Source organism: Paenibacillus sp. GCM10027629 (genome assembly GCF_042676425.1).
Classification (GTDB): Bacteria; Bacillota; Bacilli; order Paenibacillales; family Paenibacillaceae; genus Paenibacillus_K; species Paenibacillus_K terrigena.
On record NZ_JBHTGZ010000012.1, the window covers coordinates 66232 to 181574 of the forward strand.

Sequence of the window (115343 nt, forward strand, 5' to 3'; positions counted from 1 at the left end):
GGGTTGCGGTAATCATCACCAAGCAGCAGCACCGTGCCGGCGATCACCGATGCCGTAAACCGGCTTCTCCCCTCATGCCACGACGTCGGCTCCTGGTTGCAGCTTCGGTAAATGGCCGCATGGTCGGGATCATTGTAGCGGTACAACGACTGATTCATCCACCACCCGTGCGTGACCGAATTTAAGAGATACTCCGTATCTTGAATCGTCCCGAACACGTCGCAGGAGATTCGCCGGCTATGCGCGTAGGCGTAAGGGAACATCGGAGCAATCGATAGATTAACAAAGATGTCTTGGCCTGCGGCTTCCGGAGACAGCTTCTTCGCTAGATGCGAGAGCCCGTAATTATAGGCGGCAATCCCCGTCGTAATCTCCGGATGATAGTGCCTGCCTTCCAGCGCACCATGCGCCATGAAATCAAGCTTCACGTAGGAGAAGCCTTCGGCAATCATCTTCTGCGTGAACCAGTCGATTCGCGCGAGCGTTCCCGGATGCGTCGGGTCGATCGCGAGCCCGCCCGCAATATCCGCCACGACTTCTCCTGCATCATCCCTGAGCAAAATATCGGCATATGTATATTGCCCATTCGTCCCTTCGACGGTATCTTGGAATTGCGTGACGCTGCCCCAGAACGCGAAAGGCGTCCAGTATGTGCCTGCTAGATGACCATTGTTCCGCACTCTGCGCAGCGCATCCTCCATCTCTTCCTTCGTGAACCGATCCCAGAAGGCGTCGAAATTGATATAGAGCGTCTGGTTATTCTCGAACCCTAGCGGCTGTATCTCATTTTTCAGGAAGTCGCTCGTTGAAGTATACAAGTCATAATCCAGATTGCTCATGGCCGCAGCCCAGCTATTCCATCCGAACGGCACACCGCCAGCCCAAGGCAGCGGTGCCGTAACGCATGTATTCGCCCATCCATACTCCTCAAGGCCATCCCGGTAATCCTCATAAAAGCCGACCAGCACAAGTGGAGATTCAATGCGCGTGCCGATCACATAACCGTGAGGCAGCACATCTCGCGTCATTTCACCGGCCGTTCCGCCGTAGAGCTCCAGCTCATCGACCTGGTCGGCGCGTTCCCCTTTGATCCGAATTCCCGTCTTCCAGACATCATGCGTAATCGAACCGATAAGAAGCCCGTTCCGACTCTCTGGTTGGAACAAAGCCGTAACCTCGTAGCTTTCCGTTTCATGCGGGAAAGGTCTCGCCGTATAACGTACCCACTTGTCATTGTCGTAAGGCACACGGAGCACATGCAGCTCGTCTTGCGGCGAGGATGGCTGCGCTGCCGTCAACTTGTTCGTCTTAAAGACCGAAATGCGCCGAACCTGCATCTCCTCTACACTCGCGATAACAGCTTTCGTCAAGAAAAACGCATGATCCTCGTATACATAGAAATGCTGCTCCATCGTTGGAATCGTTGACGACTCATGCCGAATCGTCCAATGGATGCCTCGACCGAACGCATCTTCAATCGCCTGGGGCTCAGCTTGCAGCACATGGCTTTCGTATTGCCCCGTGTGGTATTCCCGGCCTTGCCACCGAAAGGCGCTGTATACCTCGCTAAGTTCAAAAAAACCTGGCCGCGTACAAGCATATACTCCATGCGCCAAGTCGACCTCGACACAGATGCGCCCGTTATCCGCAACATAGACATTGTTCACTTCATTGCTCCAACTTACGGTATTCTCCTTGCTGCACTTCATGCCACTGTCTGCCTCCTTATGTGTAGCTAGATTGAACCTATCTACGAACAGTATAAGAGAGGGATAGCGCACACTCCATGCAACAATGTCTCGATTGATAGCGCAAAGCGCCGAAGTTATAGGAGAACGCGAGATTTCCATTCGTCTTGTTGAATTGTACGAAAAACTCGCGAAACTGCAATGGCTGTTGCAGAGGAAAAACACTTAAAAACCCACGCCACTGTTGGCCATATGGCCGATACGTCACGCGGGCAAAAAAATGAGCAGGCTCCTGCAGCCTACTCAATTATAGATTTCTAAATAAATTTTAACTCAGATAGTAGATGAAGGGCCTCTTCGAATTCAGGGCTACTCTTTTTTGGAAGCATTCCGCAAGGTTTGCATCGCTTTCCGGTAATCGGCGTCGGACATCTTGCCAAAGTTAGTGGGCTGCCGGTTATCCGTTTTCTCCGTAGTTTGTTTTAATTGCCTGAGCGATTGCCGGAAGGATGCGTTATTTGCTGCAGACGGCGAGACAACCTCCCGTTCTACTGGCGTATCCTGACTTACGCTTGTGACAGGCTCATCGGTAAGCGGAGAATCCTCGTGCAACTCGGCTTCCGTTACCGTCTCAGTAACAGGTTCTGTCTTCGTTACGGAGTCAGTTGTTGTGGAAGAACCTTGCCTAGATGACCGATTCGCATGCCGTACGTTCACTATGATTAAGATGATAATGACAACAAGCGCCACAATGCCATATCCGATAATGAGCATTCGATCATCTCACCCCTCGGCCTGTCATTTTGCCCGCTAAGCGCGCGACGCGTTCGCCTAATGCTTTTCCTAGGGCCATTTCATCCTCGCTCGGTAAATTGGGTGAATCGTCTGGCGATTCTTCCAAGCGGCAAGTGATCCCTACGCCGTAGTACGATCCATATAACACATTTTCGGGAACCGTAGCCGGCAATCCAACGATTATCATGCCTTGGTGAAGCATCGGCGTAATCAAATTCAACATCGTAGCTTCAATTCCGCCATGTTCGGTCGCGATCGTACAGAAGACTGCTCCCAGCTTGTCCACCAGCTTACCGTGTGCCCATAAATAACCTAATTTGTCGATCCACGTCTTCAGACCGGCGCTGATACTGCCAAAATGCCCTGGACAACCCCATATGATCGCGTCCATGCGCTCAAGATCATGAACATCCGCTTGATCAACATGGTACAGATGCGCATTGGCTCCTTGAACGTCCCGTACGCCTTGCGCTATTGCCTTCGCCAAGGCCTCCGTATGGCCATCCTCGCTGTCGTACACGATATATATGTTCATGCATGCTTTCCCTCCAACTTCGCTTACTTGCTGCTATATACTTTTCCTCGAGCGTCATATTACTATCCATCTTTATGGATAATTGGTAACCGCTATCGAAACACTAAGTCCCAACACACTAACAATTGCTCTGCAAAAGGAAGGAATCAATCGAAATGAAAAGCGCTCGACTTGTAATCGTGAATATTTTGGTTATTCTCGTTCTGTTAGGGGGAGGTGCCGTTGCCGTCTACTACTATAATCAATCCATCAATTTTATTTCAACGGACAACGCGAAGGTGGATGGTCAGGCAATCACGATATCTTCAACGTCTCCAGGTTTGCTGCAGTCTTGGCGAGGCAAGGTTGGCGATACGTATACGGCGGGGCAAGATCTAGGCACCGTGCTCACGGACAAAGGCAACGTATCCATTAAGATGCCTCATTCGGCTACGATCGTCCAACAGAACGCCGCAGCCAACACCGTTATCGGAGCCGGAATGTCGCTCGCCAAAGCGTTTGATCTAGGAGACTTGTACGTAACCGCCAATGTGAAAGAGACTCTGATAAACGACGTGAAAGTGAATCAGACCGTAGATGTGTACGTGGACTCTTTTCCAGGTACGGCCCTTACAGGCAAGGTCGATCAGATTGGGCTTGCAACAGCCGGAACCTTTTCTCTACTACCTACTTCCAACACGACAGGAAATTATACGAAGGTGACGCAAGTCATTCCTATCAAAATCACTTTGGACGGGTATCGCGGTCTCGGATTGGTTCCCGGGATGAGCGTATCTATACGTATCCATAAATAAGGGGGGGCACATGAGCGAAAAAAGTATAGCACCCACGGTTACCGTTCTCATTCTGGGGATGTTCATCGCGATCTTGAACCAAACCATGGTGAATGTTGCCATCCCGCACATGATGACGGATTTGAATGTGTCCACGACGACGGTTCAATGGTTATCAACAGGGTTCATGCTGGCCAATGCGATTATGATTCCCATCAGTGCCTTTCTGATGGAGTCCATTTCGACCCGTATCCTGTTCGCCATGGCGATGGCGATGTTCACGATCGGATCCTTCATTTGCGGCTTGGGCCCGACCTTCTCCATTGTATTGGTCGGCCGCATCGTGCAAGCCATTGGAGCAGGCGTATTGATGCCGCTCGTCACCAATATCTTCCTGCGCATCTTCCCCCCCGAGCATATGGGGCGCGCCATGGGCATGATGGGGATTGCGATGATGTTCGCGCCTGCGCTCGGACCGACCTTTGCAGGCTACATGGTGGAGCATTTTTCATGGCGCATCTTGTTCTTTGTCATGGTTCCGTTAGGCGCGATCGAAGTCATCCTGACGTTCAAATATTTGTCTAATATACTGAAGCTCACTTACCCTAAGCTGGATTGGCAAGGGGCCGTCTTATCGACCGTAGGCTTTGGAGCGCTGCTGTATGGGCTTAGCGAGGCTGGAAGCAGAGGCTGGGGAGATCCTGTCGTGGATATTTCCATTATCGTCGGAGTCCTATTCCTCATCTTCTTCGTCATAAGGGAGCTGACCACAAGCAGCCCTCTTTTGAATTTGACGGTATTCAAAAATCTCACCTTCACCATGTCGACCGTCGTAAGCGTCATCGTGAATATGGCGATGTTCGGGGCGATGCTCCTACTCCCGATTTATGTTCAGAATATTCGGGGCTATACCGCTTTGGAGTCGGGGTTGCTGCTGCTGCCTGGAGCACTGCTGATGGGTGTGATGTCGCCGATCTCGGGTACGTTATTTGATAAATTCGGCGTAAGGCCGCTCGCGATCATCGGATTACTGATCACTTCGATTACAACCTATCAGTTCACGAAGTTAACCGATGAGTCGACGTATTACCACCTGATGACGCTCTATGCGTTAAGAAGCTTCGGTATCTCTTTCATTATGATGACGATCATGACCGAGGGGCTCAATGCGCTGCCGCTAAAATTAAAGAGTCATGGCACGGCGGTGTCCAATACGATGCGTCAGGTTGCCAGTTCATTTGGAACCGCAGTGCTTGTAACGGTCATGTCGACAAGAACAACTGAACATGTGGCATCCTATTCGAACAATTTGACGCTGAGCAATACGATTGCATCCGAGAACTTCGCAAACTTGGGTGCAGGCATCTCATCGCTTACAGGACTGCCTTCAGAAATGGGCGGCGCTTATACGTTATCGATCATTGGAGGATTGGTGACGAAAGCATCCACCATCAGCGGAATTAACGATGCCTTCGTCGTTGCGACGATCATTACTGTCATTGGTATTTTCTTCTCGCTGTTCTTGAAGCGGCCCAAGAAAATATCGGAAGGATAATCGGAGTAGTTGACACCTGAAAATTCTGCAGGAAAAACCATTGCCCCTTTCAGAGAAATAGAAAGAGCCCGTCAAAGCTTGTGCGCTTTGACGGGCTTAAATGTGTTATAAATGATCCCCTGCCTACAACGATCCAGATACGATATTGCCTTGATACATCACGGCTGGGCGTTTCGATCTTCTAGCGATCGTCTCTGCCGAGCAGCTTGCCTCGACAAATACGATGCTCGCTTCATCACCCATTTTAGGCCATACTTGGTAACCTTCTTCATCTAGCGGGGTCTTTCCTCCGGTAATAAAATGTAATGTTCGCGCCAAATCCCGCTCCGTTCTGCTTCCGAACCGTTCTGCCAATCGGCCGGCACGCTCAAGCACATCCCCGTTGCCAAAAGGAGACCACGAATCAAAAATATTATCGCAACCTACGGCTACCGGCACACGATGCTGGTGAAGAAAAGGAACCGGCGGCATCGTTCTGGCAAGCGGCACGCTTGTAACGATCGTCATGCCATTCTCGGCTAACAGATGGGCGATATCATCTGCTTCTTGTCCTTCCATGTCACCTAAAGCAAATGCGTGACTTATGGATACGCGTCCTTGCCATCCGGCTTGCTCTGTCAGCTGTGCCAGCCGTTTGATCGTATCGAGCCCGATCCGCCCTCCGTCATGCAAATGAAGATCAACATCGGCATTTCCTTCAACAGCCAGCTCCATCATCTGATGCAGTGATTTTTCCATGTCTCCGTCTACATGATGCGGATCTACGCCTCCGACCAGGCCACAGCCCTGACGTACCGCAGCTTTGATGAGATCATAACATTGCGTCCGCAGGAGTCCGTGCTGAGGAAAAGCAACGATTTCATATGACACTTTGCCATCGAATGCAGCGAACGCTTCTTGGATCGTCTCCAAGTGACGCAGTCCGACTTCGGGATAAATATCAACATGCGTGCGTACATGGGTTGAGCCCGCTTGGAGAAGAACGTGAAGCAGCGCCTCGGCACGTTCCTTCATCGTCGTTGCAAGCGTTGGAAGCGTATGCTTCTCCATTTCGAATCGCTCAACGATAGAAGCAGCCGGTTGAACGGGCCGCCAGCGGTCGCCAAGCAGCGTCTTGTCCAAATGACAATGCTTCTCTATGAAGGACGGCAATGCGAGCAATCCTTTTGCATCCTTCCGAAGCCCTGCATCATCTGGCAAAGGTTCTGTCGCAGGCAAGATGTTCGATATCTTTCCCGCATGAATTTGTAAATGGTAAAGATCCGTCTTCGTTCCTACAACGTTGCCATCTTGAACGATGTGTCCATTTTCCAATCTCACATTTGTAAGCCAATACATCTCTTGCATGATTGTTATCCCTCCATGGCTAGATTCGCTTTTTTTCACCTTGCGTATTCCCTGCTTACGTACCCTATTCGTGCGATGTGCGATAACTTTGACTACGAAGACGTGTTAACGACACAAAGCAGCTCAGTACCAAGACGAAAGCACCGAATAGGTAAGGCAAATTGATATGAACATCGAATAGAATTCCTGCAAGCATCGGTCCGAAGATGGTACCAAGGCTAGAATAGGCGTTGTTCATGCCCGCGACGAAACCTTGTTCATCCCCCGCTTCCTTGGACAGCATGCTGTTCATCATTGGACGCAGAATATTGTTGAACGTAAAGAATAACATCGTCACGATCATGACATACAAGAAATTGCCTGAGAAGATCAAACCGATTAATGTAACAGCAGATAACAGGAGCATGGCCGCAATGACCCGTTTCTCCCCGAATCGACGAGCGATTCGTTCTGTAAGCACAAGTTGATTGACGGTAGCGATTAACGAACATACGGTCAGCAGGATCGAAATGTCACGTGTCGTGAATCCGTAGCTCTGTACGACGAAGAGCGGGAAAATCGCTTCAAAATGGGTCAAGCCAAAGGAAATCGCAAAAACAATAAGTAATAAAATGAAATAGCGTGAGTGAATGGATCGGCCAATTTGCTGAAATACATTCTCCTTCTTCTCCTTCGTTTGCTGGCGCAACCGGCGAACGTCCGGAGTTAACGATTCTGGCAGCATCCGCAGACTGCAAATCATGGCGAGCAGTCCGACCAGCGCAGAAGCATAAAATGGCGCCTTGATGCCTAGCTCAGACAGTAATCCCCCCACCCCGGGTCCGATTATAAATCCCGATGTCATAGAAGCGCCTAACCACGACATTGCCTTACTGCGTTCTTGATCTGGTGTAATGTCCGCAACGTACGCGATAATGGCTGGGATAAGCGCTGCTGAACCGATTCCGCCAATCAATCTTGAGACGAACAACAAGGATAGATCGCCAGCTAAGGCGGCTAATAGATTCGAGAAAGCAAATAAAATCAACCCTATAATTATCATAGGTTTTCGCCCTCGTTGATCTGACAAATTGCCTGCAACCGGTGAGAACAGAAATTGGGTTAGTCCAAAACAGGAAACCAAGTATCCTGCCGCTTGTCCACCTGCCTGAAACGATGTAAGGAGCTCGGGGAGAATGGGAATAACGAGACCCATACTTAAATTTGCGAGAAACATGTTGAGTAGTAATAATGGGAAAGCTGACTTTGATACCATGATGAGCTCCTTCCTTCTAATGCCAAGTCCATGCTAACATACATCCGAACGGTATGGGAAATATGTAAAAGCTTTAAGAAAAGAATGTTTTTCATATACTAGATGCGTGAAATAACAAAAACTGCCGCAAATGCGACAGTTTTTGTTATTCTTCAGTCAGTATGAAAGACTTCCTCCATAGATGCCCACCATTCTCCATCTAGCCGTGCCTTCAATGGCTCTTGGCATGGATCGCATAACTCCCACCAATTTTGGGTAACAGGATCTGCTGCCATCTTAGCCATATCCTTCTTGAAATCTTCACCGATGTATTCAAAATAACTAAATAAGTAGCTGTCTTTATAATAAATGGAATAATTTCGAATATTGCACGCATGGATCATCTTGAGTACGTCTGGCCACACATCAGCATGCAGCATTTTATATTCTTCGAGTTTCTCTGGTTTAACCTTGATTACATTTCCATATCGCTTCACCATAGTACGCATCCTTTTTATTCAGCTTGAATGCCTTTAAACTTATCTCACGCGATACTCATTAAAAAACTTAGGCAAAATCGTTGTCGAAGCTCCAGGCATTTCAGGCAGCACATAATGCCCTTCTTTTACAGTCGCAGGCTCCTCGAAAATGTGACGTATCCAAGGGATATATTCCAACATGATTGCATTTTGCGTAGAGGCTACAAGATGCTGGTGGATTTGACCCATATCGCCAACGTGTGGACAAATCGGGATATCATACGAAGCAGCTAAACCAGCCACCTGCAGCCATTCCGTAATACCTGCTACACGAGTGACATCAACCTGGCAATATTCGACTGCGCCTTGGTGAATGTAATCCCTGAACGCATATTTGTTGTACACATGTTCTCCTAGAGCAATGGGAACGTTCAACTCGTCAGCCAACTTTTTATGTCCCATAATATCATCCGGATTTAATGGCTCCTCCAACCAGAACAACTCGAATTCCTCAAGCTTCTTGCCCCAAGTCATCGCTGTATTAATGTTCCACTGCTGATTGACGTCGATCATGAATATGACATCGTCTCCAATTGCTTTCCTTACAGCCTTACAACGATCGTAGTCTTCACGCGGATCTGGCTTGCCGACTTTGATCTTAACGCCAGTAAAGCCCTGCTCCACAATATCCGTTACATCCTTTAGCAGACGCTCCTGCGTCCAGTTGAGCCAGCCGCCGTTCGTATTGTAGGCTTTAATTGATTTCGACTTCGCTCCTCCGAGGTACTTCCACAGCGGCTTATTCGACGCTTTCGCCATAATGTCCCACAGCGCGATATCTACAGCTGCCAGCGCCATATGCGTGACGCCCGATCGGCCGATCCAATGCATTTTTCCAAATCGCATCTCGTCCCATAGCTCTTTGACCATAAATGGATCTTTGCCAATTAAAAGAGGAGCATAGTATTTATCAATCGTATCAACGATCATATCATCGCCATTTGCACATGTTCCTGTATATCCGTATCCAATAAAACCTTCATCCGTAAAAATGCGCACACCGGATAACCCCCAGTGTGTAGCAACATTAATAGCATCTGTGATCGGTGGTGTAATCGGTACATGCAATACAAAACTTTCCACTTTAGTGATTTTCATCTGATCCATCTCCTAAGTTTGGTATATGCGAAACATATTTAGTAACCAAGTGACGCTCCGCCGTCAACGGGAAGAGCTACACCTGTAACGAAACCGGATTGAGGGCTGGCTAAGAAGAGCGCGGCTTGAGCTACTTCTTCCGAAGTAGCTGGTCTACCCAGCGCATGCATATCATTCAACTTCTGAATGGTTGCTGTCGGATCATTCTGCTCTTGAATCCACTGTTGTAATAGTGACGTAGAGACTCCGGCAGGGCAGATGCAATTTACACGAATTCCATCCGTCGCATAGTCTAATGCCAGTGATTTCGTCATTGCGATAACTCCGCCTTTGGTCGCGGCATATACGGGATTCATCTTTTGTCCAACCAAACCGTTTAACGAAGCCATATTAACGACGGTTCCACGCGTTTTCCTTAGCTCGGCGAGTGAATGCTTGATCATAAGGAACACACTTTTCAAATTAATGTTGAGCAGCCGGTCCCATTCATCCAATTCAATATCCTCTAGATATTTAGGCAAAATAACGGCAGCGTTATTCACAATGACATCCAGGTGACCAAACTTATTTAATGTTTCTTGGATGAGCGCGCGAACATCCTCTTCATTCGAAACATCAGCCTTCACCGCTGTCGCGTATTGCCCGATTGACGTTAACTCATCTGCCAAACGGACGGCTTCCTTCTCATTCCAGTCCGCAATGACTACCTTTGCGCCCTGAACAGCAAATAAACGTGCAATCGCTTCACCAATTCCCGATCCGCCACCTGTCACGATGGCTGTTTTACCAGACAGCACCATTTAGGCTTGCCTCCATTCGTTTTATAAAAAGTCGCATTATAATATATCATTAATCATGTATGATAATAATTAAAAAAATTAGATAAAGAAGCTTCTAGTACGTGCGTGAGAATTAATCAAATGCTTCAGCAAAGCTTGCTCCGCTTCCTCAACATTCCTTGTTGCCAAACAACTTATAACCAGCATATGCTCATGCCATTCCTCTTCAATCAGTTGTTGATCCATTCTTTTTTGAATAACCGTTAAATATCTCTGTATTCTCTCTATATACATTGTAATCAAGTTTTTTAAGGTATGATTCAAGCAGTAATCGAGGATTACACCATGCAAACTTTGGTTCATCTCGGCGATCAAATTAATTTTCTCGGTATTTTCCTCTGGCTTTTTGTTAGACCATCTCTCCATATCCATTTTCAGATCATCTAATAAAGAATTAGGTATATTGGAAGCTGCTTTTCTAATAGCCAAGCATTCTAATTCCATTCTAATTTCAAAAATTTCGTCCAGTTCTTGCAGAGTCATATCCGTTGCATACATGCCTTTAAACGGCACCATATTCACCAAGCCCTCAGCAGTCAATCTGGATAGCGCTTCGCGAATAGGAATATTGCTGACCTCAAGTTCACGAGCTACTTGATCGATATTTATTTTTTCCCCGGGAACAATCTGGTGATTGATAATTTGATCTTTTAATAGAGCATAAATTTCATCTGTCAAAACATACCGGCTTAAACTTTTTTTCAAAACTTCCACTCCACTCGGACTAAAATCGTACATGATTCATGATACCAAAAAATGGACATATACACAAGCAAACGTAAACGGAAATAACCGCCATCGTCTTGCACGAGACGGTTATTCCGATTCGTAGAATCATTTTCATTCTAAGCTAGCAAAATCAGCCAAACTGTTCGAGCCAATTTATGCTGGAAACTATTCGCGATTCCCGCATTATCGATCCATCCGCAAGATTGCTTTCGCTACAACTGCTAGGTCTTCAATATCAATCTTACCGTCATGATTGACGTCCGCTTTCGCAATCCAGCCTGGCTGACCTTCTTGCGTACCATAAGCAGCTGCGACAATTGCCAGGTCTCCAACGGTGACACCGTCTTTTCCATTGATATCCGCGGAGATTCGGTTGCTCTCAAACGTTTGAATGGCCGCTTCCAATTCGGCTTTCGCACTGTCCACCTGCTTCTGAGCAGCATTCGGATCATTTGCAACTGCACGCGCTGCATCAATCGCCAACTGCAATTTCGCTTTGGAACCGATCACGTACAGACCATGCTCATTCCCTTCCACGGCAGCATCATGCTTAGTTTGAGCGGTAGCGATCGCAGTATTCAATAGTGTCTTATCTACGGATACGCTAATTTGTAGCTCGTGGGAGGATCCAGCAACCTGCAGCTCGTTCCCTTCACCGTTCGCAATAACAATATTTCCTACAGATACAGACGATTGGGTTGCCTGAATGTCGGATTTCACCGTAAATTTGAACTTTAACATATCCTCTTGGGCAGGCACGCCTTCGTTCGCCCCCACGTTGGCAGTTACAATCCTGATAAGTCCCGGCTCCGTCTCCTTCTGGTCGATGACCTGGAATCCGTCCTTCAGGGATGTTACTGCATCGAACCTCAGGTTCGCCTTATCATAATGGAGGGTAACGTCTTGCGCGTACATGCGCTGGTATACGCTTTGCGTTACACTGCGCAACCCCATCGTTAGATTAAACGTTTGGCCAGGGCTCACATTATCAGACCCGGTTATCACCGCCTGTGGCCCGGATGTAGTGTCAACTAATACATTGATTTCCGCCGCAGATGCCCATCCATTGACGCCAGCCGTTGCTTCGAGCTTCACATAGGCTGCATCAATCGATGCAAAAGTCGCGTATTTCACAGCATTATCGCCCACCCAATTACCGCTTGCCACCTTCGTAAAGGTTACTCCATCTGCACTGACATAGACATTATAGCCTGTAATGATGCCATTCGGGCCGGATTGTCTTGGCAAGTACGCGACTTGGCTGATAGGATAGCTTCTGCCAAGATTCAAGGTGATCGATTGCGGGAGAACATCGGACTTATCCCACTTGGTATGCCACATCGTCTGTGTGTTTCCATCAATCGCGTTGGAAGCCCGATCATTTCCGCTACTTGTTTCCTCGCTTGTTGCTGTTGCCTTCATTTGAGACTTCGGAATTGTATTGACCGTCACGCGAACATTTGTGGTCAATGGTACGTTATTCGGGTTTTTGACGCCATCAGGCAGGATGACGGTTCCTGTTACGGTGAAGGTCTGCCCGGTGACTGCCGCCGGATCGTAGCTAATGCCGTTCATATCCCATGACACATTGGCATCCACCATACCGCCATTAGTGAACATCTTTACATTGCTGGGCAGACCTAGAGCTTTCGCTGTCTTTGCCGTTCCGATCGCCACGCCCGTTATCGCCGCTGGGGCTAGGATGCTTTTAATCTTGTTATCCATAGGTCGAATGGAACGAATCGTATAGGTTGAACCAGCATGCGTATCGAACTTGATTTGATCATTGTTGACAACCGTATAGGTAACCGACGTACCGTTCTGATCAACAACTGTGGCCCCATTAATATTCGGGTAGTACACAACAGCTGTAACTCCAGCATTCGATTTAATTTGAATGTTCGTTGCCCGGGATTGCGTCCAAGATACACCTACTTCAAATCCGCCGCGCACCTTTAGACCGGAGAAGCTTCCAGTCGTCCATGACGACGGCAGTGCAGGCAAAATATCAATATTGTCGAGGTGGCTTTGAAGCAGCATTTCCGATATCCCGGATGTCGCACCGAAATTCCCATCAATTTGGAAGGGTCCTCCAATATTAAACAAGTTACTAAATACGTATTTGCTAAGCTGTCCTTCTAGAAAGGTATGAGCATGAGTGCCCTCTGACGCACGTGCCCATAGATTCATTTTGTTGGCAAGAGCCCAGCCGTAGCCGCCATCATCTCCACGATGTAACAAGGTCACTATAGCAGCTTCCAACCACTGCGGCGTATTTTTGTTGATCTGTTTGCCTGGAAAGAGACCGACCAACTGAGATATATGTCGATGTGTATTGTTCGGATCGTCGATGTCCTGCTTCCACTCTTGAATTTGACCGTATCGGCCGACTTTAACGGGAGACAGCATATCACGCTTGGCGATGAGATCACTGCGGAATGATTCATCGATGCCGAGAGTTTTACTCGCTTCTATCGTGTTCGTGAACAAATCCCATACCAGCTGCTGATCAAACGCGCAGCCTTTGCTGATATCCCCTTGTTCTGGCGAGTAGCAAGGCGAAGAAACCAGCGTCCCGTCCGAGTCTGCGACTAGATACTTTGTCCAGAACTGCGAAGCTTCTTTCAAAATCGGATAGATGCGATTTAATTTGGTTGTGTCACCAGAAAACTTATAGTAATCCCAAACATTGTTGGCAATAAAAGCATTGGCCGATGGCGCCCAGCCCCAATAGAAATCCCAGCCCGGTGCAGTAAACCCGAACGGATTGTTCATCGTATTTACCGTCCAGCCTCCACCCGTTACACCATAATGCTTCTCGGCAGACACACGGCCAGGGGACAATAGAGATTCTACATAATCGATTAGCGGAACCATGGTTTCATCCAGATTAGCTACTTCAGCCGGCCAATAGTTCATTTGAACATTAATATTGAAGTGATAGTCGCTGTCCCAAGGCGGCGTATTCGAATTGTTCCATATCCCTTGCAGGTTTGCAGGAAGGGAACCGGCACGCGAAGATGCAATCAGCAGGTAGCGGCCATACTGATAAAAGAGTACCTCCAACGCTTTATCCTTCGACGTGCTGTAACCAGATATAAGCTGATCCGTAGGGATCTGTGGTGTGGATTCTTCCAAATTCAAGGACACACGATTAAACAAATTCTGATAATCATTCAAATGATTGCTCTTTAGCAAATCGTATGATTTGCTTGAGGCTGCTTGGATCGTCGATGTCACTTGATCATGAGGGTCGACTCCCTTGTAAGTTGGGTAACTGTTGATATAATCCGTCCCTGCAGCAAGCACAATTGTAAGCGAATCCGCGCCAGCAACTGTGATTTTCCCGGTACCAGGCGTTATCGTTCCCCCTTCGTTCAGCACTTTCACTTGGGATTCGTACAACATTTGGTTATCGCGGACACTGCCTCGGATTGTAATTGTATCGCCGCTTGCAGTTACCGCACCTCCTTGGGCGCTAGTCGGCCGAACGTCTAACGATATTTTCCCCTTCTGGCTGGCTGAGAGCCTCATCACCATAACTTTATCCGGATAGCTGATAAAATACTCTCGAAGGTAGTCAACACCGTCGTAAGTATAGGAAACTCTAGCGGTTCCATCCTGTAAATCCAATTCTCTGCGGTAATTATTAATCGTCATGGAAGAAGGCAATTTAAAATCAAAATACATATCGCCAAAGTTTTGATAATCGCCGAACCCCGTTTGGACTCCGGTTAAATAGGTATTGGCCTCGGTGCCGGCGCCGGGGATGTCACCCGAATCCAGTTTTGAGCGAACACTTCCAAGATGAGAAGCAGCTCCATCCTTATTCCCGAAAGAATAAGATGCGGAAGATCTGGGACCACCTGTCCAAAGCGTTTTTTCATTAAATTGAATGCGCTCTTGATCCACACCGCCAAATACCATACCACCTATGTAACCGTTTCCGATAGGGAGTGCTTGTGACTGCCAATTGCTTGCCGGCTGCCGATACCACAGCGAAAGTTTGTGCTCCGGAGGAGCCGCCTCGCCTGTATAAGTGACTGTTGATGCTGCTTTTAAAACAGGTATAGACGTTACCGATTGTAACATCATTGCAATCATAACCACGCTCACTACCTTCAATCTAAAATATTTGCTTCTTGCAAAAAGCATCTCCCATTCACCCTCCTAAGTTTAATTATCCTAGGTACTCATTGAAGCAATGATATAATCAGGTTCGCCTGCACTTTTCTGGGGATGGCAGCATGCCATCCCCTCGTTGAAGGATTCGCGGAATAATGTAGAATTCCCGTTATTTCTGGTTTATTCGACTTCAAGAATCTTCCTTGCCAAAATGGCAAGATCCACAATGTCAATCACGCCGTCACCATTAAGATCGGCTGCCATGTAAAGATTCCAGTTCGGATCTTCCTTGGTTTTTCCATAGTAGCTTGCTATAATAGCCAGGTCCCCGATGCTGGTTCTGTCGTCCCCGTTCATGTCCCCCGGAATTCGCGAGATCACCGAAGCGAGGAACGCTTGCAGCGCTTCATTCAACGCAACAGACGCTTGATCGATTTGCTGCTGGGTAGCCGCTGCATTGTCGGCCACAGCTTTAGCTTGATCAATCGCCGCCTGCAGCGTCGCTTTCGATCCTGACGGATATTTGCCGGGCTTGGTGCCTTCCTCAGCCGCATCATGCTTCGATTGTGCGTCGGCAATGAGGGCACTCAATACCGCTTTATCAACAAAGACGATTTGTACGCTGTGGGAAGCGTCCGTTAATGAGGTTTCCGCGCCGTCGCCTTCGGAGACAACTGCATGCGCTAGCAGGATTTCGGTCGATGTCGATACGTTGATCGGCTTGGCTTTCCAATGCAGCCTGAGCAGATCGCCATCCGTGTTTACCCCGTTGCTTGTTCCGAGGCTAGCCGCCAGAATCCGAACTTCCCCTGGCGCTTCCTTACGGCTTACGATATCAAAGCCATCTTTTACGGATTCCGCAGAGACGAATTCCACTTTCGACTGATCGTATGTGAATGTCAGATCGTGGGCGTAAATGCTGTGAGCCACATGTTCCAATCCATAGGTCAGGTTAAACGCTTCGCCTGCACGGACATTGCCCGCCCCTTTCAGAATTGCTCCCAGCAGTGCGCTTCCCTTCTTGGCAAAGACGGCAGTGATGATGTGGTTATCATCCACTTTATTAAAGGTGTAGCTGGTTACAATGCCCACTGAATTGCCGTCGACCAACACGTCATTGATGACGTATCCGTCGTTGGCCATGATGGTGAACGTAGCATTGCCTCCCTTGTCGACCTTGACGTTTGCCGGGCTGATGACGCCGCCTTCGGCCTGGGTTGCCTTGATCTCATAGCCATTTGTGACAGTCAGGGGCACCTGCTTGGTGAGCGTCCTGCCTGCCAGCTGCACCGTGACAGTGATGTCGGTCTCACCAAAGGCTACGGCAGTAACCTTACCGGAAGCATTCACAGTTGCGACAGTGCTATCCTTGGATTCGAACTTCGCGATTTTCATCAAATCCACTTTGTCCACCGAATCCTGCACAACAAGCTGGGTGCTCTCCCCCACCTTCAGCGAGGACTCTTCTGCGGTAGCCTCGATCTCTGGCAGCGCCCCGTCTTCTACCATATATAGCGAGAACTCGGAGAACGTCGGACCTCTCTTTTGCTCGTCGGTTGCAATCAACTTCAGTTGGGTTGCCGTCACCGGTGTCTTCAGTGCGACAACCAGTTTTCCGTTTTGCAGCTTCTCTTTTGTCAGAATGTCGATCCACTGTCCATCTTTTTCGTATTGAATCGTGACATTGCCCGTTCTTGTGAAGCTTGCGTCTTCCGTCAGCACCATCGTATTGAAGGTTCTCTCCCCGGTGAGGGTGATCTTCGCAGTGCTGTCCGTATCGCCGCCACGTGAAGCCCAGCGCGTTCCGGAATTACCGTCGAACATTTTTTCGACCTCATAGCCGGCAGTCTCCGTATACGTTTGATCGGAAGTGCCCGTTGCGTTCAGCGCGAGGTTACGACCGTAAATCTTTTCCTCCAAATCCATAAGGTTCTTTTTCTGTGCATCTCCACTGGCGATGCCGAGCTTTCTGGCGGCGGCGTAGAGCGAATCAATGTCTGCCTGTTCGAGTTTGCCCTGGCGATTGGGGCCACTGTTGAGCACCAGGATGTTGCCTTCATTCTTGTATTTATTGTACTTGGCTGCAATCGTATTTGGAGACATGGACGGCCTTGTGCCATAACCCGTGTGCCAGAACCAAGAGCTGTTGAGTACTAGCGTCGCCTCGAAAGGGAGGTAATAGGTTTGACCGCGATAGGTAAAGAGCTTCGGATCGTTGTTGCTGGTCTCCATGCCGTCGCCCAATCTAAAATCAGAGGGGAAATAGTAGATGTTGTCGCCCTCCCTATGATCGGGGATGCCTTTCACCGTGCCATCGGTGCTTCCGATCGTCCAATTCAGGCCAACCTGGCTGCTGGGCTGGAGTTTTTTGACCGTGTCGTATAGTTTGCCAAATTCCCACCGTGGGGCAGCCTTCTCCCAATTCCCGTCGATCCACAGCTCTGATATAACGCCTCGGCCGTTTTCGTCCTTGAGGCCGTATTTGCCACTCATGATCTCCGATAATTGATTCCTGGCGTACTCGTTGTATTTGGCGTCATTCTGCTTACCGTATTTTCGATCCCAATTGTTGTCCCACGCAGAGTAATAGACGCCCATATTGATGCCGTACTTGTTGCAGGCGTCGGAGACCGCCTGCAATACATCGATGTGGCTTCCGGACAGCGGATTGCCGACATCGTAATCGGTGTAAGCGCTGTCCCACAGGGCAAAGCCATCGTGGTGCTTGGTCACCAGAAGTACGGTCTTCATTCCGGCTTCCTTGGCAGTTTTTACCCACTGGTCGGCATCAATGGAGGTCGGCGCATATGTAGCGGGAGAGAGATCACCGTAAGACCATTCGTTCTCGGTGAATGTATTGATACCAAAGTGGAGGAACATGGTGTATCCGCGATCTACCATTGTCTTCTGGTGCTCGCTCGGCACCACATTCGGTTCCAGCTCAATCAGGCCCGTGTCCAGCGGTATATCTGCTGCGGGGTATTCCTGGGCGGTGATCTCGTTGATTTTCATGGCCCCGTTCGTGTCCGTATTCACGGTCAGCCGAATCTTGCTGGTGGTGACAGACGCAAAGAAAATATTCTTTTTGTACGGTAGCTTTGCGCAGTCCACCGTTTTCAGTGTTCTCCACGCCGCACCGTCCCAGTATGCTACCTGAATGGTCTTGAGCTTGCCGGTCGTCTGCTTGGCCTCGTCTACCGTGATTGTATTGACGATCTTGGCAACGCCATACTCGATTTCGATCACGGACTGCTTCTCGCTGCCGTCGGAGAGCCAGGCGGTGGCAGGGTCCTCATCCACCAAATTGAGGGCGGGATTACTATTGTCGGAATTGGTCGCCGTCGCCTGAACCCAAATCGGCAATTCGTACAACAGTTGAATTTCGCTGAAATTCAAACCCTCCGGAGGATTCACCGTCGTCAAGGTAAGCCGGAATTCACTAGCCATCACTTCATCGAACACGACGGTGCGGGACTGACCAGCATACACAGGCTTTTTGACATGGGAAACCGCCGTCCAGTTGCTGCCGCTTTTATACTCGACTGTAACCGTTTTCAGATTATTGTAGATGCCGTATTCATGTAGACCCAACTGGTTGATCTTCGTAGCGCTTTTCAGCGATAACTCATAGGTCGCGCTGACACAATTGTTTTTCGTTGCCCACCAGGTGGATTTATCGCCATCTACCGCGTATTCGGCCTTCAGATCATAGTTGCCGTCTTTGTAAGCTTCCGACGCGGTAACCTTAGCGCCAAGCGCATAATTTGGATTGCTCACCAGATCACCACTTGCCTGCAACGGCGCATTTGCGGACACAACCGGAATCTGCGCCATTAGCAACCCAAGCACCAACAGGAATCCGACAAGTCTGAACGATCTGTTCTTCATACGCCCTTCCCCTTTCAATTTCTTTTATTTTTTCTCCAGGTACTTTGTTTCTAAGTTCGCTTTAAGATCATTTGTTACTTTCATAATATCGTCTTGGAACGTATCAACATTGTCTTTCGTAACGACAACAATACCGCCATCGACTGCGTATGAATCTTGTTTTGGTGCCCATCCGTCGGCCATTTTTTTCAACAACAACATAGACAAGTAGCCTGCACCGAATGAATTCTGTGCGATGGTCGCATCTACGGTGCCATCTTTAATGGCTTTTACAACAATTGGATCCGTATCAATTCCAATAGAATGAATCGTTCGCTTGTTGTCTTTGCTTTTGTAATCACCCATAACCTGAGCTATTGCAACAGTAGGCGTAAATCCGGTAGCAATAATACCGTCTACCTTATCGATATTTGCGGCTATAACACTGTCAATCTTCTGAACAGCTTCTTCCGTACTCTTCATGCCAGAAATCTCTTGAATAATTGTTACATTTGGATGTTTCTTCACAACTTCTTCTACACCTTGTTTGCGTAGAATCGTATTAGAATCTTCCAACACTTCAAGTATGTTAATGATGTTCCCTTTGTCTCCCATCAATTCGATCAGCTTTTCTGTAGCAACCATTGCCGCCTTCTTAGCGTCTGTTCCGACAAAGAAAGATGCTGTCGTTGGTTGAACTGTAGATGCGCCGAAATTGACAATCTTCACGCCACGATTGGTTAATTCTTCGTACAATCCGTTTGCTCCACTACCGTCAGATGGGTATATGGAAAAGTATTTAATCCCTTTAGCTGCTAAGGCACCTACATTGTCAGTTTCGCTCGTTTGATTCCAGTCTGGTCCGATTTGTTTCTCTACTGTAATGCCGTAATCTTTCTCAAAAGCTTCAACACCTTTTTTCACTTCTTCAAAATAGGGGTGCGGAGCGGATGCATACCAACCTAATTTATAATCCGTTTCTTTGGAAGCCGTTTGATCTCCTCCCTTAGAGGTACTGCAACCAGCTGCCAGCGTGCCTACAAGTGAAAGTACCATGAGTGAAACAAGAGCGTTCTTCTTCGTTTTTCCCATTTTTTCCCTCCTCTACTAAATATAAATCCTTTCAAAGCTATGTTAACTGGGCGTATATAACCCCAATTCAACAACTTTGCATGCGTTAAGCTAAATATTGACCAATCCTTCCGCTTAACTCCTCATACGAGTATGGTCTATCATTAATATCATTGAGTTCACCTACAATTTGAAACTCTCGAAATACGAGGATTCTTCTAGCGAGCGTACACAATTCAGGCAAGTCAGATGAAATGACGATAATCGATTTCTTCTCAACCTTCGCTAAATTCCAAATCAGCTGATGAATATATTCCTTCGCTCCGACATCTACGCCAACAGAAGGTTCATCGATGATTAAAATATCACAGCCTGCGGCGATCCACTTCGCAATACTTACTTTTTGCTGATTACCCCCACTCAGTCCACCAACAATATCGTCAGAATTATTAACTTTGATATGAAGAGCTTTAATCATTTGCTGTGCTTCGAATTCTTCCAATTTCAAATTTATTTTATGGATCGCAGGCTGAACAACTTTCTTCCAGATGGTGATTCCGATATTTGTTCGTACAGTTTCCTCCAGAAGAAGACCTTCTTCCTTGCGGTTCTCGGAAACATATCCTAATCGATATTTGTAAAGACTGTCCGCCATACTATGAATAGACGCCTTCTTGCCGTGTATCCATACTTCACCAGCGTCCATCTTATCTTCGCCGATCAAGATCTTGGCTAATTCTGTCCTTCCGGATCCTACAAGGCCATAAAAGCCCAATATTTCACCTTCGTGCAAATCCAGATTAATATTGTTAAATCGCCCTGCTTGCGTTAGATGCTTCACTTCTAGAACTTTATTGTCTGTGTTAATATCCAACTGTCCCAAATCATGATCTTTCATTTCCCGGCCTATCATCATTTTGACGATATCTTGTTTGGTCACATTCCCACGATCCATAGTACCCACATACTTGCCATCGCGAATGACGGATACTTTATCACAAAGGGATAGAACCTCCTCAAGTTTATGCGATACAAATATAAGCACTACACCTTGTTCTCTTAATTTAGTCACAAGCGTGAACAGTTTTAAGGCTTCATGTTTCGTTAGCGAGGAAGTCGGTTCATCGAGCAGCAACACCTTTGCATTTGAAGATATCGCTTTGGCGATTTGAACGAGCTGCTTCTGTGCTGCACTCAGTCCAGCAATCAAGGTTGCAGGATCCATTTCCAAACCGACGATCTTTAAATATTTGGCTGCCTCCGTATTGATCTGTTTCCAGTTGACAATGCCAGCGCTTGCAAATTTTTCGATCTTATCTATAAAAATATTCTCAGCAATACTGAATTGAGGAATAACTTGTATTTCCTGATTCACAATACTTATCTCATGATCCAAGGCATCACGAAAGCTTTCGAATCGCACTTTCTTACCGTTTAATAGAATCTCGCCTTCATCGGGTTGATATATGCCGCAGATGATTTTGATTAACGTACTTTTCCCTGCCCCATTTTCCCCTAACAGTGCATGAACTTCACCAGGTTTGAATGTTATGGACACATTGTCGAGCGCCTTAACACCTGGAAAAAATTTGCTAACACTCCTCAATTCCAGCATACATTCTCTCCTCTCTTATTTTTTTCGGCGTGAACTATATTTGATTCGTAAACTCTCTGCGATGACTGCTAGCATGATGATGGCCCCAAGGAAAGTTTGTTCATAGTAGACATTGGCACCAAGCATAATTAATCCATTATTAATGAGTGCAATCATTAGCGAACTTGCAAAAAGCCCTATCGCGCTTATGGCTCCTCCATTGAGAGCAGTTCCCCCAATGACGGCCACAGCGAACGAAATAATCATCCAATCGCTTCCTGTTGCCGGTGTAGCCGACCCCATTCTGGAGATCCATAACACACCTGCAATAGCAGCAAATATACCTGATAACACATGGCCCATCAGAATGATTTTGTCCGTTTTAATGCCCGAATAGCGTGCAGCTACCAAATTCCCGCCCGTCGCAAGAATTTGTCTTCCGATCACGGTGTACTTAAACACATACCACAAGACGATTAACGTAAAAATCATAAGCCAAAATAAATAAGGTAATCCGAGCAAGCCCTCCCTTCCAATAAAAGTAAACGCCTTCGGAATATTCGTGTAAGGAAATCCTTTGGATATACCAAATACAAGACCCGTAAAAATAAATGAAGTCGCCAGTGTCACGACAAACGCATTCAATTTCAAACGAACGATTACAATACCGTTGAGATAACCAGCTGCTGCTCCAATGATGAGTGCGAATAGGACTGCCACGGGGCCAGGTAATCCCAGCGTATGCATGGTATAGCCTGCTGTAACGACAGAGAGTCCGCCAATCGCCCCTAAGGACAAGTTCATTCCACCTATGACCAGCACAATCGCTTGACCTAGAGCAACGAATAAGAACAAGGATGTGGTTCTAAAGACATTAAACAAATTGTACGAAGATAAAAAACTGGAAGATCCAATTGCAAATACGATAAATAGGATCAATGAAGCCACAACTACACTTGTATCACTTCGTTTCAAGATTGATAATAGAACTCCTTTTTTGGGATAACCTAGCTGAGATTCCAATATTACATTTGAATTTTTTCCCATAATTTTTCCTCCAGTTCCCCTGTTTGTTCACTTTGATATCTATAACATGTTTCATGTATGATTTATGAATAGATTAACGTGAATGTCCTCGAGAGTTAATAGAAATTTCCCCGATGATGGTCTAAAATTCCACTATTAATAAAAAAAGCTGCCTTCCTCGAAGAGAAAGAGCAGCTTTTGTACATGTTTTCATTTGGTTTGATTCATCATTTCTGTGATTCCCTTTGCCGCGGCATCTAATCCTTCCTTAGGTGACATATCACCTATAATGATTTTTTGCAGGTACGGATATAAAATATTGGATAACGGAATCCACTGTTTAATCGGCGGAGGTGTGCGAAAATCTTCTTTTAAAGCAATATTTAATGTATTGTAGAAGTTTTGCTTTCGCTGATCTCCTTTTTTTGCATCATTTAATACTTGATCCCATACCGAGAGGCGAACAGGAGTTGCACCCAGCTTTGATTCGTTCGTCATATTTTCAGCGTTTGTCAAAAACTTGATAAGTGCAGCAGCTGCCTGTTTATTCTTACTAGCTTTCGTTATTGCGAATCCATGAACCCCACCCCAACCAGGATGAATGCCACTTGGCCCTTCAGGCGCACGAATTACGTCAAACTTGCCCGCAACCTTTGAACTTTTCGGATCATCGAGTGTAGAATACCACCCCGGCCAATCCGAATATATGGCGATTTTTCCATTCGCAAAGTTATTTTCTACTTCATCCCACAGGAAATCAATAACCCCTTTTGGCATTGCGCCCGCTACATACAGATCACGCAAATATTGAGCTGCCCTCAAGCCGCCTGATTGATTTATTATGACATTCCTTTTATCATCAAAAAAATCACCGCCAAACGCTTGCGTCAGTTCCATGAAACGGCCTGATAATGCTTCTTCTTTGCCTGCAAATTGTGTTCCTGATAGGTCCGTACCTTGCTTGGCAAAAAAAATTGAAATGTCTTTCAATTGCTCCAACGTTCTTGGAGGTGCCAGATCATAATGATATTCGCTCTTAAACTTGCTTCTGTTCGTTTCGTCATAAAACAAATCCGTCCTATAATAGTACACGCCAATATCTGCGAGCCTTGGAATCATGTACAGTCTCGAATCTATTTCACCGGCATTTAATATCGATGGAGAGAAGTCTCTGAGCTCATCCTCAGTAAATAAATACTCCAATGATACAAGTGCATCAGCGTAGCCCGGGAATTGACTGGAATGCGTTGAAATAACGTCATAGTCAATTTTATTAGCTGTAAAATCGTTTTTCAGCTTCTTGTCCAAATTAAAATTATTATCTTTAAATATGATCTCTACCTTTGCGCCTGTCTCTTGCTCAAACTTATGAATGGACTCATATAAGGACTCGTAAGTGCCCCCACCGATTAAAGCCGCTTTCAGTTTGACTCCTTCAAAAAAGGTATTGTTTGTAATTCCAGTCGCCGAACGCTTAACAGCCTTTACTGGTTGCTCCGAATGTAATCCAATTATCAATAATCCCATCCATATGAGAAAAACAATAAGTCTCGTCCATTTACTACACATGGTCCCCTACCTTTCGCCAAATGGAAAAAGCAGCTTTTCAATTTCATAGTTATACATATTGAATTTTGTTACAACTTCGGAGCCAGTATCAATTTGAGGGCTGATTTTCTCCCTATTCAGAAGCTGTACGGATGTCTTTACCCCTAAGTAGCCCACATTAAATGGCTTTTGTACAACTAGGGCTTGAATCTCTCCTTCTTCAAGTTGGTGAATCTCTTCAATTGAGCTGGAGAAACAGACTAGTTTCACCTTTCCAGACAAACCAAGTTCTTTCACTGCCCTAGCTGCGCCCTTAGTTCCCGTCTCGTTTAAAGCAATGATAGCGTCTACGGAATCAGGATTACTTAGAAGTTGTTTGGTGAACTCGTAAGCTGCATTTTCTCCACTGCTATAATAAGTATCCATGATTTCGATTCCTGGATGCTTCCCAAGCACCCGCCTCACACCTCTTTCCCTTTCCATCTGTGACAAGGAGCCTTGATCAAAATTAATAATGGAAATTCTGGAACGAGCAGAAAGCAACCTTAAAGCTTCTTCTCCAGCTTTCATCCCTGCTGCAAAATGATCCGTGGCAATTACACTACTCGCGAGATTTCCTGTTAATTGCGCATCAATTGTAATAAGCGGTACACCTGCGTTTATAATTTTTTCAGCAATTAGAGTCATTTTTTCAGCATCTATTGGAGCCAAAATAATGCCTTCGGGCAGTGGTCCATACTTTAGGATGGTATCCACGATTTTAATTTGATTGTCCGCATCATTTTCCAAGCGTGGAGCTACGATTTCCACCTCTGCGCCGAATTCTTTTGCAGCAACCTTCGCACCTGCAGCCAACGTTCGCCAATACTCTACGTTCGGATCGCTCGTCTTTGTAACTATGATTATTTTGGGCTTAGTCTCTAGTACTTTTTCTGGGGTAAAATCAATGAAGCGCACCATCAAGACGAAAGCGGCGCAAAGCAGTGGTACAATGGTAAGCAATGCCATTTTCCTTGTTCGCATCGTTTCGCCTTCCTTATTCTATAATGGGGATACATATCGTAACCTCAGTACCTTCACCCTGACTTTTAAAGCTTAAACCGTACGGTTCCCCGAAAGAAAGCCGTATCCTCTCATTTACGTTCATCACGCCAACGCCTTTGTCTTCGATACTATTGTGATTCGATAAGATTTGTTGCAGTTTCTCAGAATCGATACCTATACCGGTATCGATCACTTTCAGTAAAATACAATCCCGTGACTTTTCGCCAATAATTTGGATTATCCCCGGTCCGCTTTTATATTTAATCCCATGATAAATGCTATTTTCAACCAGCGGTTGTAAAACAAGCTTAAGTATTTTGCAATGCCAAATTCCTTCGTCGATGTCAATTCGAAAATCCAGTTTTGACTTATAACGCATTTTCTGAATCGTCAAGTAATTTGTGATATGCTCTATTTCCACTTGAATCGGAATTAATTCACTGCCTTTGCCGATGCTGGCTCGCAGCAAATTACTTAGAGCTAAGGTCATCGTCACTACTTCTTCCATTTTCTTTCCTTCTGCCATCCAAACGATCGAACCTAAAGTATTATATAGAAAATGCGGATTAATTTGCGCTTGGAGCGCCTTTAGTTCGCTTTTACGTTTAAACTCCTGCTCCACCACGATTTGATTCATCAATTCTCTTATTTTACCGATCATAATATTAAAACGTTTGCTTAATTTACCAATTTCATTTGTTGATATAATGTCTGATCTAATATTGAAGTTCCCTTCCTCAACTTCTCGCATATACGATTCCAGCCGTTTGATCGGAAGTGAAAGTTTATGAGAAATAATGACCGCGCAAATTAGACCGATCACGATACATAGAGCGCCCGTGAATAGAAAGGAGCGTTTCATTGCCTCCTTATTGCTCACAAGCTCATCCAAATATGCAACACCAACGATTTTCCATCCATATCCAGTATCTTTCGTTGTATACATACGGCTGTTAGCACCTTCATCTATAACAAAACTGCCATTGTCATAACGAAGAACTTGCTCAATCATTTCAGACTTTAATTGACTATATACGATTTGTTGTTGAGGATGATAGATAACATTCCCCTCTTTATCGACGATAAAAATATAACCGCGTTGACCAATGCTAATGTCGCTACAAATGTTGTTAATCACATCAAAGTCCAAATCGATCGAGAAAACGCCGAGACTCTGTTTATCATTGTCGCTCCGAATTTCTCGGCTAAACGAGATGACCCAACGGTATTCTTTCAAATATACATGTTGAACATACGGCGAAGAGATAACGACTAGCCCTTGTGCCTCCTTCGCATTAACAAACCAAGACTGGTTGCTTAAGTTCAGATTAGGCTTCAAATATGTATCGGATCGATCGGATATGTAATAAGAACCCTTATCACCCGCTAGAATGATAGACGAAATATCTTTGCGAGAACTCCGTATAGATTGAAAATAATTGCGTATTCGAAGCCTTGCTTCGTCATCAATTTTCAGAGTGTTATTATTCGGAGAATTCATGAAATTCCTTATATCCGCATTATTAAGGGCCATTAGCGTGATGTATTCCATGCTCGTAATATACGATTTAATATTCCTGTCTACTTGATCGATAATTTGCGATGTATAATCTTGTGATTTTGTCCTAACTGCATCTGCGGATAACTGATATGAACTGAAGCTCATAATGATAGTAGTCAATAAAATGAGACAGGAGAAAGCCACTGCTATACTCGATTGAATACGGGTAAACGTAAACCGACGCATTGTACTTCACCCTTCCAACCCGTTCTTCAATTCGCTTCTAATTTTCTCACGATACTCTGTTGATGAGAGACCCGTTCTTTTTTTGAATATTAAACTAAAATAGTGAGGATCTCGATAACCTGTTTTGTTCGCAATTTCATACGTTTTGAAATCGGAATATTTCAACAACTCCATGGCCTTCTCTATCCGGATTCGAGTGAGATATTCAATGAAAGTTTCCCCGGTATGCGATTTAAAGATTGTACCAAAATAGCTTGGACTCATTTGAAGATGCTGGCACACATCGTTTACAGATAAAGTTTCTTTTGAATAGTTGCCCATGATATAGTCTTCAGCCAAAATGACTTTATTTTTCGAGATATTGTTCCTTTTTCCTGTAATACATCCGATTAGCTGTTTACAAATTCCTTTTAGCCACAATTCGATATCGATCAATGTCTTAAATGTGAATATTTCGTCAAAAGGATTAATCGGATTTATAAATAACTCCAATCCCCCCAATTCATTAATTGTACTCATAAGCGTTATGCCGATTTTTTGAATATAAATCAAACACGTCTGCATCGGAATTCGTGCCAGCTTTAAATTTCTTATACAATCTTCAATAACGAGATCAACCTCTTCTGCTGTACCTGTTTTCAAAGCCAAAACCAGCTTTTTTTCCCAATCGTTCGAAATTTCAACAGGACTTTTATCAGATCCTTCCAGATCGGAAAGAGATATCACATTGTCTTTACCTATTAAAAAGCGATAATCTAGCGCTGAAATCGCTTTTTGATACGATACGGCGATTTCTTGCAAGGAAACGCAAGCGCTTCCAATTCCGATGGTTACTGTAAATTTCAGAAACTTCTTCACACATTGACGCGTTTCTTCTGAGAGAGCCTGAGCCAATGCATAAACGCTGTTCATATCATCGCTAGAAAGTATGGATACAATTTTGTCGTCACGGCTCCGAAATACGATGCCGCCCTTCTTCTCTCCCATGATTTCTTCGACGATATTACAGACAGCGAAGCGCATCAGTTCCTGTTCGATCACTGAGAATGAGTTGCTTCGCTCACCAAAATCATCGATATCAATGACAACCGCCATAAAGAAAGATCTAGACAGTTGAATATTAAAAAGGGCAAGTTTCTCATTCAATACTTCTTTCTTTAAAACGTTAGTGACCATCGATTCAAGAAATCGTTCTCTAAGAAGCGGAAAACTTAGATTGAGTTGACTTTTAAGCTTATTCAAATCCTCTTTCTGTCTAAATTCCTCATCCATGTCTAATTTCACTTTATTAAGTACATCCCGTAATTGACTAGAAGAAATGGGCTTCAACAAATAATCATAAACCTTTAGCTTAATTGCCTGCTGTACATATTCGAATTCATCATAACCTGTCAGCACAACGACTTTGACATAAGGATATTTATCAAAAATTTGACGTGTTAGCTCAAGTCCATCCATAAAAGGCATATATATGTCAGTCAAAACCACATCAGGTATATGCTCTTCAAATGCTTCCATGGCTTCAAGACCATTTTCAAAGCTGCCTATGAAAATGAACCCATGATCCTTCCAATGAATGAGCTCTTCAATACCTTCTCGCACTAACTCCTCATCATCGACTACAGCAATTTTGTACATAACTCCTCCAACCTATAAAATAGTAAAAGCGACTCTTATTAGGACTCATATCCAAAATAAACCATTTACTGTTTGTGTATATTGTATAATAAACTTCTAGGTTCTGGTGCAAAAATCTCCAAATCTCTTCCATGATAATAAACATTTCATTTCAAGAATTTCTTATACGATTTTATGTAAAAAAGAAACCTACATCATAACTAACCGCTCAACTGCAGTCAGATAGGATGTAGGTCTTCCAAGTGGACAAAGCTTAATCATCAATTATAATGGCGGCTGCACCAATAACAACTTCCCAAGCTGGATCACCGTTTGATCATACCAATCTGGATGCTGCCGAACATGCTCTCTACTTCGTTCATTGCCGCATTCCTCAAACACGGCCGCTTTGTCTGTCTTCTCGGTATCGACTTCGAAGCGAACCGTATGTTTCCCATTCGGGAGCTCCGGCAAGAATACATACTGATTTCGATTATGATCGTTGTGTGGTGTAAATCGATCGACAACAAAGGGTTCCCCGCCATCCACCGATACCTTCAATCTGCCAGAATCTGGCCCCCCGATATCGAATAACCCGATATGAGTTCCCTCGAACTGCACTGTAATAGCCTCTCCAGCATTGACTGCTCGCCATAGGCCGGGGAACAACCAATTGTACTCGCGCACTAAAGCACAATCATCGGGCGTCATGTAAGACCATCCTGCGGAAAAATGAGTAAGACGATCCAGTGACAGCATGGTCGCATACTCCCAAGGATTAGACGGGACCAACGGATTCTGAGGCAAGTGATGTTCCAACCTTCCCAGATGATCTCGAAGTTCGCTCATTTTCTCAAATGACCGGGTGATCGTATCCGTGTAGATCTGATGTCCTTCGGGAATTGTCGGATGGATCGAATCATGCGTAAAAATAACTGCTCCTGGATTGGACTGGTCTGCACTAGAGGTGAAAATGAGCTTTCCCTCGGACACCAGTTGACTGACCGCTACGCCCAGATGAATCGAAGGAATACCGTAATAATCGGCCACTTCCTCTTGCATGAGAGCCCCCTTCTGGTATTCCCCAGACTGAAATAGGGCCACATCCCGCTCCTTCAGCGTATAAACGAACAGAATATCGGTAAACCGGCTGCGCTTGCGGATCTGTCGGACAATTCCTTCGATCCGCGCCTTGGATTCGGGAACTCCGCCATCGTTACCAACAAATTCAACAAACACGAGATCAGGCTGATGACGCAGCACATCCATCTCCAAACGGGCGCAGCCGAGGTCCGATCCTGTCCCAGAAATGCCTGCATTCACAGAACGGATATCCGCATTGGGATATTGCTCTCGAAGCCAATCCACCGTCATGACCCTGTATCCTTCAGAACGCGTATTACTGCCGCCAAAATAGACGATTGTTACTGTATCCCCATTTTCTAACTTAGGAATGACATTAGGCAGTCCTCTTCGAGGGAATAATTCCTTCATCACGACTTCACCTGACCTCACTTATCGTTTTTGGAGCAAACCATTTTACAGCAAACACTTCATAATAAGGAGAACCATACGTTGCGCAGAAATCTATCCGGATTCTGGTTACACGTTCCGCATCCACCTTATGTTTATTCAACGTAAGATAGTTCCCACGGATGATGATTTCACTCTCGGTTCCGTCTTCTAAGGTCAAGGTCACATCATAATCTTGGATAAGTGGCTCGATAGGATCGTCGAAATGCTCCAAATCCAACTGTGAATTGAAAACAAGATGGATTTCGTCTACATGTTTGGGACTTGCAAAACAGAACTCCAACCATTCCTGTCCTTCCGTACGTTCAGAAATCCAGCCGTTCGGCAGACCATAAGGTCTAGAGAAACCGTTGACGACATTCTCGGGATTATACATATTCTGGGATGGTAACAGATCCTTGAAGCAAATGCTCTTATTGAATTTCTTCAGCCTGGACGGCTCTTCCGGCCTATAATGGAAGCTGACCGCTCCTGTCATTTTCTCTTCATTGCCGTATACGGCAAGGCTCGCCGTACCTTCCAATACGATGTAGATTTTGTCGTCAGCAGGCTTCTTGCAGCCCAAGTCTAGCGTAATCCAGTCGTCATGACCGGCTGCAATAACCAAGCGGTAATCTTTCAACGCACTGGTGGGAATATAGTTTTCCTTCCGTTCCCCGCCAAACAGCTTCACATGCAGCGTCTCCGAATGCTCGGACATATTTTTAATTTTGATCCGTACGCTTTCAGCCACGGATGTCTGAATCGGCAAGACCAAACATAACCCTTTCTCCAAGGAAATCTCTAAGGTTGGATGAAGATTGTCATAGCTGCGCTGAGACGAGGCACGAATAGTTAATCCGTCAGCGAAGTAAGGATCCAATTCCTCTTGAAGCCCTACAATCGTTTGACCGTCTCGAAGCAGCAGCGCCTGCAGCTCCCCCATATGAGCTTCGAGGATGGCCGCGGGGTCTACCTCATATTTCAAGCATAACGAAGCAGCCGTTCCAACCGCCTGCCCCATACAACCGCAGGTTGCCATGACCCTGGTAGATCCGAAAGCCACATGGGTAGCACTGATATTGCGACCAGCGAACATGAGATTAGGAATATTTCGTGAATATAAACTGCGGAAAGGGATATTGTACAATCCAGGCACGAAATTCCATGCTGTAGCCGGCCCCTCATCGTAGATGCCCTTATTCGCATGTAAATCCATATACCATCCTCCGACGGATACAGCATCTTCGAAATGCGGCTTTGCTGTAAGATCGTTCTGAGACAACATGTGATCCCCAATAAACCGCCTCGACTCCCGCTTTCCCGGAATCGGGCATACATAATCCAAAATGAGATTGTCTACATCATCAAATTCGCCGCTATTTTTGATATAATCCCAAATCCCGTACACCAATTTTCGCAGTTCCAATGCGATGTCTTCATTATTCTTGATAATATCCAGATGTCCGCCGTATTCCAGCCACCACAATCCGCCAAGCCCGTTGATTTTTCTTGGAAAAGCCCGATGGTTTAAGCCTTTTCTGATACTATCGAAAAAGGGCAACTTCGTAATATCATACGCAAAGCCAGGCCTTTTGTATGGAACGGAATAGTCTACGTCACGGGCTTGAAACAGGATCGTATCGCCCATGGTGTAATGGTCCGCCACTTCAGGAGCCAATTCTTCCTTGTATTCATGCTTCGCTTCTCTCCCCCATCGGAAGTGGGCACCTGCTTGATATCCGACAACGCCATCTCCTGAGCAATCGATGTAAGTCCGGCTTTCAAAACGAAATTTTCTTTCGGAAGCCAATTGAAGGCCCTCCACCCATTTAATTCTGCCGTTCTCCATGCCCGTTTCATGCACGCATGTATTCAGAAATAGAGAAATGTTAGGCTCATCATAGACCATATCCAACAAGACTGTATCCGAAAGCGAAAGCATAAGCTTCTTGTTGTATAACGGATTATAGTGAAAAATCTTCAGCTTGAGTTCTTCCACCAACCCGCCCTCACGTGCATAATAGGATGGACTGTTTCCGAGATATGCCGATCCGTTGATATGAACCCTGACCTCACTGCTCGCATTTCCCCCAAGAACCGGTCGATCATTAATAAGTGAAACCTGCAGCCCTTGGCGTGCGGCAGCAATGGCAGCGCATATCCCAGCAATACCTCCGCCTACGACGGTTACATCTGCTTTAATAAGCTCCATTTTGATAACCTCCATGATTAGATCCTTCTATCATGGTAATCCTTTTGATTCCTTTTTTTTTACATGATTTCGCGAAAAAATCATACATTTTTTGCAACCTTATTTGGATGCATACCGTGTCATTTTTATCCGATATTGCTTAGGCGTATCGCCCGTATATTCTTTAAATAATTTGCAAAAGTAACCTTCATTGACAATTCCCACTTCCTCACACAATTCCAATAAAGAGTAATCCTGAACATTTAACAGCTCGAGAGCCAATTGAATTTTTTTACGGTTAATGTAGCTGATCACGCCTTCGTTCATTGTTTTTTTGAATAAGCTGCTAAAGTACGAAGGTGCTAAATTCACTTCCTCGGCAATAGTCTCCAACGTTAATCGCTGTTTGAGGTTCTTCTCTATAAACTGCATAGCACGCATGATTTCTGCACGATGTACAAGTTGGCCAGCGTGTACATATTCGAATGTGAAGTCACCAATATAGGCAAGCTGCTCCCGAAAAGCCATAAATTCTATGGGAAACTCTGCTACTTCCATGGTCAACTTGTTCCCCGATTTAAACTTCACAGTAATGTCTCTGTACAAGTCTCGCAGCATGGGTGCCATGATAGACTTATGGATTTTATGGTCCGTAACAAATTGGTTCAAATCAGCAAATTCTTTCTCCAGCTCTTCTTTGGAAACCTTTCTTTTCACCCAAGCAAGAAAATCAGCTAGTTTCTGCTGAAAGTCCTCTTTTCTGTCATTATGGTACTGGAACCGATGTACGGGTGTTTTTACTACTTTCTCGGTATGATAATAGAAATCGTCACTCACATTTTTAGCTTCCGTGTATGCTTCTTTGATGGATTCCCAGCCTCGGTGCGGACCTCCAAAAGCGACGGATACCCTTTGATTCAAATATTGATGCAAATGAGAGATGATCTGGCCTCCCAATGACTGGCAAGCATATTCCGTTTCCATATCACTGCGATTATTTTCCCAGGAAAGAAAGCCTATAAAACGATTATCGGATAGCTCCGCAGCTACACCTCTGCCACCATTCATCACCGTTTCTTCGATGATATTCGTCATCGCATATTTCAAGATGTTTTGATCAGCTGCTGCGTATTCGTTTCGGAAACTTTCATACAGATTCATTTCAACAATGAAGCAGCAATAGTTGGCTTGAAAGAAATGGAACTGCATGCGATTGGCAAAATCCGATGCCCGATGAGAAGGAATTTCGCCTCTGATCAGCTCGTTAAAAAATTGCTTGCGGACTCTATATTTATTTTCAAGAACGGATACGTTTAACGATTGAAATTCCGCTTCTTTTTTCTTAACCTCATTTAAAATCCCGGCTGCCTTATCTAAAGCTCGATCCAAATCCGCTTCCCTGAGCGGAACCTTAACAATGTACTCCAATACGTTGGCTTGAATAGCTCTCTGGGCGTATTCAAAGGATGAATAGGCGGTCAAAAGAATGTATTGGATATGGGGAAGCTCTGGCTTTAACTGCTCAATCATGGAAATCCCATCCATTCGCGGCATAACGATATCAGATATCACGATATCCGGCTTAAGCTTTACGATCTCCTCGATCCCATCCAGCCCATTATTCGCTTTTCCCACTAAAAGAAATCGCCTATCCCTAAGGGAGAGCTCGTTAAAAAACAATTCCAATCTCTGAATGATTAGATCCTCATCGTCAACTATGAAGCAGGTGTAGTTTCTCACTATCATGCATCTCCTTTATACAAGCCTGCTGGGAATAAAGCGCGAACACGGGTTATTTCCTTAGGTATACTTATAATTTGGAGCCCGAACTGTTCTCCGTAGTGAAGTCTTATTCGGCCATGAATATTATTTAATCCGATTCTTTTCCTTTTCACTTCCACATTACTCGGTTCTGAATTTAAAATATGTTTTATTTTATCCGTTGGAATTCCCTCGCCTTGATCAACGACTTCGATGATGACGATGCCGCCCTCCCTGTACGCATGAATTGTAATAGGGCCTTCGATCCCCCCTCCGTTATAACCATGGAAGATACTATTCTCCACAAGGGGCTGCAGCAGCATTCGAAAAACCGGAAAATCTAGTAACCCTGCTTCGATATTCTCAATCAATTGGAAGTTTCGGTTATAGCGGATGTTCTGGATCTCGATATAGTCCGATACATTTCGCAATTCCTGATGTAGTGAAACCTTCTCCGAAGCGTCATCAATCCCGTATTCCAATAATGAAATAAGAGACCCGATCACCACATCTACTTTCTCTATTTGTCCGAGGCGTATAACATTGCTGATCGAACCAAGCGTGTTATACAGAAAATGAGGATTTATTTGAGACTGCAGCACTTGGATTTCCAGCTTCCGCTCAAGTTCATTATGAAGCTCCACTCGCCGAATCAGTTCCACAATTTGCTGCAGCATACGATCGAAGGCTCGAGAAAGATCACCAAACTCATCGTTTCGGTTAATTGTTATTGTAGTTGTCAGGAAGCCTTGCTCCACCCGCTTCATTTTTGTTTTGAGCGCATAGAGTGGGTTCCTTATGTATTTGGCAATAAAAAAAGAAATGAACAAACTTAAGAGAAGACCTGCAGCTAGAAGCTCGAAATAATAGGTTTCCAATCTGGACAAAGCAGCTTTCAAGCGTGATTCATCGTTGATCGAGATGATGGTCCAGTTGAATTTCTCCATCGGTTTTTTCAGAAGGGTGACCGGAATGCCATCCTTGGTATGCAGTTGAAAGCTTGTATCTGTCGTATCTAGAATTTGTTCCGCTGACGTTTCCCCGATTGAAAACGTATGATCTTGATTATTCAGTGGTCCTTTATTTTCAGAAAATCCGGCAATGATTTCACCCGATGCGGTGATTAGAGCCAGATTCATTTGTTCTTGTTTATTAATCTTGAACAAGGTTTCTTCCATGGCATTTAGATCCAAATCTACCGCAATGGCCATAGGAAACGGAGCGCCGTTCAGATATCGAACCATCGTAACTGTCCAGCCGGAATACTTAGATTTGTAAGGATCACTGACAAAGGTAGTCCTTTTGTTCTTGTCAGCCGCTTCAAACAAAGGTTCTCTTTCCGATAAAGGTTCATCGAATATTCGAGTAGGTGTACTTCCGCCTAGAATGGATAAATCGCTTTTGATCAAATAAATATTACTGACGTAATTACTGTTGAGTTCATAGAGCTCTCTTAATTGCTTTTTAATCACTTCTGGATTGTCAATGTTGGCTTTCACCGATGTTTCGACCGAGAACAGGATCGTCTGGAAGGAGGAGAAATTAACCGTAAAATACTGATCAACCTTGTCAAGTATTTGGTTGGTGTAAAAAATATCATTGGTTCTTATTTCCTTTTGGACATAGCGATACGACAATTGGCTGATCAAGACGATGCAGCTTAACACAAACGCAAACACGATAAAAAATAATTTTAAAGGCAAGCTGATTCTTCTTCGCATCCATCATCTTCCTTTTAATTCCGTATTAAACTAAGAATAGCATATAACAATAAAGAGAGGGGCTATAATAGCCACTCTCTTCGCTTATTTTACTTGATGATGCCGGCTTCTTTAAATTGCTTGATTGCTGTTTCCTTATATTTCTGCATGTCAAACTTGGTATCCAACGTTTGGAGGAAATTGTCCCAGTTGGAAAGAGGTTCTTTGCCCGTCATAAATTTGACTAAGCTTTCATTAATGAAACGTGTGCGGTCAGCTGCCAAGGTATCGCTGGGGTCTGCGGTCAATAAATTCCCGGGCAACGTTGGCCCCACATATTGCTGATTATTCGTGAAGGCTTCTGTTGTCTTAGGATTTTGGAAGCTGAAGTACTCCGCATCATCACCACGGCGAGGCATTCTATAATGATCGACCCATAGGTACTTTTCTTTCATTTCTTTCGATAATTCGGAGGTTTTATTTTTGATCTTGCCGTCTACCACATCCCAATGAATCCCTTTAATTCCGTATGCAAAATTCGGATAGGCTTCTTTGTCCGTAAAGAGATAATTCAGCATGGACAAGATCCGAATGATTTTGTCCTTATCCGCTTTCGCGGAAATGGCCCATGAATTGCCTTGGAACGATTTTCTCTCCACGATTTGATCGCCGTAAGGCCCTTTCATTGGAGGAATGACGATCCATTCCGGCACCTCTCCACTGATCTCTTTCATTTTCTGCTGATAATCCGGTTCCAGCCTACGGGCATCTCTTATCATGAAGCCAACTTTACCCTTAAATAACTTTTGGTCCAACAAATCAGGCGTATTCATCGTCACCCAGTCGGGGTCTACCACATTGGCTTCCATCATTTTATGAATGTAAGCAAGCGCCTCTTTCATTTTGGGATCGATAAATAGGAATATCGGTTGATTATCTTTCACTTCAATGGCCGAAGGAGGATTGACACCAAACATCCACATCAAGCTATCGAACCCGTAGGTTTGCAGATTACCTTCTTTATTCATACCGCCGATGAATCCGTACGTATCGTTCTTGCCATTACCGTCTGGGTCTTTCTCTGTAAAGGCTTTCATAACTTCAAACAGCTCATCAGGTGTCGTTGGCACTTCCATATTCAGCTTTTTCAGCCAATCATTGCGGATGAAGAAGCTTCGACTAATACCATTTACATTATCATAACCTGGAACTCCAATGGTTTTTCCTTGATAGGACATCGCCTCCCAGGAATCGGTGCTAAAACGTTTCTGCAATTCAGGAAATTGATCCAGATACGGTGTCAAATCCGCGAGTACGCCTTGGTCATAATATTGCGCGAGATCAGCCCGACTCTTCAAAAAGATCAGATCTGGAATATCCCCGCCTGCAATGAGCGTATTCAGTTTGGTTGTTGCTTGCCCAGCTTGAGGAATCATCATATCCAAGTCGATGTCCAATGCTTTTTCTAACATTTGGCGTTGAATATCTTCTTCACGTGGAGGTATCGGAGCGGCAGCATTGAAAGTACCTTGGTTAAACATCGTGATTTTCATTTTGTTCGCAGACTTACTTGCCTCGGATTGAGGACTGTTCGAAGCTGTCGGTTTAACTTCTTCTTGGTCCCCGCATCCTGACAATAGCGTTCCCAGCCCAACAATAGCAGTCAGAACAAGTAATGAAATCTTTTTACGTTGCATATTGACCTCTCCTTTAGCTTGTATATATATTATCACGGTGTCCCGTAACAACCTAGATAAGAATTGCCTTTTAACCTTTAATCGAGCCCAAGAGCACACCCTTCGTAAAATGCTTCTGCATGAAGGGATAAACGATCAAAATCGGAACCGTCGTCACGACGACAGCGGCCATTTGCACAGCGAACTTGCTAACCGCCCCGGAATTGGCCATCGAATCCGCGCTTTGTGTTGCGACGTTAAGCAGAATGTTGCGCAAGACAACTTGAAGCGGCATTAGGCTCGAATCATTTAAGTACACAATCGCATCAAAATAACTGTTCCAATGGCCTACTGCGTAAAATAAGGAAATGGTGGCAAGGACGGGCAAGGAAAGGGGTAAAATGATTCTCCATAGCGACTGAAGTTCACTTGCGCCGTCGACCCTCGACGATTCCTCGATTTCAGCAGGCAATTGCTCGAAAAAGCCTTTAATGATCACCAGATTAAATGCACTAATCAGATGCGGAATAATCAATACCCAAGGACTATTTAGAAGTCCCATCGAGCGGACTAACAAATAAGTCGGAATTAACCCCCCACTGAACATCATGGTAAACACTATGAATATTAGAAACGGACTGCGTCCCGGCAAATATTTTTTGGATAACGGGTACGCCGCGAGTACTGTAAAAAGCACATTTAACGCAGTACCTACAATCGTTCGAAACAACGTAATTTTATACGCCTGCCCTATCCCATGAGAAATGAATACTTCTTTATAGGCTGCAAAGGTAAAGGATTCTGGTAGAATAACAATCCCTCTTCTTAACACTTCTGATTCTGGTGTTACCGAAACAGCAACCACATATAGAAAGGGAAGTAAGCAGAGCAGTGATAGTAGAATAAGAATCGTATAAACGGCTGCTTGCCATACCTTTTCCCCGATCGTCAGCTTAATCATATCTCATACCACCTCACCAAATTTGCCCATCGAATTTTTTGGCAATCTTATTCGCAGCTAACACTAAAATAAATCCGATGACAGCTTTAAACAACCCCACAGCAGTAGCCAAGCCAATCTTAAGACGCTCCAACCCTTCACGGTATACCCATGTGTCGATAATATCGATCTTCTCCTGGTTAAAACTGTTGGCAAACATGAAGATTTGGTCAAAACCAGCGTCCAGGATGTGGCTCAATTTAAGAATCAGCATCAAAATAATGACGCCTCGAATGCCAGGTAATGTGACATGCCATAGCTGTCTCCATTTGGAAGCGCCATCCATTCTAGCCGCTTCATATAAGCTTGGATCAATCCCTGCTAATGCGGCAAGGTACAGTATCGCACCCCATCCAATGTCCTTCCATATTTCAGATGAGATGACCAGCAGTCTTCCCCAAGCAGGTTCCGTTAAGAAGGAGATGGGTTGAACACCATTTTCCTTCAAAATCATATTAAAAAGGCCATCACCTGGGGCTAATAATGCCACCATCAGTCCATAAACGATGACCCATGACAGAAAATGGGGCAAATACGTGATCGTTTGTACGATTTTCTTGAACCATTGGGTATAAACTTCATTGAGAAGCAAAGCGAGTACGATGGGTGCGGAGAAACCGAACAATAGCTTATACAGCGATATGATGATCGTATTTCTCATGATGTCCCAGAAATAAACGCCGTTAATAAAATCCGTAAAATTTTTCAACCCCACCCATGGGCTATCCCACAAGCCCAACGCCAGGTTATAGTTTTTAAAAGCAATGATGATTCCCGCCATAGGAATGTATTTGAATATGGCAAAGTAAAGTAATGCCGGGAACAAAAGAATATACATCACTTTATACTTTTGTATCGTTCTTATCCATGAATTCCGCTTTTGGGAGCGGGGAATGGCGTCCGCTGCCAATTTCGCTTGCATATCCTCACCTCGTCTCTATTTATAGTTGTATAATAGCACCCCCGTATTGGATAAATTTCTGTGATTTCAAGAATTTCTTATAAGATATTAAGTAAGTACAGCCTTCGATAATTCCAATACATTAGGCATGAAAAATCGGACAGCGTGAGCACAACCGTTTCTAGATGCCGAGGCAAGACAGCAAATTGGGCCTGTGTGCAGCGAATAAGATGATCGTTTTCCAGTTAATGACATGATCTGTATCGTCATATATAATAGATTGATAGTCAAAATGAATGGAGGAGGAATATCCTTGGACTCTACCTTGCAAATGTTAAAAGCCCTAACCGACGCCAACGGCGTACCAGGTCACGAAGACGAAGTGCGCGACGTTATGCGGGAGCACATTGCCCCATACGCTGACGAAGTGACGGTTGATCATCTCGGCAGCTTGATCGCCAAAAAAACAGGCACAGCCCCGGACGGGCCTAAAATTATGATAGCCGGACATTTAGATGAAATCGGTTTCATGGTGACGCGGATCGACGACAAAGGCTTCCTATACTTTCAAGCGCTCGGCGGCTGGTGGGAGCAAGTGATGCAAGCGCAGCGGGTGACCATCATGACGCACAAGGGGAACATTCCCGGCGTGATCGGCTCGAAACCGCCGCATATTTTATCGCCGGAAGCCCGCAAAAATCCAGTTGACAAAAAAGAGATGTTCATCGATATCGGCGCGGAAAGCAAAGAGCAAGCTACGGAGTTCGGCGTTCGCCCGGGCGACTCCATCGTACCGGTTTGCGAATTTACTGTGATGAAAAATGAAAAACTGCTGATGGCCAAAGCATGGGATAACCGCATCGGCTGTGCCATCGCGATCGATGTGCTGAAGCAATTGGAAAACGTCGAGCATCCGAATACCGTTTATGGTGTCGGCACTGTTCAAGAGGAAGTCGGCTTACGCGGAGCGAAAACGGCCACAAATATCATTCAACCTGATATCGGTTTCTCGGTTGACGTAGCGACCGCCGGCGATACGCCAGGTGTGAGCGAGAAGGATGCCTTGGGCAAACTGGGCAAAGGACCGCAAATTCTCATTTTTGACGGATCGATGATCTCGCATCGCCGTCTACGAAACTTCGTTACCGACACAGCGGATGAGCTCGGCATTCCTTATCAATTCGACTATACCGCAGGAGGCGGCACCGATGCGGGCGCCATTCACGTGACAGCCGGCGGCGTACCGTCGCTTGCGATTTGTATTCCAACGCGATATATTCACTCGCATGCGGCGATTCTCCACCGCGAGGATTTCGAAAATGCCGTGAAGCTAATCAGCGAAGTAATCAAACGATTGGATAAAAACAAAGTGAAGGAACTTACATTCGGCCAAGGGTAAGGAGCGACTACGCGCCGTCTTCCCTATTTGGTGCCACGTGTGATCGAAGAATTGAACTATCGTACTCCTTCGTAATATGAGGTCAGCCAGTTTTCTGGTTGACCACTTTTATTTTTGTGGTGTATTTGTCAGTAGGCGGGTCAGATCGATCCCTTGGGTGTCTATAACCCGTCGATCTAGGAGAGGGAGAGTATTTTCATGAATCCAGAGATCGGTCTGGAATTCAGTTTCTAGAGGAAAAGGGGCTTCCCTCGATGAAAGAAAAATGAAGAAAGCAACTCCAGTTGAAGGTCCTGTCGAGGTACATCATTGCTTAAGCTGGGTCAGATACACGCAGCACATATATTACTGGGTCAGCACATTCGATCGCCAGTATTGTCCAAACTCTTCATTACAAATTTTCCGCTTGTAAGGAATAAATTAGGCTGCTCATAACAACACCTCCTTACTCAAAGGAATTGCCATTTAAAAGCCCACATTCTAATGAATGCGGGCTTTTAAATGGCTTATCTGCATCTTTACTGGCTGCTGAATTTCAACTCGTAATTTTGCGAAGGGAAATTAAAGGTGTAAGACTTTTCCTCTTCATTGCCATGAGTAATTTGATTTTTCTGTTCGTAATCTGCAACTATTTTAGCTGCTACAACTTTATTTATACCTAACTCTCCCCCTGTCTTTTGCATTAGTTCATCAACAGCCGCATTCGTGGATTTCGCTTTAAATGTTACTGGAAGTGGTGCTTGAGTTAAGGTGAGATTGATAACTCTGTGGTTTCTACCGACGGGGTAGGAACCGTCTTTGTTATGAATATTTATTGCTGGTAAAGAGAACGTTTCATCCAATATAACGATTGGAACTGTAGCAACTCGAACGACCTTCGCATCCAATATTGGCTCGGCGTCCGGGAACGTTACTTTTTTACTGAAATACCCGTTATTATTTATTCCAACTTTTTCTCCCTTTATTACATCATCTGCTTGAACAACATCATGGACAGTGAGAAATAATTCGCCTGGAATGACCTGTCCGTCGAAACCTTGTGTCTTGAAAACAATTGTTTTCTCCTTTATAGGGTTGCCTGCAAGAGTTTGTGCGGCAGTATCAAGTGCTGGGCCACGTTTCGAAGGTGGTAAGGTTTGTACCGCTGCTTGTGCTCTTGATTTTGCGTTCTCCACTTGTGCTTGTTCTACCTCTGTTTCAGCTTTTGTGGCTTGCGCCTGGGCGATTCTCTGATCTGCAACAGGATCAGTTGTGGAAGAACGAGAAGGTGTCGTTACAGGTGCGGTTGCTGATAAGTTTTCACCATATTTATTTTGTATTTCTTTTGCTTTAGCAGCTGCTTCTTGTATTTCAATTGAATTGGTTGATAACTGCTTGAGCAGATCAGCTACCTCGGTTCTTCCAGACATGTCACGGAATATGTTTGGTGTTGCTAATGCAGTTAACGCAGAAGCGAGTCCGGTAGGATCTGGTGCAGATGGAGGACTGACGATGTTTATCATACTGGCAGGGAAGCTTGTAGGCGAAAGATTCATAGACTGTGGTTGAGGTGTAACGGTCTGCGTAGGTGCGATTTCCGGAGCAAGATGTGGAATAGGGGATTGCTGCCAATCCCAGAAACGGGTATTATCGATTTCTTCTGATGCATTACAGTGGCCAAGTTTCGCCTCACCAAAAACGCCACGTGTCGGAAGGGTCACCAATCGCTCATCTGGCTTAGGATCTGGAGCGGTACCTTTATTCATTGCTTCTTCAATGGATTCGATCCATTCATGATCTGTTAATGGATATGCGATGAAGTTACCCAAATAACCTATTGGACGATTCTCTATCTTTTCAAATAATGTCGCTGAAGAGTCATTGGATATCTTGATGTTATCAAGCATTACAGCACGTTCATCAGGAGTACTAGCAATTGATAAGATACGATTATAGTAGTCCTGCTTATCAACCAAGTGGTCGAGAAGTTCGGCTCTTTTTACGTAATCTTCGACATCCGGTTGCACCGGAGGGGTAACTGGGGGACGCAAAATAGGTAAATACAGAGTGGTTGTAGCACTAGGTCTAAAAATTTTGTCACCAGACCAATCTACAAGCATTTCTTTTACGCCGTCATTCGTGTATCCGAAAATTAAAACTTTTTGGATCGATAAGTCCGAATTTGGTGTAGAGAGTTGCAGGCCAAAAGCAAAGATATCATCCCATTTTACCGTGTCCTGGCCCGGAACGACAAAAAAGGTATTATCATATTCACTATAATGAAATTGACCATATTGACCTAACCGTGTATTAGACGGGTCATCTTTATCAAAAGCATGCGTTGTGTTTTTCAATTCAGTCAACCCGGATTTCGCATCCTTATATATAACTCCGTATAATGTCGCATTAGGATCGAAATTCCCACCGGTTTGCATATGAATATCAAATAATACAAACTCCGTCTTTCCTCGATCGGGATCTTTAATATTTAAGAATTTTTTTACGCTTTCGATTTTATTCTGATGAACAATTCTTTGAAGTGCGTTAAAGCCTTCTTTATATTGTGGATCAAGAAGAGCTGGTTCTAATACGGGACGAAGTCTCAGTAAACTTTCAGCATGTTTTGCATTTAGTCGTAAATCTGGCCCATCTGAACCAACGACCTCTTGGTTTAGGCAGCTCTTCCATTTGTCATCCATCTTTACTAAAGCAACTGGACGGCGTCGAACAAGTTCAATTGCAACCCTGTAATGCCGCAACACTTCATAATAAAGGATTGTAAGGGTATGACTATGATTGTAGTTGACAAAAGTTCGTGTTTCTACTTTTTCAGTTTCTGTTTGCGTAGATTGCACGACGATGGTACTGTGGAGTTCCCTTGTGGAAGCGCTCTTTTGAGATACGATGTCTCCGACTTTTTGAGCAGTATCCGCAGCGATATCTCGATTTCCGCTAGAAGTTGAATAAGCACCACCAACAGCACCGGAAGCACCGAATCCTCCCGTCCCGTAAGAAGCAGCTACCCCACCCATTATGCTACCGCCTCGCTGCCATTCTTCTAAGGACGCTTCAACAGTTTCTGATATGGCACGGTCTCTTCGTTGCTCGTGGACTAGAGACTCATCAACCGTCGTTGTTTCGCTCCGCTGAGCGGAATCCTGACGTACCCAATCAATAATAGCTAGATTAATGGATTCACCTGGTGCGAGCGGTAAACTATAAAGGATTTGACCGAGAGAATGCCCAAGCGGATGCCAGGCAAGGCGATATTCATAAACTACGCCGAACTTAACCTTTGATGCATAATCAGTATTTATCTTGGGCTTAATATCGGTGAACCCAACAAGCTGAGAGAAGTAAAACTCTTGCATAGCAAGATTACTAGGAAATAGGTTTTCGCAACCGTTCTCACCTAACAAAGTCTTAGGATTTGCTGCAAAAGAAGATGGCGAAAGTCGCCAGTCAGGTAGTCCCGGATTTTGCATCGACAATATCCCCATGTTTTTGAGCACTGAGGGCAATGCGTGATTTCCTATAACTAGCCTCACTACAATTGTTTCCGTGGTAAAGCGTCCTTGCTCGAGCGCATCGAACCTGTTCTCAGGTTGATCTAAGGGATACAGCCAAATTCCTATCTTTCGCTTGGCCATCGGATCAGTTTTTCGGAGTTCAATCGCCTCAATGACAAGTTCATAAATATAGGCTGGTAAATTTAATAGATCGAACGATAAGTATCCCATATAATCTGTAGATAATACGCCTAGCGAATGTGCCCATGTAATTCCATGTTCACTATTTTCAATAATCGCATACCCCAAAGCGTTTGCTGCCTCAATAATAGATTCTTGAACGAGTTGTTCCAATTTATCAGTGGTAATTTCACTTAGTGGAGTGCCCGATTTTTCCCGAACACTCTCCAAGCCCTTTGTAACAAGACTCCTTGCCTTCTCTTGCACTTGCGCGAAAAGATTCCGCATGTCTAGGGAGAATAGCTTCGATAATGCAGTAAGCAATACTTCTTCAACTCTATCACGACAGTTTGTGTCACCTGCACAAATTGCATCTGAATGTTGTAAAGCGACTCGGATAGGCTCAAGCAAACGATTATCAATTAAAACTGGTGGATCGTATGGGACTCCAACCTCAGCGTAGACTAACTGATTGGGAAGTGGATTACCGTTCTTGTTATCCTGTGCGAATAAGCTTAAACGAGATGGGCGAATAGTTTCTCCGTTTTTGTATGTCAATGTATTTCCTCCTAATTAGTAGAATCGTGGGCAACACTATTAAACACAAGTGTTAAAAAATGATCCCCGGTAGAAATCGCTCAGCAAATACAACCCGCCGTCTTGCTTTCGACCGGTGTCTGGACATGTGCTGGAATTGGACCGACGAAGATCCTTGCTAAAATGGTAACCGATAATTTTGCTAAAAAGCATCCCGACGGTATCTTCACGCACTCATACGATAATATCGAAACCGCTCTTTGGCCCCTCCCCATCAGTAACATGTTTATGGTGGCAGCGCATTTTTATGCGTATGGGCTATATACAATTGGCAATCCTGCCAGGTTAGAATTGCCGGAATTGATGACCACATGCGATTGCGCATGGGGCGTCAAAGTAACATTAAAGCAACTTATTACTGGCAGACAACGCGCGGTATCGATCCTAGTCCAGTAGGTCGACCACTCTTTCAACATAAAGGTCTTCAACAGTTTTGACTACGAAGAAAAGTAGTGTTTTCTCTGATTAATGGCGATTATTCGTTCTTCAAAAACTGTACGGTAGATAAAGAATTTTTTTTCAACTTACATCGAAATTGCAGTACCATCAATAACTAGTTATGGATGGTATTTCTATTATTTTTAACAGTTTTCCAGAATTTGCACTCGATGCTCTAAAGAATCAAGTTAGTTGCACTACATCGTCATGCTTACAAAAGCAGATCATTGTATGTATGTCAAAAGGAGCTGCCGGTGAACTGCACCCCAATTGTTAGACACAGTCTAACAATTGGAGGTGTAGTTTTTTTGGCTAAATACTCAACTGAAGAGAAATTAGAAGCTGTCCTGGCTTATCTAGAAGGTAAAGCGTCGTATAAAACAATTGCTGAAGAACGTAATATGAGCACTGCGCCACTAAAAAGATGGGTATTACGTTATCAAAAACATGGAGAGGAAGGAATTACCTTTTGGTATACAAATCACGAGATTCAATTTAAAATAGATGTACTCAATTATATGAACGAATTTGGGGCATCCATCAATGAGACCGCCGCTCGATTTCACCTACTTAACGAATCAATGAAAAATTGATAATGATATTTTATGTTTATACATGATATTTCTTTGGTTTTATAGTAACAAATAAGATCATCTGCACTAGAGCAGACGATCTTATTTGTTAAGCTACTTCCTAGTTTAATTAGAGGGTTCAAAATAATCTACATTAATTATTAAGGTTGTTGAGGATTAAGTTGGTTCATCAATCGATACACAATGACTGCCACTTCTGCTCTTGTCGTAGTAGCATTCGGGCTTATCAAACCTTCTCCTCTGCCTGTAATAATTCCCTCCTGGACTAGTGCCGCCACAGCATCTACCGCATAACCTGCAATGTCAGATGCGTCAGCAAAGCTGTTCAGATCAGATGCCGAGCCATTAGGTTCCCATTTACCGCCAACCTGTAGTGCTCTTACTACTAGCACCATCATGTCCTGCCTAGAGATTTCCTCTTTCGGATTGAACATCCCTTCTCCAGTTCCCTTCGCGATTCCCAGTACTTTCACAATGCCGAGCGCTTCATAGTAGTAATCGCTTTGATCCACATCCTGGAAGTTTTCGCTGATTTCAGCTTTTAAGCCTAGTGCTCTTACTAGCAACGTCACGAAGTCAGCCCTTGTTATCTTTTTACCAGGTTCAAACGTAGTTGCCGAAGTGCCTTTTATAATACCTTGATTGGCCAATGTCTCAATAGCTAACTTAGCCCATGCATGATTGTCGATATCCACAAAGATCGGAGTGCTCGTTTCCGGATCTGGAGATGTAACACCGCCAGATTCTTTTTCGTATCCCGTAACTTCAACCACTGTTGTTTTCCCTTGATAGCTTACCGTTACTTTGGCACTTCCCGTATCGACCACTTTTACGACTCCATTCGCACTTACCGTAATCACGGTTGGGTCCGACGATGTATATGACGCTTTATCGGTTACGATCGTCCGGGTTCCGTCGCTATATTCTGCCGTGACCTCTAAAGCTTGAGTCTGGCCTACTTCCAGTGAATAAGCTTTGGAATCAGTGTTGATTCCCTTTAAAACGACTCCATTTCCTGAGTTTCCTGGGTTTGGGTTACCCGAACTACCGGAATTTACATATACCTCGTACACAGCCTTGTGTCCGCCGTCAGCTGTCATTGCCGTAATTTTAGCTCTTCCTGCGGATACTGCTGTTACCGTTACGCTTGTCGTTCCACTTACCGCATCATACACTGCACTTGAAATAGTCACTACGCTTCCTTCCACCGCATAGGTCACCGTTTTATCCGTTGCGTCGGCCGGACTTACCACTGCAGTTAAGCTATCCGTTGCGCCAATATTCAGTACAGCGGACGTTTTGTTCAGAGTAACTCCAGTAGCAGACACTTGAACTTCGTTAACCGTAACATTGTAGTAGTCTTTGTATTGGCCATCTGCGGTTTCTACTGTAACCGTTGCAGTACCTGCAGACAGCGCCTTCACCGTTGCGCTTGTCGCTCCGTCAGCGCCCAAGATCACATCGGCCAATTCAACCACGTGGTCATTGTCTACCGTGAAAGTTACTTTCTTATTGCTTGCATTAGTCGGCGTTATTGTTGCCACCAAACTATCGGTAGCCCCTACACTTAGCGAAGCAGCTTTCTTATTCAGAGTAACACCGGTAGCAGGCACTGTTGCCGCAAGTACCGTCACTTCATATTCGGCAGTCTGTCCGCCTGCCATTGTAGCTATAACTTTCGCGTTACCCGGAGATACGGCGCTTACCGTTACGCTTGTCGTTCCGCTTACCTCATCGTACACGGCACTTGAAACGGTCACTGCACTTCCTTCTAACGTAAAGGTTACGGTTTTATCGGTTGCATCAGCCGAACTGACCGTTGCGATCAATTCATCCGTATTTCCGACGATCAAAGTCGAAGAGGATTTATTGAGAGAAACTCCTTCTACAGGTACTTGAACGTCGTTAACCGTAACATTGTAGTAGTCTTTGTATTGGCCATCTGCGGTTTCTACTGTAACCGTTGCAGTACCTGCAGACAGCGCCTTCACCGTTGCGCTTGTCGCTCCGTCAGCGCCCAAGATCACATCGGCCAATTTAACCACGTTGTCATGGTCTACCGTGAATGTTACTGTCTTATTGCTTGCATTAGTCGGCGTTACTGTTGCCACCAAACTATCGGTAGCCCCTACACTTAGCGAAGCGGCAGTTTTATTCAGAGAAACTCCATCAACTGCTACTTTGGGAATCGTTGTTACCGACAGCACAGTCACGCTGATGCTTGTTGTCAAAGGTACGTTGTTCGGATTCGTCACACCTTCTGGCAGTGTTACGATTCCACTTACAGCGAAGATCTGCTCCGTCTGTACAGCCGGATCATAGCTTGATGCGTCAACATCCCATGTCACATCAGCGTTCATGCTTGCAAGATCCGTTACCAATTCTACGGTTGCAGGCAATCCAAGATCCGCTGCTGTCTTCGCCGTTCCGTTCACTACCCCTGTAATCGCTGCAGGCGCTGGTATACTCTGCAACTTCATACCTAGCCCGATATTCATCAATTGCGTGACTTGAGCCTGAGTCAACGGACCGTTAAATATGCGAACGTCGTCTAGCAGTCCAGTGTAGGATTCTCCGTAGTCAGCGGATCCCAACATGATTTTACTCGTTACGCTCGGAAGCGGCCCGAGATTCGTTGCATCGCTTGCCACCAGTACACCGTCTACATAGATCTTCATCCCAGTCTTCTGACTGTAGGAAGCTACATAATGATGCCATTGGTTATTGCTGTAGGTCCATGGGAACGACACCGATTTATGACTAGATGATCCATTGGGCCAATAGGCTACTTGAGCTGTACCCTTGTCTGTCAACTGTAGTGCTGTGAAACGATTATCTTGACGGAAAATGCTAGAGTAGCCGTTTGCTGGCTTAGATGTTTTGAACCACAACGACACGGTCTCGTCACCCGTTTGGTTCAACGTTGCGGAAGGGTTGACCTCGACCCTTGCCTTTGATGAACCACCGCTGAATTCAAGCGCTCCGTCGATCTTGCCTGAATTGTTCCAAGTTGGATTGTTAATCAAAGTTCCGTTGTTGCCTTTGCCTGAAGAATCGACAGCGGTTGTACCGGAGCCTTCATTGAACTTCCAATGGGCTACTAGTTCAGTAGGCTTAGCCGTTACGCTAATGCTTGTTGTTAATGACACGTTGCTCGTATTCTTCACAAATTCTGGAAGTGTTGCGATTCCATCAACCGTGAAGGTCTGTTCTGTCATATCAGTCGGATCGTAGCTTGAGGCGTTAACATCCCATGTCACATCCGTATTTATTTTTCCTTTATCCGTTACAAGCTCTATGGTTGTAGGTAATCCAAGAGCCGCCGCAGTCTTTGCCGTCCCGCTCGCTACCCTTGTTATTGCCGCAGGTGCTGTTATGCTCTGCAACGTCAGTTCCTGATCCCCATACATCAATTGCATTACTTGAGCCTCGGTCAACGGACCGTTAAATACGCGAACGTCATCTAATTGTCCATTATATGCCTCTCCGCCGGACACATCGGCTCCAAGTAGGATCTTATTCGTCACTCTCGGAAGCGGACCGAGATTCGTTGCATCGCTTGCCACTACTTTACCGTCGACATAGATTTTCAATCCCGTTTTCTGACTGTAAGAAGAGATATAATGATGCCAGTTGTCATCATTGTAGGTCCATGGAAACGATAATGTTTTAGGTGTGGATGAACCGCCCGGCCAATAGACCACGCGAGCCCGGTTCCCTCCTGCCATCTGAAGAGCTGTGAAACGATTTTCTTGTTTGAAAATGTCGTAGTAGCCATCGGCAGGCTGAGAAGTCTTGAACCACAATGACACCGTCTCATCACCCGTTTGTTCCAAAAATGAGAACGCGTTAATCTCGGCCCTTGAGCCACTGCTGAAAGCAAGCGCTCCCTCGAACTTGCCCAAACTGTTCCAAGCTGGGTTGTTAACCAACTTTCCAGTGTTGCCCTTGCCTGAAGAATCGTCGATGATTGTACCAAATCCCTCATCGAACTTCCAATGGGCCACTAGTTCGGCAGGGTAAACAGTTACGCTATTACTTGTTGTCAAGTTCAGTGTAATGTAGTCAAGGTTTACGTTTCCGCTATCTCCATCATCGTATTTATAAGATATCGTATTAAGTCCGGATTTTAGCGTTACAAGCTCAACCTGGTCGCTCCATGTATCCGAATTTTCCAAGCTCCGCAGGCTAATCTGCCTTAACTTGATGCCGTTCACATACAGGCTGATTGTCTTTGTTGCGCCCGTAGCATTTGCATATCTAAGATCTAGATAATAACTGCGCGTTAACGCTGATGAATTATTTACTGTAAAGGTAGTCGTTGCACCGTTAGAATTGTATCCAGTCACATAACCATTCCCGGAATAATTCTGATGGTCGTTACTTACCACTGCATCTTCCGACAGTGAGGCATCCTCAGCCTCATACTTGTTATATGCCGTTACTGTAATATAATCGAGACTAACATTTCCGCTGTCGTCCGAATCATACTTAAATGCTATCGTATTGTCCCCTGCATTCAGGTTTATCGTCTCAACCTTGTCGCCCCATGTATCCCCATTTGCCAAGCTCGGCAGGCTAATCTGCTTAATCTTGATATCGTTCACGTACAGGCTGATTGTCTTTGCTGCTCCTGTAGCATTCGCATACCTAAGATCCAGATCATAACGCCCTTCTGACGCAGTATTTACTGTAAAGGTAGTCGTTGCACCGATAGAATCGTATCCAGCTGCAAAACCAGTCCCAGAATAATTCAGTTGGTCGTTATCTACCATTGCACCGCCCGCGAGTGAGGCATCCTCGGCCTCATAATTATTATGCTCCACAAATACCCATTGATCGCTCGTCCAATCACCTCCACCTACCTTACCAGATTGCACATAATCGTTCTGAGTGTGTATATGCTGTGAACCATGCTTGCGATTTCTGAGCTGGAAATATCCATATTCGGAGCCGACCGGCATCCAATCCGCACTCCATCCAGATATCGCTCCAGTCTGAACTCGACCGTTATTAGCTTCAATATTCATATAGTTGCCGGTTAACCGATTCCTAAAACGTAAAAATCCATCGTTGTTTTCCAGAACCCATTGATATTCATATCCCTTTCCATCTCCATAACTTACTGTTCCGGAATTGTCATAAAGGCTCTTACCTGTACGCTTACGATTATAGATTTGATAATACCTACCGTCGGAGTCCGCAGGAACAATACTCGGCGGAAGCGTAAGGATTCCTGAGTCTGGTTTCCCATTAAATGTGACGTTTGAAGCATAACTACCTATAGACAAGTTTCCACTTGCGCTATCTGTAACAAGCTTCCCGTCAACTTTCACATTTTCAAAATGTACACCGTCGACATACTCAGTCTCACTTATCCCGCCTACCTGCGACCCTAAGTCATATGGATTAGAAGCATAATTGATATTCTTTAACGTTACATTACTTATACTTCCAGTTGCCTGATTCCACATTTGAAAGGGATATATTTCCAGCATGCTCCCGTATCTTGTACGTTCTATTTCAATATTCTCTAAGAGCACATTATCAACTAAGCCTCCGGCGGAATAAACTCCAATAGTACCTCTTATGCCAGGATATGCATTAGAGTTAATAATGTAGATATCTCTAGCTACATAGTTAGTAGTATCACCAGCGTTAATCATAATACTATGCACTCTCATGCTAGCAACCACGTTATTCTCCCATAAGATGTTACTACTTCTATTGCCAGTCACAAGAGCATCGTCAGATGTTCTAACAAAGCTATTCTTCACTGTCACATCATTATTGTCCATTACAAGCACAATGCCGTCACCTTCATGCATACTGGTGAATCCTTTAATATTGTCTATTATTACATTCGAACTGCCGATTACATTGACGGACTGTCTTTCAGGATTGACGACAACTAATCCTTCAATTTTGACATTTTTCGAATAGAATGCGACAATGCCTGGCATTTCAGGTTGCGTAGCTCTAGCAGCATCCGTAAAATCACCGCACCATTGAGACAAATCAAGTATTCCTCGTCCTCTAATAGTTATATCTTTTTTTATCGGTTTAGTATCCCAGCCAGGCTCATTCAAGTATGGATTGGTTCTAATCTGCGCCTTTACTATAGCACCTGGCGCTAAATAGACTGTTGTTCCACTCGGTACATCTATATAATCCATTGTTGTCTTGTAGTTGTGATTTTGGTGAGCATGTATAGACTGCCTCTTTATTCTGTTATCGTTGGAAAAATCATGAACTCCGGCGTCAAAGTACATGACATTGGGATCATCCGGTGACGGAATGTCCGTATCGATAGGATTTGCAAATATATGCAGCGCACTATAGATATTATCATTTACTTCAAGTACGATGTTTTTAGCTCCGGTCACTGAAAACGTCATCACTTGACCATTAATTTCTGGCTCTATTTCGTATGCCTGAGGCCAAACCTTTGCAGATTTTAATGGACCACCATGATACGTAACCTTCACTTCCACTTCACCTGCAGAGTCAAACATTACAAAACCTGTAGGCATATTGCTATTACCCGGATCACCCGAATCACCATTAAACATTCTTGCTAAATGTGTAAATAAGTTGTTCCAAGTTCCCCCTGGAGTTCTTACCTCTGCCGTAAAAGCTGAATAGCTTGCTGCAGTACCTTCCGGTGGATAAGGATATACATCAAGTTGATTTTGCTCAGCCGCGGAAACAGATTGCGGCAAAGAAATAATTGTAACAATTGTAATCATCAATAGTACCAGGACCAAACTTAATAATTTTTCGCCTTTTCTTTTCACGTTAATTCTCCCTTCTTTTATCTACGATTTGGATCTCCTGAAGCCTTTATATGAAAACGCTTTCTATTTATCGAAATAAAGGATTAGAACAACAGATATAATGTGGTACATCTATTATTTATTCCGATTTCTATACATTTAAGCTAATTCCAATGAAAGCGCTTGAGAGGTTCCACGGTATGGCAACAGCCAAATACCGTGGAACCCCTTCATATTTAAATGCCTCAATCCACACGCTTCAGTCTAAACAACCAGCTTTGGAAATCTCCTGTAAGACTTGGAATGTGAATACCGTTGTACATCAGTTCGTCACCGCCAAGCTGTTGCTTCGTTTCTACAACAACATAATCTACATTCGCGTCTAGTCCCTTTAAGCGTAGGGAATCAAAAGGCTCGAACGGAACTGCCAGAACGCGGCTATATACAACAAGTGCTTCACTCTGATCCTCGCTTACGAACATCCATGCAGCCTCATTGCCTACAAACGGATTCAGCAAGCGGTAATAATCACCGAATTGAACAAGTGGACGTATTTCCTTATACAGGGCAATCTGCTGCTTAGCAAGCTCCTTCTCGTCATCGGTGAACTTGGATATATCCAGCTGATAGCCGAAATTACCGGACATCGCGATATCTCCACGCGTCTTAAGCGAAGTTAATCGCCCAACTTGATGGTTCGGCGCCGCCGATACGTTTGCCCCCATCGCACTGATAGGATAAACGATGCTTGTTCCGTACTGAATTTTCAAACGTTCTACAGCATCCGTGTTATCGCTTGTCCACGTTTGCGGCATATAATAGAGCATACCCGGATCGAAGCGACCGCCACCACCGGAGCAGCTTTCAAATAGAACTTCCGGAAACTTCGTTGTGATTACTTCCAGTACGTAGTAAAGACCCAGTATGTACCGATGAGCCGTTTCCCGTTGACGATGCGGAGGTAGCATTGCTGATCCAATCTCCGACATATTACGATTCATATCCCACTTTACGTATGAAATCGGCGCACTGCTCAAAATGTCTGATAGCATCTGAATGATCGCATCACATACATCCTGACGTGAGAAATCAAGAATAAGCTGGTTACGTCCGAGTGATCTAGCACGATTTGGTACATGCAGACACCAATCGGGGTGACTGCGATACAAGTCGCTGTCAGGCGAAATCATTTCCGGCTCGAACCATATACCGAACTGGAGTTCAAGCTTGCGTACACGCTCAACCAAATCCTCAAGGCCGTTCGGTAGCTTTCTGCTATTGACAAACCAATCCCCTAACGAGCTCTTGTCGCTGTCCCGCTTACCGAACCAACCATCATCGAGCACAAGTAGTTCGATACCGAGTTCTTTACCTGCCTCTGCAATTGATTCAATCTTCTCAGCAGTAAAGTCAAAATACGTTGCTTCCCAGTTATTCACTAGAACAGGGCGCGGCTCATCTCGGAACAATCCGCGACAAATGCGCGAGCGGTACAATTTATGATACGTACGCGACATCCCACCAAGACCTTTATCCGAATAAACAAGCACAGCTTCTGGGGTTTGGAAAGCTTCGCCTGGTTCAAGATGCCAACTAAAATCGAATGAATTGATACCAATCGACACACGCGTACTATTAAACTGATCCACCTCAGCCTGGGCGATAAAATTACCGCTATACACTAAATTGAATCCATATACATCGCCGTAATCCTCGGTCGCGTCCTTAGAAAGTAACGCCATAAACGGATTATGCTGATGTGAGCTGGAGCCGCGACGGCTCTCGATGGACTGCATGCCCTTCATCAACGGCCTTACCTGAACATGCCGCTCACGCGACCATGAGCCTGTCAAGTCTAGCATATCCATTCGATCATGAGGAAAATCAACGCTAGCACTGAACGCCCGAAGTAGCTTCAACGGTGCTTGACCTTCATTCACAAAGCGAACGGAACGTGCAATGGCGTCGTATTGTGTAAATGCCGTATAAGACAGGATTACCTTCAATCCTGTTACTGCATCGCGAAGCGTAATTTCAAGCGTTTCTGCTTCATTGTCCGTTTCAGTATAAGTTGCAGGAAGACCCTCAAGACGTGGCTTTCCAGGTGTAATCGTATGGGATTCATAGCGTAAATCACTAATCGTCGATCCGTTTTCCAATTGAATTTGATAGGCTGGCACACGAAGATCGCCATTTCCGTATGCAGGATATTCAACAGGCGTCATATCTAGTGTAAATCCTCCATCCGATCCTTCAGGCGTTGGGCTGAAGGATGGGTGATCGAAATATCGAAGCTCTTGAGTTTGGCGACGAAGCTTACGCCCCCAATAAATGTGCGCAAGGTAACCGCCATCCAAAATTTTAATCATATAGCTTGTTTGATTAGCTTGCAGGTTAAATACACGAGTCGATGCATCATATGAAATGCTCATAAAAGGTACCTCCGTAATGTTGTCATGAATAAGAACAAAGTAGTATGCCGATTTATGAAGCATGTTGTACTTGCTCAAGAAAGGCCTAATATCAGGCGGGTTGATCCTAGGACATCCGATTCGACTGTAATGTCAAGCGGAATCGAAACTTCATATCATCCTCGAACCACATCGGGAAGTTAGTACCCCAAGTGTTATTGTGCAAATTAAAATGAAAACCTCCAGCAAGTGGAGCAAACGTATTGTCTAATTGCAGTAATCGTCTTTCACCTGGGCAAACGACTGGCGCATCCAATGTTTCAATGACAATACTTCCATCTGCACCTTCATAATAAAGCCCCGTATTGACAGCATGCATATTCCGATTACCGTTCTTGACGACCGCTAACGGCGAAATCCGTGTGCCTAGTTTGTCCATCGTCCATTGATTCGGACTATCAACGTAAGGGACAAATGAGAACCAGCTCGCTTCCGGCAAACGACATGCTGATTTCTCCATCCAATTCAATTCAACATCGATGCTACAATCGTTATGATGGAATGTGTATACGATCTCGAGCAGTTGAGGTGCGCCATAATGCTCGCTAGCATCGATAGGCATTTCCAATTGGACCCATACTTTGTCGGCCTCTACTAACCTTTCCAATTGAAGCTTTCTTAGCACTGGACGGTACTGTTTATGCTCCGGAGCAGGCTTTGCATATTCCATCCCGGGCTTAGTATGATCGGGAACCGCCCAAATATAATTTTTCTTCATGTCAATCGTATATTCCTTAATATAGCGTTCGTAGTTTTCTTGTCCGAACGTTTCATAACGGTAGACAGCCAACTTATGTTCATCATTTGCCCATACTTTCCCATTACGATCAACCAATTGATCAATAGAACCGTCAGAATCAAAGCTAACTTGAAATTTCCCTAATGTATAGCAGCGGTTCATTTCAAGTTGTTCTATGTTTTCAGCGTCTTTGGCACGATCTGAATCGACAACGTTCAAACTGTCTAACGCTTGTTTGGCTTCAAGTTGTAATTCCGAGCTTAGTGCTGACAGCGCCTGATATAGATATGCGCGTTGCTCCTCCCATGAGCTTTCAAAGAACGAATAACTGCGCTCTTCTACTCGTTTAAGGCGATTAAACGTATCATAATGGGGACCTTGAACCGTTTCATCACTAAACTGATCCTTCAATCTTGCCGCCTTAAAATCCACCGCAGAGTAATTTACGTAATCCGCCAAATATGTTTTCTCATCCAACCCCCAAGTATGCTCTGCAATCAACAGGAGACGATTACAGAACTTGCCGTAACTTTCACCATTTGGATCTAGAGAACCCTTATCAACCCATTTATCTCTTAATCGAAGCAGTTCCCGGTAGTGTGCAACTTTTAACGGATCGGAAGCCGTACCCTGGATCCACGAATCACCTATTTCCTCGCTAACGACCGGAAGCACATGCTTACATTCCAGCAACTTTTCGGCGAATGCGTCCAGTGTTGACGCAGCAATTTCCGCACCCGGGTATTCAGTTTGCAATTGTCTGTACAGCTTCTCTATATCTTCTAAGGAAGAAGGACCGTTATTATCGCCTGTGTGGGCAAAATAGAGTGCATCCTCAAGTCCCTCCACTTCCAGAGCTTGACCATAATCACCGGCATAGTTAACGATTAGCTCAGAACCATCGTTGGCCTTCCAAATAAACACACCTGGAACGGATGGAGCCTTGCTAGAGGGATTTACGCCGATATGCAAATAGCGAATGCCGTAGTTAGCTAATAAAGGTACGATGCCGATCGTATGTCCTGGAACATCGGTCATTTTCGCAGCAATCGTCTTTTTCCCAAACTGTTGATCCAGCTTTTGGGAAATCGATAAGCCATATTCAAACAGTGATTTATCCATCAATTCTGTATGAGTTGTAAAAGGAAGACCATGCCAGGCAATGTCTCCTCTACTAATCGCATGCTCCATTTGGATGCGTTGCTCTTCAGGCGCGTTTTGTAAATATTCTTCGATCATCCAAGATCCAACTGTCCAAATAAATTTTGAACGTCCGTCATCGCCTGTCATACGTTCAGACAATGATAAGGCTTGCGGGATAAATGTATTCATGTACTTGTCAACCACATTAGCCGCAAGATCGGTAAACCCAATATCCAAATGCGTTTTAAAAATAACATGTACTTTTTTAACTGTAGTCATAAATTCAGCTTCCTTCCTTTATTTCTTCACATAATCGAGCCCGAGTCTGGACAACCGGACTCGGGTCATATTCATTTCATTTATTTCTGTTCTGACAAGTAAGCATCCAGTTGTTTTTGATATTCATTAAGAACCTTGTCGATTCCGGCATCTTTCAATCGCTTCAGCAACTTTTCTTTAACCGAGGAGTATTCCACAAGGCCGCTATACAATTGGACCTGATATTCTTTAACAATGGCAGTTACTTTGGCTAATTCGTTCTTCACCGGCTCAGAATCTACGCTAAAACCGATTAAATCGGTTTTAACGGCCCCGTTATCCCAATTCTTAATAACATCCAATTGCGCTGGAGTAATGTTCTTGCTGAACTTGGCGTATCTCATATCCGTCCAAGCCCAACTGATCGGCAGGTATTGCTTGTCGTTCGCGATTCCATCGTAGGAAGCGCTGTTGCCGTCTAACTTATAATTTATGCCTTCTACGCCGAGGGAGATCAGGTTATAGTTTTCTTCGTTGCTGTGAAACCAGTTCATGAATTGAACCGCCTCTCTAGGATGCTTGCTCGTCGAAAATACGGCCATTAAGTTGTCTACGGAGTTGAAGATGTATTTCGGTTTATCGGATTGGAATTGAACGAATTCGATTTCCGCTCCGGGTACACTCGCCACTAAACCATCAATGGTCTCTGTAGGACGGAATAAATTCGATGCTATGGCAGCAGTTTTGCCTTTACCGAAATCTTCCTTCGCCGCGATAGGATCTTTCGGGGTGTATCCTTTGTTATACCATTCATGGGCCTTGTTAACTAAATTAGCGAATGCTTCGGATTCATAAAGATTTTTGAACGTTAAGGGCTGTTGCGTAACATCAATGTAGAAGAAGCTATTGAATAGGTCTCCGTTCGCGTAATAACTAGGTAAGTATTCCCGACCGAGTCCAGTCGTGTTGATGCCTAATGGGATCATTGTCGGTTCGTTCACTTTCACGGCTTCCAAATATTTCTCGAAATCTTCGACCGTTTTGATTTCCGGAAGGTTGTATTTCTTGCGCAAGTCGCCACGAATCTGGAAAGTATCATTATTTTGCGCGACGGGTACTACCCGAGGTATCGCATAGATTTTCCCGCCAATTTTGGCGCCTTTCCAGACATAGTCTGGCGTGCTCTCCTTTAATTGTTGTCCATCGCTATCCAAATACTCATCTAACGGCAATAATATGTTCTTGGCTACGCTTGACGGCAGATTTGCAATATGGGACCATGTCAAATCGAAATCTTCTCCGCCAGCGACGATTAAGCTTTGTTTATTCCAATACGTATCCCATGGAACAAAAGTATAGTTAAGCTTAATGTTAAGGCCATCGGCTTTCATTTTCGTTGCAACCGCAGCTGATACAGCATCCAAATCTTTCGGAGGATCTCCCGGGAATAGAATTTTTAACGTTACTTCTTCCCCTGAGGGCGTTTGTTCAGTGGTCACGGGGGATGATTCCGATGGTGCTGCTCCTTCATTTTTATTGTTATTACCGCCACAACCCGAAAGCATCGTTATTGCTAGAATTGCCGTAAGACCAATACCGACTACCTTTCTTTTTTTGGTTTTCATACTTTCGCTCCCTTTGTATGTGTCTCATATATGTTGTCCGGCTTTGTCGCCGGGATCAACCTTTAACGGATCCAATCATAATTCCCTTGACGAAATACTTCTGCACATAGGGGTATACAAGAATAATCGGGCCGATTGCCACGAGGAACATGGCGAATACCAACGTTTCGGATGGTAGTTCAACGGTTGCGATATTCGTATTCATGCTCATAAACTGAATCATCGAATTAATTCGGTATAACAAAAATTGCACTGAGAATAAGCTGCGATCGTCTATCAACCAGAGAGCCATTACATAATCGTTCCAATAAGCCAAGGAAACAAACAATCCGATCGTCGCCAGGATCGGTCCCGATAGAGGAGTAATGATCTTGAAGAACACGTACCATGGGCCAGCTCCATCAATTTCAGCTGATTCCGATAATGCCGTTGGAATCGATTTATAATAATTTCGAAGCAAGAAAATATTGAAGGGACTTACCGCAAGCGGAAGAATATAAGCAAGCATGGTGTTCCTCAAGTGAAGCACCTTCGTCAGATTCAGGTACCAGGGGACGAGCCCTGCGCTGAATACGATCGGAATGAAGATAATAACAGCGATTATGTTGCGATATCTTACTTTCGGTACGGAGATGGAATATCCCAGCAACGTTGATATGATCAAGGAGAATATCGTTCCGACCACCGTGACAAAAATTGTGATTGAATAAGCCTTAAGCACAATGCCATCCATGAATATAACTTTATATGCTGATAGCGAGAATTCGTCCGGGAAAAATTGATACCCATTCATGAGAACCGACTTTTCACTCGAGAATGACACGACGACAGCCAAGGCAAACGGGACTATCGTCACTAAACTAAATAGGATAAGGATACCGTAAATTAGAAAATCCATTACACTTAATTTGTTACTCAATTTGTTAATAGTATTGCTTTTCATTCCATTCACCTCGCTTCTGATTAGAACAATGCTGAGTCTTTATCATATCTTTTGGCGATCCAGTTGCTCCCTAATACAACGATGAAGCCTACAACGGATTGACACAGACCAACTGCGGTCATCATGCCGTATTCTCCCCCCCCAGTAATCATCGCCCGATAGATATAGGTATCGATAACATCTGTCGTCTCGTATAACAATCCGTTATTCTCAACGATGGCATAGATTAACGCAAAGTCACCAAAGAAGATTCTGCCTATGGACATTAAAGTCAAAATAATAATAGTAGGGATTAGATTCGGAATTAAGATATAACGTATCTTCTGCAAGCGGGAAGCTCCGTCGAGAGATGCTGCTTCTAGCATTTCTTCGTCTATTCCGGTTATTACGGAAAGGTAGATGATTACAGAATAGCCAACGTTTTTCCATATGTTCGTTGATACGATGATCTTCACCCAAGGTTCAGGATCTGTATACCATTGAATTGGATTTCCATTAAAGGCTTGAATGAGCTCGTTTACTAGACCATGATCATTGCTGAACAACAATGTGATAAGTTTCCCTACAATGGCAAAGGAGAAAAAATAAGGGATAAACATTATACTTTGAAATAACCTTTTCATCGATCGATTCCTCAACTCATTGAGCATAAGTGCGAATACGACGGCCAGGATTGTTCCCCATATGATATAATTGAAATTAATCCATAACGTGTTCATGGTAATCCGCAGGAAATCTCCGTTATCCAAGAAAAACTTGAAGTTCTCGAATCCTGCCCATGGACTTCCATAGATTCCGTCCATAGGATTGAAGTTTTTGAATGCGAGAACCATTCCCGGGTAGGGAAGATACGAAATGGCGATCAACACCGCCAAACCCGGTACAGCCATTAAATAATAAGATCTGTTCTTCCATAATTCAGCCAGTATACTGCTCTTCATGATCATTAGCTTCACCTTTTGTCTTCTTTTTTCTACACTATAGTGGCTATTCGATCAGTTGAATATCGTCAAATATTGAGGTCATATTCTAATGTTGGGATTTATCGCCCATTCTCTTGTCTGCTATTATTGAAAGCGCTATATTTATAACTACAAGGAGGGAGTCCATTGAAAATAATGAAATCTATCAATGCCAGGATCATTCTCTATCTCTCTCTCCTAATTGGACTATCCCTAATCAGCTTAGGCGTTATCAGTTATCAAATCTTCTCGAGATTCACTGAAAAAGACATGGTTAAACACGTCACCTCCGTAACGGCGCAGACGAATCAAAGTCTAGATCTCTATTTAAGCGAAATCAAAGACTCCTTGCATTTCCTTTCCGTCAATAAGGATTTAATCTCTAATCTGCAAAATTCCATATCCAAAAACAATTATGCCATAGAGCAAGATCAAATCCGGGTAAGAATAACCGAGCTCCTGTACAACATATTTGCCGAGAAGAGCGATATTCGCGGATACTTTATTTATAATAACGACTATAAGATTTCCTTTATCAATAACAAAGCGCTGATTGGATACGATTCTCCTTTTCTTAACAAGGTATGGGCTGATTTCGAGAATACTCAGTATGCGTTGCAAACCCGCTTTTATGGCTCCCATAAGCCCGATTATTATGAAAGCACTTACAATAAAACCGATGACAACGTCATTACGATAGCCGCCAATATTAAGGATCCCTACGACCCTACGGACTCTACGTTATATGGGGTCGCCATATTCGATTACAACATTAGCAAGATTAAACGCATCTATGACCAAATTCAAACCCAGACAGGCATTGAATCTATTATCGTCGATGACCAGCAACAATTTATCTATCAGACCGATCCGTCTCTTACCTTATCGAGCTCTTCCATGGAGAAACTACTCGAGCATTCCTCCGGTTACTGGACGGAGAACATCGGAGGCGGTAAGAGTTTGATTTCCTATTCCACCTCAGATGTAACCGGTTGGAAGACCGTTAGCCTCCTCTCCTTCGAGCAACTCGATAAAAATTTAATGCTTATCGGTAATACAACGATTACTCTACTTGCCATAATGGTTACTCTCACGATTTTATTCGCATCGGCAATAACGATTCGAACGAATAAGCCGATCTTGGTTCTTGTGAAATTCATCAAGGACGTCGGCAAAGGTAACCTTAATCTCCGTCTGGAAAGGAAAACGAAATACGAAGAATTCTCGCTACTAAATCGCGGAATCAACGATATGTTGGACAAAATCAATGAACTGATCGAGGAATCGGTGAAACGCCATCTACTCCAAAAAGAAGCCGAATATGATGCACTCCAGTCCAAAATGGATCCGCATTTTCTTTACAATACGTTGCAATCCATTTCATCTCTCTCTATTCTAGGCCGCAATGCGGACATAGAAAAAGTCACGCACGCCTTGAGGGACATGTTGCATTATTCGCTATATCGTCGGAATGATATGGTACCCATTCAATCAGAGGTTCGTTCCGTAGAAAACTATCTTAACATCCAAAATATTCGATACAATGGCAAAATTCACTTCGAATTGGATGCCGATGATGACGTCCTCTACTATTCTATCAACAAATTCACGCTTCAACCTCTTATTGAGAACGCGATTTATCACGGGCTTGAGGGAAACGATGAAGATTGGTTAATCAGTATTCGTATTACCAAACAATCCGAAGAAGTGAGAATCGAAATATCCGACAATGGCATTGGAATGACGCCTGAACGGCTTCTTGATATACGATCCCAATTATCCAACAAGAATTTGCGTACGGGAAGAATCGGATTGTCCAGTATAGCAGATCGTTTAGAGCTCAAATTCGGTCCAAGCGCGACTCTGGAAATCGATAGCGAACAATATAAGGGGACAATCATCGTCCTGACGATACCCCAACATTATACGGAAGGAGGTGGTCAATATAACGACGGTACTACTAATTGATGATGAGCCGCTAACTACCCAAGCCATTCGTCAAGTTCTTCAAGTTCACTTTCCATCGATCGATATTATTGGAGAAGTAACGAACGGTGCTAAAGCCTTGGATTCAATTCTGAGGAGAACGCCGGATTTTATCATCAGCGATATTCGCATGCCGCATATGGATGGACTGCAATTAATGGAGAGGATACGCGAGGCAGGTTTGTCCGTCAAAGTCATCTTAATTACCGCTTATGGCGATTTCGAATACGCGAGGAGAGCTATTGCTCTTGGTGCTTTCGGATACATGGTCAAACCTTTCGTGCAAAACGAGCTCATTCAGGAAGTAAGTCGCATATGCAAAGAGATCGAAACGGAACTCGCGCATAAGCAAGACATTTCCAAGATCATTCCTCTCGTGGAAGAGAATATGATTAGGAAGTTGCTTGTAGGCAAGCTGCAGCAAGGCGATCTCAACCTGTTAATAAATTTATCGGGTAGCGACTGGAACCAGTATGTTCTAACGATTTTCCGATTCAATCGCACCTCCGAAAACAAAGAGATTCTCGAAGAAATCGTTAAGATCAGCATGTCCGAAGAGATCAACAACCTATTTGCGAATCATGGTTGCCGCGTCGTGAGTTTTTTTCAAAAAGAAAACGAATTGGTTGTCCTATATACTCCCATATTCGACGATAATCAGATCTTACAGGGTTGTCTTGAGACATTGTCTAAATATACGGAAGTTACAATTTTAACGGGTAGTTGCAGGATGAACTTCACGCTTGAACAAATACCGTTTGCTTATGTGGAAGCCGATAAGAACCTTGTCGAGTCCTATACGAGTTCAGCCATTACTCTCCCAGATCCCGATCTTACATCGAATGAAAAAGAAGATTATCATTGTGAACTTATGAAAAGAGCAGCGGAATACTGCAATAAGGAATTTACGAAGGATATCAGTCTGCAAAAGATATCCGATTACCTAAATCTCAATAAATACTATTTCTGTACCTTATTTAAGTCGCACTTTGATATAACCTTCTGGGAGTATATCACGGATCTACGTATCGGATATTCCAAAGAGCTTCTTACTCTCACAAACGAGAAAACAGCGGAAATATCCGAAAAATGCGGCTATCTCAACATAAGCCACTTCGGTAAAATATTTAAGAAGACGACCGGTTTAACTCCCGCTGAATATCGCAAGAAGCATCAGACGAAAGAATGCCCATAGCGATTGGTTCGAACCATTGAATCGGCCACTAAGTCGAACATCAACAGGAGGGAAGAAAAAAGATATATTCCCTCAATATTTCCATTTGGATAAGTTGAAAATCTATTGTGAATCATGTAAAAGGGACATAGCCTAAGGCTATGTCCCTTTTACATGAAAGTTGTTCTGGATCTGTGGAACCGGAATATTTGTTAAGCAATCGGTACACAATGACTGCCACTTCTGCTCTTGTCGTAGTAGCTTTCGGGCTAATCAAACAATATAGGACTCAATATAACGCCATCCATTCGTTTGGCTATAGCTCAAATCAAATTGTAATCAGTCTCATTTATAACGAACGAACGAACGGCGTGTGTCACGCAGTATATTAACCCTCTCTTACCCGCAACGACTATACCCGCAATTCGAGCATGTCTTGCATCCTTCAACATTAATCAGCGAAGCGGAACCGCAAGATGTACATAAGTCCCGTGTTGTGTATGCACTCTCATCATGATTATGTCCCGCATGTGCATTGGCCTCAAACTCCTCAACCGCAATCGTCGCTGCGATTGGCGCGATATCGGATGATGCCGCCAGCTCATTGCTCTCAATATGCGCTTCGAGCGCTTTGGCCACTGCATCCGCGATGGACTCTACGCGATTAACGCCAAAGCCGATCGCACCGGAACCGCCAATACCTTTCAAGTGCTTGATAAGGAGTGCTTCCTTCTGACCATGGTCCCCGTAACGCAAGAACAATGAACATACACGGCCGAGTGCTTCCGCCATGGCGAAGACATCCGATCCTGCTTTACCCACGTTCAAGAAGATTTCGCTCGGAATTCCTTCATTATCGTTAATCGTAATATAAGCCATACCAAATGGTGTGTTAATCTTATACGTTGCGCCACGTAATACTTGCGGACGGCTCTTGTACTGCTTGTCGAACACTTGTCTTGCGTTCGTATCGACATTCACAGGAAGCGACTTATCGAGGGTCTGAATTGCACCCTTCTCTTCATTCGTCGCAGCTGCTTCTTCTTGGATCACAGCTTCTTTCTTCTCTTCCTTCTTCTCTGTCTGAAGGACCTGCACATCGCGGCTGCCGTCGCGGTAGATGGTTACCCCTTTGCAACCAAGATCAAAGGCAAGTTCATAAAGGCGCTTCGTATCTTCAACCGTGAAGTCCGAAGGACAGTTCGCTGTCTTCGAGATGGAGCTATCCACCCAACGCTGAATCGCAGCCTGGGAACGAATATGATCTTCAGCTGACAAGCTCATTGCCGTTACGAAATATGCTGGCAACTCTTCACCTGGATGCGCATCGATCCATTCTTGTGCAATCGGAACGAACTGCTCGTCGAAGCCTAGACGGCTCTGACGGTAGAATTTGAACGCGAAGTAAGGCTCAATCCCTGTGGACGTACCCACCATCGTACCCGTACTTCCTGTCGGTGCTTGCGTAATCACCGTCACGTTACGCATGCCGTGCTTCTCAATCGCCGCACCTACTTCTGGATACACGTCGACGATATTTTTCATAAATCCGCTCTGCATGAACGGTTCAAGCTCAAATGCCTTGAAGGAACCTTTCTCGCCTGCAATCTCCGCTGATGCGAGGTAAGATTCTTTGGCGATAAAGCCATATAATTTATCCAAGAATTCTAATGATTCTGGACTTCCATAACGAATTTGGAGCTTGATCATCAGCTCTGCGAGTCCCATCGTTCCGAGACCTACGCGGCGTTCCTTCTGCTGATTCTCTTTATTTTCTTCGAAATGATATGGCGTCTTATCAATGACATTATCCAAGAAACGTACCGAATAACGCGTTACTCGGCCCAGCTCTGCCCAATCGACATCATGATTCGCTTCATCATAGAACTTCGAGAGATTCATAGCGGACAAGTTACATACGCCCCAACCTGGAAGACCTTGCTCACCGCATGGATTCGTACAAATGATCGGGTTGAAATACCAGCTGTTCGACATTTGATTGTAGTATTCCATGAAAACGACGCCAGGTTCAGCCGATTTCCAAGCGGATTCCATAATCGTATGCCATACGTCGCGAGCGCGTACAGTATTGTAGTGGATGACATTCTTGCCTAGCTTCTTCCACTTGTCCATATCGCCGTCCCAGATTTCGTCGTACTCTGGATCCGAAGTATCAGGGAATACAAGATCCCACGTTAGATCCTTCTTCACGGCTTCCATGAAGCCGTTGCTCACACAGACTGACAAATTCGCATTCGTCACTTGACCCATCGTCTGCTTAACCGTAATGAAATCCATGAGGTCCGGATGCCAGTCATTGATCATCAGCATGAGCGCGCCGCGACGGCTACCTCCTTGCTCGATCAAACCTGTCGTGTAGCTGAACAATCCGCCCCAAGATACCGCACCGCTCGATGATCCATTCACACCGCGAACAATCGCACGACGTGGACGCAGCGAGGATAAGTTAATGCCGACACCGCCGCCGCGTGCCATAATCTCGGTCATTTCGGACAACGTAGCCATAATGCCGCCACGGCTGTCTTTCGGCGAAGGAATAACGTAGCAGTTGAACAACGTCAACTCTTCACTTGCACCTGCACCGGCAGCAATCCGTCCACCCGGCACCAATTTCCAATCATCTAATATATATCTGAAGTTTTCCGTCCATTGTTTTTGTAATTCTGGAGTTTTCTCCACCGATGCCATTGCCGCTGCCAGACGATCCCACATTTCCTCAGGCGTCTTCTCAACTGTAAGAGTCAGCTTCTCAACCGTCGAATCGACCACTTCACCGCTGCGTGTTCTCACGGTAACAGAACGGCCTTCGCGCTTGATGACTTCCCCTACTTCTTTAGCTGGAAATTTCGGATCATCCTTGGTCAATACGAGCACGACATCTCCGACCTTCGTCTCGTTCGTATCTGCATTTTTCCATGCATAACGATCCAAAAATATTTTCTCACTTAATCCTTCCAACCGCTGCTTATGCGTCGTATTCAACAAAAACAACCTCCTCTAGCATATTAACAACCGATAAACCTATGATTTTCCGCACAAAAACGCATATTTATTGTATGTAAAGTTTACAATATATTGTGTGCGTTTATCATTATACTATACCACATATTGTACTTTCTAATGGTGTGATGTGGAATTAATGCCAAGAATCCGCAGCATGTCCCATCTAGCTTCTTTTTTCTCTATCACACGCTTTATTTCTAGACTTGCAATTCTAAATCCTTCTACTTGGAGAATATTGCAAGCGAGTTATGAACCCGCCCTTTTTCGTCCATACTAACCAGAACAGTTCACTATTTTTTTATTATTATCCGCACATCATCAAGAAGGAGCTAATCCATCATGTCCATAAATTCTGCAACGTCTTCACGTTCCAAACAACCCTCAGCTCCAATCGAATTCGATCGTACGTGGTTCTCGGAGTTAGAAGAACGCACAGCGAAGAACGGCCCCTGGGATGACTTTACGTTGTTCGCTCTTAACTATGAAGCGGAACAATCTCAGGTCGTCTCCACATTCGATGAGCTTCAGTGCCTCACGCAATTGAACAACCTCAGTCCTCTACCGCACCAGATTGAGACTGCTACGAAGGTCTTACACGAAATGCGCGGACGAGCCATTCTCGCAGATGAGGTGGGACTCGGCAAGACGATTGAGGCGGGACTCATTCTCAAAGAATATCTCGTTCGCGGCCTAGCACGCAAAGTGCTCATTCTCGTGCCTGCGTCTCTCGTCCTGCAATGGGTTCGCGAGCTGAACCAGAAATTCGGCATCGCTGCCGTTGCACAGAAAAAAGAATATACGTGGCACTATGATGTTGTCGTCGCGTCAATGGATACAGCCAAACGCGATCCGCACAAAGACCTGCTACTGCAGAACGAATACGACATGTTGATTATTGATGAAGCCCATAAATTGAAGAACAAGAAAACAACCAACTACCAGTTCATTACCCAACTGCGCAAAAAATATTGCCTACTCTTGACGGCCACGCCAATCCAGAATGATCTTAGCGAGCTCTATAATCTCATCACACTATTGAAGCCTGGGCAGCTGGGCGGTGTCAGTGATTTTGCCGCGAATTTCATTGTCGATAAGCGACTGCCGAAGAATGAAGATCAATTGCAGAGCGAACTCTCCAAAGTGATGATTCGAAATCGTCGCAGCGACGGGAATATCGGATTCACCAAACGATTCGTCAAAAATGTGCCGCTGACGCTCTCCGATGAAGAAATGGCGTTGTACAACGGGGTTACGGCCTTCGTCAAAGATCGTTATAACGAGCTGAACGGCGATATGAGCAGCATGCTCTCCCTCGTAACTCTGCAGCGTGAAGTATGCAGCAGCCGCGATGCGGTATTCCTAACCTTGATCAATCTATCGAAGAAAATGCCGGAAGACTCCCCTATCCATGCGAAGATCTGGGAACTCGTAAATATGATTCGACAGATCAAGGCGAATACCAAGGCCGAGAAAGCGCTCGAATTGATTGAGGAAATGAACGACAAAGTGATTATTTTCACCGAATACCGGCAAACCCAGGATTATCTCCTGAACTTCTTCCGCAGCAAAAATATGGTGGCTGTCCCCTATCGCGGCGGCATGAACCGCGGGAAGAAGGACTGGATGATGGATCTATTCCGCAACCGTGCGCAAGTGATGATTGCAACGGAGGCCGGCGGCGAAGGGATTAACCTACAATTCTGCCATAACATGATCAATTTCGATCTCCCTTGGAACCCGATGCGCGTGGAACAACGGATTGGCCGTGTTCATCGTCTCGGACAGATGAATGATGTCAAAATCTATAACCTGTCCACCTCAGGAACGATCGAAGAACATATTCTTAACCTGCTCCACGAAAAAATCAATTTGTTTGAATTGGTCATTGGTCAGCTGGATGTCATCCTCGAACGGATGGAGAAGCAGGACTCTCTCGAGAAAAGGCTCTATAAAATGATGTTAGAGTCGAAATCAGATGAAGATATTCGCGCGAACGTAGAGTCGATCGGCAAATCATTTCAAGACATTGCAAAAACGGTTGCCGATAATGAGCCTTTCATTCAGGATGCACCACAGGAGGAAGCACAATAATGGTGATGAGCGCCAAGCAAGTTCAGCAATTTGTTCTTCGCTATTTGGATGCGACGAACTGCCATTTGATCGAGAAATCTCCGGGACATGTCATCGTCAAGTTATCGCCTCAAGCGGACCGTGAGCTTACGAATCGCCCTTATTACTGGGGGTTCGTCGATCGAACAGGGACAGAACCGGAGACGATGAAATTTTGTTTTATTTTCGATAAAGACAAAATGCCCCCGCTTCCGCCAGATCCTCCTCCAGGACCTGGATATATCGCCCATCGATTACTGAAGGAAGAAGTCACCTACGGCAGTCGACGATTGGATCAATTCTTTCAAGCTGCGAAGGCGGGCGGTTCTTATGTTAATCTATTTGAACTGCCCAATGCAGAGCAGAAATCATCGAACTTCTCAACGCCCTATGAGCAATGGCTTGGCGTGAATATGAAGATTGAATTTGCCTGTGATATGAAGCGTGAAGAGATCCATGCGCTAGGCATATCTATGGTTACGGGAGACATTATCGAGCAGTTCTGCGACAACATGTTGACTCGCAAAATGTCACCGCGGCTCCCAGCTAATGTTCATGTACTGCGAAGCGCCCTAACCTTAACCAAAGCGAGAAATCAACTCGAGAGTTATATCGAGAAAAAAATTAGAACCTATGATGATGAATGGGCGGTCGAAGCAAAAATCCGATTCGATGACGAAATCGCGCGGATTGACAGCTACTATGAAGGGCTGCTCAAGACGGAAGATGATGAAATAAAGAAATCTGTAGAAGAACAATATGCGAATCGCAAACAAGAACTGACATGGCAATACGAACCGCGTATCCGAATATCCGTCATGAATTGCGGATTCTTTCATTTGAGGTCGGTGGCCAAGCAATAACAGACGAAACTCGCTAAAACATCGCAAAAATAGAACGCGTACAGACACGGCATCGCCGACACGTTCTAACAACCTTTTTCAGGCTTGTCCGCTACAATAAGGAACATAAGATCATAAATATGATGCAAGTAGGTGATGCGCTCATGCAACCATCGCGATTCATTCGCATACTCTTGTCAACTTGTGCTATTGCTATACTGCTATATAGCGCGATATTTACGACCATTTCGCCAGTTATCGCTGCTTCCTCTTCAGAATTGACACAATCAGCTGAAACAGACGCAATAACATCCCCTGCCATCGATCAACAAATGATCATTCAGCACGTTGAAGGATGGATTCAAGATTTGTCACAGCATGCACCTTTCACCGTCTGGAAAGGCGCGGAATATGAGATCTCCCCTCTCGGACCTGGTCTGCACAGTTGGCTCGTGCAATTGACGAAGAAGGAGAAAGAACTCGGTTATCTGATCGTCAGCGCAACGGAGACGCAGCAGCTAACATTGTCCGAATACGGCGTTGGTCCTAGCCCGCTCTTCAGCACGAATACGCTGTACCTCTCTTTGGTGCAGCACGGCATTATTCCTTCATCGATCAAACGCAATCAGCTTTTTACAACGGATACCTTGCATATCAAACGTTATTATCTCCATCCCATGCTTGCCGTATGGCGCGTCGAACCACAGGATCAGCCTGCTGCTTATTACAATGCCAAGACAGGAGAGCAGCTCTTAATCACGGACCAAGAATGGGACAAGCAGAAGAAGACATTAAAGCAAGGATCACCGCTCGAAGCTGGAATGCAAGAAGTGATCATGCCTAACAAGAGCGCACAGCCGATACCCACCTTCGACCCGTTCGAACGGATCAATTGGTTAACCCATGCGCCCTTAGAAATTAAAACGGCTGCTCATTTGTCCATAAAGCTCGATCAGAAGGCGAAAATCACGTATGTGTCGAACTGGTACCAAGATTCCTACATGATCCCACTGGCTGTCTCTGGATATCAGACCTGGCGAAACGTTACCTATATTATGGTTCATGATGAAGGAGCGAGATGGATTCCTTTCCAATCTCTTGCCGCCTTCGGGAAATTCTATAAATGATGGATGACCGATAGCCGCTTCGCATCCCGCTTCCATCGACCTAACCATGCCGTACCTGCGTCTTCAATCTCTTGCTGCAAGTCATGCAAGGTCTTGTAAGCCAGCTTCGATTGCACCGACGTAATCACAGCCTGTTCCTTTGCTTCCTCCAGTTCCTCTACATCCAGTACAAATCGTTTACCTGAAGGCAGTATCACGAGATCTAAGAACAAATCATCAAAATAAGGCACCCCATCAGCCGTTACCCCGCTTCCCGCATGAATGTCGACATAATGATGGACGAGCGCGCCTTGCGGATCAATGACCGTCGTTACTGCATAGTTTGCGTTGCTCGGAAAATATTGAAGCCACACATATTGATCGTCTACAAGCAAATACCGGTAATGTGCTGTTGGCTGATACCATATCGGGTCTTGAACATCACCAAATTGAACTCGTGTGACATATCCTTTAAAATCCGCTTCCTCCACAAACATCTGACGGTAAGTCACCTGAAGCTTTCGTTTCCAATCCGATAAATCCGCAATTTTGCGTTTCATTTTCACAATTTTCCCCCCCCTCACCTCATTTCATTATACAAAAAAAGAAGCGCCTACCTTCAACCTTTCGATGAAGGAGGTGCTTCTTCGTGTGCGCGACTAACCTTATATATTCCTTGAGCCCATTTCAGGATACTATACGGGACGTATCCGAACCATCGCAATACCCATGGCTCACGCGTTTGTCGATTTTGCTTACGGACATCTTTAGGGGTCTCCATATAGACAACAACACGTTCCGTAATATACTTGACGAGCTCTTCGCCTTTTTTGGCCATTGTACATAACCTCCTTGCTGGATTCCTTACTCTTAGCATGCTCCATTGGTACAAAAAATAAACTTAGCGCATCATTTCTTTCATTTTGCGCATCCTATTCAGGAAGCTTTTTCAAGGAGGATTTAATGCAGCATGAAACAAATTAGAACATTCCATCGCCTTCTTCTTACAAGTATCCTTATCTTTATTAGCTGTCATACCTGGAGTTCATCAGCCGCTGCGGAACCTGCATCGATGAACGAAGTATTCACCCATCCCGTCATTGTGATTGACGTTGGTCACGGCGGAATTGATGGCGGAACAAGTCATGAGAATATTCTTGAGAAGAACATTAATCTAGAAATCGGAACACGCTTGTATTTAATGCTTCAGAAGCATGGTATTCATGCCGTTCTGAATCGCACAGGCGACTATGCACTTAGTGAAGATAACCATTGGTTGAACAATAAATCCAGACATCGCAGAGACCTAGCACAACGCAGACAATTGACGGAAGAAATTCCAACCGAAATGCTCGTCAGTCTACATGTCAATTGGAACAAAAATCGCAGCCGTCGTGGGCCCGTTGTCCTGTATAAAGAAGAAGGCCGTAGTATCATGCTCGCGAACATTATTCAAAATGCGCTTAACAAACACTACGGCACCCATATGGAAATGCAAAGTGGCAAACCCTTCTATTTGCTGCGTCGAGTAAACCAACCTGCTGTGATTATTGAGACCGGATTTATCAGCAACAGCGAGGATCGCCGCATGTTATGCGACCCGAAGGAACAGACCGCAATCGCAAGCACCATTGCAGGTGCATTACAATACTACTTATCGCTCTTGTGAGCTTTGGCGAATTCAGCCACTCTTACGAACTGGAACATCGACTTCATCTTCGGCAGTGAACCGGCAAGGATCGATGCCGTCGTCATACCGCCCGTACCGACATGGCCAATGACAATGCATTGGTCATGATTCTGCATGAACGCCTCGACTTTACGAACCTGACCTGAGATATGCTTCACTGTAATGCTATCATCCAGGAACATCTGGTTCTCAGCAATCGGGACACCCAGTTCTCTGGCAATTCGTGGCGCAACCGTATGATAATTGGTATGACTGTCAAGGAAGAACAATCCCCGTTCCTTACAGACTTGCAGCACAACGCGCATCACGCGCTCGTCTCCAGTGACTTTGGAGCCCATATGATTATTCATTCCGATGGCATGTGGGACTTCTTGAATGGCCGCTTCCAACCGTTTACGTATCTCTTGATCCGACATTGACGTCATGATCGCCCCTGGCCCCAGCCAACTTGCCCTTCCGGATTTAGGCTCCATCGGCATATGAACAATGACATCATGCCCCAATTTATGCGCCATCTCTGCATCTTGCTTGGTCGTTGGCAAGAACGGCATGACTGCTACCGTGAAGGAGATCGGCAGCTTGAGCATTTGCTCTGTTCCTTTCATATTGTTCCCGAAGTCGTCAATGACGAGTGCAATTTTCTTCTGCTGCAGCGCTTGACTTACGGGATCGGGATTTCCTGTAGCGGTTGCCACTTGGGGAACACCTTGCATTAAGCCCATGGCAATCACCATCAAGCAGGTAAACAGACGCGTTTTATATCCTCTACATTTCATAATACTCCCTCCAATTTCAAAGCTGAATACCTTCATTTTTTGATGGAACCGTCCAAAGTATGCAGGGCAAACAAGGTTCTCCAATACTTGGCTTAAGAACAGCAAAAACACTCCGGCCATTTCCGGAGTGTTTGTTAAAGTGGTGCAACTTGATTAGATTGTCTGTTTGGATATCGCCCCAAAATAGTCTAAAACGACCTCACGGAATTCCAGAGCAGCCCGCGATATGTATCGGCTTTTATGCCATATTAATGCGATCTCTCGCACCAACTCGTGATCTTCAACTTGGAGATATGTGACATGTTCCCGTGAATTCCTTGCCGTGCTTGGCATGAAGGCTATGCCAATTTCTGCTTCTACAAGCGTACTTAGCCTTGCAGGTTCATCTCCCTCATACACATATCTAGGTACAAACCCCACCGATTTGCATACAGCATCCACTAAATCGCGAGTACCATAGCCTCTTTTTACGCCTACAAAACACTCATCCCTTAGTTCTATCAAGGATATGCTGCTTCGGTCTGCCAGCCGATGCCCCTTGGGAACAGCTACAAGGATTGGGTCATTGAACACGATTTGACATTCAATGTCGTCCCCTTGTATAGGAGGTGAGGACAAGCAGAAATCGACTTCTCCTCGATGAAGAAGCGTAACCATTTCCTGCGTAGTCAACATTTGCACATGAAATTGGATATGGGGCCGCTTTTTCCGAAACTCTCGAAGGATATTGGGTAACGTGCTTGCGGCGGTCACCGCCAATTCGAGTGTACCATGTTCCGGGCTGGATAAATTTCTAATCTCCTGCTTCCCCTGTTCCAATTCAAACAAAGCCCTTTCTACACGGCGAAGGAAGCTGCTTCCGAACTCATTCAGTCGCAGCTTCCTCCCTATTCGATCGAATAGAGGGACCCCTAGATCCTCCTCCAGACGCTGAATCGTCTTGCTTAGTGATGATTGCGTAACGTGTAGACTTCTTGCAGCTTCGGTCACATGTTCCACTCGAGCGACCTCGATAAAATATTGCAGTTGAAGAAGCTCCATTCCACACCCTCCATTCATTCCTTTGAATCAATGAAATCATAACATAGAATGCGTTGGAATAAATAACCGATTTCAAGTACGATGACATCAATACACTGGAGGGGGCCAAAAATGAATGTTCACAGCAGGTGGTTGATGATTTCCGTTGGCCTTGGGATACTGTTGAACCCTTTAAATTCTTCAATGGTTTCAGTTGCTATTCCAAGGCTGCAACATGTGTTCCAACTTGACTTTACCGTTGTTTCCTGGATTATTTTTTCCTTTTACATTGCAAGTGCTATCGCTCAACCTGTCATGGGAAAGGCCAGCGATTTATTCGGTCGCAGGAGGATATTTCTTACCGGGCTTGTTGTAGCCTTCGTTGCATCATTATTAGCTCCACTATCACCAAACTTTGGGTGGCTCATCGTGTTCCGCGTTGTGCAATCCATCGGAACAAGCATGATGGTTGCCGTTGGTATGGCCATTGTGCGAATTCATATTACGGAGAACCAAGCTACTGCACTATCGGTTTTGTCCATATTCCTATCTGGAGCGGCAGCCATTGGACCCTTTATTGGCGGGGTCATGATTCACTGGTGGGGCTGGCCTGCTATCTTCTTTGTTAATATTCCGTTCGTGGTGGTGAGCTTTCTATTAGCTTGGAGGAATATTCCTAAAGATGAACCGTCAACATCCGTTGCACAGGGCATGTCCTTTCGTAAATGGTTGGATTTGATTGATGCATCAGGGATCCTGCTATTCACATTAGGTCTGGTTGCCCTACTCGTTGGATTACTCTCAGCAAAATCATCTGGGCAAATCTCATTAAGTAATGGTATTGTCGGACTAATAGGCCTCGTGCTGCTTGTGGCTTTCGTACGACATGAGTTACAAGCGAAGTCACCCTTTATTCCTTTACGCACATTCGCCAAATATCCTGCGATGACTTGGGTCAATGTCGAATTCATGCTCGTTAACGTACTTTTTTACTCGCTCTTTTTCGGGCTTCCTTCCTACCTGCAAATGGTACGTCATGTCAGCGAGTTCCATACAGGGATTCTCATGCTAAGCTTAGGCTTGTGCTCACTCATCACGTCTCCAATAGCAGGCAGATGGATCGATAAATCAGGACCCAGGCCAGCATTGCTCGTGTCTGGAATCCTGATGACATTCGGGTCAGTGTGGATCGTGACTTTGAATCAAACTTCACCGGTTATCAGTGTATGTCTGGCGTTAGCTGCATTCGGTATTAGCAACGGGTTGAACAATGTCGGTATGCAAGCAGCCTTGTTCCAAAGTTCTCCAAAAGAAATGATCGGCGTAGCATCTGGAATATTTAATACATCAAGATACCTAGGAACTATTCTCTCTTCATTGTTGATAGGTATCGTAATGGGGGGCAACTTCAGCTTCGAAGGATTTCGAATACTTGGGATCATCCTCACGGTCATTGCATTGTCCTTGGTATTCATTAGTCGGCGGCGACGGGAATCAGGGCAGTTAGGAGAGTCGTAACAGCTCGAAGAATTTTGTCGGCCCAAGAGATGAGCAATACGCTTCAAATCTCGACAACATAAAAAACAGGTCTTTAAATTACTCATTCGTAATTTAAAGACCTGTTTAATTGATTCAGATGATGCGGTCAAGAGGACTCGAACCTCCACGATATTGCTACCACACGGACCTGAACCGTGCGCGTCTGCCAATTCCGCCATGACCGCATATATGGCGTAGTATTTCGCGATTTCACACCGCGTAATATTCGAAGTTCCGCGTAAGACTTTTTCGGACGGCTGACGAAAGGCTAACGATAGGTTATCGCTACACTTTTCCGTCGACCGCGCTTCATTTTAGCCGTGCGCGCCTCCAACTACGTGAGATTTATATTACCACGCCAATTTATGGACGTCAATACGTTGCAAATTTCTTTAATCAGCGCCAACCCCTAGAATTACATCGGATTAACCTAAGGGTTTTTCCAATGTCTATTCTAAGGGGTGCACTTCAAAGGTGCTTTAAGAAGCTTTTATTTGACCATCAGATGTTTTAACGATCCTTTTTCTGCATTTTGTGCATTTGAAGTTCCCACCGATTAACTTGAAATTATTTCCGCATATTGGGCAATCTACTGCTTCTGCTGCTTTCCATCTTTTATTTCCCATAGTAATCCCAATCAGAACTGCTATTGCAGATATAATAAAAATCATAAAAATTATCAATTCAAGCATATGTGTCACCTCTACTTTTTCATCATTTTACCACATAGAGGCGTTTAAGAATATTAATAAAACGTCGCCCCTTGATGAGACGACGTTATACATCAATCAAATAGGTCCCCGAATACGTCCAGAACCGATTTTTTCTTCTTATGCTTGTTATTGTAATGTGGTTGATTGTGATTGTGAGAATTATTGTGTGAGTCGTAACGATGTCGGTCATCATCATAGGAATCTCTTCTAGGATGATCGTCGTGCTCATCATACCATTGATTGAATGCCGGTCTGATCTCACGAACACCGCTCATCAGCTTCTCAAGCTCTCCACGATCAAGCCATACGCCTTTGCAAGTTGGACAGATGTCAATTAAGATCCCATCCTTCTCCACCTCACGCATTCGCGTATCATGACATACTGGACAATTCATTCATACACTCCCTTTCGGACCCTGTTCACACGCAGAGCTAGATTATATTACGTTGTCCCAATCCCGTGGGTTTCATTTATTCGAACGGATTTATGCGTTCCATCGTAAAAGGCGTAATCGAATAGCTTCGGTCGAGCTTCACAATTCGTTTATTCGGCCGTCTTATCATCACGGTACTGTCATCCCACGCGACAACAATCCCAATGACATCATTGATTTCAAGCGCATCACGCACTACGCGGACCTTCGTTCCATCGATTCGATATTGATTCAACTGCTCGTCTGTTAATACTTCCATCGTATATTCTCCTTCAAAAAAGAGACCGAACAGCAAGCTGTTCAGTCCCTGTAGGTTGATTATTGTTCTACATGCTTCTTCAAATCATTCGTCTCGAACCAGTAATCAAGTACCTTCGACGACATTACCCGATTTCTTACGTATGACACTTGATGCGGCGTGAAATGACTGTTCCATTCATATCCAAGCTCATCGCATAATTTAACAATCGTGAGCAGCTCCGACCAAGCAACATAGCGTTTGTACCAGAAAAATTGAGGGTGTTCAATCATATAGGGATAAAGATCGTCAAATTCAGTATGCTTACAATCCAAGGCACGTTCAAAATGGACTTTCGCGTCATTTAACTTCTTCATGAAAAATGCTTCAGAAACCTGTTCATTCCCCATAGTCGGTCGCCTCCCTTCCCATATTCCTTATTATAAGTCAAAACTGACAGGGATGAAAGAGACTCTTTCCCCCGGGAATTGTAAATTTACTCTTGGAATTGGACCTTCCCATCCTCTAGAGACTTAATTTTTACTAGAGCTTCAAGCCTTACGCCTTGTTCTCGAATCGAAGACGCGCCCTGTTGGAAACATTTCTCGACCACAACACCCATACCTACGAGGGTTGCCTCTGCACGCTCAATGATTTTGATCAAACCGCGTGCCGCATCGCCATTCGCAATAATATCGTCAATGAACAGAATGCGATCATCCGCATGAAGGAATTGACGCGATACCATAATATCCGTTACAATGCCCTTGGTAAAAGAAGGAACACGTTCGCTGTAAGTCTCTGTATCCCCGACAAGTGTCTTCTTCCGACGTGCAAATACAAGCGGAACACCAAGTTCTGCAGCAACGACAAATGCAATGGGGATTCCCGATGATTCTACCGTCATGATCTTCGTCACCTGCTGATCCCGAAACCTTGCAGCAAGCTCCTTACCCATGACTGTGGTAAGCTTCGGATCAATTTGATGATTGAGAATCGCATCAAGCTTCAGTACTTGATCGGATAAGACAATACCTTCTTCTAAAATTCGCTGTTTCAACGCTTCCATACGTTATACCTCCGAATGCGGATTATGTAAGTTAAGTTAACATACGTTTGAAATTCATTCAAGCAAAAAAATTAACCTTTTATCCGTAACTTTTAGAGCGTGATTCCGTCTAATAAAGTAGAACTGATACATAATTTTTCACTTAGGAGCATACCCAAATGAAAATACCGATAAAATTGATTTATATTGGATTGATCTTAAGCCTTGCGATCTTGCCTTCTTGTAGAAGTCACATGGATTCAGCATCCTTAACAAACGGCCAGACATCATCCAAGGTTCAGCAATCAAGTGACAAAGAACCCGCAAAGCTAGCCGATACCAATCAAGAATCCGGCGACCCGAACGATGCGATCGATCAACCAAGTAAGAATAAAATAGAAATCTCATCCTCCAAAGATACTAAAAACACGAAAGATTCTAAGGATTCGAGCAAAGCAACGAAGAAACAAGAAGAGCCTGCCTTTGACCCTCAGAATCCCAAATTAGCCGGTATTGCCTTATCCGAGTCCAAAGACAAAATTACGAATAAACTTGGTAAACCTAGTGATCATTATAAAATGGACGATGAAGATGCGCCACTTGAAATCTATGAATACAACGGCATGTCCATTGGGTTCAATACATCGAATACCGTAGAGTTCGTCGAAGTATTCCAGAAAGAAGTCGCTACTGGACTTCGTGGCATTCGGATCAATCAACATGCAGATCAAGTCATCAAAGCACTAGGCAAGCCCGACCGTGAAACCGACTATGTTATTAGCTATAATGCCAAAGATGCGTTGCTTAAACTCGACGTTGATCCGATGACGCATCTCGTACAATCAATAAAGTTATTTCAAGTAACAAAAGCTGAGTAGAACGATGTCTACACAGCTTTTTTGCGTCTTACGAGGATTAACGCAATAACAAGAATCAGAATCGCGAGAATGGAGATGCTGTGTACCATGTGATGCCGCACAAAGCGATGAATCACATTCCAATTCGAGCCGACGAACCGGCCGAGCGTAATGAATACGAAACACCAAATAAGCGCACCGCTCGCTGCAAAGCATAAATATTTGGCAAATGGTACACGGGTAACACCCGCAAAATAACATGTAACATGCCGGATGCCTGGAATGAAATATCCAAACACAATACTTAGTCCGCCATATTTATGAAACCAACGCTCTGCTTTGGCGAGACGTTCCGGGGGCAAATGAATCCATTTCCCGTAACGCTGCAACAGATTGCTCCCGACCTTTCTGCCGACAGTATAACTAATTAACATCCCCGTCATACTGCCGAAGAAACTCACGAACAGCACCATGCTGTATGAAAAGTGTCCATGAACGGACAAGCCTCCCACCGCAAGCATCAGTGTCTCATCTGGAACAGGAATACCCACAATTCCTGCAGCTAGCAGTAAATACAAAGCTATATACCCATACTCACTTAGAAAATGTAATGCTCCTTGCATGAGAAAACCCCTTCCATTCCCCATCCCCTTCATCTTTCGAGTCATGTCCCATCCGCACCCATCATAGGCTGTAAAGAGGGACAAACTGCGTTTTTTGGAGGCGGAAGCTGCTTGAGAAATATCATCAAAGTATTACAAATTGCTTTTACGTATATCGGAACCATTGTCGGCGCTGGATTTGCCACTGGGCAAGAGATCCTGCAATTCTTCACACAATATGGAAGATTTGCCCCTTGGACAATACTTATCGCAACAGTGCTATTTGTATGGCTTGGCACGAAAATTATGCTTATTGCCCATGAAATTCGAGCAAATTCTTATGAAGATTTGAACAAACATTTATTCGGACAAGCCGCTGGGAAAGTAATAAGCTTATTTTTGATGATCGTGCTCATCTGTGTGAACAGCGTTATGCTCGCAGGTGCAGGCTCCCTATTCGTGGAACATTTTAATATCCATTACCAGACGGGGCTGCTGCTTACGCTAATCGCTACATTCTTTCTCCTGCGCAAAGGTATGAACGCGATTCTGACCTTAAATTCTATCGTTGTACCGCTAATGCTCATATTTACATGCCTAATTGTCCTAAATACGCTCGATTCTCCATCGGCGAACCGCTGGATTACTTTAATTGTGGACAAAAGCTGGACAGCCACTTGGGCCGCACCCTTCCTTTATTCTGCCTTTAATCTCGCGATGGCGCAAGCTGTGCTCGTCCCACTAGGTGCCCAGATGCCCTCACGCGGTGTAATTCGTACAGGGGGCATCCTTGGCGGAATTGGGATTGGATTCATGCTCTTATCAGGCCATTTTGCACTCTCGGCCTATATGCCGGGCATTACACAATTTGAAATCCCTATGGGTAAAATCGCCTACCAATTAGGATTATTCGCTCAAATGGTATACTTACTGTTGATCTTCTCTGAGATCTTCACCACGTTCGTCGCCGATGTATACGGAGTTACCCTGCAAATTCAGCAGCGCATCCGCCTCTCGACACCCATCATTACCTTGCTGCTCATGATCATCTCTTATCTAATCAGTCAGTTCGGATTTAGTTCACTATTGTCCGTATTATATCCGCTATTCGGTTTATTCAGCCTTGTCTGGCTCGTCATGATTGTCTTAAAGAAACGATAAGTTCGTTGACTCTGCTTCCAAATACTGAATTTCGGCATGCGAAAAATGTTGTCTTACCGCATCGACGATATGTGCGTGACAGGTCATTAGAATAATCTGATGACGCTCTGCAAGAGACTTCAGCACGCGTAAAGTTTGTCTTAATCGATCCGCATCAAAGTTCACGAATAAATCATCCAATAATAATGGCATATGCGGATGACTCGCAAACGTCTCTGCAAGTGCAAACCGCATCGCGAGATATAATTGTTCGGCGGTCCCACGGCTAAGGAGTGAACTATCGATCAATTGGCCTTGTGCTTGTTCTACTAGCATCCGTCGTTCGCCGAGCGGCGCAATGATCTTATGGTATTTCCCCTCCGTCATCTCGGCAAAATATTGCGACGCTAGCTTCAGCACTTGCGGCTGTTTCTCGTCTTCATAAATACGACGCGTCTTGCGCAAGAGGGTGTTGCAAATGGCATATATAGCATACCGCTCTGTTAAAGCGCGCAGTTCTGCACGCTGCTCCTCCAATCGCTGAAGCGCATCAGCATGTTCACTGCGCTGCCTGATGGAGTCAAGTTCATTCAGAAGACGGCCGCGTTGTTCTTGCTTTTCTAGATATGTGAATTCAAATTGCTTGATGCGTTCATCGGACTCCGCCATCAAGTGATCGAGTAGGATGGGATCATCGATCTCCAGAAGTTCAATCAGATCTGCGGTGAGTTGATCTTGTTCTCCAAGCTGATTCGCCAGTTCCCACTGCATGGCCACCAACTGTTCTCTACGTTCCACCAGCCGCGCATGACGACGTAAACCTTCTTCATCCTTCGCATCAGCCTCCTCGAACAAGGATCTCAATTTCAGATCGAGTTGATCTTTACGATAGATGACATCCTCTCGTGCCGAAGTCAGCTCAGCGAACTGCTTATTATTCTGACTCCATAGCCGTCTCGCTTCTGCATATTGATCCAATTGCTGTTTATACGACCGAAGCGCATACATGCGTTCTTCTGCACGAAGAAGTGATGGATCCTCGATTATCTCAGCAACGGATATATCGAACGCTGACATTTGGCCCAATACTTCACGCTCTTTCAACCGCAGTCGATCGATTTGCTGTAGTAAGGTCAACCCTTGTTCCGTCCACTGAATTACTTCAAGCACCGCGTCAGGGGACAGCGTCGTTGGTAACCCTTGGCTGGTTAACCAAGCTTCCCACTTTCGATGATGCGCCTCTTCCTCTATCAGGTTCTGTTCGATCATTTCTTCCGTCTCCACCAATTGATCCCGCAATCGTTGCTCAATGCTTCGATACTCTTGATGTCGTTCGGTTAGATGTCTCTCCTCCCGAATCCATTGCAGCCAAGGATCAACCGATTTCTGTAACTGCACCATCTGATCTGCAATGAACCGTTCCAGATCGTGAAGAGTCGCATGCTCAAGCGATGGCTGTGCTTCATGATCTGTTGGCACGTCGATAATTTCTTGGATCGACTTGATCATTTTTAGTCCTAGATCCCTTAATTCCGTATCCGAATCTGACTCTGAAAACTTAACATTCCCTCGGCGGGAGCGTCCTCTCGAATGGCTCCGCACCTGTCTCGATCCACTGCGAGTCCCAAACATTAGATATCCATCCAATATCAGAAACCCAAGCAACGAGCCAATACCGAATGCCCATTGCTTGGCCATGACAAAAAACAATGGAATCAAAACGGTAAGTACCATAGCTCCAATTTGCATTTTAGCGTGTAATGCGCGCACCTGCTGTGAGGAATGCTCCTGTGCGTGTTCTTCCGCTTCCCGCTGCGCGCGCATAGCACGATATGTGAGCATCTGATGATTCCATTTCTGAACTTCATGCTGAAGCATGGACCACAATCGCTGTCCCTCATCAGCTGATGTTGGACGTAAATGCGTAAATCGTCGGCCACCTGCGTCTTGATGCGCGACTAACTTCTGCTGAGACGCATAAATATCGGCTGAGGCAGCCTCCAGTTGTCGGCCAAGCCGCATATTATCTGCATGCAGCCCTTCGATCCGACGGTCCGCTGCAAGCTGCCGTTCCCGCTCGATTCTCACCCGTTCTCGCAGCTCAATCGTGGCCGCGAAGCTTCTTAATTGATCGGCCGTCCATCTCGGATCAATCATCCGAAGTAATCGGGAGAGTTCGCGCTCCGCCGCTTCCCGCTCCGACTGCAGCTCCCGACATTCGTATCGTTTCACTTCAATAGACTCCGCCATGTGAAGCAGCCTCTCCACCTCAGGGAGGTCATTCAATCGCATATCGTCGAATACAAGACCGGACATCTCTTCTTGTAGCTTCGTCATCGACCTTTCGGTTTGCTTCAATTGAAGCTCTAACGCATCGCGTTCCATCGTTAACTGCTGCGTCCGATTCACAGCATCTTCAGGAAATGCTCTAAATACAGGCAGCTCGGCAAGCTCTCTTTCAATTCGTCTTGCACGCAGCCAATTCTCACGCATTCCCTTTGCCCGCATGATTCGCGAGGATTCTACTCGACTTGCCTCAAGTTCCATCGCCAGGTCTGCAATTTCCACATCCGCCTGTTCTAACATCATGACGTGTTCATTGTATCTCTGTATGAAGGATTTGCTGTGCCGAATATCTTTCTCCAGCTGATCTATGGCTTGCAAAATCTTGTTCACATCTTGATTCCGACCCTTCGGACGGAACAGCTTGTCCATATCTTGCGTTAGTTTGCGCTCCGCCTGCATAAGACTTCTTCCGCCGCCTATGCCCGCATGATATAAGAAACCGCTCAATTCCTCCGACTGAAGTGTTCGAAGCTCTTGCAGCTCGGTCAGCGATACAGCAAATAGACTTCGAAATAACTCAGAGGATAAACCGCCTAACAGCTCTCGTTCTAAGTCCTGCTGCGAGCAGAACCTCACTTGACCTAGCTTATCGGTTACACGAATCAATAGGTTCTGCTGTTTGCCTTCTCCAGAGAGTGAACCACCAGAGGATGAAATGCCTGTAGAGGACATGCCTCCTGTATTGGAACGATCGTAGCGCTCAATTGTCCATTCATTACCTTGAGAATCTTGTAACATGAGCCGTCCGCCATGGAGACCGCCATATACAGGCTCGTAACGTTCACTCATATACGTCCGTGAAGGAATCCCATATAACATCGCCCTGATAAACCCTAAAAGCGTACTTTTACCTGCCTCGTTATTGCCATATATGACTGTAACCTTTGAATCCATCTGCATATGGACTTGGTGCTTCGCACCAAATCCGTTCATATAGAGGCCATTAATTCTCAAGAAGCTTCGCCCCCTGCTCTTGGATCAGCTTCTTCCAGCAAGACCGCCGCTAGTTCACATGCCCGTCCGATAAGTGCCCGTCCATCTTCTGAATCCTTCAGTTCTTCGATAACATGCCGCAGTCGGGTATGGCCTTGCATCGATTCCATCGCTTGATCCATGATCTCCTCATAGAGATCCAGGTCCTGATTGGTCTGTCTAGCCATCCGAAATAATTCGCCGAGGAAACTATCCGCTTCAAGGATATGCTCCACATCCACCTCAGAACCAGAATCCACCTGAAGCGACTCGAGCCAGACGATATTAGAAGTCTCACCTTCTGCAGAAACCCCATACTCCTCTTCTTCGCGAAGAACTTGAAGCAGATCTTGCACAAAACCGTTCTGCTCAAGCTTGCGATGCAGCAATCCTCTACCATGCAAGAACAATCGAAGAACCGACATACGTCCAAGCGAGGCTTCTCTACAATTCTGCATCACTTGTTCCACAAGTTCTTTCAGCGCTTGTTCTGATTCTAACCCTTCTATCGAGATGGATTCCGTATACCACCGTACATCATCCAGCGGTGCGAATGTCAGGCGAGTCTGACGCCCTTCCATAACATGGACGATATAACAGCCTTTGGCCCCTGCTTCTTTCACACTCCGACCCTGAATGTTGCCTGGATAGACAATGCATGGCTCTTGTTCGTGCAGAATCTGTCGTAAATGGATATGACCAAGTGCCCAATAATCCATCCCCGCTTGGATCAAATCCCTCTTCGCGCAGGGTGCATAGTTGTCATGCCCAACATCCCCGTCCACATTCCCATGAAGTAGTCCAATATGAAAAAGTGAGCTGCCCGCGAGACGTTTGTAGGATAACGCAACATTCTCATGCAAGGCCTTATGTGCGTACGAAATTCCGCAGATCGCTGCGATGGCCTCAGGTTCTGAAGCTTCTGAGTGTCCACACCGATATACGATTATCGTCTCAACTTCTTTCGAACTTAAAAAATGTACCGTATCTGGCCATGTTAATTCGGCATGCATCCCATCTTCGGGATCATGATTGCCATGAATAATATAGACGGGGATACGTGCAGTTGCCAATCGCTGCAGCTCCCGTTGCAATCGAAGCTGTGCTCGCAGCGATCGGTCTGCCGCATCATAGACATCTCCACTGAATACGACAAAATCAACCTGTTCTCGCAGCGCCAGATCAATTAAGTTCGTAAATGCCGTAAAGGTCGATGCGCGCAACCTCTCTCGAATTGCATCCGGCACGTGAGACATCCCTCGAAAAGGACTGTCGAGATGAAGGTCTGCGGCATGAATAAATCGAAAATCAGACAATACAGCTCCCCCCCAAGACGACTTCATTCAAACACTAGGATTTTCGATTTACTTGCAGATAAATATTTTTCAATTCATTCACAACGCGTGTCAGAGAATAGGATTTTTTCGCTTTCTCCCATCCCGCACGCGAAAGTTGATAACGATAGACCGGATCGCCCATCATTTTCTCTAATGCATCTGCGAGCGCTGTCGGCTGATCAGGCGGCACTAAGAGACCATTCACACCGTCTTCGATCTGCTCTGCAATGCCCCCCACATCCGTTCCGACAAGGGCGAGCCAACAGAGCGCAGCTTCGGCGAATACCGAGCCGAACGCCTCGGCTCTTGAAGGGAGCACGAAGATATCCGAGAACGGCATGAACTGTTCCGGATGCAGCATATAGCCATAAAAAATGGTCTCATCATAAATATCAAGGCTCACTGCAAGCTCCTCCAGCTCCGTTCGAATTGGACCGTCTCCGATAATGTGTAAGACGTACGAATGGCCTCGCGCTTTGAGTTCTGCACACGCTTGCAGGAGGATGTCGAGTCCTTTGGCCGGGACTAGCCGACACACGGTTATTAGCTGCGGCACCTCATTCTCGTGAGAGATCGGCTTAAATCGGCGCTCATCATAACCGTTAGGAATGACGATAATACGATCAGGGTGATTCATATATGTAGACAGATACTGCTTGAATGACTCGGATACCGTCAGGATCTGATCCATATGATGTTCAAGCTCGCGGTAGAGCGATGTGAGGAATTGATGCTCGATCCCGCCTTCTTCTATTTTCCCGTTCAATATGAGCTCTCGCTCATAACTCGAGTGAATCGTCATCACGACAGGCGTATCTGGGAAGAGCTTCTTAAGGACAAGCGCCGCAATCGGGTGATGCGCGTGAATGACATCGTATGACTGCTTCAGACGCATCTTGGACCACCATATATAATCACGAATCGTCTGAATATATTTTTGCACCGTTGAATTCTCTTCGAATTGGTGCCAATCAAATGTGGTAAACGTTACTTCTTCATGCCCTTTACTGCGGACACGTTTGGGAATCGAGAATATTTCCATCTCCCAATTTGGCTTCTGAAACCGTTCCTGAAAAAAAGGAATCATAGAAGACACTCCGCCCGGTTGCTCTGGCGGAAAGAACAAAGCTTGCAACAGTTTCATATCAATGTCCTCCCGAATATGATATAGTAACACGTAGATTATAAAGGGTTGAACACAGAATTATATCGTAAAATCGATCATCATTAATTGGAGCGTAGATGCATGTCAACATTGGCGAATTTCTTCACAGGTACGATCGGACAAGCCTTCTCGTCATCTTGCATTATATACATAATGTTCATCATGATCCTGCTGTCCATTCGAATGTATCGAAAACAAGGAAAAAAAGCATACCTTTATCTCATTTTTGGTTTTCTACTCATTATGACATATCAAGGAATAAACATCCATTTTAGCATAAATGAGATCTTAAGAGCCCGAGCGATAAGCTACTTCGTTGAAATCTTGCAGACCTTATCGTTTATCATTCTGAACCTGGCGATCTATCAGCTATATAATCGCAACTCGAAGCGTACCGTCATTTATTGTTGTCTGCTCGTCATGGGAATTCTCATCTTGCCGATCGTTCAACTGCTAATCGATCCGCTGTTCTTAAGCGGTCCTCCGACGGATCATTTCGCAGGCGTCTGGCCGCTGCAAGCGTACAATCTGGTCCTGTGCCTCATCTTTGCTCTGACCCTAGGCAGACGAATCAGGCAGCAGCTTAAATATTATAGCAGCCTTGTGCTGTACGGTGTAATCCTCGCGCTCAATTTGCTAGGCAACCACGTCTTAACGAAGCCTTCGGCTTTCATTGAACTGACACATAATCTACTGCCAATTGTTTATTATACGCTGCTCTACTTTATTTTGTTCGACCGTGTCGTCGAGCTGCTGCAATCCGTCTACCGCTCTTCGATTACGGACGGATTAACCAGCTTATACAACCGTCGTTATTTCAACAAAGTTGCTTCCCACTATATTCATGAGAACCTCCGAGTAAGTGTCATCTTTAGCGATATTGATAACTTCAAGAAGCTGAACGACACCGAAGGTCACCACCGGGCTGACGGCGTACTGAAACAGGTTGCGAATATCATGACGGAGGAGCTCGAAGGCATTGGCATTACGGGGCGTTATGGCGGGGAAGAGCTCGTCGCACTCGTTGTAGATAAGGACGCCAAAGTCGAAGAAGTCGCTGAGACCATTCGACGACGTGTCGCCTCCGAGAGCATTGTCACCATCAGTGTCGGACACAGCACCCTTCGCAAAGGTGTAACGACAGAAGAATTAGTGAAACAAGCCGACCAGGCCATGTATCACTCCAAGACAACAGGCAAAAATAAAGTAACAGCATATGCGGACCTCCAAGGTTCAACGAGCAAACCTGACCGCAAAACCCGATTGGGATAAACATAAACGATTTCGTCGTCCATTCAAAAGACGGAAAGCTTTTAAGCGAGAAATATAAGAACAGTTTATCCGTGAAACTTATAAGACCTTATATTTTAAATTAACCCCACAAAGTTTAAAATCTTATGCAAGGAGTTTAGGAACGACAATGACAACATCTTTACCCTCAACGTATATCGAACAAATGCGCACGCTCCTCGGTCAAGACGCGGAGCGTTTCTTGCTGTCTTATGACGACCCACGAACACAAGGATTACGAATCAATCCCTTGAAGACAGAGATCGGTAGTGCGCTTACAGCAGAGCTCCGCAAGATGTTTGACTTGGAACCTGTCCCTTGGTGCAGCACGGGATTCTATTACGGAGACCATCGCCCAGGCAAACACCCCTATCACGCCGCAGGCTTGTACTATATTCAAGAACCGTCTGCGATGTCTGCTATGGAGATGCTGGACCCACAGCCCGGAGAGGTTGTTCTAGACTTAGCAGCAGCACCAGGCGGGAAATCCTCTCATATTGCAGGCAAAATGCAAGGACAAGGGCTTCTTATCGCGAACGAAATCCACCCTGCACGTGCCAAAATACTCGCCGAGAACATCGAACGGATGGGCGTGCCTAATGCCGTCGTAACGAACGCCACGCCGGATGAGCTCGCGGCACGCTTCCCTTCGTTCTTCGACCGGATTATGCTCGATGCCCCATGTTCCGGTGAAGGGATGTTCCGCAAGGACCCTGACGCCATTCAAGAATGGTCCGAGGCCCATGTCGACATGTGCGCGGCGCGCCAGTGGGACATCTTGGAACAAGCGGTGAAGATGCTGAAGCCAGGCGGTACGCTGGCTTACTCGACCTGCACGTTCAATCGTCAGGAGAATGAACTGACGATTGAACGCCTGCTGGCGGCGTTCCCCGCGTTCACGCTAGTGGGAACGGAGCGCATCTGGCCTCACGAGCACCGCGGTGAGGGCCATTTTGTCGCCGTGCTGCGCGCAGCAGCAGGCGAGGGTGGTGCCCGCGAGCCGCAGGCTGCGGGCGACGCGCACAGCGCGCACGGCCGCCGCAAGGCGGAGCGTGCGCCGCGCGGCAAGGGCCAGCCCGCCGCTCCCGCGGCGGCGGGCATGGCCCAGTTCCTCGCGTGGGCCCGCGAGGAACTGCCCGGCTTCGCGCCGGGCCAGGGCGATGCGCTTCTCTTCGGCGAAGCGCTGTACGAGCTGCCGCAAGCGGGCGGCAGCTCCCTGTCGGCCGCACAGCTTAGCGGCCTCCGCATCCCACGTGCCGGATTGCACCTCGGCACGATCCGCAAGAACCGTATCGAGCCAGCGCATGCGCTGGCGCTCGCTGTGAACCCTGCGTGGGCGCGGCTCGTCTATGACTTCGCGCCCGATGCCCCTGAGATCGCCGCGTATCTGCGCGGCGAGACACTGCCGGTGTCGCCGGATCACAAAGGCTGGGCGCTCGTGACCGTGAATGGCCTGCCGCTCGGCTGGGGCAAAGCCAGCAGTGGTCAACTGAAGAACCACTATCCGAAAGGCTTACGTCTTCCGTAAGCTCATTCACTTCATCGCAAGACATAGAGAAGCCCTGTTGCTCCAAAATCAAGGAACGACAGGGCTTCCGTCTTATTTAATCCACTTCATTCTCAAACTGAATTTCATCAATGACTTCATTCCGGAACATCAGTGTCAAGTGCAGTGCTTCATATTCCACCGATTTATCTAATTCGCGCATGAGCAGCGTACACATATGTGCACGATCCTCCGTTGTGCCTGGAACATCCAGCTCGATAAATCCGCTTAATCCTTCATCGCCTATATCTACGGTAGCAATCCCTACGGGAACGGAACCATAACGTTCATGATGATATATTGCATAGGTCAGCACAAGATTGTCGTCACGCACAGGTTCGATCGAATAGCCTTCAAAGGTATGTTCCATCAAAGAAGCATTCATGAAAATTTCAGCTTCTTCTTCTTCATCTTCTTCAAATTCTTCGTCTTCGCCGTCCTCCAGCAAATCTTCATGCGTTAACGCCATCGTCTGCAGTTGCATGTCACCCAGCTTCATTTCCAGATGAATGGTATCCATCAATTGTTCATCTAGATCACGGACGATCAGTGCGGTTAATTGATCCATCTCTTCTTCACTTGGTAGACGGTCCCATCGAACTTCACCTATCGCATCTGCACCATACTGTTTCACCACAGATACAGCCAGCAGATCATCTTCCATGTCGTATACTTCATAGACAGTAACATGACGCCCTGCGCTAATGACCTCAAGTCTTAAAATTTCGTCTTCAGCAAATTCTTCAATCCGCTCAAAATCCGTCTCGTCCTCTTCCTCGACTTCTAAGTCTACTTCTCGTTCCAACTCATCCGGGTACCATTCATGAACGATCGCCTGATCCTCAATTTCTTCACTCGTTGATACAATCGTCTCAAAAGGGCTGTACGAGACAAATACATCGCATTTGGGTGCGGACAACGCACCTGCAAGACCCTGCACATATTGGGTAATAAATTCTAAGACATCAGGCTTCTCCTCGCGTGACAGAGAATCTTGCTCCAATTGAACAGAACCTGCCACCCGTTCTCCTTCGCGATAGATGAGCGAGATTGTTCCGACATATCGATGATTCAAGACGATATCATGCACTTCACCACCAGATGTCTTCAGATCAGGTCGTAGGTTGATATTCATTCCTCCGTCACTCCTTCTTCATTTCTTGCTTCCACTTATTCCAGTTCTAGGATTCCCACCAGACGTCGAAGTATTCGAACGCCCATTTCTACGGACTCGGGATAAACGTCCAATCTTATAAAAATCGGCATCATACTATAGATTATTCGAAGATGGAGATATACACCCAGCCCCCTGGATCTTCATTTTCGCAGAAACAAGATATAAAGGAGGAATTATGCAATGGGCGGAGTAGGCGGTGGATTTTTCACTTCGGCAGCTACTATTCTTGTATTATTTATCTTGTTAGTAATCGTATCGTGTGCATGCATCTAAAGATTCTCTCGTACGATATAACCAGCATCTAAATAGATGATTCGATCTTGCATCAATGGGGATTACGCATGATCCTATGCACACAAAAGAGGCATTCTAATCCGTAGGTTACTACGAAGGAACGCCTCTTTTTCTTTTTGTTATCACATTTTCTCTTTGATGATATCCTGTGTCATTATCGCACTATCTTCCATCCTATCTACAGCAGCGGTACAAGCACCCAAAGAGGACCCTTTAATCTCCTCAGCCAGTACATGACCATCCTCCAGTTCAATCAAGACCACGTCGCAGACGGCTACACCGCATTAGGCAACTGGAAACCCTAATCCATAGAAGATACCAAAAAGAACTGGCTCGCAGCCAGTTCTTTTATCAAAATGGAATCGAAATAATGAATTAGAGACAATATTTCACAAGCGCCAAATGGACACCATCTTCATTATTGCTCAAAGTAATATCATCAGCAGCTGCTTTTACTTCGATAGGAGAGTTGTCCATCGCAATCCCCACACCCGCGAATTGAAGCATCGTAATATCGTTATAATAGTTACCGATCGCCAAGATTGCGCTAGCGTCTACCTCTCGACTTGCAGCGCAATACTTCAGCGCATTCCCCTTCGAGGCTCTCGCATGCATAATATCAATGAAATAATCCCCACTGCGAATAATCGTGAGCTCATGCATCCATGTATTCCACTCGGCTTCAAGCTCATCCATCTGCTCTTTCGTACCGAAAGCCGTCATTTTGACCATCTGGTCTGTTAGTGATCCATCCACGGGTAGCACCAATGGCACGACATAGAATTTGCCGTACATTGCGAGCACTTCTTCTGTCAGAATATCTTTCCGCTCAACATACAGCTCATTGGCCGTATTGAGATCAAAATGATAGTGATGTTCTCGGCAATACGCCTTGAATGGGGCTAGCTCGCTATCTGCAATCACATACTGATGAATAATCTTACGTGTGGCCGATTCCATCGTCACAGCGCCGTTATGTGTAATGACCGTCCCAACAAGTCCTAATTGTTCCAGCAGTGGAATCGTGCTGCTCGGGTTGCGTCCCGTACATAATACGATCTCTGCACCTTGCTTCGCGACCTCGAGAACCGACTCTCTTGTTTTGGGTGTAATTTCGTGATGATCATTAATCAATGTACCATCGACGTCTAATGCAATCATTTGAAAACGGTTCATATGCTTCTGCTCCTATCTCTTTGGCCTCTGTTTGGCCTTTCTATATTTCCCGGCTATTCCCGCTCTTGCTTAAGGCCCGCTAGCTCTTCCTTTGTCAACTCACGATAATGACCTTCCTCAAGCGCTGAATCGAGTATCAAAGAGCCCATCGAGATCCGCTGGAGATAGACGACCTTCTTACCGACGGATTCAAACATCCGCTTAACTTGATGGAATTTGCCTTCTGTAATGGTCAATTGGATTCTGGAGACCACTTCGGGTCCCGAACGATCGTGACTTAGAATCGTTAATTCTGCAGGTTTCGTGACATACCCATCATCCAATGTAACACCCTCTATAAATGCTGCAATATCTGATTCCCCGACATCTCCAACAACATTCGCAATATAGGTCTTCGGGACATGCTTCCTGGGAGATAACAGCTCGTGGGAGAGCTTCCCGTCATTCGTTAAGAGCAATAGTCCTACGGTATCTTTGTCCAAGCGCCCCACGGGGAATGGTTCGAAGACGCGTTCTTCGTCATCCAGTAGATCAATGACCGTCTGGTCATGCCGATCTTCTGTCGCGGAGATTACCCCTGCTGGTTTGTTCAACATCAGATATATGAACTCCCGGTAGTGTACGCGCTCACCATCCAGCATAATAATATCTTCTTCCGGCTGGACTTGTAATCCGTTATCCTTGATCACGCGGTCATTCACCGTAATTCTGCCCTGCTTGGCCCATTTCTTAATCTCACTGCGCGTACCAAGTCCCATATGACTAAGCACTTTATCTAATCGAATCGTATTTCTCATCGATTTATGTCCACCTCCACCCAGCTGGGTATTCATTCTTTAACATGCCATCGATCCATTTGCCCCATCCAACAGAATAACCGTCAATACAGATGAGCACATATCCTTTTGCAGCTATCTTCTCATTTGCAAGCTGCACACGTTCTACAGGGATCGATAATGTCTCGCCTTTCAAATAACGGACCGCTTCATCCGTGCTAGATTGTAGATCAATGCGTCTTACAACCTCCTGCGGGTGTAATGCTGTAGCAAGAGGATGCGAGGGCTCGAAGCGGTTTTTCTTTAACGTCCCAATGAAGAATCCAGGCCTTACCACTTTCAAACCGGTTAAGCGGTCTTGGCCCACAGGCGACATGTAAACATGTTGTCCGAAACGCACAAGCTCACCCGATAATTCAATCCGAAGATGATTGCGCATGAACTGCTCTACTTGTTCTCGTTCATCCGCTGTCAATTTTGTTTTGGCTTCGGGTTCCCTGCTGCGCTTGTCTTTCTTAGATGATTGATCCACGAAGTCTTCCTGGGGCACTTCAGAGCCATCATGCTGCATCACAGCGAGGAAATGTCCTTCCCCCTCAACAAGGTGCGGCCACAGTCTGCCCGTATCGTTCACGGCTTGAATCGTCTCTTCTTCAAAAGCTTTTCCCGAAGCATCCGTTAAAGTACGAATCCATTCCCCTTTGCCCGCCGCGAAGCCGCTAGTGCTCGTAACAGGCACGATATGGAATCCAGGATGTCGCTCTACAAATTCTGCGATCATTGCTTCATTTTCTTCAGGGGAGAACGTGCATGTCGAATAAACAATGCGACCGCCGGGAGCGAGAAGCGAAGCGGCAGTCCTCAAAATGTCGCGCTGCATAAGGACGCAATTCTCGACGGAATGCTTCTCCCACTGCTTAGCCATGTCTTCATCTTTCCGGAACATACCTTCCCCCGAACATGGCGCATCGATCAATATTTTATCAAAAGCATGCTTGAACGTACGTGCAATCTCCTCTGGCAGCGCATTCAGTACAACCGCATTTCGTACGCCGTACAGCTCCATATTTTTGGCTAAGGCCTTCGTACGGTCTGCATTATTGTCATTGGTCACGAGAAGGCCTGTCCCAGCGAGCTTTGCCGCAATTTGTGTCGACTTGCCGCCTGGTGCCGCACATAAATCAAGGACCCGGTCACCCGCTTCAATCTCTAGTAATTCAACAGGCGCCATCGCGCTCGGCTCCTGGATATAGTAGAGCCCCGCATGATAATATGGATGTTTGCCTGGACGCGCATCTTCCTCCACATAGAACCCCTCTAGCACCCAAGGAATGGGTCTAAGCGGGAACGGTGAGAGCTCCTTAAATTGACCAACGGCTATTTTTAGTGTATTCACACGAATCCCATAAAATCTTGGCGCATCGTAAGAGGTCATGAATGCCTCAAATTCTTCGCCTAATAGTCGCTCCATCTTCACCCTGAATGCGAGTGGCAACGTTATTCCCATTCTGTATCATTCCTATCATGAAGTAATCTACCCTATTGACGGTTCCGAACATATTAATATAAACTAACTGTAAACTTCACCTAATTATTGCCAATCATGTCGCGATTCACCGCGTTAAATTCCAAAAATTTCTACTCTTTATGTCGATTAACCTCAGCAAGCAACCACATCCAGGAATACTCACTGGAATACCACTCACCTAGAGCACATACTTCAAGATTATACACCATTCTAACTGAATTAACCTTCAAAACTGAATACCACCAATTGAAATCATGCTGTTCCATATCAAAATGAGGTGACTTATGAGCGAACCCACTCCAACTCCCTTGCTTGAAGTCGAGCATTTGCATGCTGGATTTCATATTCAAGGAAAGATGTATCATGCAGTTGATAATGTCTCTCTGAAACTTCACGCCGGCAAAATTATTTGCATTGTAGGCGAGTCCGGCTGCGGGAAGAGCGTGCTTTCTCTATCCATTATGGATCTTCTCCCTAAAGGTATCGGCTCCGTCACGGAAGGAAGAGTCCATTTCAATGGGCGCGATATTACGAAGCTGTCGATGGAAGAGATGAACAAGATTCGTGGGAAAGAGATCAGTATGATCTTCCAAGAACCGATGACCGCCCTTAATCCTGTATTCACCATTGGATCGCAGCTGCAAGAAGTCCTCCACAATCACACGACCATGAGCAAGAAAGTGTCCCGAGCACGCGTCATTGAACTGCTGAAGCAAGTTGGCATTTCAAGGGCTGATCATATTGTGGATGAGTATCCACATCAATTGTCCGGCGGGATGCGTCAACGCGTGATGATTGCGATGGCCATTGCCTGCAATCCCAAGCTGCTGATCGCGGATGAACCGACAACAGCACTCGATGTCACCATTCAAGCTCAGATTCTTGAGCTACTCAAAGATATTAAGCAACATAGCGATATGTCCATTCTGTTTATCACGCATGATCTTGGCGTTGTCGCGGAGATGGCGGATGAAGTGATCGTCATGTACGGCGGACAGATCGTAGAGCAAGCTCCTGTCGCTGCCATCTTCCATGATCCGAAGCATCCTTACCTGCGTCTACTCTTGCAATCGATTCCAAGAATGGAGGAGACCAAGCATCGCCTTGAATCTATCCAAGGTATTGTTCCATCCCTTCGAAATATGCCGCGTGTTGGCTGCCGGTTCGCAGATCGCTGCCCATCCGTGATGGACAACTGCCGAACCGTGACACCGCAGCTGTTGAAGGATGCAGGTGGTCACGCCGTTCGCTGCCTGCTGTACCAAGATACGTCATCACGATATTCGGAACAGGAGGTGAAATCATGAGTCAATCGAAGCAATCCATTGGGGCGCCCCTCCTTGAAATTACGAATCTGAAGAAGCATTATCCAATCTATGGCGGCATTTTTCGTAGACAAATCGGCAGCGTTAAAGCCGTCGATAATCTGACGCTTACCCTTCAGCAAGGTGAGACTGTCGGCCTTGTTGGCGAATCAGGATGCGGAAAATCGACGGCAGGGCGCACCATTCTGCGACTAACCGATCCGACCGAAGGGTCGATTCGCTTCGAAGGTCAAGACGTCACTTCGATCCGTGGAGAGAAGCTTAGACAGCTTCGCCAAAACATGCAGATGGTCTTCCAAGATCCATTCGCCTCGTTAAATCCGAAGATGATGGTCGGTCATATCGTGAGCGAGCCTATTCGGAACTATAACCGTATCCAAGAAAAAGCACTCACAGAAGAAACGCTGCAGCTTCTTGAACGTGTAGGATTACCTGCGGAAGCCTATTACAAATACCCGCATGAATTCTCTGGAGGACAACGGCAGCGTATCGGGATTGCACGATCACTCGCGCTCAAGCCGAAGCTGATCGTTGCTGACGAGCCCGTATCGGCCCTGGACGTATCTGTTCAATCTCAAGTTTTGAATCTACTCCAAGACCTGCAAGATGATTTTAAATTAACCTATTTATTTATTGCGCATGACCTTAGTGTCGTGAAGCATATCAGTAATCGCATCGGCGTGATGTATTTAGGCAGTCTGGTCGAGATTGCTGCGACTGACAGCATGTATCGCTCGCCATTGCATCCTTATACCCAGGCCTTAATCTCTGCGATCCCTGTTCCGGATCCGCTGAAGCGTAAGGAACGCATCGTATTACAAGGCGATGTGCCAAGTCCGGCCAATCCGCCAACCGGCTGCGCATTCCATCCGCGCTGCGTGCATGCGACAGCCATCTGCCGCGAAGTTCGCCCACAGTTACACCAGGCTGCACCTGGTCACCAGGTCGCCTGTCATTTATACACGACATAAATAAACATTTATTCGAAGGAGGCGTTATACGATGAAGAAATTTCTAACATTGATGCTCTGCACATTCCTCGTCATTTCATTACTCGCAGCATGCGGCAGCACGAAAGAAGCAACGACAGAGACCAAGAAAGAGGCTACAACGGATCAGGGCAAAGACGCAACAACCGAGAATAAGACCGAGACGAAGACGGAACCGACGACTGAGGCAACAAATGATCAACCCAAACCAGGCGGTAAAGTTACATACGGTTATGGTCAGCCTTTCAAGGGGCTTCTGGAATCAGCCTTCTGGCAAGGGCAAGATGACGGCTTGATCATAAGCGTCATCGATGACAGTTTATTTAAGACAGGTGATGACCTGAAAAATTATCCTAACATTGCGAACTGGACAGAATCTCCAGATCACAAAACATTCAAGTTTACGATCAAGCAAGGCGTCAAGTGGCATAATGGCGACGAATTAACCGTCGAAGACTGGAAATTCGCGCTTGAAGTCATCGCACATAAAGATTATACAGGCCCGCGTTACTCAAACGTTGAGATGATCCAAGGGGCTAAAGAATACCATGAAGGCAAAGCAAAAGAGATTTCCGGGATCAAAGTCATTGACCCGTACAACATTGAAATTACGGTAAATAAAGCAGCTGTCAATACACTCGATAACCTATGGAGCTCGCCAATGAACAAGAAGTATTATGAAGGCGTTCCTGTGGCCAAAATGGAGTCCAGTGACCAAGTTCGTAAGAACCCGATCGGTCTTGGACCTTTCAAAGTGAAAAAAATTCAACCGGGTGAATTCGTAGAACTCGAGCGTTTCGATGATTACTGGCAAGGTAAACCGTACCTCGATACGATCGTCTACAAGGTGATTGACGATAAACTTGCAACATCTTTACTTGAAAAAGGCGAAATCGACTATATGTCGTTGCCGAATTCGCAATACAAAGAAGCTGAGAAGCTTAAGAATATTTCACTGACCAAAAATGACTCCCTATCCTACAGCTATATCGGCTTCAGCCTTGGACACTGGGATAAGAAACAAGAAAAAGTTGTCATGGATAAACCAAAATTCGCAGACAAACGTCTTCGTCAAGCGATGTACTATGCCATTGATGTGCAAGGTATGATTGATGGGTTCTCCAATGGATTAGGTACGCCTATCTACGCACCGATGCCAACCGTGAGCTGGGCGAAGATTCCAGACGATCAGATCACCAAATACAGCTATGACCCAGAAAAAGCAAAACAACTGCTTGATGAAGCTGGATACAAAGATGTCGACGGCGATGGCTTCCGTGAAGATCCAAAAGGCAAGAAGTTTACGATCAATTTCGATGCGATGCAAGGTTCAGAAATTGCAGAACCACGTGCACAATACATTCTTCAAATGTGGAAAGATGTAGGTTTAAACGCGAAACTGAATGGCGGCGCTCTCAAAGAATTTAACTTATTCTACGATACGATTCAAAATGATGATCCTTCTGTAGAAACATTTATGGGTGCATGGGGACTTGCGAGTGACCCAGATCCTTCAGGTCTTTGGACAGAAAAAGATGCATGGAACTTCCCTCGTTGGGTGAACGCAGCGTCCGACAAGCTCATTGCGGATGGTATTGGCGAGAAAGCATTCGATCCAGAACAACGTAAACAAATCTATTTTGAGTGGCAAAAACTAGTCAATGAAGAAGTGCCTATGATCTTCCTATCTGCACCACAAGACGTTGCTGCGATTAATAATCGTCTGAAAGGCGTTCATCTGAACTCTTTCTCCAGCAGTAACTTGTTAGATGCACACTTATGGTGGGTGACAGACGGAAAATAGGAGTGAACGACCATGCTAACATACTCAATCCGCAGGATCCTGGGAATGATCCCGCTCCTAATCATTATTTCTATCATTGTCTTTGGTCTTGCTAAAATGATGCCGGGCGATGCACTCACGGGTCAGATCGACCCTACGAAAGCAACGCCCGAGTATCTCGCAGAAATGCGCGAGAAATTAGGATACAACGACCCAATTCCAGTGCAATACTGGAATTGGGTACAAGGACTTATCAAAGGCGACTTTGGTCAGTCCTTCATCCATAAGCTTCCGGTATCCGAGATGATCGCGCAGCGGTTGCCGAATACGCTCTTGCTAGCGGTCGTATCTCTGGTCATTACCTACACTTGTTCATTTATGATGGGCATTTATGCTGGGCGATATCCGAACACATTAGGTGATCGTTCCATCATTTCATTGAACTATGTCGCATATGCCGTCCCTTCGTTCGTTGCTTCGATCATTGCAATTTATGTCTTTGCAATTAAGCTCGGATGGGTGCCGATCAGCGGCTCGGTAAGCATTGGGGTTGAAGATACCAGCTTGATGTATGTGCTAAGCAAGCTGAAGCACACCATCCTGCCGGCACTTGTACTAGGGCTCTTCAATACCGCAGCGTATACGCAATTCCTGCGCAATGATATTATCGATAGCACGCGCAAAGATTATGTCCGGACAGCGATGGCAAAAGGGACAGATGCTTCGGCGATCTATAATCGTCACATTCTAAGAAATTCACTGATCCCGATTGTCACCTTCTTCGGGTTCGATATTGCAGGGTTGCTGGGGGGCGCTGTCGTTGTCGAGACGATCTTTGTCTATCCCGGGATGGGCAGCTTATTTATAAATTCCATATCAAACCGAGATTATTCCGTGGTTATGGCCGTAACGCTCCTGCTCGCCCTAATGACCTTGCTTGGAAATCTAATCGCTGACCTGTTGTACGGTGTCATTGACCCGCGCATCCGGTTAAGTTAGGAGGCGTCTAATGCTACCCGTTCATCCACAGCGAAGCACTTCACCATGGCGGCTCGCATTCGCCGAATTCCGCAAGAATAAGCTTGCGATTACTTCCGTAATCTTCTTGTTTATCGTAACCGCTCTCTGTATTTTAGCGCCTTGGTTAACCTCTTGGGATCCCGTCAAAATCAATATCCGGTTTATAAATAAAGGACCTTCAGCTGAGCATTGGCTTGGAACCGATAAAGGGGGGCGCGATATTGTCGCACGTCTGCTCTATGGCGGACGGACGACCTTATGGATCTGTTTCTCTATTAGTCTTATCGTTACAATATTAGGGACACTTGTAGGTTCGATTGCAGGCTATTTTGGGGGCCGTGTAGATAGTTGGCTCATGCGCTTCACGGATTTAGTCTTGATATTTCCGTTCCTCGTATTCGTTATCGTATTAAAAGCGATATTCCCGGATACAGGGATATCCATCTTCATTATCGTTGTCAGCATTCTCGGATGGGGAGGAACGGCAAGGCTTGTACGAAGTAAGATTTTAGCAGAGAAAGAAAATGAGTATGTCTTAGCTGCTATTTCAATTGGCTGTAAGCCTTCCATCATTATCACGAAACATTTACTACCGAACGTTATTACGACCATTATCGTCCAAGCTATCTTGATCGTAGCCGGTATGATTACGGTTGAGACGGGTCTCAGCTACCTCGGATTTGGTGTTCCGGCGAATATCCCTAGCTGGGGCAATATGATGTCAGACGCCATTTCGCCAGAAGTCATCAAGAACTATTGGTGGGTATGGCTTCCATCTGGCATACTCATCACAGCTACAATTCTCGCCATCAACTTCCTCGGTGAGGGTTTGAAAGACGCATTCAACACGAAGAAACCTTCATAAACGCAAAAGCACTAGCTGGAAGTTCCCCTTCCTAGCTAGTGCTTTTTCTTATCCTGCTTATACGTTTACCACGATCTGACTTAAAAATGTGCGAATTTGCTTATCGAGTCCCCTCGGATCCTCCACCGGCAAATAATGTCCGCAATGCGGCATTTGACAGGATTGCACCCCCGGCACTTGGCGCTTAATTAACTGCAAGCTCTTCATAATCGACGGCAATTCTTTATCCCCGTACAAGACTAGCCATGGTTGGTTAACGTCTTGAATCTTACCTTTCAGTTCTTTACGGAATGCTTCAAGCTCGAGCATTTTCGATGGCTGCACTGCAAATGTATCAAAGTAAGGCGTGAGTTCCTCTTTGGAACTTCGTTCAAATGGAGATAATCCGCCATTAATTTTCATATCCTTCCGTGCTAAGATCTTCAGCATGGACATCTGTAGGATCGAATAAGGCTGTAAATTCGGTGAGATGGTCACGAGCCCCTTCACACGCGATTTGTACTGCAAAGCTACTCGTATCGCCTCTAAGCAGCCAGCACCATGTCCAATACAGATCCATTCCTCGTTCTCAGCAGCTTCTGCTTCATAATCCATTTGTACCTGTCCTAGGGGTGGGAATATTGCCACACATTGGGTATTATAGCCCTGCTGCTCTAAATAGCGCTGGAGCTGACCGAATGTTTCTACTTTCATATTTAACCCCGGAAACAACCATATCTTCGTAATCACTTGAATTCCTCCATCATGCTCTGTACTTCTGTCATAACCTTTAGCAACTCAGTATCCTCAATCTGAATCGTTAAGTGGTAAAAAGGAAAAGGAGCCTGTTCCCAGCACTCCAATTGTGAGACATATTGTCTTGCTTCATGAATCAGCTGGCCTAGGTTAATCCCGAGCATCTGATCCGGGTATTGAATTAATTTCTCAATCCCTGCCATGAACAATTTGCGAGAACCCGTCACATTCCCATTCTCGAAATGATACAATCTCACGGCAATTTGGAGCAAGCCTTGGTATAGTGGGTTACGACCCTCTTCTAACCAGAGCTCCTCCATCACTTCATGACACTCATAATAATCCCTATTCCAATTAAAATGGATTAAGAATTGAATGTACAGCCGATCATACATCATATTTCGTCAACAACATCATCCGGTTTCTTTTTAACTTGAACGAACGTAGCTTCCACACGCTTATAGAGCTCTTTAATGCCTTCCTCATCATCGTTCATCCAGAGTTCATTGAATTGATGCTGGAACGCAATAGCTTCACGGATATGGTGATGGAAGTAAAGCTCCGAGATGTAGTTTAAGATTTTGGTTGTGATATTCGACTTCTCTTCGAAGCTGATCTGCGCATCGAGAATTTCTTGACGAATACTGGACATCTCGTTATCCAGTACAAATGCTGCTTCTGCCGCCTTCTTCAATCGAATACGCATTTCCCCTGGCAGACTTTCACGATATTTGTAATTCAGAGAATGTTCAATCGTCGCCCAGAAGTTCATCGCAAGCGTTCGGATCTGAATCTCTGCTAGCACTCTCTTCTGTCCAAGCGCAGTCTGAACCGGATACTCAATAATCATATGGAAACTACGGTATCCACTCTCTTTGTAATTCGTAATATAATCCTTTTCGTAGATCACGCTTAAATCTTTACGTTCACGAATATATTCTGCGACACGGCGAATATCATCTACGAACTGGCACATAATGCGTATGCCTGCGATATCCTCAATCCCCGTATCGATATTTTCCATAGCTACATTAAGTCGTTTCGCTTTATCGAGAATGCTGGAAATTTTCTTCACACGACCGGTCACGAACTCTATTGGTGCATACTCTTCACGCTTTTTCAATTCTGCACGCATCGTCTTGAATTTGACTTTTAATTCTTCCACGGCTTGTTCATATGGTAGCAAAAACTTTCCCCAATCTCTTCCGTCCATCAGAACGCCTCCTGTACTCAAGTTTCCGCCCAAGTTAACGATGATCCGCACCCACTGCTTCGGAAATATGGGCATATCCGTCTCTTCTTAACAATTCCCTTAATCCCTGATGTAATTCGCGATTAATGCCTGGCCCATTATAAATTAATGCCGTATAAATCTCCACCAAGCTAGCTCCAGCGCGAATTTTATCGTACGCATCTTGACTTGTGAATATGCCACCGGAACCAATGATTGGCAGTTTGCCATCCGTCTGGCTATAAATGCGGTGGATAATCTCCGTTGAACGATCACGAAGCGGCTTGCCGCTTAAGCCCCCAGCTTCCTTCTTATTCGCGTGCTGAAGACCTTCCCTCGATAGGGTCGTATTCGTTGCAATAATACCCGCAACACCGCTCTCCGCGATCGTAGCAATCATATACTCTAGCTCATCATCATTGACATCTGGAGCAATTTTGACGAGAACCGATTTGGGTTGTCCCGTACTCTTCGCTGCCTGCCGATCCCGCTCTTCCGTCACCGCCTGAAGCAGCTCCTTCAATTCATTGCCATGCTGCAAATTACGCAAATCCGGTGTATTCGGTGAACTAATGTTCACGACAAAGAAGTCCGCTTCCGAATACAAGTCACGGATTAATGATTGATAGTCATCCGCTGCATGTTCATTTGGTGTCACTTTATTCTTGCCAATGTTGACCGCAACAGGGATTCTGCGCGATTTGAGAGATGCGAACCGTTCCTTCATGGCTTGCGCACCTTCATTATTGAAGCCCATTCGGTTGATGAGCGCTTCGTCCACTGGGAGACGGAACAACCGCGGTTGGTCGTTGCCCACCTGTCCCTTCGGGGTTACGGTTCCGACTTCCATAAAGCCAAAACCGATCGAAGAGAACCCTTCTATGGCTGCGCCATTCTTATCAAGCCCTGCTGCAAGCCCAATCGGATTCGGAAAATGAATGCCGAATAAATCAACAGCGAGATCTGCCGTTTCCTGGACACCGTACAAGCCACGCATTATCGCTAATGCCCCAGGAACCTTGTCGCCAATCTCTAGACCGCCTATTGTAAAATGATGCGCCTTCTCCGCATCCATCTTGAATAAGTACGGTTTCAATATTTTTTGATAAAGCAAGTTGTCCACTCCGTTCTCATCTATACGTCGTTCCATTTCTCCTACAAATATTTTATCCGTTTCCGCCAAAAAAGGAAAGTCTGTTCGCCCTTTAAAAACCATGAAACTCTAGATATTCGGCAGGAAAACGATTACAATAGGTATATATCTATTACTTTATTGATAAAGAGAGGTTGAACCACAATGTCTACAAAAAGAAAACCCCCGACGATGACGCATAAGCCGAAGGAAGAGGTTAATAAGAAAGCCATCATTTGGACAGGCGCTATTTTCGTTATACTTGTTGTCATTGTAGCTGTTCTGATTCTGATCCAATAAAGCTATTCCTATATTTAATTCAACCATTTATAGACTTTATGGGGATTCGTCTGATTTTGGCCTTGCTGCGGTCTAACCTTGAAAGGTTGCTGCGGTTCTACAAGATCATCAGGTAGAATTCCCTTTTTAATGACCACTTTCGTACCAAGGGGCACCATATCGAACAATTCCTCGACATCCGCTTGACGCATTCGTATACAACCATGGGATTCATCTTTCCCAATGCTCGCCGGCTCATTCGTGCCATGAATGGCATAGAGCGTATCTGATAACGTCATTCCTCGGCTGCCAAATTCACCGTTTGACTTCCCGTTGGGGTTTTTGACCTTTTCGCTGATTTCGAACGATCCTTCCGGCGTCTGATCGCCACCAAGTCCGACCTCATAGCTGCGCCAAATCACGCGGCCTGATACGACAGCTAGTCGATGATTCTGTTTGTCGATCACGATCTTATAGGCTTCATCAAACAGCAATTTGGCCGAATTCGTACTCATATTAACAGCAACTGCAGCGGAAGAGTCAGCGATTGATTGTTTATCCTCGGACTCTTGTTTACTTGATTTGTCTTGCCCTAAAATGGTCTGGCTGTGATTCAAGGGTGTGAATAACGAACGCATATTCGGCGTATTGCCGGCCATCACATTCCTCGGATAGGAATCGGTCAGATCCGCAATTTGCGTGGGCTTCTTGCTATAAATTTGCTGATATCCCATGATCCCAGACCGCAGCGATTGAATTTCTTCGATTTGTGTGACCCACTTCGCAATATAGGTCCGCGTAGTACGTGGTATATCCGGTGTGCAATCGCAGACCGCAGGGTCGAATACTTGCACATCATATGTCCGATGACTTGATGAAGTGACAGGATCCTCTTGCTGCTTCACTTCCCCCATCAATTGCGGTTGATGCGACCATAATAGCCACGAACCACGCTGCTTGAGCTCCAGTATGACGGCTCGCTGCCCCGGAGTTCCTTGGATCATGTGGGAAGAGATCGCTTGCTGCCATGCAGTACCTGCCTTCTCCTTATCTCCTACGAGATAGATCATTGGCTGCTCTTGCGGCTTCTGCGGCTTGGTTACCTCTAGAGGGAGTTGAAGGTCTGTAGGTTCCGCACCCGGTGCGCCAGAAATTCCGCATATAAGTAATAGCATGAGCGCAATCATTGACCACCTACGCCTTGCGATACGTTTACGTTGTCGTTCAATAAGCTGTCGCTCCCGCTCGGCTGCTTCTAATAGCCACTTCGCTGGAATTTGTGTATGCTCGAATGCTTCATAGACATCCCCTGCCTGATTGAAGCAATAATTTGCTTTGCCGATCTGTCCTGTCGCCTCATATTCCTTGCCTAACAGATACCATGCCATTCGGTTATCGGGATGGGACTCTACATATCTTTTTAGAAAAAGAATATCTTTCATAATGTCTCCTCCTTCCTATGCAATCCCTACCCCATATATCGGCATTTCACTGCGATCCTTGAACCGTTGTAACGGCATACCGCGTGGATCCCAAAAATCTAACACACCAAAAAACCCCAGCCCAAAGGACTGGAGTCTTATGTGTAATGTAGATTCTATGATAATGAATACGGATTAGTTAAATGGTGTGTCCGCGATTTTGATAGAATCAGTTGGGCAACCATCTGCTGCATCTTGAAGATCATCGTAAAGATCCTCTGGGATTTCAGTTGTTCCCATATTGTTGTCCCCATCAAAAATTACTTCTGCAATACCTTCATCGTCATAATCATAAATATCTGGTGCAGTTGCACCACACGCGCCACAGGCGATACAAGTATCTTTTTCAACCCAAGTGAATTTTGCCACGGCCAATTTTCCCTCCTGTTATAGGTCCAATCTTTCATTACCCTCACCAATCAATATAATACAAAAACGAGCTAATTTCAAACAGTTTGTCATTATTTTCTAAGCGAAGTTGCATAATGCGATCATTCTTGTTCCTTATTCTCCTGCCGGCTGAAATCCATCTGTAAAGAAGTACCGCGAATTCGATGATTTCTTATCAAAGCTGATGGGTCATCCGTGAGCATACCAGCGGTCAATATTGCATTCTCGCCAAATTTATCTCTGAGCTTATCCATCGCTACATTCAATTGATCCTTCTTCGGCTGTTTCTCATAATCGAACAAATCCAATTGAATCGCCGTCTCCGATTTGGGGACTAAATTCTGCAGCGCAACACCCAGTAGTCGGACAGGCATATAGGCAGGCCAGTGGCGATCGAACAACGCACAGGCGTCCCGATAAATTTCATCCGCTGTGTCTGTTGGAATATCCCGAGTAGACGATCTCGTAATCGTCTTCATATCCGGCGTTCGAATCGTGATCTGGATCGTCTTCGCCATCAATTGTTGTCTGCGCATACGCCGTCCTACCTGATCGGACAAATTCAAGAGCACTCGATGTGCATCGTTTCGGCTGCTCACATCATTTGGCAATGTTGTTGTATGCCCAATGGACTTACTCTGTTCCCGCTCCGGATTCACGGGGGATTCATCAACCCCATTAGCGGCTTGCTTCAGCCATGTCCCAATTACGCCGAATGCATTGAGCAGTTTACGCTCATCCGCCTGTGCTAGCTGACCAATCGTGTAGATTTGATGCTTTTTCAGTTTCTGCGCTGTTTTCTCGCCAATCCCGAATAAGCTGTTGCACGGCTCCTCCCAGAGCACCTTAGGCATGTCTCGACGCCGGAGAACGGTAATGCCATTAGGTTTTTTCATATCTGAGGCCATCTTCGCGAGCAGCTTATTCGGCCCGATGCCGATGGAACAAGGAAGTGACAACTCATCACGAATTCGACGCTGTATGTCCTCCGCAATCTCTAGCGGCGTACCGAACTGCTTCGATCCGGTAATATCCATATAACACTCGTCGATTGACATCGCTTCGACGAGCGGTGTATATTCATTGGCCAGCTTCATGAACGCATTCGAATATCTTCGATATAAATGAAAGTCTGGCTGAATAATAATTAATGAAGGACAAATCTTCAATGCCTGACGCACTTGCATTCCGGTTCGAATCCCCAGCTTCCGCGCAGCATAGGAGCAAGTGACAATGATCCCTTTGCGGAGTTCTATACTCCCGGCTACGGCCGTTGGTTTATCCATATACAAATGTGGCTCTTCGGCCGCATGCACGGAGCAGTAGAAGGCATTCATATCCACGTGCAGAATGACGCGGCCTTTCTCAGGATAAAATTGCTCTGTATTCGATCTCAATGGTTCTCACCCAATTTCTGCAAGCTTCATCCATCTCTTCTCAGCATACCTTGTCATTTCGAAGGGGGTCAAGTTCAAGGAAGTAGAAAAATATTGAATTTTCTATCTACTTTCTACCATTAGCGTATGTTATAATAAGAAATTATACTTCTAGATCGAATTCATTACTTCCTAAAGGAGGCCCTCTCATGTCAACGGCAATTTCAATCTTTGATACGACACTGCGCGATGGGACGCAAGGCGAAGGAATCAGCTTATCTGCTGATGACAAGCTCAAAATCGCGAAAAAACTCGACACCTTTGGTGTTCATTATATTGAAGGCGGTAATCCAGGCAGTAACGGCAAAGACATTGAATTTTTCAAACGAGCAGTGAATTTGAATTTACGGGCGAAGCTCACTGCATTCGGGAGCACTAGACGCAAAGACTCAGATGCCACGCAGGATGCGAACTTGAATCGCATTGTAGAATCTGGCGTGAAAGCGGCAACTTTGGTCGGGAAGTCATGGGATTTCCATGTTCATACCGCATTACAGACGACGCTTGAAGAAAATCTTGCGATGATCTATGATTCCATTGCGTTCCTGAAACGCAACCATCTAGAAGTTATTTTCGATGCGGAGCATTTCTTCGACGGGTACAAGAACAACCCTGAATACGCCGTCGCTGTACTCAAACGCGCTCAGGAAGCTGGAGCGGATTGGGTTACGATGTGCGACACAAATGGCGGCACCTTACCAAGCGAGGTGTTCGATATTGTCAGCAACATCTCGAATGAACTGACAGCCAAGCTTAGTATTCACACCCATAATGATTGCGAACTAGCCGTTGCTAACACGTTAGCTGCTGTGCAAGCAGGCGCAAGACAAGTACAAGGCACAATCAATGGCTATGGAGAACGCTGCGGCAATGCCAATCTCTGCTCCATTATTCCAAATTTACAGCTCAAAATGGGCTACAATTGCATCCCGGAAGAGCAGATGAGTCAATTAACAAATGTTTCGCGTTACGTCAGTGAAATCGCAAATGTGCTCATGCCTGTGAACCAAGCCTATGTGGGTAATGCTGCTTTCGCTCACAAAGGCGGTATCCATGTCTCTGCGATCATGCGAGATTCACGTACTTACGAGCACATCGTTCCTGAATCTGTCGGGAACAAGCAGCGTGTACTCGTCTCTGAACTTGCGGGACAGAGCAATATCCTATCGCGGGCGCAAGATCTCGGCATCGAGCTTGACTCCAATAATCCGCTGACGAAAGATGTCATGGGCAAGATCAAGGATTTGGAACACCAAGGCTATTCCTTCGAAGGCGCTGATGCTTCCCTCGAACTGTTGCTCCGCCAAGCGAATGGCGAGATGACCGAGTTATTCACACTCGAATCGTTCAAGATGACCGTTGAGAAGACAGCAGACCGTCCGGTCGTCTCAGAGGCAATTGTGAAGATCCGAATTGATGACGAGAGCATCTACACGGTTGCGGAAGGCAACGGACCTGTGAACGCACTCGATAATGCACTACGTAAAGCGTTGCTTCAGCACTTCCCAACACTGAAAGATATGCATCTCTCTGACTATAAAGTTCGGGTCATGGACGATCAAGATGCTACTTCCGCGAAAGTACGCGTACTCATTGAATCAACTGACTTTAATAATCGGTGGAATACCGTTGGCGTATCCGGCAATATTATCGAAGCCAGCTGGGAAGCACTTGTCGATAGTATACGCTATGCATTACTCGGCCAGACGAAGGTGGAAGGCGTGCCTGTTCCCGAACCTCAACGCTTTGGTCTTGTGAACCACTAATACCTATTACAATACGAAACCCTCAAACTCACTTAGAGCTTGAGGGTTTATTGTTGTTACACGCTTATTTCCTTAATCTGCAATAATATTCTGAATCTTCTCCTCAAGCGTCTTTGCAGGCACAACGCCGATCGTAATATCACGGATGACACCATCACGATCAATCAGAATATTCGTCGGGAACGCAATCCCTTTATAAAGCTTAAATTGGTCGCCCTTCGTATCCATCAGGATCGGATTCGTAAGTTGATACTGCTCAACGAATGCCTTGGCATTCTCAAGTGTATCTGTCGAGGTCACGTTCACGGAATACAGGTCCAGCTTCTCCTTATACTGCTCTGAGAATCGCTTTAAATCCGGCGCTTCTTCTTGGCACGGTTCACACCAAGACGCCCAGAAGTTAATCATGGTCACCTTATCACGTTTACCGCCAACCGAATACGTCTTGCCATCCAATGCTTCCAGCTCAAAACCAGGAGCCAGCTTGTTCAGCATTGGCGCAGCTTCCGTCGGTAAGGCGGATGAATTCGAATTCACAGGACGATCTTTTTTGGTTCCATTTTGATTGATTGCAATCGTCACTAACAGCACAATAACAACCAATAGCCATAAGTTCCTTCTCATCGGTGATTTACCCTTCTTATCGATTCATATTTATATGCATTGCGCACATGGTCTTTAACTTCTATTGTACCCTCTTTTTCCTCATATTTTCAAACCTTACCAATCTTTTTTTGCATGTCACCCCATCAAATCGGCAACAATAATGGCACATGACACCAAAATACCCCACAAAGCGGGGCTTTGGCTTCGGAGTCGATTCATGTCCTTTGTGGGGACCCCGAACACTTATGAAATCTTTAGAAAGGTTGGGAAGAATGGCCACCAAAACAAAGTCCAAAAAGCTTCTTTCCATCTCATTCGAGAGCGAGATTGAATCGAGTTCGAAGAACAATGATTCATCCGAAACAAAACCAGACGCATCCCAGAGCGATAAAGGAAGTGTATGGAAGTATATAGCCCTTGCCAGCATTCCATTGGTTCTAGTGCTCGGCAATTCCATGCTTGTCCCTATTCTGCCACAGCTGCAGTCACAGCTTCACATTTCCCAATTCCAGAGCAGTCTGGTGATCTCGATTTTCTCCATCGCTGCGGCTCTTATCATACCGCTCGTTGGTTATTTATCCGATCGGTTCTCACGTAAAGCGATCATGATTCCTGCTTTAATTGTTTACGGCAGTGCGGGCATTCTAGCAGGATTCGCTGCGGCATGGGGCTCCTACTCGTGGCTTATTATCGCACGTGCCATTCAAGGTATTAGCGCGGCTGGTACCGCTCCTATTGCCATGGCCCTCGTCGGTGATCTATTTAAGGATGGTGAAGAGAGCAAAGCACTCGGATTAATCGAAGCCTCCAATGGTGCAGGGAAAGTTGTAAGCCCCATTCTTGGATCGCTTCTCGCTTTAATCGTATGGTATGCAGCCTTCTTCGCATTCCCTATTTTTTGCGGGATATCGCTCGTGATGGTTATTTTCCTCATCAAAGAACCGGAACGAAAAAATGAACCTTTGCCATTGAAACCCTATTTGCATAAAATCGGGGCTATTTTGAAAAAGAAAGGCCGCTGGCTCATTACTTCATTTTTTGTCGGATCCCTTGCGTTATTCATCCTGTTCGGGATTTTGTTCTACCTGTCTAATATTCTGGAGAAGAAACCTTATAATATCGATGGGGTTGTAAAAGGTCTTGTATTAGCCATTCCACTCCTCGGCTTGGTCACGACTTCGTACATTTCAGGAAGTGTCGTCAAAAAAAGCGGGGTTCTCATTCGTTGGTTCGTCAATATCGGACTCATTGTGATGACGGCTTCCCTTGCCTTAGCCATCTTCTTCAACAAAAATATCTATGTATTTATTGGATTGCTTACACTCAGCAGCATTGGAACGGGGTTGTTATTGCCTTGTCTCAATACGATGATTACAGGTTCGGTTGAGAAGGGTGAACGCGGAATGATTACATCATTATATAACAGCTTACGTTTCCTCGGGGTGGCGTTCGGTCCGCCATTGTTCGGGTGGATGATGGGTATATCACATGCTACGATTTTCATTACCGTATCTGCGTTGTCGCTCATCGGTCTCGGGCTTAGCTTCTTCCTCATCAAACCGGATGCTACGGTCAAATAAACAGTCCAGTCATAGATAATTCGAGGTGTACTTAATCGGCCATAACAGCCTCCGTCTCAGCAGCAAAATAAACCAAGATGCTACAAACACTTCAAGCATCATCGAACGTACATTCCGCTCCATGTTGTTGGTGGAATCCGTCTTGATCTCAGGCAACTGAGGAATGGTTAGCATATGCAGCTTCATACTGCGCTTGACTGTAATAAACCCGTCTTTCTGTGAGCCTTTGAGGAGTAATTCATTCGAGCCAATCGGCGCACTTGCATTTTCAACGAACGCGATAGGAATAAAAATAGACAACAGCAAAATCATGCTCATCCAACAGGTGAGTGTGATTTTTTTGCTTTTATTCATCATTTTTTGTTCCTCCTCTCCGTTAAAAATGACAACCGATTTACTATTATTCTTCCTATGAAGGATCTTCTACTTTTTTCATTTCGGTCTTCGCTGCATTTTTCTTCTTATAATTGCGATCGAGCTTAAAGATCCGATTCATGAAATTGTAGACATGTTTCGATTCCTTGGTTAATAGTGGACCTAAGATCGCTAAGATTAACACGTACAATGCAGAGAATGGCTGCAATATCGCCAGTAATCCCCCTGCTTTCCCCAGGTTCGCTATGATGATCGAGAATTCCCCGCGTGATACAATCGTGAGTCCAATATTGGATGAGGCCTTGGGTGATAATCCGGCACTGCGACCCGCGAGCATACCTGCAATATAGTTACCAATTAATGTGATGACGACCGCGCCAAGTGATAACCACACCGCTCCACCAAGCGTGAACGGATCAATCGTCAATCCGAAGCTGAAGAAGAATAGTGCTCCGAAGAAATCACGAAACGGTAAAATCAAATGTTCAATTCGCTTCATATGCTCTGTCTCTGCAAGAACCAATCCAACGAGCAGCGCACCGATGGCTTCAGCAACATGGATGGTCTCGGAGAAGCCCGCAACAATGAACAGCGTGGCAAATACCGCCAGCAAGAACAGTTCATTGGATCGAATGTTAAACATTTTGTTCAGTAAAGGCAGTGCTTTACGTCCAACGACAATAACTAAGAGCATATATCCAAGAGCAATCGCTGCAGATAGCAATACTCCACCGATGGAGCTCGCACCACTAAGCACAAGACCGGATAGAATCGAAATGTAAACGGCTAGGAAAATATCCTCGAACATGATAATGCCCAGAATCATCTCCGTTTCCGCATTCGCCGTACGCTTCAGATCTACCAGTACCTTGGCAACAATCGCACTGGATGAAATACTCGTAATCCCGGCAATAATGAGTACTTCTTGAAACGGTAGCCCCGCGCCAAATCCGAAGAGAAGTCCTAACGAAAAGTTAATCACGATATAGATCGTCCCGCCGATGGCAATTGACTTACCCGCCTTTATTAGACGCCCTACAGAGAACTCTAGACCCAAATAAAACAATAAGAAGAGTACGCCTAGCCGTCCAAGAAGTTCAATTAACTCGGCACTATGAATAAACCGAAAATCAAAGTTACCAAACTTAGGTGCGTGAGGACCTACAACCATCCCAACAAGAATATAGAAAGGAATGACGGAGAACCTTAGTTTTGCAGATAACAAACCAGCAAGCGCAATGAGCGCTACAGCTAGGCCAAGCTCTAAAACAACATGCTCCATCCCATCACTCTCCGTTCATTAAGATTTGTTTCAATTTCATAATTTGTTGACGCTCTCCCGCTACGACCAGGGTCGCATGTGCTTTGAGAACACTGTCTGGTCCAGGATTAATGACACGCTCATTCTCTTTGCCCAGCATGGCAATGATCGTCGCACCTGATTGATGGCGTACATTAATCTCTCCGATGGTCTTGCCGACACATACCGCATGGGGCTCAATTTTGTACCATTCAATAATGAGCTCATCCAGCGCCACCTCGATACTCTCCAGCGCTTTCGGCTTGTAAGCCATTCCCCCGACGATTCCCGCGATCTGTCTCGCTTCATCATCGTCCAGCGTGATCATCGAGATGCTCTCATCCGGATCTTCATGGTCAAAATGATACATTTCCCTTCTCCCGTCATCATGTACAATGATGACAAGCTTATCTTCGCTGCGGGTTTCGATCACATATTTGTGCCCAATCCCTGGAAGATCACAATCTCTGATTTGCTTCATTCACAATACCTCCAGCTTATTTTTTTTGAAAAGCAGTAATATTATATCATAAATCCACCCCTCATCCCCAGCATGATGCACAACATGTATAGATTACCAAGTAATTGTTAGGAGAAAAATACCACTAATGGATTCGATCAACGATGCCTATTCATTGCATAGATATCTTTTGCCTTGTATTAACAACCTTATTCTCTACATATTGGGTATTCTCATGCATACAAAAAAACACCCCCAAAAGGAGGTGTTTAATCAAATGATATCCATCTAAGATGAACTTAAATACGCATATAATTCCGATAACGTCGTGACTTGCCGTTCACGCATTCTTCGCACATACTGCGACCATAATGCAGCGGTCATTCGGGCATCTTCTAATGCATGGTGACGCGTCGTCACCTCAATCTGATTCATTACCAGCAATTCATCCAGTGTATAGTTGCGGGACTCCTTCTCCAGCCACTTCGCAACGAGCATCGTGTCTACGAGTCGATGAGACCAGCGCGCCCGCCAAGTTTTCCAGAATGCAGAGACTAAGAAGGCTTTATCATGACCACTGGCATGGGCTATCAAGACATCTGAACCGACAAATTGCATGAAACGTTGAAGTACCGTCGGAAGCGGCAGACCATTCACCAGCATCGCATTCGAGATTCCCGTCAACTGTTCAATTTCGGGCGGGACCGTCTGATTCACTTGAACGAGCGAATAGAACTGTTCCCCCGTATTGATCTCTTCTCCCTTGACTCGGACTGCCCCAATCGAGATAATTTCATCCCCATGATTGGGTAGGAACCCCGTCGTCTCTAGATCGAACACGACCACAGATAATTCTTCCAAAGGAACGTGCAGCACATTGGGTTTCCGCTGCTCCTTCAACGTGTTTCGCATAAACGCAATTTGCTCCGCTTTCGCATTTGGAACGCCGATAATGGAAGAAAAAGCAGATGAAATCTCACCCCTTTTCAGTGCGCTCCACCAACTTCCTTCCGTTGATCCCCGATCCTTCATCGTTCATTCCTCATCTGCACACGTATTTGTCGATTCAAATAGCGTTGTAAGCCCTGTACAGCTTGCAACTCCTTCTTCAATGCTCTTACGACGTCTCGTGTTAAGTCCAATTCAGTCACATATCCATGGCTCACGTATTCACCCTCTTCGATGGCAAATGGTATCGTTGCCCGCCTTGCTAATACCGAACGGAAAGCCATCTCACATGAGCTAAGAAGCTCTGTATCCTGGGACCCATTCTGCTTCAAATACATGAGGCGTTCCCACGTGGAAGGTTGCTGAAGTGCATAGAATGCATCTCGATCCAATCTTAACCCTGTAGTAATGGCTAGATAACGAATTCCATTCACTAGCGGAATATAGGCCCCATACTTCAAGTTCACCCCCCCGGCGAACTCTCCGAACCTTTCCCGAATTATCTGGCCAAAAGAATTAATCGGCGCTTTATAGTACAACGTGTTGCGCAGCATCGCTTCCGCAATACCAGGTGTACGCTTTAGCAGGTTCGCATATAAGGCTCGCCATT

Annotated in this window: 87 protein-coding genes and 1 tRNA gene (2 of these 88 only partly in view); 24 read left to right on the plus strand and 64 right to left on the minus strand. The window is 45.4% G+C overall.

Annotated elements, in window-relative coordinates; translation table 11 throughout:
- The 3 genes from ACFQZR_RS21030 to ACFQZR_RS21040 form a co-directional block, all read right to left on the minus strand.
- Positions 1–1709, minus strand: partial view of an alpha-galactosidase gene (locus ACFQZR_RS21030; RefSeq protein ID WP_379349587.1) — the 5' portion only. Its footprint begins 355 nt before the window's first position; only the first 1709 of its 2064 coding nucleotides appear in the window; its start codon is at positions 1707–1709; its stop codon lies beyond the left edge, outside the window.
- Positions 1710–2057: 348 nt separating this feature from the next.
- The gene (locus ACFQZR_RS21035) at positions 2058–2462 is read right to left on the minus strand and encodes a hypothetical protein (RefSeq protein WP_379349590.1); all 405 of its coding nucleotides are present in this window, start codon (positions 2460–2462) and stop codon (positions 2058–2060) included.
- Positions 2463–2466: 4 nt separating this feature from the next.
- Complete coding sequence (locus tag ACFQZR_RS21040) at positions 2467–3018, minus strand: NAD(P)H-dependent oxidoreductase (protein ID WP_379349592.1); 552 nt, start codon at positions 3016–3018, stop codon at positions 2467–2469.
- A 155-nt stretch (positions 3019–3173) separates the two neighbouring features.
- Between ACFQZR_RS21040 and ACFQZR_RS21045 the strand changes: the two genes are divergently transcribed.
- On the plus strand, positions 3174–3812 hold the full coding sequence (locus ACFQZR_RS21045; protein ID WP_379349594.1) for an efflux RND transporter periplasmic adaptor subunit: 639 nt from the start codon (positions 3174–3176) through the stop codon (positions 3810–3812).
- Positions 3813–3822: 10 nt separating this feature from the next.
- On the plus strand, positions 3823–5346 hold the full coding sequence (locus ACFQZR_RS21050; protein WP_379349596.1) for a DHA2 family efflux MFS transporter permease subunit: 1524 nt from the start codon (positions 3823–3825) through the stop codon (positions 5344–5346).
- A gap of 123 nt (positions 5347–5469) precedes the next feature.
- Here ACFQZR_RS21050 and ACFQZR_RS21055 read toward each other — a convergent pair whose 3' ends face one another.
- The 22 genes from ACFQZR_RS21055 to ACFQZR_RS21160 form a co-directional block, all read right to left on the minus strand.
- Complete coding sequence (locus ACFQZR_RS21055; RefSeq protein WP_379349598.1) at positions 5470–6693, minus strand: amidohydrolase; 1224 nt, start codon at positions 6691–6693, stop codon at positions 5470–5472.
- A gap of 64 nt (positions 6694–6757) precedes the next feature.
- Positions 6758–7948 carry an MFS transporter gene (locus ACFQZR_RS21060; RefSeq protein WP_379349600.1) on the minus strand — a complete coding sequence of 397 codons (1191 nt, stop codon included), beginning with the start codon at positions 7946–7948 and terminating at the stop codon, positions 6758–6760.
- 152 nt (positions 7949–8100) lie between these two features.
- Positions 8101–8427, minus strand: coding sequence for an L-rhamnose mutarotase (locus ACFQZR_RS21065; RefSeq protein ID WP_379349603.1), 327 nt, complete (start codon positions 8425–8427; stop codon positions 8101–8103).
- 39 nt (positions 8428–8466) lie between these two features.
- Positions 8467–9564: a mandelate racemase/muconate lactonizing enzyme family protein gene (locus ACFQZR_RS21070; protein WP_379349605.1), complete on the minus strand. Its 1098-nt coding sequence runs from the start codon at positions 9562–9564 to the stop codon at positions 8467–8469.
- 38 nt (positions 9565–9602) lie between these two features.
- Positions 9603–10364, minus strand: coding sequence for an SDR family NAD(P)-dependent oxidoreductase (locus ACFQZR_RS21075; RefSeq protein WP_379349607.1), 762 nt, complete (start codon positions 10362–10364; stop codon positions 9603–9605).
- A 78-nt stretch (positions 10365–10442) separates the two neighbouring features.
- Positions 10443–11081 (minus strand): GntR family transcriptional regulator, encoded by a 639-nt coding sequence (locus tag ACFQZR_RS21080; protein ID WP_379349609.1) that lies wholly within the window; start codon positions 11079–11081, stop codon positions 10443–10445.
- 234 nt (positions 11082–11315) lie between these two features.
- A complete protein-coding gene (locus ACFQZR_RS21085; RefSeq protein ID WP_379349611.1) occupies positions 11316–15227 on the minus strand; it encodes a glycosyl hydrolase family 95 catalytic domain-containing protein in 3912 nt (1303 codons plus the stop codon).
- Between the two features lie 210 nt (positions 15228–15437).
- Positions 15438–19145: an alpha-L-fucosidase gene (locus ACFQZR_RS21090; RefSeq protein WP_379349613.1), complete on the minus strand. Its 3708-nt coding sequence runs from the start codon at positions 19143–19145 to the stop codon at positions 15438–15440.
- Positions 19146–19169: 24 nt separating this feature from the next.
- Positions 19170–20216, minus strand: a complete 1047-nt coding sequence (locus ACFQZR_RS21095; RefSeq protein ID WP_379349615.1) for a sugar ABC transporter substrate-binding protein — start codon at positions 20214–20216, stop codon at positions 19170–19172.
- A gap of 85 nt (positions 20217–20301) precedes the next feature.
- The gene (locus tag ACFQZR_RS21100) at positions 20302–21810 is read right to left on the minus strand and encodes a sugar ABC transporter ATP-binding protein (RefSeq protein ID WP_379349617.1); all 1509 of its coding nucleotides are present in this window, start codon (positions 21808–21810) and stop codon (positions 20302–20304) included.
- A gap of 15 nt (positions 21811–21825) precedes the next feature.
- Positions 21826–22764 carry an ABC transporter permease gene (locus ACFQZR_RS21105; RefSeq protein ID WP_379349619.1) on the minus strand — a complete coding sequence of 313 codons (939 nt, stop codon included), beginning with the start codon at positions 22762–22764 and terminating at the stop codon, positions 21826–21828.
- A gap of 261 nt (positions 22765–23025) precedes the next feature.
- The gene (locus ACFQZR_RS21110) at positions 23026–24342 is read right to left on the minus strand and encodes an ABC transporter substrate-binding protein (RefSeq protein WP_379349621.1); all 1317 of its coding nucleotides are present in this window, start codon (positions 24340–24342) and stop codon (positions 23026–23028) included.
- 48 nt (positions 24343–24390) lie between these two features.
- Positions 24391–25386: a substrate-binding domain-containing protein gene (locus tag ACFQZR_RS21115; RefSeq protein ID WP_379349623.1), complete on the minus strand. Its 996-nt coding sequence runs from the start codon at positions 25384–25386 to the stop codon at positions 24391–24393.
- A 13-nt stretch (positions 25387–25399) separates the two neighbouring features.
- Complete coding sequence (locus ACFQZR_RS21120) at positions 25400–27154, minus strand: cache domain-containing sensor histidine kinase (RefSeq protein ID WP_379349626.1); 1755 nt, start codon at positions 27152–27154, stop codon at positions 25400–25402.
- A 6-nt stretch (positions 27155–27160) separates the two neighbouring features.
- Complete coding sequence (locus ACFQZR_RS21125; protein WP_379349628.1) at positions 27161–28792, minus strand: response regulator; 1632 nt, start codon at positions 28790–28792, stop codon at positions 27161–27163.
- 264 nt (positions 28793–29056) lie between these two features.
- Positions 29057–30265, minus strand: a complete 1209-nt coding sequence (locus ACFQZR_RS21130; RefSeq protein ID WP_379349630.1) for an SGNH/GDSL hydrolase family protein — start codon at positions 30263–30265, stop codon at positions 29057–29059.
- A gap of 7 nt (positions 30266–30272) precedes the next feature.
- Positions 30273–32513 carry an FAD-dependent oxidoreductase gene (locus ACFQZR_RS21135; protein ID WP_379349632.1) on the minus strand — a complete coding sequence of 747 codons (2241 nt, stop codon included), beginning with the start codon at positions 32511–32513 and terminating at the stop codon, positions 30273–30275.
- Between the two features lie 84 nt (positions 32514–32597).
- Positions 32598–34223 carry a response regulator gene (locus ACFQZR_RS21140; RefSeq protein WP_379349634.1) on the minus strand — a complete coding sequence of 542 codons (1626 nt, stop codon included), beginning with the start codon at positions 34221–34223 and terminating at the stop codon, positions 32598–32600.
- On the minus strand, positions 34220–35959 hold the full coding sequence (locus ACFQZR_RS21145; RefSeq protein WP_379349636.1) for a sensor histidine kinase: 1740 nt from the start codon (positions 35957–35959) through the stop codon (positions 34220–34222). Before ACFQZR_RS21145 ends, ACFQZR_RS21140 begins: the two co-directional genes overlap by 4 nt.
- An 89-nt stretch (positions 35960–36048) precedes the next feature.
- Positions 36049–37635 carry an extracellular solute-binding protein gene (locus ACFQZR_RS21150; protein WP_379349639.1) on the minus strand — a complete coding sequence of 529 codons (1587 nt, stop codon included), beginning with the start codon at positions 37633–37635 and terminating at the stop codon, positions 36049–36051.
- Positions 37636–37705: 70 nt separating this feature from the next.
- Positions 37706–38575, minus strand: coding sequence for a carbohydrate ABC transporter permease (locus ACFQZR_RS21155; protein ID WP_379349641.1), 870 nt, complete (start codon positions 38573–38575; stop codon positions 37706–37708).
- A gap of 13 nt (positions 38576–38588) precedes the next feature.
- Positions 38589–39536 (minus strand): ABC transporter permease, encoded by a 948-nt coding sequence (locus ACFQZR_RS21160; RefSeq protein WP_379349643.1) that lies wholly within the window; start codon positions 39534–39536, stop codon positions 38589–38591.
- A gap of 271 nt (positions 39537–39807) precedes the next feature.
- On the opposite strand from ACFQZR_RS21160, the gene ACFQZR_RS21165 reads away from it, so the two are divergent.
- Positions 39808–40914: a M42 family metallopeptidase gene (locus tag ACFQZR_RS21165; protein ID WP_379349645.1), complete on the plus strand. Its 1107-nt coding sequence runs from the start codon at positions 39808–39810 to the stop codon at positions 40912–40914.
- Between the two features lie 518 nt (positions 40915–41432).
- Here the strand turns inward: ACFQZR_RS21165 and ACFQZR_RS21170 are convergent.
- Positions 41433–45140 carry a hypothetical protein gene (locus ACFQZR_RS21170; protein WP_379349647.1) on the minus strand — a complete coding sequence of 1236 codons (3708 nt, stop codon included), beginning with the start codon at positions 45138–45140 and terminating at the stop codon, positions 41433–41435.
- 785 nt (positions 45141–45925) lie between these two features.
- Between ACFQZR_RS21170 and ACFQZR_RS21175 the strand changes: the two genes are divergently transcribed.
- Complete coding sequence (locus tag ACFQZR_RS21175; protein WP_379349649.1) at positions 45926–46210, plus strand: helix-turn-helix domain-containing protein; 285 nt, start codon at positions 45926–45928, stop codon at positions 46208–46210.
- Positions 46211–46350: 140 nt separating this feature from the next.
- Here ACFQZR_RS21175 and ACFQZR_RS21180 read toward each other — a convergent pair whose 3' ends face one another.
- From ACFQZR_RS21180 to ACFQZR_RS21205, 6 genes are all read right to left on the minus strand, one after another.
- Positions 46351–53007, minus strand: coding sequence for a LamG-like jellyroll fold domain-containing protein (locus ACFQZR_RS21180; RefSeq protein WP_379349651.1), 6657 nt, complete (start codon positions 53005–53007; stop codon positions 46351–46353).
- A 224-nt stretch (positions 53008–53231) separates the two neighbouring features.
- Complete coding sequence (locus ACFQZR_RS21185; protein WP_379349653.1) at positions 53232–55418, minus strand: alpha-galactosidase; 2187 nt, start codon at positions 55416–55418, stop codon at positions 53232–53234.
- Between the two features lie 106 nt (positions 55419–55524).
- Positions 55525–57618: a DUF5054 domain-containing protein gene (locus ACFQZR_RS21190; protein WP_379349655.1), complete on the minus strand. Its 2094-nt coding sequence runs from the start codon at positions 57616–57618 to the stop codon at positions 55525–55527.
- Positions 57619–57698: 80 nt separating this feature from the next.
- On the minus strand, positions 57699–59222 hold the full coding sequence (locus ACFQZR_RS21195) for an extracellular solute-binding protein (RefSeq protein ID WP_379349657.1): 1524 nt from the start codon (positions 59220–59222) through the stop codon (positions 57699–57701).
- Between the two features lie 55 nt (positions 59223–59277).
- On the minus strand, positions 59278–60141 hold the full coding sequence (locus ACFQZR_RS21200; protein ID WP_379349659.1) for a carbohydrate ABC transporter permease: 864 nt from the start codon (positions 60139–60141) through the stop codon (positions 59278–59280).
- 44 nt (positions 60142–60185) lie between these two features.
- Positions 60186–61106, minus strand: coding sequence for an ABC transporter permease (locus ACFQZR_RS21205; RefSeq protein WP_379349660.1), 921 nt, complete (start codon positions 61104–61106; stop codon positions 60186–60188).
- A gap of 177 nt (positions 61107–61283) precedes the next feature.
- Here ACFQZR_RS21205 and ACFQZR_RS21210 point away from each other — a divergent pair, with 177 nt between their 5' ends.
- Together ACFQZR_RS21210 and ACFQZR_RS21215 are read left to right on the plus strand one after the other, a co-directional pair.
- Complete coding sequence (locus ACFQZR_RS21210) at positions 61284–63095, plus strand: sensor histidine kinase (protein WP_379350924.1); 1812 nt, start codon at positions 61284–61286, stop codon at positions 63093–63095.
- On the plus strand, positions 63064–64308 hold the full coding sequence (locus ACFQZR_RS21215) for a response regulator transcription factor (RefSeq protein WP_379349661.1): 1245 nt from the start codon (positions 63064–63066) through the stop codon (positions 64306–64308). The genes ACFQZR_RS21210 and ACFQZR_RS21215 overlap by 32 nt, the downstream gene beginning before the upstream one ends.
- A gap of 378 nt (positions 64309–64686) precedes the next feature.
- Here ACFQZR_RS21215 and ACFQZR_RS21220 read toward each other — a convergent pair whose 3' ends face one another.
- Positions 64687–67290 carry an adenosylcobalamin-dependent ribonucleoside-diphosphate reductase gene (locus ACFQZR_RS21220; RefSeq protein ID WP_379349663.1) on the minus strand — a complete coding sequence of 868 codons (2604 nt, stop codon included), beginning with the start codon at positions 67288–67290 and terminating at the stop codon, positions 64687–64689.
- Positions 67291–67650: 360 nt separating this feature from the next.
- Between ACFQZR_RS21220 and ACFQZR_RS21225 the strand changes: the two genes are divergently transcribed.
- From ACFQZR_RS21225 to ACFQZR_RS21235, 3 genes are all read left to right on the plus strand, one after another.
- On the plus strand, positions 67651–69402 hold the full coding sequence (locus tag ACFQZR_RS21225; protein WP_379349665.1) for a DEAD/DEAH box helicase: 1752 nt from the start codon (positions 67651–67653) through the stop codon (positions 69400–69402).
- Positions 69402–70283 (plus strand): YqhG family protein, encoded by an 882-nt coding sequence (locus tag ACFQZR_RS21230; RefSeq protein ID WP_018755750.1) that lies wholly within the window; start codon positions 69402–69404, stop codon positions 70281–70283. The genes ACFQZR_RS21225 and ACFQZR_RS21230 overlap by 1 nt, the downstream gene beginning before the upstream one ends.
- Positions 70284–70426: 143 nt before the next feature.
- Complete coding sequence (locus ACFQZR_RS21235) at positions 70427–71389, plus strand: hypothetical protein (protein ID WP_379349668.1); 963 nt, start codon at positions 70427–70429, stop codon at positions 71387–71389.
- On the opposite strand, the gene ACFQZR_RS21240 is transcribed toward ACFQZR_RS21235, so the two are convergent.
- Both ACFQZR_RS21240 and ACFQZR_RS21245 read right to left on the minus strand, forming a co-directional pair.
- Positions 71380–71928 carry a ribonuclease FAU-1 family protein gene (locus ACFQZR_RS21240; RefSeq protein ID WP_379350926.1) on the minus strand — a complete coding sequence of 183 codons (549 nt, stop codon included), beginning with the start codon at positions 71926–71928 and terminating at the stop codon, positions 71380–71382. The two genes, ACFQZR_RS21235 and ACFQZR_RS21240, sit on opposite strands and share 10 nt — an antisense overlap.
- Before the next feature lie 59 nt (positions 71929–71987).
- Positions 71988–72206: a YqzE family protein gene (locus ACFQZR_RS21245; protein WP_379349670.1), complete on the minus strand. Its 219-nt coding sequence runs from the start codon at positions 72204–72206 to the stop codon at positions 71988–71990.
- Positions 72207–72338: 132 nt separating this feature from the next.
- On the opposite strand from ACFQZR_RS21245, the gene ACFQZR_RS21250 reads away from it, so the two are divergent.
- Positions 72339–73037 (plus strand): N-acetylmuramoyl-L-alanine amidase family protein, encoded by a 699-nt coding sequence (locus tag ACFQZR_RS21250; RefSeq protein WP_379349672.1) that lies wholly within the window; start codon positions 72339–72341, stop codon positions 73035–73037.
- Here the strand turns inward: ACFQZR_RS21250 and ACFQZR_RS21255 are convergent.
- Both ACFQZR_RS21255 and ACFQZR_RS21260 read right to left on the minus strand, forming a co-directional pair.
- Positions 73019–73834: a divergent polysaccharide deacetylase family protein gene (locus ACFQZR_RS21255; protein ID WP_379349674.1), complete on the minus strand. Its 816-nt coding sequence runs from the start codon at positions 73832–73834 to the stop codon at positions 73019–73021. The genes ACFQZR_RS21250 and ACFQZR_RS21255 overlap by 19 nt on opposite strands.
- A 153-nt stretch (positions 73835–73987) precedes the next feature.
- A complete protein-coding gene (locus ACFQZR_RS21260; protein ID WP_379349676.1) occupies positions 73988–74875 on the minus strand; it encodes a LysR family transcriptional regulator in 888 nt (295 codons plus the stop codon).
- Positions 74876–74986: 111 nt separating this feature from the next.
- Here ACFQZR_RS21260 and ACFQZR_RS21265 point away from each other — a divergent pair, with 111 nt between their 5' ends.
- On the plus strand, positions 74987–76372 hold the full coding sequence (locus ACFQZR_RS21265) for an MFS transporter (RefSeq protein ID WP_379349678.1): 1386 nt from the start codon (positions 74987–74989) through the stop codon (positions 76370–76372).
- A 122-nt stretch (positions 76373–76494) separates the two neighbouring features.
- Here the strand turns inward: ACFQZR_RS21265 and ACFQZR_RS21270 are convergent.
- The 6 genes from ACFQZR_RS21270 to ACFQZR_RS21295 form a co-directional block, all read right to left on the minus strand.
- Positions 76495–76578, minus strand: a tRNA-Leu gene (locus ACFQZR_RS21270).
- Positions 76579–76872: 294 nt separating this feature from the next.
- Positions 76873–77085 carry a hypothetical protein gene (locus ACFQZR_RS21275; protein ID WP_379349680.1) on the minus strand — a complete coding sequence of 71 codons (213 nt, stop codon included), beginning with the start codon at positions 77083–77085 and terminating at the stop codon, positions 76873–76875.
- Positions 77086–77177: 92 nt separating this feature from the next.
- Entirely contained in the window at positions 77178–77501 is a 324-nt protein-coding gene (locus ACFQZR_RS21280; RefSeq protein ID WP_379349682.1) for a TFIIB-type zinc ribbon-containing protein, read from the minus strand.
- A gap of 76 nt (positions 77502–77577) precedes the next feature.
- Positions 77578–77799, minus strand: a complete 222-nt coding sequence (locus ACFQZR_RS21285) for a hypothetical protein (protein WP_379349684.1) — start codon at positions 77797–77799, stop codon at positions 77578–77580.
- 59 nt (positions 77800–77858) lie between these two features.
- A complete protein-coding gene (locus ACFQZR_RS21290; protein ID WP_379349686.1) occupies positions 77859–78188 on the minus strand; it encodes a hypothetical protein in 330 nt (109 codons plus the stop codon).
- Positions 78189–78274: 86 nt separating this feature from the next.
- On the minus strand, positions 78275–78847 hold the full coding sequence (locus ACFQZR_RS21295; protein WP_379349688.1) for a xanthine phosphoribosyltransferase: 573 nt from the start codon (positions 78845–78847) through the stop codon (positions 78275–78277).
- Between the two features lie 158 nt (positions 78848–79005).
- Between ACFQZR_RS21295 and ACFQZR_RS21300 the strand changes: the two genes are divergently transcribed.
- Complete coding sequence (locus tag ACFQZR_RS21300; protein WP_379349690.1) at positions 79006–79704, plus strand: hypothetical protein; 699 nt, start codon at positions 79006–79008, stop codon at positions 79702–79704.
- An 8-nt stretch (positions 79705–79712) separates the two neighbouring features.
- Here ACFQZR_RS21300 and ACFQZR_RS21305 read toward each other — a convergent pair whose 3' ends face one another.
- Positions 79713–80306 carry a DedA family protein gene (locus ACFQZR_RS21305; RefSeq protein ID WP_379349692.1) on the minus strand — a complete coding sequence of 198 codons (594 nt, stop codon included), beginning with the start codon at positions 80304–80306 and terminating at the stop codon, positions 79713–79715.
- 111 nt (positions 80307–80417) lie between these two features.
- Between ACFQZR_RS21305 and ACFQZR_RS21310 the strand changes: the two genes are divergently transcribed.
- The gene (locus ACFQZR_RS21310) at positions 80418–81446 is read left to right on the plus strand and encodes a YkvI family membrane protein (RefSeq protein ID WP_379349694.1); all 1029 of its coding nucleotides are present in this window, start codon (positions 80418–80420) and stop codon (positions 81444–81446) included.
- On the opposite strand, the gene ACFQZR_RS21315 is transcribed toward ACFQZR_RS21310, so the two are convergent.
- From ACFQZR_RS21315 to ACFQZR_RS21325, 3 genes are read right to left on the minus strand one after another with little or no spacing between them, the layout of a single operon-like run.
- The gene (locus tag ACFQZR_RS21315) at positions 81432–84725 is read right to left on the minus strand and encodes an AAA family ATPase (RefSeq protein ID WP_379349696.1); all 3294 of its coding nucleotides are present in this window, start codon (positions 84723–84725) and stop codon (positions 81432–81434) included. The two genes, ACFQZR_RS21310 and ACFQZR_RS21315, sit on opposite strands and share 15 nt — an antisense overlap.
- Positions 84722–86059, minus strand: a complete 1338-nt coding sequence (locus ACFQZR_RS21320; RefSeq protein WP_379349698.1) for a metallophosphoesterase family protein — start codon at positions 86057–86059, stop codon at positions 84722–84724. Before ACFQZR_RS21320 ends, ACFQZR_RS21315 begins: the two co-directional genes overlap by 4 nt.
- 34 nt (positions 86060–86093) lie before the next feature.
- Positions 86094–87224, minus strand: coding sequence for a glycosyltransferase family 4 protein (locus ACFQZR_RS21325; protein WP_379349700.1), 1131 nt, complete (start codon positions 87222–87224; stop codon positions 86094–86096).
- A gap of 102 nt (positions 87225–87326) precedes the next feature.
- Here ACFQZR_RS21325 and ACFQZR_RS21330 point away from each other — a divergent pair, with 102 nt between their 5' ends.
- Both ACFQZR_RS21330 and ACFQZR_RS21335 read left to right on the plus strand, forming a co-directional pair.
- Entirely contained in the window at positions 87327–88517 is a 1191-nt protein-coding gene (locus ACFQZR_RS21330) for a GGDEF domain-containing protein (protein WP_379349702.1), read from the plus strand.
- A 148-nt stretch (positions 88518–88665) separates the two neighbouring features.
- Positions 88666–90063 carry an RsmB/NOP family class I SAM-dependent RNA methyltransferase gene (locus tag ACFQZR_RS21335; RefSeq protein ID WP_379349704.1) on the plus strand — a complete coding sequence of 466 codons (1398 nt, stop codon included), beginning with the start codon at positions 88666–88668 and terminating at the stop codon, positions 90061–90063.
- Between the two features lie 76 nt (positions 90064–90139).
- On the opposite strand, the gene ACFQZR_RS21340 is transcribed toward ACFQZR_RS21335, so the two are convergent.
- Positions 90140–91216: a hypothetical protein gene (locus ACFQZR_RS21340; protein ID WP_379349707.1), complete on the minus strand. Its 1077-nt coding sequence runs from the start codon at positions 91214–91216 to the stop codon at positions 90140–90142.
- A 222-nt stretch (positions 91217–91438) separates the two neighbouring features.
- Here ACFQZR_RS21340 and ACFQZR_RS29010 point away from each other — a divergent pair, with 222 nt between their 5' ends.
- The gene (locus ACFQZR_RS29010; protein WP_483874915.1) at positions 91439–91531 is read left to right on the plus strand and encodes a sporulation protein YjcZ; all 93 of its coding nucleotides are present in this window, start codon (positions 91439–91441) and stop codon (positions 91529–91531) included.
- Positions 91532–91927: 396 nt separating this feature from the next.
- Here ACFQZR_RS29010 and ACFQZR_RS21345 read toward each other — a convergent pair whose 3' ends face one another.
- From ACFQZR_RS21345 to ACFQZR_RS21355, 3 genes are read right to left on the minus strand one after another with little or no spacing between them, the layout of a single operon-like run.
- Positions 91928–92728: a Cof-type HAD-IIB family hydrolase gene (locus tag ACFQZR_RS21345; protein WP_379349709.1), complete on the minus strand. Its 801-nt coding sequence runs from the start codon at positions 92726–92728 to the stop codon at positions 91928–91930.
- A 53-nt stretch (positions 92729–92781) separates the two neighbouring features.
- The gene (locus ACFQZR_RS21350; RefSeq protein ID WP_379349711.1) at positions 92782–93525 is read right to left on the minus strand and encodes a pseudouridine synthase; all 744 of its coding nucleotides are present in this window, start codon (positions 93523–93525) and stop codon (positions 92782–92784) included.
- A gap of 4 nt (positions 93526–93529) precedes the next feature.
- Positions 93530–95011, minus strand: a complete 1482-nt coding sequence (locus tag ACFQZR_RS21355; RefSeq protein ID WP_379349713.1) for an RsmF rRNA methyltransferase first C-terminal domain-containing protein — start codon at positions 95009–95011, stop codon at positions 93530–93532.
- 305 nt (positions 95012–95316) lie between these two features.
- On the opposite strand from ACFQZR_RS21355, the gene ACFQZR_RS21360 reads away from it, so the two are divergent.
- The 5 genes from ACFQZR_RS21360 to opp4C are packed head-to-tail and all read left to right on the plus strand — an operon-like array spanning position 95317 to position 101014.
- On the plus strand, positions 95317–96339 hold the full coding sequence (locus tag ACFQZR_RS21360; RefSeq protein WP_379349715.1) for an ABC transporter ATP-binding protein: 1023 nt from the start codon (positions 95317–95319) through the stop codon (positions 96337–96339).
- Positions 96336–97328, plus strand: a complete 993-nt coding sequence (locus ACFQZR_RS21365) for an ABC transporter ATP-binding protein (RefSeq protein ID WP_379349717.1) — start codon at positions 96336–96338, stop codon at positions 97326–97328. The genes ACFQZR_RS21360 and ACFQZR_RS21365 overlap by 4 nt, the downstream gene beginning before the upstream one ends.
- 31 nt (positions 97329–97359) lie before the next feature.
- The gene (gene opp4A / locus ACFQZR_RS21370; protein WP_379349719.1) at positions 97360–99150 is read left to right on the plus strand and encodes an oligopeptide ABC transporter substrate-binding protein; all 1791 of its coding nucleotides are present in this window, start codon (positions 97360–97362) and stop codon (positions 99148–99150) included.
- Positions 99151–99162: 12 nt separating this feature from the next.
- Entirely contained in the window at positions 99163–100128 is a 966-nt protein-coding gene (gene opp4B, locus ACFQZR_RS21375; protein ID WP_379349721.1) for an oligopeptide ABC transporter permease, read from the plus strand.
- 10 nt (positions 100129–100138) lie between these two features.
- A complete protein-coding gene (opp4C, locus tag ACFQZR_RS21380; protein ID WP_379349723.1) occupies positions 100139–101014 on the plus strand; it encodes an oligopeptide ABC transporter permease in 876 nt (291 codons plus the stop codon).
- Between the two features lie 57 nt (positions 101015–101071).
- On the opposite strand, the gene ACFQZR_RS21385 is transcribed toward opp4C, so the two are convergent.
- The 4 genes from ACFQZR_RS21385 to ACFQZR_RS21400 are packed head-to-tail and all read right to left on the minus strand — an operon-like array spanning position 101072 to position 104094.
- Complete coding sequence (locus ACFQZR_RS21385; protein ID WP_379349725.1) at positions 101072–101743, minus strand: alpha/beta fold hydrolase; 672 nt, start codon at positions 101741–101743, stop codon at positions 101072–101074.
- Positions 101740–102147: a DUF309 domain-containing protein gene (locus tag ACFQZR_RS21390; protein ID WP_379349727.1), complete on the minus strand. Its 408-nt coding sequence runs from the start codon at positions 102145–102147 to the stop codon at positions 101740–101742. The genes ACFQZR_RS21385 and ACFQZR_RS21390 overlap by 4 nt, the downstream gene beginning before the upstream one ends.
- Positions 102144–102962 carry a GTP diphosphokinase gene (gene yjbM / locus ACFQZR_RS21395; protein ID WP_018755788.1) on the minus strand — a complete coding sequence of 273 codons (819 nt, stop codon included), beginning with the start codon at positions 102960–102962 and terminating at the stop codon, positions 102144–102146. Before yjbM ends, ACFQZR_RS21390 begins: the two co-directional genes overlap by 4 nt.
- A gap of 34 nt (positions 102963–102996) precedes the next feature.
- Positions 102997–104094, minus strand: a complete 1098-nt coding sequence (locus tag ACFQZR_RS21400; protein ID WP_379350928.1) for a quinone-dependent dihydroorotate dehydrogenase — start codon at positions 104092–104094, stop codon at positions 102997–102999.
- Between the two features lie 183 nt (positions 104095–104277).
- On the opposite strand from ACFQZR_RS21400, the gene ACFQZR_RS21405 reads away from it, so the two are divergent.
- Positions 104278–104412, plus strand: a complete 135-nt coding sequence (locus tag ACFQZR_RS21405; protein ID WP_018755790.1) for a hypothetical protein — start codon at positions 104278–104280, stop codon at positions 104410–104412.
- Between the two features lie 14 nt (positions 104413–104426).
- Here the strand turns inward: ACFQZR_RS21405 and ACFQZR_RS21410 are convergent, their stop codons facing one another.
- The 3 genes from ACFQZR_RS21410 to ACFQZR_RS21420 all read right to left on the minus strand — a co-directional run bounded on the left by ACFQZR_RS21410 (position 104427) and on the right by ACFQZR_RS21420 (position 107659).
- Complete coding sequence (locus ACFQZR_RS21410) at positions 104427–105833, minus strand: L,D-transpeptidase (protein WP_379349730.1); 1407 nt, start codon at positions 105831–105833, stop codon at positions 104427–104429.
- A gap of 174 nt (positions 105834–106007) precedes the next feature.
- Complete coding sequence (locus tag ACFQZR_RS21415) at positions 106008–106241, minus strand: ferredoxin (protein ID WP_026263794.1); 234 nt, start codon at positions 106239–106241, stop codon at positions 106008–106010.
- Positions 106242–106363: 122 nt separating this feature from the next.
- Positions 106364–107659 (minus strand): DNA polymerase IV, encoded by a 1296-nt coding sequence (locus ACFQZR_RS21420; protein WP_018755793.1) that lies wholly within the window; start codon positions 107657–107659, stop codon positions 106364–106366.
- A gap of 188 nt (positions 107660–107847) precedes the next feature.
- Here ACFQZR_RS21420 and cimA point away from each other — a divergent pair, with 188 nt between their 5' ends.
- On the plus strand, positions 107848–109464 hold the full coding sequence (gene cimA / locus ACFQZR_RS21425; protein WP_018755794.1) for a citramalate synthase: 1617 nt from the start codon (positions 107848–107850) through the stop codon (positions 109462–109464).
- A 72-nt stretch (positions 109465–109536) separates the two neighbouring features.
- Here the strand turns inward: cimA and ACFQZR_RS21430 are convergent, their stop codons facing one another.
- Positions 109537–110088: a TlpA family protein disulfide reductase gene (locus tag ACFQZR_RS21430; RefSeq protein WP_314588777.1), complete on the minus strand. Its 552-nt coding sequence runs from the start codon at positions 110086–110088 to the stop codon at positions 109537–109539.
- A 227-nt stretch (positions 110089–110315) separates the two neighbouring features.
- Here ACFQZR_RS21430 and ACFQZR_RS21435 point away from each other — a divergent pair, with 227 nt between their 5' ends.
- Positions 110316–111650 carry an MFS transporter gene (locus tag ACFQZR_RS21435; protein ID WP_379349734.1) on the plus strand — a complete coding sequence of 445 codons (1335 nt, stop codon included), beginning with the start codon at positions 110316–110318 and terminating at the stop codon, positions 111648–111650.
- A gap of 9 nt (positions 111651–111659) precedes the next feature.
- Here ACFQZR_RS21435 and ACFQZR_RS21440 read toward each other — a convergent pair whose 3' ends face one another.
- The 5 genes from ACFQZR_RS21440 to ACFQZR_RS21460 all read right to left on the minus strand — a co-directional run.
- Entirely contained in the window at positions 111660–112007 is a 348-nt protein-coding gene (locus tag ACFQZR_RS21440; RefSeq protein WP_379349736.1) for a hypothetical protein, read from the minus strand.
- Between the two features lie 52 nt (positions 112008–112059).
- A complete protein-coding gene (locus ACFQZR_RS21445) occupies positions 112060–113307 on the minus strand; it encodes a cation:proton antiporter (protein WP_379349738.1) in 1248 nt (415 codons plus the stop codon).
- Positions 113308–113311: 4 nt separating this feature from the next.
- On the minus strand, positions 113312–113806 hold the full coding sequence (locus tag ACFQZR_RS21450; protein ID WP_018755799.1) for a cation:proton antiporter regulatory subunit: 495 nt from the start codon (positions 113804–113806) through the stop codon (positions 113312–113314).
- Between the two features lie 267 nt (positions 113807–114073).
- The gene (locus ACFQZR_RS21455) at positions 114074–114817 is read right to left on the minus strand and encodes an exonuclease domain-containing protein (protein WP_379349741.1); all 744 of its coding nucleotides are present in this window, start codon (positions 114815–114817) and stop codon (positions 114074–114076) included.
- On the minus strand, positions 114814–115343 hold the 3' end of the coding sequence (locus ACFQZR_RS21460) for a DUF294 nucleotidyltransferase-like domain-containing protein (protein ID WP_379349743.1). The gene runs 565 nt beyond the window's last position; the window shows 530 of its 1095 coding nt (coding positions 566–1095); its start codon lies beyond the right edge, outside the window; it ends in the stop codon at positions 114814–114816. The genes ACFQZR_RS21455 and ACFQZR_RS21460 overlap by 4 nt, the downstream gene beginning before the upstream one ends.

Coding starts and splice junctions, on each gene's coding strand:
- ACFQZR_RS21345 (WP_379349709.1), bottom strand. CDS start 92,728: ATGAACCGTTTTCAAATGATTGCATTAGACGTCGATGGTACATTGATT.
- ACFQZR_RS21075 (WP_379349607.1), bottom strand. CDS start 10,364: ATGGTGCTGTCTGGTAAAACAGCCATCGTGACAGGTGGCGGATCGGGA.
- ACFQZR_RS21195 (WP_379349657.1), bottom strand. CDS start 59,222: ATGAAAACCAAAAAAAGAAAGGTAGTCGGTATTGGTCTTACGGCAATT.
- ACFQZR_RS21290 (WP_379349686.1), bottom strand. CDS start 78,188: ATGGGGAATGAACAGGTTTCTGAAGCATTTTTCATGAAGAAGTTAAAT.
- ACFQZR_RS21435 (WP_379349734.1), top strand. CDS start 110,316: ATGAAATCTTTAGAAAGGTTGGGAAGAATGGCCACCAAAACAAAGTCC.
- ACFQZR_RS21065 (WP_379349603.1), bottom strand. CDS start 8,427: ATGGTGAAGCGATATGGAAATGTAATCAAGGTTAAACCAGAGAAACTC.
- ACFQZR_RS21035 (WP_379349590.1), bottom strand. CDS start 2,462: ATGCTCATTATCGGATATGGCATTGTGGCGCTTGTTGTCATTATCATC.
- ACFQZR_RS21085 (WP_379349611.1), bottom strand. CDS start 15,227: ATGATGTTACAATCGGTAACGTCTATACCTGTTTTAAAAGCAGCATCA.
- ACFQZR_RS21360 (WP_379349715.1), top strand. CDS start 95,317: ATGAGCGAACCCACTCCAACTCCCTTGCTTGAAGTCGAGCATTTGCAT.
- ACFQZR_RS21100 (WP_379349617.1), bottom strand. CDS start 21,810: ATGCTGGAATTGAGGAGTGTTAGCAAATTTTTTCCAGGTGTTAAGGCG.
- ACFQZR_RS21060 (WP_379349600.1), bottom strand. CDS start 7,948: ATGGTATCAAAGTCAGCTTTCCCATTATTACTACTCAACATGTTTCTC.
- ACFQZR_RS21155 (WP_379349641.1), bottom strand. CDS start 38,575: ATGATTAAGCTGACGATCGGGGAAAAGGTATGGCAAGCAGCCGTTTAT.
- ACFQZR_RS21120 (WP_379349626.1), bottom strand. CDS start 27,154: ATGCGTCGGTTTACGTTTACCCGTATTCAATCGAGTATAGCAGTGGCT.
- ACFQZR_RS21130 (WP_379349630.1), bottom strand. CDS start 30,265: ATGAAGGAATTATTCCCTCGAAGAGGACTGCCTAATGTCATTCCTAAG.
- ACFQZR_RS21145 (WP_379349636.1), bottom strand. CDS start 35,959: ATGCGAAGAAGAATCAGCTTGCCTTTAAAATTATTTTTTATCGTGTTT.
- ACFQZR_RS21410 (WP_379349730.1), bottom strand. CDS start 105,833: ATGAAAGATATTCTTTTTCTAAAAAGATATGTAGAGTCCCATCCCGAT.
- ACFQZR_RS21430 (WP_314588777.1), bottom strand. CDS start 110,088: ATGAGAAGGAACTTATGGCTATTGGTTGTTATTGTGCTGTTAGTGACG.
- ACFQZR_RS21300 (WP_379349690.1), top strand. CDS start 79,006: ATGAAAATACCGATAAAATTGATTTATATTGGATTGATCTTAAGCCTT.
- ACFQZR_RS21350 (WP_379349711.1), bottom strand. CDS start 93,525: ATGAGAAATACGATTCGATTAGATAAAGTGCTTAGTCATATGGGACTT.
- ACFQZR_RS21055 (WP_379349598.1), bottom strand. CDS start 6,693: ATGCAAGAGATGTATTGGCTTACAAATGTGAGATTGGAAAATGGACAC.
- ACFQZR_RS21365 (WP_379349717.1), top strand. CDS start 96,336: ATGAGTCAATCGAAGCAATCCATTGGGGCGCCCCTCCTTGAAATTACG.
- ACFQZR_RS21045 (WP_379349594.1), top strand. CDS start 3,174: ATGAAAAGCGCTCGACTTGTAATCGTGAATATTTTGGTTATTCTCGTT.
- ACFQZR_RS21330 (WP_379349702.1), top strand. CDS start 87,327: ATGTCAACATTGGCGAATTTCTTCACAGGTACGATCGGACAAGCCTTC.
- ACFQZR_RS21280 (WP_379349682.1), bottom strand. CDS start 77,501: ATGAATTGTCCAGTATGTCATGATACGCGAATGCGTGAGGTGGAGAAG.
- ACFQZR_RS21285 (WP_379349684.1), bottom strand. CDS start 77,799: ATGGAAGTATTAACAGACGAGCAGTTGAATCAATATCGAATCGATGGA.
- ACFQZR_RS21205 (WP_379349660.1), bottom strand. CDS start 61,106: ATGAAGAGCAGTATACTGGCTGAATTATGGAAGAACAGATCTTATTAT.
- ACFQZR_RS21450 (WP_018755799.1), bottom strand. CDS start 113,806: ATGAAGCAAATCAGAGATTGTGATCTTCCAGGGATTGGGCACAAATAT.
- yjbM (WP_018755788.1), bottom strand. CDS start 102,962: ATGGACGGAAGAGATTGGGGAAAGTTTTTGCTACCATATGAACAAGCC.
- ACFQZR_RS21190 (WP_379349655.1), bottom strand. CDS start 57,618: ATGACTACAGTTAAAAAAGTACATGTTATTTTTAAAACGCATTTGGAT.
- ACFQZR_RS21295 (WP_379349688.1), bottom strand. CDS start 78,847: ATGGAAGCGTTGAAACAGCGAATTTTAGAAGAAGGTATTGTCTTATCC.
- ACFQZR_RS21050 (WP_379349596.1), top strand. CDS start 3,823: ATGAGCGAAAAAAGTATAGCACCCACGGTTACCGTTCTCATTCTGGGG.
- ACFQZR_RS21275 (WP_379349680.1), bottom strand. CDS start 77,085: ATGCTTGAATTGATAATTTTTATGATTTTTATTATATCTGCAATAGCA.
- ACFQZR_RS21390 (WP_379349727.1), bottom strand. CDS start 102,147: ATGATGTATGATCGGCTGTACATTCAATTCTTAATCCATTTTAATTGG.
- ACFQZR_RS21355 (WP_379349713.1), bottom strand. CDS start 95,011: ATGGGAATAACGTTGCCACTCGCATTCAGGGTGAAGATGGAGCGACTA.
- ACFQZR_RS21140 (WP_379349634.1), bottom strand. CDS start 34,223: ATGATAGTGAGAAACTACACCTGCTTCATAGTTGACGATGAGGATCTA.
- ACFQZR_RS21265 (WP_379349678.1), top strand. CDS start 74,987: ATGAATGTTCACAGCAGGTGGTTGATGATTTCCGTTGGCCTTGGGATA.
- ACFQZR_RS21335 (WP_379349704.1), top strand. CDS start 88,666: ATGACAACATCTTTACCCTCAACGTATATCGAACAAATGCGCACGCTC.
- ACFQZR_RS21150 (WP_379349639.1), bottom strand. CDS start 37,635: ATGCAACGTAAAAAGATTTCATTACTTGTTCTGACTGCTATTGTTGGG.
- opp4C (WP_379349723.1), top strand. CDS start 100,139: ATGCTACCCGTTCATCCACAGCGAAGCACTTCACCATGGCGGCTCGCA.
- ACFQZR_RS21260 (WP_379349676.1), bottom strand. CDS start 74,875: ATGGAGCTTCTTCAACTGCAATATTTTATCGAGGTCGCTCGAGTGGAA.
- ACFQZR_RS21245 (WP_379349670.1), bottom strand. CDS start 72,206: ATGGCCAAAAAAGGCGAAGAGCTCGTCAAGTATATTACGGAACGTGTT.
- ACFQZR_RS21325 (WP_379349700.1), bottom strand. CDS start 87,224: ATGAAACTGTTGCAAGCTTTGTTCTTTCCGCCAGAGCAACCGGGCGGA.
- ACFQZR_RS21440 (WP_379349736.1), bottom strand. CDS start 112,007: ATGATGAATAAAAGCAAAAAAATCACACTCACCTGTTGGATGAGCATG.
- ACFQZR_RS21115 (WP_379349623.1), bottom strand. CDS start 25,386: ATGCGAACAAGGAAAATGGCATTGCTTACCATTGTACCACTGCTTTGC.
- ACFQZR_RS21210 (WP_379350924.1), top strand. CDS start 61,284: ATGAAATCTATCAATGCCAGGATCATTCTCTATCTCTCTCTCCTAATT.
- ACFQZR_RS29010 (WP_483874915.1), top strand. CDS start 91,439: ATGGGCGGAGTAGGCGGTGGATTTTTCACTTCGGCAGCTACTATTCTT.
- ACFQZR_RS21235 (WP_379349668.1), top strand. CDS start 70,427: ATGCAACCATCGCGATTCATTCGCATACTCTTGTCAACTTGTGCTATT.
- ACFQZR_RS21135 (WP_379349632.1), bottom strand. CDS start 32,513: ATGGAGGTTATCAAAATGGAGCTTATTAAAGCAGATGTAACCGTCGTA.
- ACFQZR_RS21455 (WP_379349741.1), bottom strand. CDS start 114,817: ATGAAGGATCGGGGATCAACGGAAGGAAGTTGGTGGAGCGCACTGAAA.
- ACFQZR_RS21225 (WP_379349665.1), top strand. CDS start 67,651: ATGTCCATAAATTCTGCAACGTCTTCACGTTCCAAACAACCCTCAGCT.
- ACFQZR_RS21185 (WP_379349653.1), bottom strand. CDS start 55,418: ATGAGCATTTCATATGATGCATCGACTCGTGTATTTAACCTGCAAGCT.
- ACFQZR_RS21305 (WP_379349692.1), bottom strand. CDS start 80,306: ATGCAAGGAGCATTACATTTTCTAAGTGAGTATGGGTATATAGCTTTG.
- ACFQZR_RS21240 (WP_379350926.1), bottom strand. CDS start 71,928: ATGAAACGCAAAATTGCGGATTTATCGGATTGGAAACGAAAGCTTCAG.
- ACFQZR_RS21040 (WP_379349592.1), bottom strand. CDS start 3,018: ATGAACATATATATCGTGTACGACAGCGAGGATGGCCATACGGAGGCC.
- ACFQZR_RS21405 (WP_018755790.1), top strand. CDS start 104,278: ATGTCTACAAAAAGAAAACCCCCGACGATGACGCATAAGCCGAAGGAA.
- ACFQZR_RS21110 (WP_379349621.1), bottom strand. CDS start 24,342: ATGGGATTATTGATAATTGGATTACATTCGGAGCAACCAGTAAAGGCT.
- ACFQZR_RS21445 (WP_379349738.1), bottom strand. CDS start 113,307: ATGGAGCATGTTGTTTTAGAGCTTGGCCTAGCTGTAGCGCTCATTGCG.
- ACFQZR_RS21090 (WP_379349613.1), bottom strand. CDS start 19,145: ATGAAGAACAGATCGTTCAGACTTGTCGGATTCCTGTTGGTGCTTGGG.
- ACFQZR_RS21070 (WP_379349605.1), bottom strand. CDS start 9,564: ATGAAAATCACTAAAGTGGAAAGTTTTGTATTGCATGTACCGATTACA.
- opp4A (WP_379349719.1), top strand. CDS start 97,360: ATGAAGAAATTTCTAACATTGATGCTCTGCACATTCCTCGTCATTTCA.
- ACFQZR_RS21125 (WP_379349628.1), bottom strand. CDS start 28,792: ATGTACAAAATTGCTGTAGTCGATGATGAGGAGTTAGTGCGAGAAGGT.
- cimA (WP_018755794.1), top strand. CDS start 107,848: ATGTCAACGGCAATTTCAATCTTTGATACGACACTGCGCGATGGGACG.
- ACFQZR_RS21255 (WP_379349674.1), bottom strand. CDS start 73,834: ATGAAATGTAGAGGATATAAAACGCGTCTGTTTACCTGCTTGATGGTG.
- ACFQZR_RS21340 (WP_379349707.1), bottom strand. CDS start 91,216: ATGAATATCAACCTACGACCTGATCTGAAGACATCTGGTGGTGAAGTG.
- ACFQZR_RS21160 (WP_379349643.1), bottom strand. CDS start 39,536: ATGCAAGCGAAATTGGCAGCGGACGCCATTCCCCGCTCCCAAAAGCGG.
- ACFQZR_RS21095 (WP_379349615.1), bottom strand. CDS start 20,216: ATGGGAAAAACGAAGAAGAACGCTCTTGTTTCACTCATGGTACTTTCA.
- ACFQZR_RS21230 (WP_018755750.1), top strand. CDS start 69,402: ATGGTGATGAGCGCCAAGCAAGTTCAGCAATTTGTTCTTCGCTATTTG.
- ACFQZR_RS21165 (WP_379349645.1), top strand. CDS start 39,808: ATGAATGGAGGAGGAATATCCTTGGACTCTACCTTGCAAATGTTAAAA.
- ACFQZR_RS21250 (WP_379349672.1), top strand. CDS start 72,339: ATGAAACAAATTAGAACATTCCATCGCCTTCTTCTTACAAGTATCCTT.
- opp4B (WP_379349721.1), top strand. CDS start 99,163: ATGCTAACATACTCAATCCGCAGGATCCTGGGAATGATCCCGCTCCTA.